The organism is Agromyces sp. GXS1127 (assembly GCF_050565425.1).
GTDB lineage: Bacteria > Actinomycetota > Actinomycetes > Actinomycetales > Microbacteriaceae > Agromyces.
On the sequence record NZ_JBOCIG010000002.1, the window covers coordinates 170,075 to 285,417 of the forward strand.

Annotated in this window: 94 protein-coding genes, 2 tRNA genes and 1 pseudogene (2 of these 97 running past the window's edge); 38 read left to right on the forward strand and 59 right to left on the reverse strand. The window is 69.6% G+C overall.

Annotated features, from left to right (window positions below):
• The 5 genes from ACQ393_RS03775 to ACQ393_RS03795 all read right to left on the reverse strand — a co-directional run.
• A protein-coding gene (locus ACQ393_RS03775) for an FHA domain-containing protein (protein WP_430645487.1) crosses the window boundary here: on the reverse strand, positions 1-1,003 show its 5' portion. Its footprint begins 317 nt before the window's first position; the window shows 1,003 of its 1,320 coding nt (coding positions 1-1,003); the start codon lies at positions 1,001-1,003; its stop codon lies beyond the left edge, outside the window.
• Positions 1,000-1,869: a PP2C family protein-serine/threonine phosphatase gene (locus ACQ393_RS03780; protein ID WP_430645488.1), complete on the reverse strand. Its 870-nt coding sequence runs from the start codon at positions 1,867-1,869 to the stop codon at positions 1,000-1,002. The genes ACQ393_RS03775 and ACQ393_RS03780 overlap by 4 nt, the downstream gene beginning before the upstream one ends.
• A 116-nt stretch (positions 1,870-1,985) precedes the next feature.
• On the reverse strand, positions 1,986-3,098 hold the full coding sequence (locus ACQ393_RS03785; protein WP_430645489.1) for a TerC family protein: 1,113 nt from the start codon (positions 3,096-3,098) through the stop codon (positions 1,986-1,988).
• Between the two features lie 175 nt (positions 3,099-3,273).
• Positions 3,274-3,349, reverse strand: a tRNA-Glu gene (locus ACQ393_RS03790).
• 78 nt (positions 3,350-3,427) lie between these two features.
• Positions 3,428-4,330: a diacylglycerol/lipid kinase family protein gene (locus ACQ393_RS03795; RefSeq protein WP_430645490.1), complete on the reverse strand. Its 903-nt coding sequence runs from the start codon at positions 4,328-4,330 to the stop codon at positions 3,428-3,430.
• Between the two features lie 61 nt (positions 4,331-4,391).
• Here ACQ393_RS03795 and ACQ393_RS03800 point away from each other — a divergent pair, with 61 nt between their 5' ends.
• On the forward strand, positions 4,392-5,036 hold the full coding sequence (locus ACQ393_RS03800) for an MBL fold metallo-hydrolase (protein WP_430645491.1): 645 nt from the start codon (positions 4,392-4,394) through the stop codon (positions 5,034-5,036).
• Positions 5,037-5,324: 288 nt separating this feature from the next.
• Positions 5,325-6,887 (forward strand): hypothetical protein, encoded by a 1,563-nt coding sequence (locus tag ACQ393_RS03805; protein ID WP_430645492.1) that lies wholly within the window; start codon positions 5,325-5,327, stop codon positions 6,885-6,887.
• Between the two features lie 76 nt (positions 6,888-6,963).
• On the opposite strand, the gene ACQ393_RS03810 is transcribed toward ACQ393_RS03805, so the two are convergent.
• Entirely contained in the window at positions 6,964-9,321 is a 2,358-nt protein-coding gene (locus ACQ393_RS03810) for a transglycosylase domain-containing protein (RefSeq protein WP_430645493.1), read from the reverse strand.
• 356 nt (positions 9,322-9,677) lie between these two features.
• Here ACQ393_RS03810 and ACQ393_RS03815 point away from each other — a divergent pair, with 356 nt between their 5' ends.
• Entirely contained in the window at positions 9,678-11,153 is a 1,476-nt protein-coding gene (locus ACQ393_RS03815; RefSeq protein WP_430645494.1) for a DUF1254 domain-containing protein, read from the forward strand.
• Between the two features lie 40 nt (positions 11,154-11,193).
• On the opposite strand, the gene ACQ393_RS03820 is transcribed toward ACQ393_RS03815, so the two are convergent.
• Together ACQ393_RS03820 and ACQ393_RS03825 are read right to left on the reverse strand one after the other, a co-directional pair.
• Complete coding sequence (locus ACQ393_RS03820; RefSeq protein WP_430645495.1) at positions 11,194-11,481, reverse strand: ThuA domain-containing protein; 288 nt, start codon at positions 11,479-11,481, stop codon at positions 11,194-11,196.
• The gene (locus tag ACQ393_RS03825) at positions 11,424-11,951 is read right to left on the reverse strand and encodes a hypothetical protein (protein WP_430645496.1); all 528 of its coding nucleotides are present in this window, start codon (positions 11,949-11,951) and stop codon (positions 11,424-11,426) included. Before ACQ393_RS03825 ends, ACQ393_RS03820 begins: the two co-directional genes overlap by 58 nt.
• 192 nt (positions 11,952-12,143) lie before the next feature.
• Between ACQ393_RS03825 and ACQ393_RS03830 the strand changes: the two are divergent.
• The 3 genes and pseudogenes from ACQ393_RS03830 to ACQ393_RS03840 form a co-directional block, all read left to right on the forward strand.
• Positions 12,144-13,097, forward strand: a pseudogene (locus tag ACQ393_RS03830) (VOC family protein); the annotation flags it as partial.
• A 117-nt stretch (positions 13,098-13,214) separates the two neighbouring features.
• A complete protein-coding gene (locus ACQ393_RS03835; RefSeq protein ID WP_430645497.1) occupies positions 13,215-13,571 on the forward strand; it encodes a TSUP family transporter in 357 nt (118 codons plus the stop codon).
• Entirely contained in the window at positions 13,568-13,870 is a 303-nt protein-coding gene (locus tag ACQ393_RS03840) for a TSUP family transporter (protein ID WP_430645498.1), read from the forward strand. Before ACQ393_RS03835 ends, ACQ393_RS03840 begins: the two co-directional genes overlap by 4 nt.
• Before the next feature lie 329 nt (positions 13,871-14,199).
• Here ACQ393_RS03840 and ACQ393_RS03845 read toward each other — a convergent pair whose 3' ends face one another.
• The 4 genes from ACQ393_RS03845 to ACQ393_RS03860 all read right to left on the reverse strand — a co-directional run bounded on the left by ACQ393_RS03845 (position 14,200) and on the right by ACQ393_RS03860 (position 21,263).
• Complete coding sequence (locus ACQ393_RS03845; RefSeq protein WP_430645499.1) at positions 14,200-15,210, reverse strand: alpha/beta hydrolase family esterase; 1,011 nt, start codon at positions 15,208-15,210, stop codon at positions 14,200-14,202.
• 27 nt (positions 15,211-15,237) lie between these two features.
• The gene (locus ACQ393_RS03850; RefSeq protein ID WP_430645500.1) at positions 15,238-15,990 is read right to left on the reverse strand and encodes a phosphatase PAP2 family protein; all 753 of its coding nucleotides are present in this window, start codon (positions 15,988-15,990) and stop codon (positions 15,238-15,240) included.
• Between the two features lie 78 nt (positions 15,991-16,068).
• Complete coding sequence (locus tag ACQ393_RS03855; protein WP_430645501.1) at positions 16,069-18,813, reverse strand: glycoside hydrolase family 3 protein; 2,745 nt, start codon at positions 18,811-18,813, stop codon at positions 16,069-16,071.
• A gap of 8 nt (positions 18,814-18,821) precedes the next feature.
• Entirely contained in the window at positions 18,822-21,263 is a 2,442-nt protein-coding gene (locus ACQ393_RS03860; protein ID WP_430645502.1) for a glycoside hydrolase family 3 C-terminal domain-containing protein, read from the reverse strand.
• A 53-nt stretch (positions 21,264-21,316) separates the two neighbouring features.
• Between ACQ393_RS03860 and ACQ393_RS03865 the strand changes: the two genes are divergently transcribed.
• A complete protein-coding gene (locus tag ACQ393_RS03865; RefSeq protein ID WP_430645503.1) occupies positions 21,317-21,937 on the forward strand; it encodes a TetR/AcrR family transcriptional regulator in 621 nt (206 codons plus the stop codon).
• Positions 21,938-21,955: 18 nt separating this feature from the next.
• Here ACQ393_RS03865 and ACQ393_RS03870 read toward each other — a convergent pair whose 3' ends face one another.
• Positions 21,956-22,933, reverse strand: coding sequence for an SDR family NAD(P)-dependent oxidoreductase (locus ACQ393_RS03870; protein WP_430645504.1), 978 nt, complete (start codon positions 22,931-22,933; stop codon positions 21,956-21,958).
• Here ACQ393_RS03870 and ACQ393_RS03875 point away from each other — a divergent pair.
• Positions 22,827-23,423 (forward strand): TetR family transcriptional regulator, encoded by a 597-nt coding sequence (locus tag ACQ393_RS03875; protein ID WP_430645505.1) that lies wholly within the window; start codon positions 22,827-22,829, stop codon positions 23,421-23,423. The two genes, ACQ393_RS03870 and ACQ393_RS03875, sit on opposite strands and share 107 nt — an antisense overlap.
• Positions 23,424-23,601: 178 nt before the next feature.
• Here the strand turns inward: ACQ393_RS03875 and ACQ393_RS03880 are convergent, their stop codons facing one another.
• On the reverse strand, positions 23,602-24,213 hold the full coding sequence (locus ACQ393_RS03880) for a TetR/AcrR family transcriptional regulator (protein ID WP_430645506.1): 612 nt from the start codon (positions 24,211-24,213) through the stop codon (positions 23,602-23,604).
• An 80-nt stretch (positions 24,214-24,293) separates the two neighbouring features.
• On the opposite strand from ACQ393_RS03880, the gene ACQ393_RS03885 reads away from it, so the two are divergent.
• Positions 24,294-25,121: an SDR family oxidoreductase gene (locus tag ACQ393_RS03885; RefSeq protein ID WP_430645507.1), complete on the forward strand. Its 828-nt coding sequence runs from the start codon at positions 24,294-24,296 to the stop codon at positions 25,119-25,121.
• Positions 25,122-25,235: 114 nt separating this feature from the next.
• Here the strand turns inward: ACQ393_RS03885 and ACQ393_RS03890 are convergent, their stop codons facing one another.
• Entirely contained in the window at positions 25,236-26,021 is a 786-nt protein-coding gene (locus ACQ393_RS03890; RefSeq protein ID WP_430645508.1) for a FadR/GntR family transcriptional regulator, read from the reverse strand.
• Between the two features lie 78 nt (positions 26,022-26,099).
• Between ACQ393_RS03890 and ACQ393_RS03895 the strand changes: the two genes are divergently transcribed.
• The 3 genes from ACQ393_RS03895 to ACQ393_RS03905 are packed head-to-tail and all read left to right on the forward strand — an operon-like array spanning position 26,100 to position 29,186.
• On the forward strand, positions 26,100-27,020 hold the full coding sequence (locus tag ACQ393_RS03895) for a carbon-nitrogen hydrolase family protein (RefSeq protein ID WP_155843464.1): 921 nt from the start codon (positions 26,100-26,102) through the stop codon (positions 27,018-27,020).
• An 8-nt stretch (positions 27,021-27,028) separates the two neighbouring features.
• Positions 27,029-28,411, forward strand: a complete 1,383-nt coding sequence (locus tag ACQ393_RS03900; RefSeq protein WP_430645509.1) for an APC family permease — start codon at positions 27,029-27,031, stop codon at positions 28,409-28,411.
• A gap of 13 nt (positions 28,412-28,424) precedes the next feature.
• Complete coding sequence (locus ACQ393_RS03905; protein ID WP_430645510.1) at positions 28,425-29,186, forward strand: nitrilase-related carbon-nitrogen hydrolase; 762 nt, start codon at positions 28,425-28,427, stop codon at positions 29,184-29,186.
• A 161-nt stretch (positions 29,187-29,347) separates the two neighbouring features.
• On the opposite strand, the gene ACQ393_RS03910 is transcribed toward ACQ393_RS03905, so the two are convergent.
• Both ACQ393_RS03910 and ACQ393_RS03915 read right to left on the reverse strand, forming a co-directional pair.
• Positions 29,348-30,862 carry a glycoside hydrolase family 43 protein gene (locus tag ACQ393_RS03910; protein WP_430645511.1) on the reverse strand — a complete coding sequence of 505 codons (1,515 nt, stop codon included), beginning with the start codon at positions 30,860-30,862 and terminating at the stop codon, positions 29,348-29,350.
• A gap of 89 nt (positions 30,863-30,951) precedes the next feature.
• Positions 30,952-31,533: a TetR family transcriptional regulator gene (locus ACQ393_RS03915; protein WP_430645512.1), complete on the reverse strand. Its 582-nt coding sequence runs from the start codon at positions 31,531-31,533 to the stop codon at positions 30,952-30,954.
• A gap of 90 nt (positions 31,534-31,623) precedes the next feature.
• Between ACQ393_RS03915 and ACQ393_RS03920 the strand changes: the two genes are divergently transcribed.
• Positions 31,624-34,131, forward strand: coding sequence for a beta-glucosidase (locus ACQ393_RS03920; protein ID WP_430645513.1), 2,508 nt, complete (start codon positions 31,624-31,626; stop codon positions 34,129-34,131).
• The gene (locus tag ACQ393_RS03925; protein ID WP_430645514.1) at positions 34,128-36,377 is read left to right on the forward strand and encodes a family 78 glycoside hydrolase catalytic domain; all 2,250 of its coding nucleotides are present in this window, start codon (positions 34,128-34,130) and stop codon (positions 36,375-36,377) included. Before ACQ393_RS03920 ends, ACQ393_RS03925 begins: the two co-directional genes overlap by 4 nt.
• Positions 36,378-36,489: 112 nt before the next feature.
• Here the strand turns inward: ACQ393_RS03925 and ACQ393_RS03930 are convergent, their stop codons facing one another.
• Entirely contained in the window at positions 36,490-39,954 is a 3,465-nt protein-coding gene (locus ACQ393_RS03930; protein WP_430645515.1) for a family 78 glycoside hydrolase catalytic domain, read from the reverse strand.
• Positions 39,955-40,388: 434 nt separating this feature from the next.
• Between ACQ393_RS03930 and ACQ393_RS03935 the strand changes: the two genes are divergently transcribed.
• Positions 40,389-40,730, forward strand: coding sequence for a hypothetical protein (locus ACQ393_RS03935; protein WP_430645516.1), 342 nt, complete (start codon positions 40,389-40,391; stop codon positions 40,728-40,730).
• A gap of 106 nt (positions 40,731-40,836) precedes the next feature.
• On the opposite strand, the gene ACQ393_RS03940 is transcribed toward ACQ393_RS03935, so the two are convergent.
• The 4 genes from ACQ393_RS03940 to ACQ393_RS03955 all read right to left on the reverse strand — a co-directional run bounded on the left by ACQ393_RS03940 (position 40,837) and on the right by ACQ393_RS03955 (position 43,891).
• The gene (locus tag ACQ393_RS03940; RefSeq protein ID WP_155843473.1) at positions 40,837-41,211 is read right to left on the reverse strand and encodes a DoxX family protein; all 375 of its coding nucleotides are present in this window, start codon (positions 41,209-41,211) and stop codon (positions 40,837-40,839) included.
• A 19-nt stretch (positions 41,212-41,230) separates the two neighbouring features.
• Complete coding sequence (locus ACQ393_RS03945) at positions 41,231-41,872, reverse strand: NAD(P)-dependent oxidoreductase (RefSeq protein ID WP_430645517.1); 642 nt, start codon at positions 41,870-41,872, stop codon at positions 41,231-41,233.
• The gene (locus ACQ393_RS03950) at positions 41,869-42,888 is read right to left on the reverse strand and encodes an LLM class flavin-dependent oxidoreductase (RefSeq protein WP_430645518.1); all 1,020 of its coding nucleotides are present in this window, start codon (positions 42,886-42,888) and stop codon (positions 41,869-41,871) included. The genes ACQ393_RS03945 and ACQ393_RS03950 overlap by 4 nt, the downstream gene beginning before the upstream one ends.
• Before the next feature lie 70 nt (positions 42,889-42,958).
• Positions 42,959-43,891, reverse strand: coding sequence for an NADP-dependent oxidoreductase (locus ACQ393_RS03955; protein ID WP_430645519.1), 933 nt, complete (start codon positions 43,889-43,891; stop codon positions 42,959-42,961).
• A gap of 111 nt (positions 43,892-44,002) precedes the next feature.
• Here ACQ393_RS03955 and ACQ393_RS03960 point away from each other — a divergent pair, with 111 nt between their 5' ends.
• The 4 genes from ACQ393_RS03960 to ACQ393_RS03975 all read left to right on the forward strand — a co-directional run bounded on the left by ACQ393_RS03960 (position 44,003) and on the right by ACQ393_RS03975 (position 47,833).
• The gene (locus ACQ393_RS03960; RefSeq protein ID WP_430645520.1) at positions 44,003-44,668 is read left to right on the forward strand and encodes a TetR/AcrR family transcriptional regulator; all 666 of its coding nucleotides are present in this window, start codon (positions 44,003-44,005) and stop codon (positions 44,666-44,668) included.
• Between the two features lie 128 nt (positions 44,669-44,796).
• Complete coding sequence (locus ACQ393_RS03965; protein WP_430645521.1) at positions 44,797-45,708, forward strand: helix-turn-helix transcriptional regulator; 912 nt, start codon at positions 44,797-44,799, stop codon at positions 45,706-45,708.
• Positions 45,709-45,891: 183 nt separating this feature from the next.
• The gene (locus ACQ393_RS03970; RefSeq protein ID WP_430645522.1) at positions 45,892-46,749 is read left to right on the forward strand and encodes an aldo/keto reductase; all 858 of its coding nucleotides are present in this window, start codon (positions 45,892-45,894) and stop codon (positions 46,747-46,749) included.
• 115 nt (positions 46,750-46,864) lie between these two features.
• Complete coding sequence (locus ACQ393_RS03975; protein ID WP_430645523.1) at positions 46,865-47,833, forward strand: aldo/keto reductase; 969 nt, start codon at positions 46,865-46,867, stop codon at positions 47,831-47,833.
• A 37-nt stretch (positions 47,834-47,870) separates the two neighbouring features.
• Here the strand turns inward: ACQ393_RS03975 and ACQ393_RS03980 are convergent, their stop codons facing one another.
• The 9 genes from ACQ393_RS03980 to ACQ393_RS04020 all read right to left on the reverse strand — a co-directional run bounded on the left by ACQ393_RS03980 (position 47,871) and on the right by ACQ393_RS04020 (position 56,419).
• A complete protein-coding gene (locus tag ACQ393_RS03980; protein WP_430645524.1) occupies positions 47,871-48,266 on the reverse strand; it encodes a (R)-mandelonitrile lyase in 396 nt (131 codons plus the stop codon).
• 25 nt (positions 48,267-48,291) lie between these two features.
• Positions 48,292-48,570 (reverse strand): hypothetical protein, encoded by a 279-nt coding sequence (locus tag ACQ393_RS03985; protein WP_430645525.1) that lies wholly within the window; start codon positions 48,568-48,570, stop codon positions 48,292-48,294.
• Positions 48,571-48,694: 124 nt separating this feature from the next.
• Positions 48,695-49,687: an aldo/keto reductase gene (locus tag ACQ393_RS03990; protein ID WP_430645526.1), complete on the reverse strand. Its 993-nt coding sequence runs from the start codon at positions 49,685-49,687 to the stop codon at positions 48,695-48,697.
• A gap of 145 nt (positions 49,688-49,832) precedes the next feature.
• Positions 49,833-50,867, reverse strand: coding sequence for an aldo/keto reductase family protein (locus tag ACQ393_RS03995; RefSeq protein ID WP_430645527.1), 1,035 nt, complete (start codon positions 50,865-50,867; stop codon positions 49,833-49,835).
• 81 nt (positions 50,868-50,948) lie between these two features.
• The gene (locus tag ACQ393_RS04000; RefSeq protein WP_430645528.1) at positions 50,949-52,178 is read right to left on the reverse strand and encodes a glycoside hydrolase family 1 protein; all 1,230 of its coding nucleotides are present in this window, start codon (positions 52,176-52,178) and stop codon (positions 50,949-50,951) included.
• 95 nt (positions 52,179-52,273) lie between these two features.
• Positions 52,274-53,242 carry an aldo/keto reductase gene (locus tag ACQ393_RS04005; RefSeq protein ID WP_430645529.1) on the reverse strand — a complete coding sequence of 323 codons (969 nt, stop codon included), beginning with the start codon at positions 53,240-53,242 and terminating at the stop codon, positions 52,274-52,276.
• Positions 53,239-54,075: a carbohydrate ABC transporter permease gene (locus ACQ393_RS04010; protein WP_430645530.1), complete on the reverse strand. Its 837-nt coding sequence runs from the start codon at positions 54,073-54,075 to the stop codon at positions 53,239-53,241. Before ACQ393_RS04010 ends, ACQ393_RS04005 begins: the two co-directional genes overlap by 4 nt.
• A complete protein-coding gene (locus ACQ393_RS04015; protein WP_430645531.1) occupies positions 54,072-55,013 on the reverse strand; it encodes a carbohydrate ABC transporter permease in 942 nt (313 codons plus the stop codon). Before ACQ393_RS04015 ends, ACQ393_RS04010 begins: the two co-directional genes overlap by 4 nt.
• 89 nt (positions 55,014-55,102) lie before the next feature.
• Positions 55,103-56,419, reverse strand: a complete 1,317-nt coding sequence (locus ACQ393_RS04020) for an ABC transporter substrate-binding protein (protein ID WP_430645532.1) — start codon at positions 56,417-56,419, stop codon at positions 55,103-55,105.
• Between the two features lie 199 nt (positions 56,420-56,618).
• Here ACQ393_RS04020 and ACQ393_RS04025 point away from each other — a divergent pair, with 199 nt between their 5' ends.
• Positions 56,619-58,037, forward strand: coding sequence for a GH1 family beta-glucosidase (locus tag ACQ393_RS04025; protein WP_271192395.1), 1,419 nt, complete (start codon positions 56,619-56,621; stop codon positions 58,035-58,037).
• 9 nt (positions 58,038-58,046) lie between these two features.
• On the opposite strand, the gene ACQ393_RS04030 is transcribed toward ACQ393_RS04025, so the two are convergent.
• The gene (locus ACQ393_RS04030) at positions 58,047-59,057 is read right to left on the reverse strand and encodes a LacI family DNA-binding transcriptional regulator (protein WP_430645533.1); all 1,011 of its coding nucleotides are present in this window, start codon (positions 59,055-59,057) and stop codon (positions 58,047-58,049) included.
• A gap of 247 nt (positions 59,058-59,304) precedes the next feature.
• Between ACQ393_RS04030 and ACQ393_RS04035 the strand changes: the two genes are divergently transcribed.
• Together ACQ393_RS04035 and ACQ393_RS04040 are read left to right on the forward strand one after the other, a co-directional pair.
• A complete protein-coding gene (locus ACQ393_RS04035) occupies positions 59,305-62,340 on the forward strand; it encodes a family 78 glycoside hydrolase catalytic domain (protein WP_430645534.1) in 3,036 nt (1,011 codons plus the stop codon).
• Positions 62,341-62,623: 283 nt separating this feature from the next.
• Positions 62,624-62,881: a LuxR C-terminal-related transcriptional regulator gene (locus tag ACQ393_RS04040; RefSeq protein ID WP_430645535.1), complete on the forward strand. Its 258-nt coding sequence runs from the start codon at positions 62,624-62,626 to the stop codon at positions 62,879-62,881.
• 538 nt (positions 62,882-63,419) lie between these two features.
• Here ACQ393_RS04040 and ACQ393_RS04045 read toward each other — a convergent pair.
• The gene (locus ACQ393_RS04045; protein WP_430645536.1) at positions 63,420-64,367 is read right to left on the reverse strand and encodes a LysR family transcriptional regulator; all 948 of its coding nucleotides are present in this window, start codon (positions 64,365-64,367) and stop codon (positions 63,420-63,422) included.
• A gap of 93 nt (positions 64,368-64,460) precedes the next feature.
• Here ACQ393_RS04045 and ACQ393_RS04050 point away from each other — a divergent pair, with 93 nt between their 5' ends.
• The 3 genes from ACQ393_RS04050 to ACQ393_RS04060 are packed head-to-tail and all read left to right on the forward strand — an operon-like array spanning position 64,461 to position 68,208.
• A complete protein-coding gene (locus ACQ393_RS04050) occupies positions 64,461-65,756 on the forward strand; it encodes an MFS transporter (protein WP_430645537.1) in 1,296 nt (431 codons plus the stop codon).
• A complete protein-coding gene (locus tag ACQ393_RS04055) occupies positions 65,753-66,730 on the forward strand; it encodes an amidohydrolase family protein (RefSeq protein ID WP_430645538.1) in 978 nt (325 codons plus the stop codon). Before ACQ393_RS04050 ends, ACQ393_RS04055 begins: the two co-directional genes overlap by 4 nt.
• The gene (locus ACQ393_RS04060) at positions 66,727-68,208 is read left to right on the forward strand and encodes an aldehyde dehydrogenase family protein (protein ID WP_430645539.1); all 1,482 of its coding nucleotides are present in this window, start codon (positions 66,727-66,729) and stop codon (positions 68,206-68,208) included. The genes ACQ393_RS04055 and ACQ393_RS04060 overlap by 4 nt, the downstream gene beginning before the upstream one ends.
• Here ACQ393_RS04060 and ACQ393_RS04065 read toward each other — a convergent pair.
• From ACQ393_RS04065 to ACQ393_RS04090, 6 genes are all read right to left on the reverse strand, one after another.
• Positions 68,196-69,083: an NmrA family NAD(P)-binding protein gene (locus ACQ393_RS04065; RefSeq protein ID WP_430645540.1), complete on the reverse strand. Its 888-nt coding sequence runs from the start codon at positions 69,081-69,083 to the stop codon at positions 68,196-68,198. The genes ACQ393_RS04060 and ACQ393_RS04065 overlap by 13 nt on opposite strands.
• Positions 69,080-70,162, reverse strand: coding sequence for an amidohydrolase family protein (locus ACQ393_RS04070; protein ID WP_430645541.1), 1,083 nt, complete (start codon positions 70,160-70,162; stop codon positions 69,080-69,082). The genes ACQ393_RS04065 and ACQ393_RS04070 overlap by 4 nt, the downstream gene beginning before the upstream one ends.
• 1 nt (position 70,163) lies before the next feature.
• A complete protein-coding gene (locus ACQ393_RS04075) occupies positions 70,164-71,039 on the reverse strand; it encodes an alpha/beta hydrolase (RefSeq protein WP_430645542.1) in 876 nt (291 codons plus the stop codon).
• Between the two features lie 34 nt (positions 71,040-71,073).
• Positions 71,074-71,511, reverse strand: a complete 438-nt coding sequence (locus tag ACQ393_RS04080; RefSeq protein ID WP_430645543.1) for a hypothetical protein — start codon at positions 71,509-71,511, stop codon at positions 71,074-71,076.
• Positions 71,508-72,380, reverse strand: coding sequence for an NAD(P)H-binding protein (locus tag ACQ393_RS04085; RefSeq protein ID WP_430645544.1), 873 nt, complete (start codon positions 72,378-72,380; stop codon positions 71,508-71,510). Before ACQ393_RS04085 ends, ACQ393_RS04080 begins: the two co-directional genes overlap by 4 nt.
• 74 nt (positions 72,381-72,454) lie before the next feature.
• The gene (locus tag ACQ393_RS04090) at positions 72,455-73,141 is read right to left on the reverse strand and encodes a GntR family transcriptional regulator (RefSeq protein ID WP_430645545.1); all 687 of its coding nucleotides are present in this window, start codon (positions 73,139-73,141) and stop codon (positions 72,455-72,457) included.
• Positions 73,142-73,271: 130 nt separating this feature from the next.
• On the opposite strand from ACQ393_RS04090, the gene ACQ393_RS04095 reads away from it, so the two are divergent.
• From ACQ393_RS04095 to ACQ393_RS04120, 6 genes are all read left to right on the forward strand, one after another.
• Positions 73,272-75,611, forward strand: coding sequence for a transketolase-like TK C-terminal-containing protein (locus ACQ393_RS04095; protein ID WP_430645546.1), 2,340 nt, complete (start codon positions 73,272-73,274; stop codon positions 75,609-75,611).
• Between the two features lie 17 nt (positions 75,612-75,628).
• Positions 75,629-76,951, forward strand: a complete 1,323-nt coding sequence (locus ACQ393_RS04100) for a PucR family transcriptional regulator (protein ID WP_430645547.1) — start codon at positions 75,629-75,631, stop codon at positions 76,949-76,951.
• Positions 76,952-77,130: 179 nt separating this feature from the next.
• A complete protein-coding gene (locus ACQ393_RS04105; protein WP_430645548.1) occupies positions 77,131-77,742 on the forward strand; it encodes a VOC family protein in 612 nt (203 codons plus the stop codon).
• Entirely contained in the window at positions 77,739-79,331 is a 1,593-nt protein-coding gene (locus tag ACQ393_RS04110; RefSeq protein WP_430645549.1) for an FAD-dependent monooxygenase, read from the forward strand. The genes ACQ393_RS04105 and ACQ393_RS04110 overlap by 4 nt, the downstream gene beginning before the upstream one ends.
• An 18-nt stretch (positions 79,332-79,349) precedes the next feature.
• Positions 79,350-80,210, forward strand: coding sequence for a fumarylacetoacetate hydrolase family protein (locus ACQ393_RS04115; protein ID WP_430645550.1), 861 nt, complete (start codon positions 79,350-79,352; stop codon positions 80,208-80,210).
• A 60-nt stretch (positions 80,211-80,270) separates the two neighbouring features.
• Entirely contained in the window at positions 80,271-81,059 is a 789-nt protein-coding gene (locus ACQ393_RS04120; RefSeq protein ID WP_430645551.1) for an IclR family transcriptional regulator, read from the forward strand.
• 45 nt (positions 81,060-81,104) lie between these two features.
• Here the strand turns inward: ACQ393_RS04120 and ACQ393_RS04125 are convergent, their stop codons facing one another.
• The 4 genes from ACQ393_RS04125 to ACQ393_RS04140 form a co-directional block, all read right to left on the reverse strand.
• Positions 81,105-82,037 carry a bile acid:sodium symporter family protein gene (locus ACQ393_RS04125; RefSeq protein WP_430645552.1) on the reverse strand — a complete coding sequence of 311 codons (933 nt, stop codon included), beginning with the start codon at positions 82,035-82,037 and terminating at the stop codon, positions 81,105-81,107.
• A gap of 374 nt (positions 82,038-82,411) precedes the next feature.
• A tRNA-Gln gene (locus ACQ393_RS04130) sits at positions 82,412-82,483 on the reverse strand.
• A 133-nt stretch (positions 82,484-82,616) separates the two neighbouring features.
• Complete coding sequence (gltX, locus tag ACQ393_RS04135; RefSeq protein WP_430645553.1) at positions 82,617-84,131, reverse strand: glutamate--tRNA ligase; 1,515 nt, start codon at positions 84,129-84,131, stop codon at positions 82,617-82,619.
• Entirely contained in the window at positions 84,124-85,122 is a 999-nt protein-coding gene (locus tag ACQ393_RS04140) for a LysR family transcriptional regulator (RefSeq protein ID WP_430645554.1), read from the reverse strand. Before ACQ393_RS04140 ends, gltX begins: the two co-directional genes overlap by 8 nt.
• 81 nt (positions 85,123-85,203) lie before the next feature.
• Between ACQ393_RS04140 and ACQ393_RS04145 the strand changes: the two genes are divergently transcribed.
• Both ACQ393_RS04145 and ACQ393_RS04150 read left to right on the forward strand, forming a co-directional pair.
• Positions 85,204-86,274, forward strand: a complete 1,071-nt coding sequence (locus ACQ393_RS04145) for an aminotransferase class V-fold PLP-dependent enzyme (protein ID WP_430645555.1) — start codon at positions 85,204-85,206, stop codon at positions 86,272-86,274.
• Positions 86,275-86,367: 93 nt separating this feature from the next.
• A complete protein-coding gene (locus tag ACQ393_RS04150; protein ID WP_430645556.1) occupies positions 86,368-86,949 on the forward strand; it encodes a dihydrofolate reductase family protein in 582 nt (193 codons plus the stop codon).
• Between the two features lie 14 nt (positions 86,950-86,963).
• Here the strand turns inward: ACQ393_RS04150 and ACQ393_RS04155 are convergent, their stop codons facing one another.
• From ACQ393_RS04155 to ACQ393_RS04175, 5 genes are read right to left on the reverse strand one after another with little or no spacing between them, the layout of a single operon-like run.
• Positions 86,964-87,443 carry a group III truncated hemoglobin gene (locus ACQ393_RS04155; protein WP_430645557.1) on the reverse strand — a complete coding sequence of 160 codons (480 nt, stop codon included), beginning with the start codon at positions 87,441-87,443 and terminating at the stop codon, positions 86,964-86,966.
• The gene (locus ACQ393_RS04160; RefSeq protein ID WP_430645558.1) at positions 87,443-88,222 is read right to left on the reverse strand and encodes a fumarylacetoacetate hydrolase family protein; all 780 of its coding nucleotides are present in this window, start codon (positions 88,220-88,222) and stop codon (positions 87,443-87,445) included. Before ACQ393_RS04160 ends, ACQ393_RS04155 begins: the two co-directional genes overlap by 1 nt.
• Positions 88,223-88,231: 9 nt before the next feature.
• Positions 88,232-88,792, reverse strand: coding sequence for a GNAT family acetyltransferase (locus tag ACQ393_RS04165; protein WP_430645559.1), 561 nt, complete (start codon positions 88,790-88,792; stop codon positions 88,232-88,234).
• Positions 88,789-89,907, reverse strand: a complete 1,119-nt coding sequence (locus tag ACQ393_RS04170; RefSeq protein ID WP_430645560.1) for a branched-chain amino acid aminotransferase — start codon at positions 89,905-89,907, stop codon at positions 88,789-88,791. Before ACQ393_RS04170 ends, ACQ393_RS04165 begins: the two co-directional genes overlap by 4 nt.
• A gap of 28 nt (positions 89,908-89,935) precedes the next feature.
• Positions 89,936-91,006 (reverse strand): 3-isopropylmalate dehydrogenase, encoded by a 1,071-nt coding sequence (locus ACQ393_RS04175; RefSeq protein WP_430645561.1) that lies wholly within the window; start codon positions 91,004-91,006, stop codon positions 89,936-89,938.
• A 138-nt stretch (positions 91,007-91,144) separates the two neighbouring features.
• On the opposite strand from ACQ393_RS04175, the gene ACQ393_RS04180 reads away from it, so the two are divergent.
• A complete protein-coding gene (locus tag ACQ393_RS04180; protein WP_430645562.1) occupies positions 91,145-91,408 on the forward strand; it encodes a DUF6458 family protein in 264 nt (87 codons plus the stop codon).
• A gap of 48 nt (positions 91,409-91,456) precedes the next feature.
• Here ACQ393_RS04180 and ACQ393_RS04185 read toward each other — a convergent pair whose 3' ends face one another.
• Positions 91,457-93,106: an MFS transporter gene (locus tag ACQ393_RS04185; protein WP_430645563.1), complete on the reverse strand. Its 1,650-nt coding sequence runs from the start codon at positions 93,104-93,106 to the stop codon at positions 91,457-91,459.
• Positions 93,107-93,185: 79 nt separating this feature from the next.
• On the opposite strand from ACQ393_RS04185, the gene ACQ393_RS04190 reads away from it, so the two are divergent.
• Positions 93,186-93,758 carry a TetR/AcrR family transcriptional regulator gene (locus ACQ393_RS04190; RefSeq protein WP_430645564.1) on the forward strand — a complete coding sequence of 191 codons (573 nt, stop codon included), beginning with the start codon at positions 93,186-93,188 and terminating at the stop codon, positions 93,756-93,758.
• Between the two features lie 387 nt (positions 93,759-94,145).
• Here ACQ393_RS04190 and serA read toward each other — a convergent pair whose 3' ends face one another.
• The 3 genes from serA to ACQ393_RS04205 all read right to left on the reverse strand — a co-directional run bounded on the left by serA (position 94,146) and on the right by ACQ393_RS04205 (position 96,794).
• The gene (gene serA, locus ACQ393_RS04195) at positions 94,146-95,738 is read right to left on the reverse strand and encodes a phosphoglycerate dehydrogenase (RefSeq protein WP_430645565.1); all 1,593 of its coding nucleotides are present in this window, start codon (positions 95,736-95,738) and stop codon (positions 94,146-94,148) included.
• 160 nt (positions 95,739-95,898) lie between these two features.
• Positions 95,899-96,300 carry a hypothetical protein gene (locus tag ACQ393_RS04200; RefSeq protein WP_430645566.1) on the reverse strand — a complete coding sequence of 134 codons (402 nt, stop codon included), beginning with the start codon at positions 96,298-96,300 and terminating at the stop codon, positions 95,899-95,901.
• The gene (locus ACQ393_RS04205; protein ID WP_430645567.1) at positions 96,297-96,794 is read right to left on the reverse strand and encodes a DNA polymerase III subunit gamma/tau; all 498 of its coding nucleotides are present in this window, start codon (positions 96,792-96,794) and stop codon (positions 96,297-96,299) included. The genes ACQ393_RS04200 and ACQ393_RS04205 overlap by 4 nt, the downstream gene beginning before the upstream one ends.
• A 63-nt stretch (positions 96,795-96,857) precedes the next feature.
• Here ACQ393_RS04205 and ACQ393_RS04210 point away from each other — a divergent pair, with 63 nt between their 5' ends.
• Complete coding sequence (locus ACQ393_RS04210) at positions 96,858-97,445, forward strand: hypothetical protein (RefSeq protein WP_430645568.1); 588 nt, start codon at positions 96,858-96,860, stop codon at positions 97,443-97,445.
• Between the two features lie 136 nt (positions 97,446-97,581).
• Positions 97,582-101,994 carry a hypothetical protein gene (locus ACQ393_RS04215; RefSeq protein WP_430645569.1) on the forward strand — a complete coding sequence of 1,471 codons (4,413 nt, stop codon included), beginning with the start codon at positions 97,582-97,584 and terminating at the stop codon, positions 101,992-101,994.
• Positions 101,995-102,062: 68 nt separating this feature from the next.
• Here ACQ393_RS04215 and ACQ393_RS04220 read toward each other — a convergent pair whose 3' ends face one another.
• Both ACQ393_RS04220 and ACQ393_RS04225 read right to left on the reverse strand, forming a co-directional pair.
• Positions 102,063-103,922: a bifunctional metallophosphatase/5'-nucleotidase gene (locus tag ACQ393_RS04220; RefSeq protein ID WP_430645570.1), complete on the reverse strand. Its 1,860-nt coding sequence runs from the start codon at positions 103,920-103,922 to the stop codon at positions 102,063-102,065.
• Between the two features lie 128 nt (positions 103,923-104,050).
• Positions 104,051-104,386, reverse strand: a complete 336-nt coding sequence (locus ACQ393_RS04225; protein ID WP_430645571.1) for a hypothetical protein — start codon at positions 104,384-104,386, stop codon at positions 104,051-104,053.
• Positions 104,387-104,500: 114 nt separating this feature from the next.
• Here ACQ393_RS04225 and ACQ393_RS04230 point away from each other — a divergent pair, with 114 nt between their 5' ends.
• Positions 104,501-108,709, forward strand: coding sequence for a BTAD domain-containing putative transcriptional regulator (locus ACQ393_RS04230; RefSeq protein WP_430645572.1), 4,209 nt, complete (start codon positions 104,501-104,503; stop codon positions 108,707-108,709).
• A gap of 67 nt (positions 108,710-108,776) precedes the next feature.
• Here ACQ393_RS04230 and ilvC read toward each other — a convergent pair whose 3' ends face one another.
• The 5 genes from ilvC to ACQ393_RS04255 all read right to left on the reverse strand — a co-directional run.
• Positions 108,777-109,805: a ketol-acid reductoisomerase gene (gene ilvC / locus ACQ393_RS04235; protein ID WP_430645573.1), complete on the reverse strand. Its 1,029-nt coding sequence runs from the start codon at positions 109,803-109,805 to the stop codon at positions 108,777-108,779.
• Positions 109,806-109,872: 67 nt separating this feature from the next.
• Positions 109,873-110,382, reverse strand: a complete 510-nt coding sequence (gene ilvN, locus ACQ393_RS04240; protein ID WP_430645574.1) for an acetolactate synthase small subunit — start codon at positions 110,380-110,382, stop codon at positions 109,873-109,875.
• A 2-nt stretch (positions 110,383-110,384) separates the two neighbouring features.
• Positions 110,385-112,193: an acetolactate synthase large subunit gene (locus tag ACQ393_RS04245; protein ID WP_430645575.1), complete on the reverse strand. Its 1,809-nt coding sequence runs from the start codon at positions 112,191-112,193 to the stop codon at positions 110,385-110,387.
• A gap of 46 nt (positions 112,194-112,239) precedes the next feature.
• Positions 112,240-113,934 carry a dihydroxy-acid dehydratase gene (gene ilvD / locus ACQ393_RS04250; protein ID WP_430645576.1) on the reverse strand — a complete coding sequence of 565 codons (1,695 nt, stop codon included), beginning with the start codon at positions 113,932-113,934 and terminating at the stop codon, positions 112,240-112,242.
• A gap of 109 nt (positions 113,935-114,043) precedes the next feature.
• Positions 114,044-115,343, reverse strand: the 3' portion of a protein-coding gene (locus tag ACQ393_RS04255; RefSeq protein ID WP_430645806.1) for a bifunctional alpha,alpha-trehalose-phosphate synthase (UDP-forming)/trehalose-phosphatase. The gene runs 872 nt beyond the window's last position; only the last 1,300 of its 2,172 coding nucleotides appear in the window; its start codon lies beyond the right edge, outside the window; it ends in the stop codon at positions 114,044-114,046.

The following is a 115,343-nucleotide window of genomic DNA, read 5'->3' on the forward strand; positions in this document are numbered from 1 at the left end:
GCAGGCGCAGGGCGAGCGACGGCGCGGGCGGGGCGGATGCCGCGGGCTCGCGCGCCGCGTCCGCATCGGGTCGCGACGGCGCGGCGGGACCCGCGTCGCGCAGTCGCCGGAGATCGGCGCGCGCGACGGTGAGACCGTCGTGGTCTCCGAGCGTCGCCGGTGCGGGCTGCGCCGGCGCCGGGCCCGACGTCGGGAGCGGCGGGGCCGCGGCGGGCTCGGCGAGCGCGGGCGGGGTCGAGCCGAAGTCGGGCGGCACGATCACGGGTGCTCGCGACCCCGGTGCCGCCGCCGAATCGGGCGCGGGAACACCGGCGGCCGGCGGGACGATCGACACGGAACGCTCGACGACCGGGCGCTCGATGCGGGGCCGCTCGGTCCGCGAGACGCCGACGATCGTGTCCTCCGGGACCATCGTGCGCTCGTCGGGCGTCGGCAGCGGCGTCGGCGTCGGCGTCGGCGGCGTCGTCTCCGGCTCGGCGTCCTCGACGTCGTCTCCGCCGAAGGCCGTCTCGCGATCCGCAACCGACGCGGGCGCCGACGCCCCGGCCGGGCCCGCCTGCGCCCGCGCCGCGCCGACGGGCCAGTCGACGACGGATGCCGCGACCACGCCCTCCACGACCGGTAGGCGGACGCCGCCGAGGTCGGAGGCCGCCCGTATCGCCACCCTGACGTCCGCCTCGCCGTCGGTCGCGCGCTCCTGCCACGTCGACACGCCCGCGCCGGAGACCTCGGTCTCGCCGAGGGTCACCGTGAGCTCGCCCCGCACGAGCGCCCGCGCTGCGCGCGTGGCGGGCTCGCGCACGACGAGTGCGAAGCTCGGCGCCGCGGTGATGCCCGAACCGGCGAGCCGGTCGATGACGTGCGGCGCGGCGCCGCCGTCGAGGTGCGGCCAGAGGGCGAGCAGGTCGGCGGCGCGGTCGGCCGGAAGGACGAGCAGCGCCTCGTCGCGCACCGCCGCGAGCCAGCGACCGCCGTGGTCGGGCAGGTACTCCGCCACCGTCATCCCCCGTTTCCGCGCGGCGTGGTCTCCTCGACCACCGCCGAGTCGTCTCCCCGGTCGCGCGTCGTGCCGTCCTCGTCCGCGGCACCGCCGAGGTCGGACTCCACCACGATCGCGCTCACGTTGTCGCGGGCCCCCGCCGCCAGCGCGGCATCCACCAGCTCGCCGGCCAGGCCGACCGCGTGCATCGAGTGGCCGGCCAGGATCCGCCCGATCTCGGCGTCGCCGACCTCCTTCGACAGCCCGTCGGAGCAGATGAGGAACACCTGCCGTCCGGTCGCCGGGATGAGCCAGACATCCGGCTCGACGTGCTCGTCCGCCCCGACGGCGCGGGTGATGACGTTCCGATCGGGATGCCGCTCCGCCTCATCCGGCCGGAGGAGCCCGGCGTCGACCATCTCCTGGACGGCCGAGTGGTCGACGGTCACCTGCTCCAGGCGGCGACCGTCCCAGACGTAGACCCGCGAGTCCCCGACGTTGAACACCATCCAGTGCACGCCGCGACCGTCGCCGGCGTCGACGAGCGCCACGCCGGCGACCGTGGTGCCCGCGACGGCCGTGCCCTCGTCGCCCTCGTCGGAGAGCGTCCGGACGACGTCGTTGGAGCTGTGGATCGCGTCGAGCACGCGCTCGGGCGTCGAGGGTGCGCCCTCGTCGAGGTGCCGGCGGAACGTGTCGACGACGGCCCGGCTCGCGGCGTCCCCGCGTGCGTGGCCGCCCATGCCGTCCGCGACGAGGTACACGGGCGGCTGCGCGAGCAGCGCGTCCTCGTTCACCGTGCGGACGTTGCCGACGTGGGTGCGGGCGCTGTGCGCGATCCGCGCCGACCCCGTCGGGATGGGCACGACACCGCTGCCGTCAGACGTCACGAGATCGGGTCCTCTCTGGGCAGGGCAGGAGTTCTCGCCGCAGGGGGCGCAGTCGCTCCACGCTAGCAAGCGTTCGCCCCGCCCGCGTCACCGCGGGACGAGGATGGGGACGGCGTTCAGCGCTGGACCGTCGAACCGTCGGGGTCGCGGTCGCGCTCGCCCTCCTCGGTGAAGTGCGGGATCTCCTCGCCGAGCGTGTGGCCGCGGCGGCGGGCGTCGAGGTTTGCCTTCACGACGCTCGCCACCGTCGCGACCGCCATCGCGCCGACGATCACCGCGAGCGAGGTCCACGTCGAGATGTCGGGAGCCCACTCGATGTGCTCGCCGCCGTTGATGAACGGCAGCTCGTTCTCGTGCATGGCGTGCAGCACGAGCTTCACGCCGATGAAGGCGAGGATGAACGCGATGCCGTACTTGAGGTACTCGAGGCGTTCGAGGAGGCCCCCGAGGAGGAAGTAGAGCTGTCGCAGGCCCATGAGCGCGAACACGTTGGCGGTGAACACGATGAACGGGCTCTGCGTGATGCCGAAGATCGCGGGGATCGAGTCGAGCGCGAAGATCAGGTCGGTCGTGCCGATCGCGACGAACACGATGAGCATCGGCGTGAAGAAGCGCCGGCCGTCGATCATCGTGCGGAGCTTGATGCCGTCGTAGTCGTTCGTGATCGGGAGCCGGCGGCGGAGCAGGCGGATGAGCGCCGAATCGCCGCCCTCGTCCTCGTGGTCGCCGAACGCCTGCTGCGCGGCCGTGTAGAGCAGGAAGGCGCCGAAGATGTAGAAGATCCAGCTGAAGTTCTCGATGAGCTGCGCCCCGAGCAGGATGAAGATCCCGCGGAGGATCAGCGCCAGGATGATGCCCACCATGAGCACCTCCTGCTGGTACTTCCTGGGCACCGCGAACCTCGACATGATGATGACGAACACGAAGAGGTTGTCGATCGAGAGGCTGTACTCGGTGAGCCAGCCCGCCAGGAACTGCGCGCCGTGCTCGGCGTCGCCGATGACGAACATCAGTCCCGCGAAGACGAGCGCGAGGGCGATGTAGAACACGACCCAGAGCGTCGACTCGCGGAACGACGGGACATGCGGGCGCTTGATCACGAGCAGGAGGTCGGCGACCAGGATCAGCGTCAGCACGACGAGCGAACCGACTTCGAACCAGACGGGCAGTGCGGTCACGGAGGGCCTTTCGGAGGGTGCGGCAAGGACCGAAAGTCTCTCCCCGCGCATCGGATGCGCCGCCACGACCGGAGCGGCATCGACGGCGCTCGTACTGACGATCGTGGCCCGGCGCCGTCACGGCACCGGCGGGATACTCCCCTTCGCTCGGACGAGTCTAAGGGACCGCGGCGCGAAACGACGAACGCCCTCGCATCATGATGATGCGAGGGCGTTCGCCTGTCATTGGTGACCCCAGCGGGATTTGAACCCGCGCTACCGCCGTGAGAGGGCGGCGTCCTAGGCCGCTAAACGATGGGGCCTCGCTGCGACGTGTTCGAGTATGGCATACGTTTCCGGCGCATTCCAAATCGAGGGCCGCGGGGCCGCTCGCCCGGGGGTCAGGCGAACACGCGGAGCGCGCCCGGGACCACCTCGACGTCGATCGGCAAGGGCCCCACCCGCTCCCCGTCCGCGTAGGCGACGATGTCCTCCGCCTCGAGCCGCACCCGGCTCGCGCGGAGGAACTCCACGGCGGGATGGTCGACATGCTCGCCCGCGAATACACGGGGGAAGACCCCGAGCAGGCCGATGCGCGACAGGGGATGCACGATGAACAGGTCGAGCAGGCCGTCGGCGAGGTCGGCGTGCGGGACGATCCGCATCCCGCCGCCGAGCGACGGCGTGTTCGCGACGGAGACGAGCATCGCCGCCTGCTCCCGCCGCGCGCCGTCGACGGTGATCGCGTACCGGCGCGGGCGGAAGGTGGCCAGTTCGCGCAGGAGCGCGATGGTGTACCGGCTCGGACCGCGCGGCCGCGTCATCCGGTTCGCCCGCTCGTTGACGACCGCGTCGAAGCCGGCCGACAGCACGCAGGCGAACCAGGTCCGGAGCTCCCCGTGCCGCAGCAGGCCGAGGTCGATCGCCTGCGGCGGTCGGCGGAGGGCCTCGACGAGGGCGTCGATGGCGGCCTCGGGATCGTCGTGCGGCAGGCCGAGGGCGCGCGCGAGGTCGTTGCCGGTGCCCGCGGCCACGAGCCCCATGGGGACCTGGCTGCCCGCGAGCACGTTGACGCCGAGCGAGACCATGCCGTCGCCGCCGACGACGACGAGCCCGTCTGTGCCGGCCTCGAAGGCGGCCTGCACCTCGAGGCGCAGCAGTTCGAAGTTGTCCGCGCGCAGCACGGTCACCTCGTAGCCCTCCGCCTCGAGCCGCCGGGCGGCCGCCGGGCCGATCGCACGGTTGCGGCCGAACGAGGCGCTCGGATTCACCGCGAGCAGGAGGCGACGGGGGCCAGGCGACATGCTGCGATCATGGCAGGCAACCCGGTTGCGCGCACGACGTGCGACGGTGTTGGCTCGGAACATGCGCGTCACCAAGCTCGAACATGCCGCCCTCGTCGTGGAGCACTCCGGCGATCGGCTGTTCGTCGATCCGGGGAAGTTCACGACCCCCATCACCGAGGCGGCGGGCGCGCTCGCGGTGGTCATCACCCACCCGCACGACGACCACTGGACCCCGGAGCAGCTCGGGCGCATCGGGGACCGCAGCCCGGGCGTCCGGTTCTTCGGCCCCGAGGGCGTCGTCGCGAAGGCCGCCGAGTCCGGCATCGAGGTCGAGCGGGTCGCTCCGGGTGACGCCGTCGAGGTCGGGCCCTTCCGCCTGCGGTTCTTCGGCGGGCGTCACGCCGTGATCCACCCGTCGATCCCGGTGATCGACAACGTCGGCGTGCTCGTGAACGACGCGCTCTACTACGCCGGCGACTCGTTCGACGTGCCCGACGGGGTCGAGGTCGACGTGCTCGCCGCCCCGGCCGGCGCACCCTGGATGAAGATCTCGGAGTCGATGGACTACGTCACGGCGGTCCGTCCGAAACGCGCGTTCCCCACGCACGAGATGGTGCTCTCGCGCGCCGGGAAGGACCTCTCCAACGCGCGGCTCGCGTGGGCGACGGAGCAGGGCGGCGGCGAGTACCTGCCGCTGGAGCCGGGCGACTCGTTCGACCTGTGAATCCACGGATGCCGCGGCATCCGCTGTCGGTCTGATACAAGCCGCGGGCGGGCCGCACCGTCGCGATTGGCGGGTTCCGCCCAACTTCCGCGGAGTGCGTTGACGCCGTCACGAGACCTCTGCCAGATTCATGCCACTTTCGGCCGCGACGGAGCGTCCGTGGGCCGGAGGTCGCGGTCAGGAGTCTCCGACGGGTCGCGAGTGGCGACGCCCCGCGCACCCCGGCGTCGTCGATCCTGCACCCACGCACACGGGCGCCTCGGCGCGCCCGCAGACCCAGGAGACTCGATGACGAGAACCGACCCCGCCGTGCACCGCCACGGCCTCGGCGTGCGGATCGCCGCCGCAGCGACGACCATCGCCCTGATCGCCCTCGCGGCGTTCTTCCTGCTCACCACCGACACGATCTCTGCCGGAGCCAGCCGGCTCTCGGACGGCGCGGGCCGAGCCGACGCGGGCTCCGCGGAGCTCTCGGCCGGCGCGGAGACCCTCGCCGCGGGCGCTCAGGAGCTCCGCAACGGCGCGGCCGCCGCGGCGGACGGCGCCGAGACCGCCGGCACCGGCGCCGAATCCGCAGCGGCCGGGGCGGCCAGGCTCCAGGCGGGCGCGGCGTCCGCGCAGGCCGGAGCGGTCGAACTCGCCGACGGGGCCGCCCGCAGCGCGACCGGCGCAAGCGACGCCGCGTCGGGCGCCGCGCGCGCCGCGAACGGCTCCGCCGCACTCTCCGACGGCATCAGCCGTGCCGATGCCGGTGCGGCCCGAGTCGCCGCGGGCGCCGGCACGGCAGCGGACGGCGCCGCACGCCTCGCGGACGGTGCGTCGCAGCTGGCCGGCGGCGTCGCCGCGCTCGCGGACGGCGGCGATGACGTGGAGGCCGGGGCGGCCGCGCTCGCTGCCGGCCTCGGCGCGGCGGTCGGGGCCGAGGGGGTCCCGCTGCTCGTCACCGGGACCGGTGAGGTGGCGACGGGGGCCAAGGGCGTCGCCGACGGCAGCGCCGCCATCGCGAGCGGCAGTGCGGCGCTCGCCCAGCAGCTCGCCGCCTGGCACGGAGCACTCGTCGACGCCGGCGCGGACGAGGCGTCGATCGCGAACGCGCTCGCGCTCTCCCAGGCCGCGCAGCGGCTCGCCGGTTCCGCGGGCGCGGTGTCGACCGGAGCCGCCAAGGTCTCGGCCGGCGCTCAGGCGACGTCGGCCGGGACGCAGTCGCTCGCCGCGAAGCTGGACGTCGCCGCAGCGAAATCGGGCGAGCTCGCCGCGGGTGCGGCGACCCTCGACGCGAAGCTCGACCTGGCCGCGTCCAGCGCGACCACCCGGAGCGCGAAGTCGGCCGAGCTCGCCGACGGCGCCGCCCGGCTGAAATCCGGAGCGGCGGACCTCCGCAACGGCACGTCGACGCTGGACGTGAAGGTCGACGAGCTCGTCGACGGCACCAGCCGGCTGGCGGCCGGCACCGCCGAGCTGGCGGCCGGGGCGCAGCGGCTGTCGAGCGGTGCGAGCGGACTCGCCGTCGGGAACGGCTCGCTCGCCCAGGGCGCGACCGACCTGTCGACCGGGCTCGACGAGCTGGCTGCCGGGTCGGCCGAGCTCGCGGCGGGAACGCGGACGCTCTCGGACGGCACGATCGAGCTCGCCGCCGGAGCGGACACCCTCGCGGCCGGTGCCGACGAGCTGCGAGACGGCAACGGCCGGCTGGCGGTCGGCTCCGCCGAGCTCGCCGCGGGCACGCAGGGCGTGTCGCCGGGAGCACTGCTGCCGTGGATGCTGGTGTTCGGTGCGCTGACGCTCACCGCCCTGGCGGTCTGGCTCGTGCACCGCATCCGACACGGGCGCACCGCGCCGGCCACGGCCTGACCGGACCGACGGCCCGACCTGACGGGGGCACGGCGCGCGTCGCGCCGTGCCCCCGTCCCGCATCGGGGTCAGCCGCTCAGCCGCCCGGGCCGTCGTTGCCGCCGCCCCCGCCGTTGCCGTTGCCGTTGCCGTTGCCGTCGTTGCCGCCTGCACCACCGTCGTTCCCGCCGTCGCCGCCGGGCGGCTCGGACGGCGTGCCCGGCTGGGGCGACGGCTCGTCCGACGCGGGCGGGTCCGGCTCGACGAGCCGCCCGTCCGGGAAGGATCCGGGCCCGGCGACCGGGCCGAGCCCGGCCATCGTGAACTCACCGCCCCCGTACTTGGCCGACGCGACCGACATCACCTCCGGCCACATCCGGTGACGCGCGGTGGCCGCCTGCCCGGTCGCGAAGTTGATCCCGCGCTGGTTCGCGTCGCCGTTCACGCTGACGACGGCGACCGCGGTCGCGACCTCGGTGCTCGCGCCGACCATCCACGTGTCCTTCGCGCCATCCGTCGTACCGGTCTTGCCGATGAGCGGGACGGAGGGCACGGTGTTCGCGTTCGAGACGGTCGCGGTGCCGCCGGTCATGACCCGGTTCATCGCGGTGTGCATCGCCGCGGCGACGGGCTCGGGGACCGACTGCGTGCAGGTCGACTTCGGCGGCGGGATCTCCTCGCCGTCCCGACCGGTGATGCGGTCGATGGCGATCGGGGTGCACGTCCTGCCGTTGTTCGCGATGCCCGCGAAGGCGACCGCCATGGAGAGCGGCGCGACCTCGTTCGTGCCGATGACCGACGACGGTCCCTGCACCAGCGTGTTCCCGTCGGCGCGGTGCACGCCGAACGCCTCGGCCGTCTTGCGGATGCCGCAGAGGTCGAGCTTCTTCGCCATGCCGATGAATCCGGTGTTGATCGACCCGATCGTCGATTCGAGCGCGCTGTAGTTCGCCCCGGACTCGTTCGCATCGTTGCGCGGGTTCCAGTCGCCCGCGAAGTGCGGCCCGAGGCAGCTGTCCTGGAAGGTGCCCCAGTTGCTCTTCGGCCGCGAATCGACCCGTTCGGCGAGTCCGTGGCCCTCCTTCAGCCATTCCGCGAGCGTGAACACCTTGTACGAGGAACCGGGCTGGAAGCCGCGCGAGCCGCCGTAGTCGAAGTCGGTGTTGTAGTTGATGCTCGTGTACTGCGGCCCGCGCGCGAGCACGTTCGGGTCCTGGCTGTACGCGCGGTTCTGCACCATCGCCAGCACGCGGCCGGTGCCGACCTCGACCGAGCTGATCACGCCCCCGACGTCCCAGCCGGGATACGTGGCCGGAACGTGCGCCGTCACGGCCTTGTACGCGGCGGACTGGAGTTCGGCGTCGAGCGTCGTGTAGACGTTGTACCCGCCGCGGCGGAAGTTCAGCATGCGGGACGCCTCGTCCTCGCCGAAGACGGGGTCGTTCTGGAGGATGTGCGCCACGTAGTCGCAGAACCACGCGCTGCCGCCCGCGGTCTGGCACCCGGTGCTCGGCTCGGTGATCTTCGGCTCGACGGGCGTCGCGACCGCCTCGTCGTACTCCTCCTGGGTGATCTTCCGTTCCTCGAGCATGCTCTTCAGGATGTAGTCGCGCCGCGCATGGTTCGCGGCGTACCCGTCCGCCGCGCCGTTCGTCTCGTTGTCGGGCTGGTCGAGCCGGAACTTCGACGGGTTGTTGACGATGGCGACGAGCGACGCCGCCTGCGCCAGCGACACGTTCCTCGCGGTCGTGCCGTAGTAGTAGTTCGCGGCGGCCTCGATTCCGTAGACGGTGCCGCCGAAGCCCGCGATGTTCAGGTAGCCGAGCAGGATCTCGCTCTTCGAGTACCGCTTCTCGACCCCGATCGCGAGGCGCATCTCCTTGAGCTTGCGATCGATCGTGGTCTCGGTGACGGCGTCGTAGCAGCCGTCCTTCTCCGCCTCGTCGGCCGCGAGCCGCTCGCATTCCTGCACGCGGACGTTCTTGACGTACTGCTGGGCGATCGAGGAGCCGCCCTGGGTCTCGCGCCCGCTCGCCGTCGTGACCGCGGCCCGGATCGTGCCCTGGAGGTCGACGCCGTTGTGCGCGTAGAACCTCGGGTCCTCCCCCGCGATGGCCGCGTCCTTGACGTACTGGCTGACCTCATCCCACTCGACCTCGACCCGGTTCTGGTCGTAGAACGAGGCCATCAGGTGCGGCTTGCCGTCCTTGCCCGTGTAGTAGATGTTGCTCTTGACCGACAGCTCGCCGATCTGCAGGTAGCTCGGCAGGTTCTCGAACAGCGAGATGGTTCCGGATGCCGCGACCCCCGCCGTGGCGATGGCGGGCGTCACCGCGGCGGCGACGAGCAGTGCGGCGGCCGTGCTGACCGCGACCAGGCCGAGGAGCCCGCCGAGGACGCCCCCGAAGGTCCGCGACCGGGTCACCGCGCGTTCGTGCGTGTCGCCGTACATCATCGAACCAACCCCGACCTTCTCGCGCCGCCCCACGAGACCGGTAGTAGGGAGCCGGCCTCCTCGACGTCGGATTCCATCGAACCTCAGCGCTTCGCGGTTGGCAAGCGGGCCCGGCGCGCGCCGCACCGATCGATGCCGGATCGCGACGGGCCTCGAACGAGCGGTCCGGCTTCCGCGCTCGAGTTCGTGGACGCGATCGCCGGCTGACGCCCGGACCTGCGCGATCCGGCGGCCGGCCCGCCGGCGGGACCGAATCACGCGATCGAGGTGATGCCGTCCCGCGGACTTCGGGCTTCGATCGACCTCGGGGGCCGTGCGTCCCCGCACCCGACGAGTCCGGTGGAAACGAGGAGCGCATGAACGACCAGGTCCGGCCCGGCTACCGCACGCCGATCCCCGCGAAGATCACGACGCCCGACCGGGTGTCGACACGCATCGGCGAGCTGCGGTTCGTCGACGGCGTGCCCACGCTCGAGACGGCGGCGACGTTGTACGACCACCTCGACTTCCTGCGCGGCGTGGAGACGTTCCTGAACGCGTTGCCGGCGGCGTCGCTGGAGGGGCTGCGCCGCGGGCTCGCCGACCAGGGGATCGACGCCGCCCACAAGGCCGGCATCACCGATCGCCTGATGGACGCCGACCCGCTCTTCCTCACGGGCAACACCGACACGGTGTACGCGATCTCGATGCTCGACATCGAGCGCGACGGCCCGACCGTGATCGAGGTGCCGCCGGGGTGCGGTCCCGGAACCGTCGACGACGCCTGGTTCCGGTTCGTCGTCGATCTCGGCGCGCCCGGCCCCGACCGGGGCGCGGGCGGCACCTACCTGATCGTTCCCCCCGGCTACGACGGTGAGCGGCCCGAGGGCTGGTTCGTCGCCGAGAGCCCGAGCGCGGTGAACCTCGTGATCATCCGGGGCTTCCTCGTCGACGGCGCGCCGGATCACTCGACCCGGCTGTTCGAGTCGGGCGTCAGGGTGTACCCGTTCTCGACCCGCGACGATCCGCCGGCGATGGAGTGGGCGTCGCTCTCGGGCAGGGTCATGAACACGGTGCACGCCAACGACGTGAGCTTCTACGACGAGATCGATCACGTCATCCAGAAGGAGCCGCTCGGCGTCATCGACGACGAGACCCGGGGCCTGCTCGCCTCGATCGGCATCGTCAAGGGCTCGACCTTCGCACCCGACGAGCGGATGCGCGGCATCCTCACCGACGCCGTCGCCGTCGGCAACGGCACCGCGCGTTCGCTGGTGTTCCGCGCGCGGGAGCGCGAGTTCTTCCTCTACGACGACCGCATGTGGGTGAACCCCATGCCCGGCGGCGACCACCGCTTCCGGCGCGACGGCGGCAACGGCGGTCGATCCCTCGACGCGCGCACCACGTTCTTCTACGTCGCGACCGTCAACACGCCCGCGATGGCGCTGAAGATGGTCGGCAAGGGCTCGCAGTACGCGCTCGCCACGGTCGACTCGACCGGTGCACCGTTCGACGGCGCGAAGCCCTACCGACTGCGGCTGCCGGCCGGTGTCCCGGCCGCCGACTTCTGGTCGATCGTCGCCTACGATCCCCAGACCCGCTCCGAGCTGCAGACCGGGCAGCACCTGCCGAGCCGCAACAGCAGGCGCGACGCGCTGCAGTACCGCGACGACGGCTCGGTCGACATCCTCTTCGGACCGGACGAGCCGGCCGAGCTCGCCTCGAACTGGGTGCAGACCGTGCCCGGCAAGGGATGGTTCGTGCTGCTGCGCCTCTACGGCCCCCTCGAGTCGTGGTTCGACGGGTCGTGGAAGCCCGGCGACATCGAGCCGGACGCCGCATCATCGGCGTGACGCTCCGCATGCGGTGAACACCGTGACGCCGACGTCCTCATCATCGCGAGGAGCCCTCGTGGGCGTAGTACGGCCAGGGCAGGAAGCGGCGCTCGCCCCGTCGGTCCGGGCCCTCGAGCGATAACTCGCCCGTCGCAGCCCATTCGACGCCACGCGGGAACATCCGGATGAACTCGATCCGGCGGAAGGTGTCGATGTCGTGCCCGATCGTGATCGTGAAGGAGCGGCCCGCGCCGTACTCGTTGATCCACGCGATCGGCTGGTCGGTGTTCATGCCCGGCAGCGCGGCGACGCCCTCCGCGGGGATGTCGACCGGGTAGTGCGGCATCGGCCACATCGGCGCCTGCTCGTACGACTCGAGGTGTCGAGCTGTGCCTCGCCCCAGGGGCGGGGCCGGAGCCCGGTCTCCCAGGCGCTGAGCTTGGCGCCGCGCATGACGTTGTACTCCTCCGGGTATCCCCAGGAGTCCTCCTGCGCGGCGGAGCCGTGGAACCAGACGATGCCCTTGCCGTCGTCGTGCACGAACTTCAGCAGCGCGGCATCCGTCTCGGCGCCGAAGCCGATCGCCCGATCGTGGTAGCCGTCGCGACCCTCGAAGACGACGATCACGACGTCGTACTTCTCGATGATCCCTGCCCCGAGCCCGTGTGGATCCTCGACCACGCGGACGCGGAACCGCCCGGTGTCCTCCAGCAGCGTCGTCAGCCACACGTTGTGCTGGCGGAAGCTGCGGAACTCGTTGTCGTGCTCCCGGGTCATGTGGCCGGAGAGGATGAGCACGTTCAGCTGATCGGTCATTCGATGCCTCCTCCGGTGAGCGCGCGCTCCGAGGAGAGGATGGGATCGAGGACGTGCTGCATCTCCCACCCGTTCAACATGACGCTCGTGGCCGGGTGCGGCGTGAAGTCGCTCTCGACGACGATCCAGCCGTCGTAGTCGCACTCCCGGAGGGCGCGGACGAATCCGGTCGAGTCGACCAGCCCGTTCGACTTCTACGAGGAGCAGGTCGGGCTTCGGGTCCAGTCGCGCGCGAACGGCAAGGTCTACCTGCGCTCGTGGGGCGACTACTACAACTACTCGCTCGTCCTCACCGAAGGCCCCGAGCCGGCGATGAACATCATGGCGTGGCGCACCTCCAGCGCGGAGGCCCTCGATGAGGCCGCGAAGCGCGTGGAGGCCGCCGGCGTCACCGGCGAGTGGATCGAGTCGGGTCACGGCCACGGTCGCTCGTACCGCTTCACCGGCCCGTGGGGCCACACCATGGAGCTCTTCTGGGAGGTCGAGAAGTACGAGGCTCCCGAGGAGTTCCGATCGGTCTTCCCCGACCGCCCCGAGAAGCGCACCCAGCACGCCGTCGGCCTCCGACAGCTCGACCACGTCACCGTCGCCGCATCCGACGTGCGCGCCTTCACGCAGTGGTACCGCGACGTGCTCGGCTTCCGCATCATGGCCTACACGACCCTGGACGACTACCCCGTCACGGTCTTCGGCGTGATCACGACGAACGAGAAGTCGCACGACCTCGGCGTCGTGCTCGACAGCTCCGACCGGCCGGGTCGCGTCAACCACTACGCGTTCTGGGTCGACTCCCGCGAGGAGCTCCTCCAGGCCGCCGACGTGCTCATGGAGCGCGGCACGCACATCGAGTACGGCCCGTCGATCCACGGCGTCGGCGAGCAGAGCTTCCTCTACTTCCGCGACCCCAGCGGCATGCGCATCGAGTGGAACACCGGCGGGTACCGCAACTACGTGCCCGACTGGGAGCCCGGCGAGTGGAAGCCGTCCACGGGTTCGAACAACCTCTACCGCAACGGCGCCATGCCCATGTCGATGACCGAGTCCTTCCCGCCGGACCCCGGCAAGCCCACCGCCACCGAGGAGGGCATCGTGCCGGGCACCGAGGAGGCGATCCTCAACCCCTACGCGGTCCAGGGTCGCGGCTGAATCGTTCGGACCGGGATCGGGCCCTCCCTTTCGCCGATCCCGGTCCGATCGCACCTTCCGGTCCGGGCGCGGCATCCAGTCAGCACGGACCGCGCCGGTCCGCCACGATGGGACACGATGCCGACGTTCACCGGGCCGGAATGGCTGCTCCTCGCCGTGGCCGCCTTCGCGGTCGGGGCGGCCAAGAGCGGCATGCCCGCGCTCGGCCCGATCCCGGCCGCGATCTTCGCATCGTTCCAGCCCGCCAGGGCCTCGACCGGCGCGGTCCTCGGCCTCCTCCTCGTCGGCGACCTCATCGCGGTGCGGATGTACCACGCCCACGCCGACTGGAAGATCCTCCGCCGACTCCTGCCATCCGTACTCGTCGGAATCCTCGCGGGCGTCGTCGTGCTCTGGGCCGCGAACGACGAGGTCGTGCGCCGCATCATCGGTGCGACCCTCCTCGCGGCCCACTCGGGGGGTTCACCACCATGATCGCGAACGCCGCCGGCCCCGTGATGACGCTCTACTTCGTCGCGTCCCGGCTCCCGGTGCAGGCGATCCTCGGCACCGCTGCGTGGTTCTTCCTCATCGTCAACACGATCAAGCTGCCGTTCTCGGTCGGCCTCGGGCTCGTGACCTCGGAGTCGCTGCTCCTCGACCTGATTCTGGTGCCCTCGCTCGTGCTGGGCGCCTTCGGCGGTCGGATGGCGGCCGGCCGCATCTCGCAGGCATGGTTCGAGCGCGTCGTGCTGCTGCTCACCTTCGCGTCGGGGATCTACCTGCTCCGGTGAGCGCAGGCGTCGCACCGCCCAGCACGATCCGAACGCACTGCTCAGCCAACCGATCCCGGACACACGAAAACCCCCGCCTGAGCGGGGGTTCTTCACTGCTGGGGTACCTGGACTCGAACCAAGAACAACTGAAGTCGATCGCGGCGATTCGGCACCGGCCCGCGAGGGCGGAATTCCGCGGGATTCCGCGGATCTCATAGGCCCCAGTGTACGTGCTGCTACGGAGTGATGCGGGCCGAATCTGGTCTCCGAGGGCGTTTCTCGGTAGGTTTCTGGTCACCTGCCTCGGACGCCCACCACCTCGGGGGTGTGTTCGTCTGTTCTCCGGCCTATTCGCCGAGAAAGAAATCGATCGCCGCGAGCGGGCCGTCCAGGTACATCGACGTCCCGCCCATGATGCGCGGTTGCGCGTAGTTCGGATTCGGCACGACGTGCCCGCCACCCTCCACGGCGAACAGCACGACGGGTGCGTCGCCTGTGTACGTCGTGCGTGTGGCATCGGAGTCGCCCGATGCCGCGGTGTTGGTGAATGTCTCGGTCACCGGTTGCATCGTGTCGCCGTTGCGCTCCCCCAGGTATGCGGCGGTATCGTCCGCGGACCTGACGTTGCCGAGCCTGGTGCCGAATGCGCTGGCTTCTCCACCTGTGAACGGGTTGATGGGGTCGCTGGTGCCGAGCACGATCATGGTCGGCACGGGTGCACCAGCCCACTCGCACACGTTCGAGTCCTCGGCCGGGTAGGCGGCGGCGAAGGCAGCGATGCCCTTGACGAGGTCGGGAGCCTCGGTCGCGAGTCGATACGCGAAATGTCCACCGTTGGATAGTCCGGTCGCGAAGACCTGCTCGCGGCTGGTGCCGTGTTCCTCTGCGAGGCTGTCGACGAGCGCGCGGACGAACGCGATGTCGTCGATGTCATCGAGACGGGCAGCATATGGCGTCGCGGCCCGACAGTCGTGCCAGGTCTTGCCGTAGCCCTCGGGGTAGAGAGCGATGAAGCCGCGCTCGACCGCGAGCTCGTCGAAGCGGTACCCGGTCGTGGCACGCATGGTTGCGGCATCCATGTTCGATCCGTGGAATGCGAGCACGACTGGTGCGTCTGCCGGCAGGTCGGCCGGGATGACGGCGAGGTATTCGCGCTGCATCCCATCGACCTCGATCGTGCCGCGTTCAACCTGGGCATCGAGCTCCGGCTCGCTCGGTGTCGGGGCGTAAAGGAACCACGCTCCGAGGGCCCCGACGACCAGGATCAGCCCGCCGACGATAGACCCGGAGATGATCATGGCCTTGCGCAGGCGCGGGCGTCGCCGAGCCTTCGGTGTGGTTGCGTCGGTGTCGCTCATGCGAACTCCTCTCGAATCCGTCCGAGGTCAGACGGACGAGCTTGCATGGTGCCGGTGCAGGAACCACACCGGTCGGCCGTAGTCCTTCTGCAGCAGCGGCCAGAACGCCCACCAGATGAGGAGTGTCGCGCCGGCACCGGCCAGGAGACCGAACAGCGCGTCCGAGAACCAGTGCGCGTTGATCAGGGTGCGCTGCCAGAGCATGCCCACCATGATGAATCCGCCGATGACGCCCCAGACGATGCGCAGCATGCGACGCTCAGAAGGAATGAGCGCGAGTACGCCGACGGCGAGGACGGCTGCGGAGATGGCATGGCCCGAGGGGAAGGACCCGTGATCCGTGTGGAAGAGCGGGCCGAACAGCCCGAGGGATTCGTCCACGGCAGGGCGCGGGCGATCGACCACGTTCTTCATCACCTGCGAGTAGACGCCGACGCCGGCCAGTTCTGCCGAGAAGAAGAACAGGGCGGATCGCCAGCGGCCCACGATCGCCAACACGGCCGGGAACAGGATGACGGTCACGACGTGCCCGGGGATCTCTCCGAGCTGCTGGAAGAACATCGCGAGGGGCTGACGGTACGCAACGCTGTCGGGCGATGCTCCGACCAGGGTCCGCCACGCGTCGTCGATCGGCTGAGTGAAGGGCGCATCCGCATCGAGCGCGACAAGCACCCCCATCGCGATGAAGAGGCCGGTGAGGCCGACTGCCCACCACAGCAGCAGGGCGGGCCGTCGCGAGGTCGTCGCGCGCGGAGTGGTGGAGATGGACGTCGTTGTCATTCGAGCTTCCTTGTTATCGGGAGTGGGAAGGGGGCGAGTGCATGCGGGTCGGCGCTGGAGCGCCGGCCCGTGGGATCCTCAGTCGGACTGCTGCGTCTCGAGGACAGCGAACAGTACGGTGTGGACCCGGTCACGGAGTGCGTTGCCGACACCGATCGGGTCGTCGTCGACGGCGGCGCGAATCGTGGCGGCGCCCGCGCTCGGGTTGAGGACGGTGAGCATCAGATCGTTGCCGTGGAGGGCGGCCTGGACCGGGTCCATCCATGAGCCCAGCACGGCGTCGGTCGAGACGAAGCCGTCGAAGCCCCACTCGCCACGGAGCACCTCCTGCAGGAGCTGCTGATCACCGCCGGCCCATACGCCGCCGATGTTGATGAACGACGACATCGCACCCGAGACACCCGCCTCCTTGACCGTGATCTCGAACGGGCGCAGGTACAACTCGCGCAGAGCCTGCTCGGAGGCGAACACGTTGATGCCGGATCGCGCGTTGACCTCCTGGTCGTTGAGCACGAAGTGCTTCATCGTGGTGGGAACGCCGTTGTCTTCGGCGCCTGCCGCCATCGCGGCGCCCATCTTGCCGCTGATGAGCGGGTCCTCTGAGAAGTACTCGAAGTCGCGACCGCCCATCGGAGTGCGGTGGAGGTTCATGCCGGGTGCGTACCAGACGTCGACACCTGCCGCCTTGGCCTCAGCGGCGACGGACTCGCCGACGGAGTACGCAAGCTCGTCGTTCCACGTCGAGGCGATCACGATCTCGGACGGGTACCGCGCGGCGTCGATGGGGCTGAACAGGGAGTTCAGTCCGGCGGGGCTGTCGAGCAGGGTGATGGCGGGGATGCCGAGGCGCTCCACGGCCACGGTGCGGTACGCGCCGTACGAGAACAGGTCCGCCTGCTCGCCGACGGTGAGCTGGTCGAGGAAAGCGTGCCACTGCGGGTCGTCGTAGTCCAGGCCCGCCAGGTCGTCGAGCACCAGGTCGTTGTCGGCACCGTAGGTCGGGGCATCCCCCGTCGTCACCGGTTCGAGCTGCGGGTTCATGAGCGCGAGCAGCTCATCCGAGGCGAGGGTGTCGCCAGCCGGTGCGGTCGGGTAGGTGGCGTCCCAGTCGTCGCGCGACAGGAACGTCAGGTCGCCCTCGACGTAGTCGAAGCGGCTCGCCAGGCTCTCGCCGGTGACCTCGTCGCTCGTGTAGACGGCGTCGGCGGCGACCTGGCTCGAGAACGTGTACAGCGGGCTGTGCACGTCGGTCGACACCGAGATGTCGTACGTGCCCTGCTCGAGCACATATGCGCCCGCGGCGGTGTCCCACGATGACATGTCACGCGTGGCGAACGACACGGTGACGGTCTCGGAGGCGCCGGGCTCCAGGAGGGAGGTCTTGGCGTACCCGGCGAGTTCGATGGCGGACTTCTCGATGCCGCCGGGCGTGTAGGGAGCGGAGAAGTAGACCTCGACGACGTCCTTGCCTGCGACGTCGCCGGTGTTGGTCACCCTGACCTCGACCGAGATCTCATCGTCCGAGACGACCGGCTGCGCGGCATCCCACTGGAATGTCGTGTAGCTGAGGCCGAAGCCGAAGGGGTACTGCACGGTCTCGTCATACGCCGCGTCGTCGTGGTACCGCGTCTCGTAGTAGCGGTAGCCGACGTAGATTCCCTCTTCGTAGTCGAGGAACGCACGCCCGACATTGTCGTACGTGTGGTTGCCGAGGTTCTCGGTTGCCGGCGCGGATTCCACGTCGTAGGCGTAGGTGTCGGTCAGGCGACCCGACGGGTTGACGTCACCGCTGAGCACCTTCGCGAGCGAGACCGTGCCGCGCGGGCCGGGGGCGCCGATCCAGACCGCGCCCTTGATCTCGGGGTACTCCTCGAGGAAGCCGAGCTCGAACTGGTTGCCCGCGTTGATGACGACGATCACGTTCGGGATGCTGGCTGTCACGACATCGAGAAGGTCGGTCTGCTCCGCCGTGAGACGGAGTGACTCCACGGTGAGGTCCGCGGTCTCGGCGCCGAGCTCGCCGACGACGACGATGGCGGTGTCGGAGTAGCCGGCGGCCTGAGCCATGACGTCACCGGTCAAATAGTCGGGAGCAGGTTCGCCGTCGTCGCCACCCGCCACGAAGTCGAGGATCTGCACGAATGCGTTCTCGGCGCCGTCGGCGTGCTCGGCGCCCGCCTGCTCCATCGTCGCGTAGAGCTCCTTGTTGTACTCCACACCCTGCGCCTCCAGGGCCTCGTAGAGTGTCGGCGCGCCGGCGTTGGCGGCGCCACCGGAACCGCCACCCCCGAGCTGGATGTTGAAGGAGGCGAACGAGAAGACGTTCACCTTGCCGCTGGTCAACGGCAGCACATCGCCCTCGTTCTCGAGCAGCGTGATCCCTTCGTCGGAGATCGCCTCCGCCACCGGGCCTGCGGCCTCGCGGGCGGCCGCGGCCTTGGCCGTGTCGTCGGTGAACGGGATCGCGGTCAGCCGCGCGATGCCGGCGACGTAGGGGGCGACCAGCACGACGACTGCGGCAACGGCGACCGCGGCGAGGCCCCATCCGATGAGGCGACGCGGCCGGTTCTTCACCCGCCGGTACGCGCGCGCACGACGCCTGGCTTCCCGGCGCTCGGCGCGGGTCATCCCCGCGCGCGCTGCTTTGCGCTCGGTCTTCGCCGCCGCCTTCGCCTCGCGCGCCGCAGATCGGTCTGCGGCTTCGGCGGTCTTGCGGTCCGCCGGACTCATCGCCTTCAGTTCGGCACGGCGCGCCTTCTTCGCCGCCCTCTCCTCGGCCACCCGCGCTCGGGCCTCTACGCGGATCTCCTTGCGTGTTGCCATGGTGTTGCTCAGTCCTCACTCTTCGGGCGCGTCCGTTGCGCCTTGCTCTCGGGACGCGAACGGTGCGCCCACCAGGCCGACACGGTGCGGCGGATGCCACGCCAGAACCGGCCGTTGACCATCAGAAGAAGTCCGTCGACCATCGCGGCGTCGACGCCGCCGTTCGACATCCGCTCGACCGACCGGAACGGCAGGTCGAAGACGAATCGCACGTTGTTCGATGCATGCGGGCGGCCCAGGGCCATCAGCAGACGGCTGGTGCCCTCGATGAGCCCGTGCAGCACGCTCGCGAACCCGCCGCGGCCCTTCGTCTGCGCAATGATGTCGTCGCGGGTCAGCGGGCGGTCGGTCGGCCAGTCCGCAGGCGGCAGCACGCGACCCAGCAGTGCTTCGAACTCCGTGGCATCCACGCGCTCGACGTGCCCGGTCACGTAGTTCGCGGAGCCGCCGAGGACGAGCGGCTCTCCCGCGATCGACACGGGGACCTGCTCTCGGATGTCGCGTGACGACGCTCCGGCGAGCACCGTGTACTCCCCCGGCACGATCCGCCAATCGTGGATGCCGGTGTCGTAGACGTGGAAGGTGTGCTCCGCGAGGGCGATCTCGACCGTCGCGCTCGCGCCCGGCTCGAGGTGCACCTTCGCGAAGCCGGCGAGCTCGCGCGGTGCGCGTACCTGCCCGGCCGCCGCATCCGGAGCCTCGACGTAGACCTGCACGACCTCGTCCCCCGCGATCAGGCCGGTGTTGGTGACGATGACACGCGCCGAACGGGCGTCGGCCACGAGGTCGGAGTAGGCGAAGGTCGTATAGCTGAGGCCGTGGCCGAACGGGTAGCGCACCGGCGCGCCGACCTTGTCGTAGTAGCGGTAGCCGAGGTAGATGCTCTCGCGATGCTCGCTGGTCGCCTGGGTGAGGGCGAAGGATGCCGCGTTCGGCACATCCTCGTAGCGCAGCGGGTAGGTCTCGGCGAGCTTGCCGCCGGGGTTCGCGCGACCGGTCAGCACATCGGCGAGAGCGGGTCCGAGACCTTGTCCGCCGAGATAGCCGAGCACCACAGCATCCACATCGTCGGCGAAGGGCAGCTCGACGGGCGCTCCGCCGGCGAGCACGACGACGACCCGCTTGCCGAGCGCGATCACCTCGCGGGTGAGGTCGAGCTGATTCCGCGCGAGGCGCATGTGCGTGCGGTCGACGGCCTCGGCTTCGGCCGACTCGTCGAGACCCAGGAACAGCAGCACGGTGTCGGCCTGCGAGGCGAGCCGCAGCGCGCGGGTGCGCAGACGGCGGGATGCCGCATCCCTGCGCCGGAAGCCCGGCTCGAAGCCGATCACGTCGAGGTCGACGGCCGTCAGGGCGTCGAGCGGAGCATCCACACGGGTGGGGTTCACAAGGGAGCTGCCAGCGCCCTGATAGCGAGGGGTCTCGGCGAAGTCGCCGATCACTGCGATGCGGCCCGCGGACGAGCCGAGCGGCAGCATCCCCCCTCGGTTCGACGCCAGCACGATCGACCGGCGAGCGGCCTCGATCGCGTGCTGGTGATGCAGGTCATGGTCGGCGGCCGGAGCGTCGTCACGGGGTGCCGTGTGCTCGATGAGGCTGAGCAGCTCGTCGACACGGGCGTCGAGCACGGCCTCGTCGAGCGTTCCCGCTTCGACGGCGGCGACGATCTCGCGGTCCGTCACGCCATCGGTCGAGGGCATCTCGAGCGCGTTGCCGGCGACGAGGCCGGCGACCCGGTCGTTGTTGCCGCCCCAGTCGGTCACGACGAGCCCGCCGAAACCCCACCGAGCCCGCAGAATGTCGGCCAGCAGCTCGCGGTTCTCGTTCGCATACGTGCCGTTGACCTTGTTGTACGAACTCATCACGGTCCACGCGTCGCCCTGCGTGATCGCGATGCGGAAGCCCTCGAGGTACAGCTCGTGCAGAGCACGCTCGTCGACGATCTCGTCGATCGACATCCGGTGCGTCTCCTGGCTGTTCACCGCGAAATGCTTCGCACTCGCCGCGACCCCCCGCGACTGGATGCCGCGAATCATCGCTGCGGCGAGTGTGCCCGACAGCAGCGGGTCCTCCGAGAAGTACTCGAAGCTGCGTCCCGCGAGCGGATTGCGCTTGATGTTCAGGCCCGGGCCCAGCAGCACACTGACGCGCTCCGCAGCCGCCTCCGCCCCGAGGGCGGTTCCCACTCGCTCGACCAATGCGGCATCCCAGCTGTTGGCCAGGGTCGCTGCGGTAGGAAAGCAGGTGGCGGGGATGCTCGCGTTCAGGCCCAGGTGATCGGCGGCGCCGCCTTGCTTGCGCAGCCCATGGGGACCATCCGTGAGCATGATCGACGGAACGCCGAGCCGTTCGATCGGCTTGGTGTTCCAGAAGTTGGCTCCCGACATCAGCGACGCCTTCTCGATGAGCGTCATCGCCTGCCGGAGCTGAACCGTAGTCTCAGATCCCACAACGAGTAGTGTAAACGAACTTCCACCACGTGGTGGACATAGGAGGAATCGCCGTGCCCGACCGCGACACCGCATCACGCCCGGACGGATATGCCACTGGCCGCGCCACCAAGAAGGCAATCGTCGCCAAAGCCGCCGAGGCGTTCGCCCAGAAGGGCTTCTACGGCGCGTCACTGCGCAGCATCGCGACCGCCGCCGGTGTCGACCATTCCACGCTGCTGCACCACTTCGGCAACAAGACGAACCTGATGCTCGCCGTCATCGAATGGCACGACCAGCAGCAGCTGCGCGCAGACTTCCCCAAGCGGCTGAGCGCCGATGCGCTCGTGGAGGGTTTCGTCCGGGCGGCCGAGAGCAACCGCGACACCCCCGGACTCGTCCAGCTCCTCTCGACGCTCACCGCCGAAGCCGGCACCGCAGACCACCCCGCGCGCGCCACGCTGCAGCGCCGCCACGAGCGCCTCATCACGCTGTTCGCTTGGGTCATCCGCAGGCAGCGCGCCAAACTCGACCTCCACCACGACGCCCTCACCCCCGAGGAGCGCGCCGCCGTCATCCTCGCGACGTGGGACGGGCTGCAGATGTTCGACGCCCTGCACCCCGGAAAGCTCGATGTGCCCGCGCTCGTCGACAGGACCCTGCGCGAGGCATTCGGGCTCGAGGCGCGGAACTGATCCGTCCGGGCACCAGGCCTACGCGGCCGACAGTCCCGCGTCGACGTTGACAGTGATCCCCGTGACGCCGGATGCCTCGTCGGAGCACAGCCAGAGGAACGAGTCGGCGATCTCCGACGGCTTGAGCATGCGCCCCATCGGCTGGATGCCGGCGACGAACGCCTGCTGCTCCTCCGGAGTGAGATGCGCCTCGACAGCCGGCGTCAGCGTCATGCCGGGCGCTACCGCGTTGATGCGGATGCCGCGGTCGGCGTACATCAGGGCTGCGTAGCGGGTGAGCTGGATGACGCTGGCCTTCGCCGCGGAGTACGCCACTGACGCCGTGAGCGTGGGACGGACCCCCGCCATGGACGCCGTGTTGCCGATGACGCCACCTCCCTGCGCCAACATCTGCGCGATCTGGGCGCGCATGCCGTAGAAGGTCGATTCGGATGAGAGCGCGAAGGTCGCCCGCCATGCCGCCGGGTCGAGGGCTTCGAGCGGACCGCCGGACTTGTCACCGCGACCGGGGCCGCCGACATTGTTGATCGCGACATCCAGCCGACCCCACTCGTTCACGACGTCCGCGACGATGCGGGTCGCATCGTCGGGATCGGTCGCATCCGCACGCCCGAAGCGGACGTCGTGACCGTCCGAACGCAGCTCAGCCTCCAACGACTGACCCACCTCGTTCGAGATATCGGTGAACATCACCCGCGCACCCTCGCGCACCATCCCATCAAGGACCGCTCGACCGATCCCCGATGCTCCACCCGTCACCAGGACGACCTTGTTCTCGTATCGCATACAGACTCCCATGCACTCGTGCGGCGCGCTTCGCTGCGTCGCCACGAATACAGTACCCGCAATTTTGGCAGACTCTGCCATTATGGAGCCGAGGAGGACGATCGTGGGTAAACGCGAGGATCGACGCGTAGAACTGCCCCTCCGCCTGTCGAACGCGGCCGTGCAACTGTTCACTGCGCATGGCTTCGAAGCGGTGCGGGCGGAGGACATCGCGACCGCCGCGGGCGTGTCCGTGCGCACCTTCCACCGCTACTTCCCGACGAAGCAGGACGCGGTGCTGCCCGCCCTGGACGCTCTGTGGGATGAGTTCCTCGCGAGCCTGACACTCGCATCGACGTCAGTGCCGATCGAGGACGCGATCGCCGAGATCTTCCTGCGTACGCGCTCGAGCGCCCTCACCGGTCGCCAGCTCGCGCTGTTCAAGGCGATGGCGGACTCTCCGCATCTCGAGGCGGTTCGGTTGCGCATGTATGCCCGGTTCGAGGCCCGCATGCGTGCCACCCTGACAGTCATCTTCGACAGCGCCCCCGACGACCCGGAGGTCGCATTGTTCGCCGCGACACTCACCGCCGTCGCGCGACTGGTCACCGATTCCACACTCGACGGCCGCGAGTCCCCGGAGAAAGTAGCGCGGGACCTGTTCGGCGCGGCGTTGCGGCTCGCTCCGCGACGTTCCGGGGTGGCGCAACGCTCACCGTAAAAGCGTCCGCGACCGCCGAGAACCCATCCGAGGGCGACCTGCCGGGTTCCGCAGGCCCGCTCTGCAAGCTCGCGCAGTGCGGGCCAACCTCCTGAGAAGGAATGAGCCTGATCCCCCATCTGGCGCGTCCAGCTTGGTCAAGCACCTGACGCGGCCACGTGAGGCGCGCCCGAGAGGCTCAGGCGAACTCGCCGCCCGAGATCGCCGAGATGGCGTCGTCTAATGCCGTCGACAGCGGAACTCCGTGCGATTCGGCGAAGCGGTTCGCGGTCGACAGTGCGGCGAAGGCGGCGGCCACGACGGCTGCCAATTGAAGCGCGGTAGCACCCGACCCACGCTCGGCTTCGCGGCGTTCGAGCTCGATGGCGATCAGACGCTGGGCTCGCTCCATGCGCTCGAGATAGCCCGCGCGGAGCGCCTCCGAGGATTGGATGACACGGTTCACTTCGAGCGCGGAGCGACGCGAGTCCTCGTCGGTCATGTAGGTCACGACCGGGTCGAACATGCGTCGGAGCGCAACCCACGGCTGCTCGTCGAGCGGGCGTTTCGCCAGTGCAGCGGCGAAGTCCTCACCCTGTTTGTCGAACTTGCCGAGTATGAGCGCTTCCTTGCTTCCGAAGTAGCGAAAGAAGCTGCGCTTCGACATCCCGACGACCGCGGCGATCTCATCGACCGTCACATCTTCGTAGCCACGCTCGACGAACAGCGCCTGGCCGGCAGCGAGCAGCTCGGCCTGAACGGCCCGACGCGTACGCTCGCGCAGCGTGGCACCCATTCCCGGTTCCGTCATGCCTCCATGCTATACACTGAGGTACGAAAGTGTCACTCGGTGTCATATGTGGCGCGGGGTGTTTAAAGTGAGGAGTAGAAATGACCAAGACCTGGTTCATCACCGGCGCAGGCCGAGGATTCGGCAAGCAGTTCGCCTCGGCGGCCCTGCAGCGCGGTGACAAGGTGGCCGCGACGGCCCGCAACCTCGACGCCCTCCAGGACCTCGTGGACGTGTACGGTGACGCCGTCCTTCCCCTGCAGCTGGACGTCACCGATCGTGCAGGCGTTGACGCGGCCGTCGCAACCGCTGTGGCCCAGTTCGGGCGGCTCGACGTCGTTGTCAACAACGCCGGCTACGGCCTCTTCGGCGCGGTCGAGGAGATCAGCGACCAGGAGCTGCGCGACCAGCTCGAGGTCAACCTGTTCGGCGTCCTCCACGTCACCCAGGCGGTCCTGCCGACCCTGCGCGCGCAAGGCGCCGGCCACATCTTCCAGATCTCCACGATCGGTGGCATCGGCGCGTTCCCGAACCTCGGCGGCTACCATGCCTCCAAGTGGGCGCTCGAGGGCCTCAGCGAATCACTCGCCCAGGAGGTCGCTGGGTTCGGCATCAAGGTCACGCTCGTCGAACCGGGCTCGTACGCCACGGACTGGGCCGGCAGCAGCGCCGTGCACGCGACGCAGATGCCCGCCTACGATCCGCTGCGCCAGGCGATGGCGGAGCGCATGAAGGCCAGTTCCGGGCAGGCGACGGGCGACCCCGCCGCGGCAGGCCCCGCGCTACTGAAGATCGTCGATGCAGAGCAGCCTCCGCTGCGCGTCCTGTTCGGCACGGCCCCCACGCAGATCGCTCCTCACCTCTACCAGCAGCGGCTCGAAACCTGGGAGCAGTGGAAGTCGGTCTCCATCGAGGCGAACGGCAACTGAACGCACTCGGGGAGGGGCGCCGTTCGGCCGCCCCTCCCCGATCTGCGACGGATGCACTGAAGGACCTCTGAGAGGACTCCCAGCGCATCCACCTCGGCGGCGACAGATCGACCGCTACTTGCCGCCGTCCTGTCGGAACCGCTCCTCGAACTGCCCGACGAACATCGTCGAATGCAGATGCCGCACGTGCTCGCGCGCGACGTCCACGGCCATGACCGGGTCATGCGAGGAGAGAGCGTCGACGATCCGGGCGTGGTCCTCGTTCGCCGCGTGGAGCACGTCGATCGGGTACGGGATGAAGTAGCGGTACAACTCCGCGAGCACCTCGCGGTACTGCTCGAGGGCCCATGTCAGGCCACTCGCCTCCGCGATGCCGAGATGGAAGCGCTCGTCGGCGCGGTGGTACTCGGTCCAGTTCTCGGCGGCAGCGGCGTCCGCGACGTGCTGCGCCAGTTCGGCGAGCTCACCGGCGGAGGCCTTCACTGCCGCGTGGTGCGTGAGGGCGCACTCGAGGAGGGTGCGGAGATCGATGAGGCGGTGCACCTGGGCGGCATCAGCGCGGTAGGCCTCGACTGCGCTGTCCGGCACCGACGGGCGCAGGCCGGTGACGTACGTGCCGCCGTTCCGGCCGCGACGGCGTTCGACGACGCCGTCCGCGGCCATGGACTCGAGGGCGCGACGCACGGTGATCTCACTGACGTCGAGGGCGGCGGCGATTCGGGCGTCGGGCGGCAGCTTCTCCCCCACTGTCATGAGGTCGAGGTCGATCGCGAGCGCGATCCGAGCACGCACGGTGTCGACGGCCGACATTCGGCTGATCCCGCTGAGTTCGGGCTCGGTCAGCGCGTGCGCGTCCGGCGTGGAGGCCTCCGGCGGATCGGTTGATTGCAGCGAGCTCACGGAACTCACTGTACGCGGGGTCTTGCAATATTCGATCATTCTGATCTATTTTATTTCCACGCAACCCGGAAGGTCCTCATGCCCCGCACGCTTCGCATCGCCGCCCAGCAGTCGGCCCCGGTCCCCATCGGCACCGACCGTTCCTCGTTCGCGGACGAGGTCGTCGCACTATCCGGCCGGGCGGACCTCGTCGTCTACCCGGAGCTGCACCTGTTCGGGTCGGAGACGTGGCCCGACACCGAGCGCACCGAGCGTCTCCGGGCCTCCGCCGTGCCGATCGACAGCGAGCTCGTGCAGTCGCTCGGCGACCTCGCCCGCCGGGCCGGCGTCTGGCTCATCCCCGGCAGCATCTGCGAGCGCGGCGAGCAGGGCGAGCTCTTCAACACCGCGCTCGTCTTCTCGCCCGACGGCGACCTCGTCGCCCGCTACCGCAAGGTCTTCCCGTGGCGGCCGTTCGAGCCCTACGACCCGGGCGACCGCTTCGTGACCGTCGACCTCGACGGCCTCGGCCGCATCGGCCTCTCGATCTGCTACGACGCCTGGTTCCCCGAGGTCTCGCGCCACCTCGCGTGGATGGGCGCCGAGGTGGTCGTCAACATCGTGAAGACCACGACCCCCGACCGCGCGCAGGAGCTCGTGCTCGCCCGCGCCAACTCGATCGTCAACCAGACCTTCACCCTGAGCGTCAACTGCGCCGGCCCGATCGGCCGGGGCCTGAGCCTCGTCGTCGACCCCGACGGCGAGGTGCTCGACGCGTCCGACGACGGCGATCCCGTCACCCTGGTCACTGACCTCGACCTCGACCGCATCGCCGAGGTCCGCGAGCACGGCACCGCGGGCACCAACCGCATGTGGTCGCAGTTCCGGCCCGCCGACGCCCCGATCGAACTCCCCCTCTACGCCGGCCGCATCGACCCCGAGCGCTGGCATCCCGCGGCCACCGGGGCGACCCCCCTCGCCGGCATCACCCGCACGCGCACCGCCAACCCCACCCGCTAGGAGTCCTCATGTCCGCGCCATCCCCGACGCTCACCCGCACGCTGCGGCTGCCGTCGCTCGTGCTCTTCGGCCTCGCCTACATGACGCCGCTCATCGTCCTCGGGATCTTCGGCGTCGTCGCCGAGGTCACCGGCGGCGCAAGCGCGTCCGCCTACCTCGTCGCGCTCGTCGCGATGCTCTTCACCGCCTCGAGCTACGGCCGCATGGCCGCCGCGTACCCCGTCGCCGGGTCCGCGTACACGTACGTTCGCCGCACGATCGACTCGCGAGTCGGGTTCCTCGTCGGCTGGGTCGTGCTCCTCGACTACCTCTTCCTCCCGATGGTCATCTGGCTCATCGGCGCGGCGTACCTCGAGGCGCAGTTCCCTGGCGTGCCCGCGTGGGTGTGGATCGTCGGGTTCATCGTGGTCACGAGCCTGCTCAACATCCTCGGGATCAAGGTGGCCGACCGGACGAACTACCTGATGATGGCCTTCCAGGTGCTCGTCATCGGCGTGTTCGTCGCCCTGTCGATCGGCTCGGTCATCGCGAACGAGGGCGCCGCCGGCCTTGTGAGCTCCGCGCCCTTCGCCAATCCCACCTCGTCGTTCGCCACGATCACTGCGGGCGCCGCGATCGCCGCGTACTCGTTCCTCGGTTTCGACGCGGTCACGACGTTCACCGAGGAGGCGATCGAGCCGCGCAAGAACATGCCACGCGCGATCATGCTCATCGCGCTCATCGGCGGCGCCGTATTCATCCTCGTCTCGTACGTCACGCAGCTCGTGCGCCCCGGTGGGGAGTTCGCGGATGCCTCGTCGGCGGCGTTCGACATCGCCCTCCAGATCGGCGGCAACGCGTTCGGGGCGATCTTCATCGCCGGGCTGGTCATCGCCCAGTTCGCGTCGGGGCTCGCCGCCCAGGCTTCCGCCGCCCGCCTGCTCTATGCGATGGGCCGCGACGGCGCCCTCCCCCGCCGCGTCTTCGGGACGCTCAGCGCCCGCTTCCACTCTCCGGTCGTGAACATCGCGCTCATCGGAATCGTCGGACTCGTCGCCCTGTTCCTCGACGTGGCCACGTCCACGTCATTCATCAACTTCGGCGCCTTCACGGCCTTCACCATGGTGAACGTCGCGGTGATCGTCTACTACGCGAAGCGCCGCCGCGAGGGCGAGCGCCTCAACCCGGTGCTCTACCTGGTGGTGCCGATCGTCGGCGCAATCGTGACGGCCTACCTGCTGACGCAGCTCGACTTCAACGCGATCATGCTCGGCGTGAGCTGGCTGGCGCTCGGCGTCATCATGCTCGCCCTCGTGACGAAGGGCTTCCGGCGCCTGCCTCCCGAGCTCGCCGTCGACGAGGCGGATGCCGTCGACACGACCGCACCGGCCGAGCCCGCGGCCACGCGCTGACGCACTCGCTGCCGTGCGACTCACCCTCGCCCAGATCGACTCGGACGCCGATGCGGCGCGCAACCTGCGCCGCATCGGCGCCGCCGTCGAGCGCGCGGCCGCCGCGGGGTCGACGCTCGCCGTCTTCCCCGAGTACGCGATGTACGAGAAGCACGCCGTCGACGCCACGTTCGCCGAGGTCGCCGAGCCCGTGGACGGCGAGTTCGGCAGCGCTCTCTCGGCCCTCGCCGCTACACACCGCATCGCGATCGTGGCCGGCATCGTCGAGCAGCACCCCGATGGTGATCGCCCGTTCAACACGCTCGTCGTGATCGGGCGCGACGGCCGGCTGCTCGGCCGCCACCGCAAGATCCACCTCTACGACGCGTACGGATTCCACGAGTCCGCCTGGATCTCCCCGGCGGAGCACCCAGAACCGACCGTCGTCGAGGTCGACGGCGTGCGCGTCGGGCTGATGACGTGCAGCGATGTGCGGCGTCCGGAACTCGGCGTCGCCCTGGCGAAAGCCGGTGCCGAGATCGTGGCGCTGTGCGCGTCGTGGGTACCGGGTGAGCACAAGCTCGACCAGTGGCGCGTGCTCGCCCGCGCCCGCGCCATCGAGCACCTGTACTTCGTCGCCGCAGTCTCCCAGGCCGCACCGATCTCGATCGGCTCGAGCCTCGTGGTCGACCCGATGGGCGAGGTGATCGCGTCGCTCGACGAGGAACCTGCCCTGCTGACACTCGACGTCGACATCACCGAGGTTGCAGCGAGGCGGGCCGCCGCGGCGCGCTGAGGGCGACCTCCGTTCCACGCCCGTGGGCGCCGAACTCTCCGACTCAATGGAGCGGGTCAAGAGGCGATGGCACCCCGACGAGACGTGGTACCGACCGCCGGAAGCGAAATCGTGACATTGCCGGCCCAAACGGCCGGCGCACTACCACCCGCCTCGGGCCCTCATCGGGTTTCCGAGGTTCGCCGGACACCACGGAAGTGGACGACATCGCCGCTTCCCTCGGCGAGGACCGCGAAGTGGACTCCGACGAACCACTCCGCCGCTTCAGCTGAGAGCAGTCGCGCGCGGCCCTGACCGATAGCGACGGGTGCTTGCCCACCGGGGACCGCCTCGAACCGGTAGTAGTCGGCGGTGGCGACGATTCGGAGAGTGATGGAGTCGGCGTGAGGCAGCACGCGGTGGTCGACGGTGTGCATGTCATCGACTCTTCGAGCGAACGTGGTCTCGATGGTCGAGTCTCGACCACGCCGCAGCGTCAGCCGGAAGAAGTGGGCGTCGTCGCTGTAGACACCTACTCCCGCACCGTCGAAGTCCGCTGACGCCAATGTCGCCTCGAAGGTCTGCGAATCCTCGGTTTGGGCGAGCAGGAGTGCTCCCTGCCGCGGCTCGCCGAGAGCAGGGCCGCGAGGGAGTGTCACGCTGGCTTCCGTAGCGCTGATGCCGTCCGGAGACGGTCCGACCGTCTTCCAGCCGTACTCGATCCACGACGTGGGTGCGGACGTCGGCCGTGGAGTGGCTGGTGCGGGCAGTGGTGCGCTGTGCTCCTGGATGAGCTCGACGGTTCCGTCGCGACCGATGACGGGCCACCCGTCGGCCGTCCACGACACGGGCGCCAGGAAGGTCTCCCGTCCCAGATTGTGGTGCACTGCGAACCCGCCCGCGCTCTCGTGCCGTGTGCCGAGGAACACTGCCCACCAGTTGCCGTTCTCGTCGTCGATGAGGTCCGCGTGGCCGGTGCTCTGAATCGGGTGACCCACGCGGTGGCGATGGGTCAGGACGGGGTTATGGGGCGCCGGTTCGAAAGGTCCCCACGGGCTGCGACTGCGCGCGCAAGTCTGCATGTGGCCCTTCCAGGTGCCGCCTTCCGCGCTGAAGAGGTAGTACCAGTCGCCGATCCGGTACAGGTGCGGTCCCTCGATGTCGTTGGACTGGAACCCGCCGTAGTTGGTCGTGAGTTCCCGGAACGGCCCGAGCTCGCCGGTCGTGATGTCGAGCTCGGCCTGGACCACGGGGCCGAGGAAGCCGTCTTCGCGCGGGCGCATCGAGCGCCTGGTGTAGTACCAGCGTCCGTCGTCGTAGAGCAGAGACGGGTCGAATGCCTCATCGTCCACCCACAGAGCGTCCGACCAAGGGCCGCTCGGGTCTTCGGCACGGACGATGAAGTTGCCGCCTCCTTCCGCAACGTTCGTGCAGGCAAGGTAGAAGACCCCATCGACGCATCGAAGCGTCGGAGCGAACAGCATGATGGGGCCTTCTCGTCCGTCCCTGCGATACTGCGCCGGCCGTGAGATCGCGCCAGCGAGGATGGTCCAGTTCACCAAGTCCGTCGAGTGGCGAATGAGGACTCCGGGCATGAGATCGAAGGACGAGGTTGCAAGGTAGAAGTCCTCCCCGACTCGTGTGACGGATGGATCGGGCTCCGTACCGCGCACCACGGGGTTGTTGAAAATCGGCATCGATGGGCCTCCTCGGGTAAAACCGCTCATCGAACCGTATTACGGAGTCGGCCGCGCTCGAAGCACTTTCCCCGCACTGCGCGAACGCGCTACTCGGCCACCTTCAGGATCGACCAGAGCTTCGCGATCCGATCGGCCATGTCCACACTGTCCGGGTCCAGCAACCATTGAAGCTGCAGCCCATCCGCAACGGCGACGAGGATCGACGCAGCATCCTCGGCGTCGATGGCCGTCGAGGCCTTCCCTGCCTCCTGCTGCGCACGGATGTCTCCCGCGATCTCGTGGATCAGCCACCGGTAGCGGTCGACGAAGAATCCGTGGGCCATGCCGTCGCTGTCGACGCTCTCGGCCGACATGGAGACGAACAACCGGACGAGCCCCGGCTCGCCGGCATTTCGCGCCACCGCATCGAGCAACCGCTTCACGGAGTGGATATGGCTGTCCTCGTCGGGCGCGGTGGCGCGATCGTCCCTGCGGCGGAGCACGGCGAGGAACAGTTCTTCCTTGGTGCTGAAGTAGTGGAGCAGGCCGGCCTGGCTCAGGCCCGTCTGCCTCGCGATCTCGCGCATCGAGGTCCGGTCGTACCCGCGTCGCCCGAACTCCTCCAGTGCAGCATCGAGGATCTCGCCTCGCTTGGCGAGACCTTTCGCATAGGGACCACGTGACGCCATGTCGCCATGGTACCGACGCGGAATCTATGAAACTATGTCGCTGATTGGTTTTCCGGTCGGCGAGTCCGACGAGGAAGTGGAGACGACACCGTGGACGACGAGATCCGAAGCCACCTTCGCGCGCTTCGCGCGTCATTGACGCTCGAGGAGAAGGTCGCGCTCCTCACCGGGCGCGACTCGTGGTCCACGACCCCGCTCCCATCGATCGGGCTGCGCTCCATGGTGCTCTCCGACGGGCCGGCCGGGGTCCGCGGCGCCCTGTGGGACGAGCGGTCGCCGTCGGTCAACTTCCCGTCGCCCACGGCGGTCGCCGCGTCATGGGATCCCGCGATGGTGGAACGAGTGGGCGCAGGGCTCGGCAGCGAAGCCGTGCGCAAGGGGGTCGACGTGGTCCTCGCACCGACGATCAACATCCAGCGCACGCCGTACGGCGGCCGCCACTTCGAGGCGTTCAGCGAGGACCCGCTGCTGACCAGCGTGCTCGCGACGGGCTACGTCCGCGGGATCCAGTCCTTCGGCGTCGGCGCGACCGTGAAGCACTACGTGGCCAACGACTCCGAGACCGATCGCTTCACCGTCGACGTCCGCGTCTCGGACCGCGCGCTGCGCGAGGTGTACCTGCGTGCCTTCGAGGGCCCCGTCGTCGACGGCGGAAGCTGGCTGGTCATGAGCGCCTACAACGCCATCAACGGGCGCACCGCCTCCGAGAACGAGCTGCTCACGGCCCCGCTCAACGACGAGTGGGGATTCGACGGTGTCGTCGTGAGCGACTGGACGGCCGTGCGCTCGATCGAGAGCGCCCGCCATCCCCAGGACCTGGCCATGCCCGGCCCGAGCGGCCCGTGGGGCGACGCGTTGGTCCGCGCCGTCGAGGACGGACGGATCCCCGTCGAGACCATCGACCGGAAGGTCGACCGCCTCCTCATGCTCGCCGCGCGCGTGGGGGCGCTCCGAGATGTCCCGCGACGACCGGACGTCGCGCCCGCCGATGCGCGCGTTGTACGTGAGACGGCTCGGGCCGCGGCGATCGGGGGGTCGGTGCTACTCCAGAACGACGGGCTCCTCCCGATGACGTCCCCTCAGTCGATGGCGCTGATCGGCGAAGGCGCGCGCGTCGCACGGACCCAGGGCGGTGGCAGCGCGACGGTCATCCCGGAGGCGGTCAGCGCACCCCTCGCGGCGATCGGCGCACGATGGCCGGACACCCGGGTGAGCTGGTCGCTCGGCGCGGTCGTGCAGCACGGTGTCGCCGACCTCGCGCGGGAGGACTACACCACGCTCGACGGACTGCCGGGCATGACCGTTCGATACCTGGATGCGTCGGGGGCGGTGACCCTCGAAGAACGTCGTCAGACGTCCCGCATCGTCGGGTTCGACCCCGAGTCCCCCGTCGTCGGAGCCGCGCGCGTCGAGATGAGCTTCCGCTGGCGACCGAGCACGGACCAACCCGTCGCACGACTCGGCATCGTCGGGCTCGCGGACTACGTCGTCTTCGCCGACGGCGTGGAGGTCGCGGCAGGCGCACTCCGCACCGGGCCGGACGACGATCCGGCCGCAGCCGTCCTCCACCCGCCGGCCACGGTCGTCGAGGTCCCGACCCCGTCGGAGGAGACCGACGTCACGGTGACCTTCCACCCGGTGGCCGGCGCGATGCCCGATGCCCTGTCGCTGGGCGTCGGCGTCCCACCCACGACCCGCGACGCCGACGAGCTCATCGCCGACGCCGCCGATGCGGCCGCCGATGCGGAGGTGGCCGTGGTAGTCGTCTCGACGTCGGCGGAGGTTGAGTCCGAGGGGTTCGACCGCCGTTCGCTGGCCCTGCCCGGCCGCCAGGACGACCTGGTCCGCGCGGTCGCCGCAGCGAACCCCCGCACCGTCGTCGTGGTCAACGCCGGCGCGCCCGTGATCCTGCCATGGCGCGACGAGGTCCCCGCCATCCTCGTGAGCTGGTTCCCCGGACAGGAGTTCGGCGACGCCCTCACCGACATCCTCAGCGGCGCCGCCGAACCGGGCGGGCGCCTCCCGGTCACCTGGCCGGGTAGCGAGGAGACCGTGCCGGTGCGCGAGACCCGACCCACGGACGGCGTCCTCGACTACGCGGAGGGCGTGCACGTCGGCAGTCGTGCGTGGCTCCGCACGGGCGCCGCTCCGGCCTATCCCTTCGGCCACGGCTTGGGGTACACGACCTGGACCCTCGATGCAGCGTCCGCGCCGGCGACGGTGTCCGAAGGTGCGGACGCGACCGTCGCCATCCGACTGACCAACCGGGGATCCCGAACCGGGAAGACGGTCGCGCAGGTGTACCTCGAGCGAGTATCGCCGTCCGAGATCGACCGCCCTGTCCGATGGCTCGCCGGGTTCGCCCCGGCCACGGCGGCCGCCGGCGAGACCGTGAACGTCGAAGTGCCGGTCGCAGCGCGGGCCTTCGAGCACTGGGACGACGGCTGGCGAACCGAACCGGGAGCCTACGCGCTCCGCGTCGGCTTCTCGGTGGCCGACCTGCCCGTCACACTCGACATCGCCGTGGATGCACCGGCGCCGGTCGCAGTCGGCGCGGATGGGTCGTCGACCGCGGGCTCCTGGAGAGGAACACGATGACGCTCGACGCCCTCGGGAACGCCCACTTCATCACGGCCCGGGGAGACCGCCACGTCGCTCCGCGATTCTGGATCGAGGCCGACCTCGACCATCCACGCTCGGACGTAGTTGGTGCGGTGCTGCGCGCCACGGCCCACGGCGTGTACGAGGCCCGCATCGATGGGCGACCCGTCTCCGACTCCGTGCTCGACCCGGGATGGACCGCCTACGAGTGGCGCCTTCCCTACCAGGAGCACGATGTACGAGACCTGGTCGCCACCGGGAGCGGTGCGGTTCGGCTGGACCTCGTGCTCGGCAACGGCTGGTACCGAGGCGACCTGGCGTTCGCCGGCGCGAACGCCAACTACGGTGACGTCATCTCGGTCGCGGCAGTCCTCGAGGTCACCTACCGGGACGGCTCTGTCCAGCGCATCATCACCGATGCGAACTGGTCCGCCGTCGCGTCGGACACGACGCGCAACTCCCTGTACAACGGGCAGACGATCGACGCGCGCAGGCGGCACGTCGAAGCACCGCCACTGGAGGTGCTCGAGGTCGACGTCGATCGCGGCAGGCTGGTCCCCCAGAGCGGACCGCCGGTACTCAGACACGAGACGTTCCAGCCCACCGCGATCTGGACGTCGCCGACGGGACGCACCCTGGTGGACTTCGGCCAGAACCTGGTCGGGTGGCTCCGCCTTACGGTCAAAGGACCGGAGGGCACGCAGATCGAGATCCGCCATGCCGAGGTACTCGAAGACGGCGAACTCGGCACCCGACCGCTGCGGGCCGCAGAGGCGCGCGACGTCTTCATCCTCTCCGGCGGCGTCGACACGTTCGAACCGACGCTGACGTTCCACGGCTTCCGATACGTCGAGGTCCGCGGATGGCCGGGCGAGCTCAGTCCCGACAGTCTCGAGGCGGTGGTCGTGCACTCGGAGATGCGGCGCACCGGGCACTTCTCGTGCTCGGAGCCGCTCGTGAACCAGCTCATCCACAACTCGGTGTGGGGCCAGAAGGGCAACTTCCTCAGCGTCCCCACCGACTGCCCGCAGCGCGACGAACGCCTGGGCTGGACCGGTGACCTCGCCGCCTACGCGGCATCCGCCTGCTTCCAGTTCGACACCGCGGACTTCCTCGACAACTGGCTCGCCGACCTGCTCACCGAGACCGCTCACTCCCCCGACCGCGCCGTACCACTGGTCGTTCCCGACGCCCTGAAGTACGCAACCTTCCCTGAGGACTTCGAAATGCCGCCCTGGACAGCGACGGCGGTGTGGGGCGACGCAGCGATCTGGGTCCCTCAGGCCCTCTGGACCGCATACGGGGATGCGGACCGCCTCGCATCGCACTACCCGGCGATGAAGCTTCACCTAGCGTCGGTGCAGCGCTACATCTCGCCCACGGGGCTCTGGGACCTCGGGCACCAGCTGGGCGACTGGCTCGACCCGGACGCACCGCCCGACCAGCCCGCCGACGCGAAGGCCGATCCCCACGTCGTCGCAACTGCCTGCCTGTATCGGTCCGCGACCTTCGCCGCAGAGGTCGCGGGAATCATCGGCGAGTCCGAGGACGCCACGCGATGGACTCAGTTGGCCGAGCGTACGCGGGCCGCGTTCAACGAGCACTACGTCGACGGAGGCATCATCAAGTCCGACTGCGCGACCGTCTACGCGCTCGCCATCGCGTTCGGGGTACTGGACGACGAGGACCGCGGGCGTGCGGGAGACCGCCTCGCCGCGATCGTGCGCGAAGCCGGTCACCGGGTCACGACCGGCTTCGCCGGCACGCCGTTCGTGACATGGGCGCTCTCGGAAACGGGTCACGTCGATGATGCGTACGCATTGCTACTCGAGAGGGAATGCCCGTCCTGGCTCTATCCCGTGACGATGGGCGCGACGACGGTATGGGAGCGCTGGGACTCCATGCTGCCCGACGGCACGATCAACCCCGGCGAGATGACGAGCTTCAACCACTATGCTCTCGGCGCCGTGGCGGACTGGATCTACCAGGTCGTGGGTGGCATCCGACCTGCCGCCGCCGGCTACACCCGGGTCCGGATCCAGCCGGTGCCGGGACCCGGCATCACCTGGGCCGAGACGTCCTATGAGTCTCGGCACGGCATGATCTCGGCAACTTGGCACACCGACGACGGCGGGTTCACACTCGACGTGGCCCTCCCCGATGGGCTCCCTGCGGAGATCGTGCTACCTGACGGCCGTGTCGAGCAGGTCGTCGGCGGGGTCCACCGCCTGACCACTCACTGAACCGGGGATCGCACCCCTTCGGAATCAGGCGCGATCGGGCAACGACCGCCGTCACGGCGAATGCGGGTGCGAGCGCTGAGCGCCCGCACCCGCATCGGTGCAGCAGGTCAGATCATCGATCGACCGGGATTCCGCCCTCCTCTCGGAGCATCGCCTGCAGCGCCTTCGCCATCTCCGTCAGCTCGGCCTGGGCCTCCTCAGAGGCCTGCTTCGCGTTGGCGTTCCCGATCTGGTTGAGGAAGGAACGCAGGGCGCTGTCGGCGACCTGGGCCTTGCCCTCGGCGGAGGCGCTGAGGGCCTTCGCGATGAACGCGTCGAGGCTCTCGGCGAGGCGAGCCTCGAGCTCGCCCTCGGAGGACAGGCGCTCCACGGCTGCGGCGAGGGCGGCGTACCCTTCCTCCGCGGCCACGAAGGTGAACCGGCCCGCGCCGACCGAGTAGACGGCGAAGTCGCCCTCGATCCGCTCGAACGTCGCACGCTCGGGCGTGAGCACGGCCTGGTCGCCGTCGGTCGGCACCCACACCTCGGCGGTGGTGTTCGCCGGAACCTCGACGGTCAGCGTGAGCCGGTCGTCGGCCTTGTCCCATCGGCTGGAGGCGAGGCCCCTGGGCGTCTGGAAGCTGCCCTCGACCCACGTGAGGTCGCCGGCCGGCTGCGGCTTGAACACGAGGGACTCGTACCCGACCGAGCCTTCGGCCTGATCGATGCCCGCGAGGCCCTTCTGGAACCACTCGACGATCTGGGCGAGGATCATGTGGTTCTTCGAGTCACCGCGGTTCCACCGCTCGCCGATCGTGGTGAACCCGTCGGGGTTCGCCGTGGTCGACTGCATGAAGTAGCCGTAACCGGGGTAGGTGTCCGTCTGCACCGCGTCGAAGAGCACGTCGCCGTTGCCCGACTCGGTGAGCTGACGCACCACCGCAGCCAGTCCGATGGTGCCCGCGCTGAAGTGCGGGTCATCGTCGTCCCCGAACTCCTTCACGTTCCGGACGAGCTCCGCCGTGACCGAGTCGCGGTACTCCTCCGGGACGATGTCGGCGTCCAACGCCAGCGCCTGCGCGGCCTGGGTGGCGCCGGCGGTGCCGGCCTCGCCCTCGGCCGTGTAGAAGCCGACCGAGGTGTTGAGGAAGTGCGCGTTGAACGCGTCCTTGATGTCCTCGGCCAGCTGCGCGTACTCTGCGGCGTCCTCGTCGTGGCCGGTGAGCTCCGCCATCATGGCCATCTTGGTCATCATGACGTAGTAGCCCCACGTGCCCGAGATCCGGCCGTCGGTCTGCTCGACCGACACCCAGTCCGACAGCGCGGCGTTGACGATGTGCTCGTCGTCGCCCGTGCCCGCCTTCTCGCGGCGGATGTAGTCGACGAAGTCGACCATCCGGTCGTAGGAGCGGGTCATCGTCTCGGTGTCCCCGTAGTACTCGTACAGGAACGCCGGGACGAGGATGATGCCGTTGCCCCAGTTGATCTCGTCACCGAAGCGCCCGGTGTAGCCCCAGTCGTGGACCGGGGTCTTGAGCGCGACGTTGCCGAACATCGAGGTGTCGGCCCGCGACTGCCCCTCGACCAAGTGGTGCTCCGTGGTCTGCATGTACGCGTCGAACTCGAAGAGCCGGTGGAATCCGTCCATCGGCATCGTGTAGTCCGCCGGGTAGGACTGCTTCTCACGTCCCGGGCAGTCGGTGAAGGTCGACATGATCTGCGTCGCCATCGAGTAGTACGCCATCTTGTTGATGCGGTTGATCCGCTCGTTCGACGAGTCGAAGCTGCCGACATCGGGCGTACCCGCCTGGAGGCGCACCGCCGTGACGATGTCGGCCGTCGGCTCGAAGCCCTCGGGCAGTCCCTCGATCTGGACCCACTGCATGCCGAAGTAGTTGAACTTCGGCGCGTGCTGCTCGCCGCCGGCCAGACCGGCGGTGATGTAGCTGTTGAACAGGTCTCGACCGCGACCACCGGGGCCGAGCGAGGACTGGTTGACCGTGCCATCCGCGTTGAGGCTCTCCGCGGGCTTGACCTTGATCAGGGTCCCCGCGGGCAGCTCGGGCAGGTTCAGCTCGGGCCAGCCGGCCATGTTCTGACCGAAGTCGAACACCCAGGTACCCGGTGCCGGGTTGGTGATGGTCTGCGGCGTGAACCGCTCCGCCTCGTGGATCCCCTCACCGGCGCGCGAGACCAGCTGGGTCGCCAGGTTCGGCGGCGGCGCGATGCCCGCCGAGGTCCAGTTCACCGTCGTACCGTCGCGACGCGTCGCCGCATCCGTCAGGTCGGCGCCCGGCTCATTCCATCCGACCTGCACGCGGCGGGCGTCGAAGTCCTCGCCCGCGAACCACGCGTCGGTCACCAGGGCACCGGATGCCGCTCGCCAGCTCCGATCGGAGACGATGACGTCCGTGCTGCCGTCCGTGTAGGAGACCTCGATCCGGCCGATCATGCGCGGCGTGACCGCGGCACCCGCGCTGGGGTCGCTCGCGGCGATGTTGTTGCCCGATCCGGTCACCAGTGCGCCCGAGGCATGTGCCTCGTCGAGCGCCGGCTCGAACGAGATGCCGGTGCCGAGCGGGCCGGCCGTGCCGATCCCGGTGATGACCCGGGACTCGAGACGGTCGCCTCCGTCGCCGGTGTCGATGTTGATCGTGCCGCCGACGTGGTAGTTCGACGTGCTGCTGAGCAGGACGTTCGTCGCGCCGGCCGGGGCATCCGCCACCAGCGTGCCGGAGCCCTTGAGCTGGCTCTGCCACCACGCGTAGGGCGAGGTGCGGCCGACCGCGGGGTTGTGGATCGAACGCCGGACGTAGGCCGTGCCGTTCCCGAGCTCGACGCCGACGGCGTTCTCGCCGGCCTCGAGCGCCGACGTGATGTCGTAGGCCCGGTACTCCGTCGAGAGCTGGTAGTTCGTGTTCCCGGGTGCCATGTGCTCGTCGGTGATGCTCTTGCCGTTCACCGTCGGGTAGTGCATTCCGGCCCCGGAGAGGTAGAACAGCGCCCGGTCGACGGTCTTGCCCTCGGCCAGGTCGAACTGGCGGGCGAAGATCGGCAGCGGGTCGGACTCGGTCCGCCCGGCCTGCTCGATCCAGCGGGCGTCACCCCAGTCGTCCTGGTCCAGCAGCCCGACCGTGAAGGTCGACGGGTCGCTCCAGGCGGAGGGATTGCCGAGCGCATCCCAGACGCGCACCCGCCACGCGACCGTATCGCGCGACTCGAGGGCGTCAGGGGCGCCGTAGGCGACATTGGCCTGCTGATCGGAGTCGACCTTGCCAGAGTCCCATAAAAGGTCGCCGGCTTCGAGCGCCGCGACGCTCGAGGCCGCCTCGATCTCGTACCCGGTCTGGCGGTCCAGCGCGCACGTCCCGGCCACGGAGCCGTCGAAGCAGGGATTGCCCTCGGCGTCCTCCGACGTCATGAACCAGGACAGGAACGGGCGACCGGTCCCGAGGTCGATCGGCTCGTCGGCGCGCCCGTTCACGCTGAGGCCCTCGACGGTCACGGCGAATCGCTCCGACGGCGGGGCAGCCGAAGCAGGCACCGCGCCGAGCGGCGCCGACAGGGCGACCACTCCGGCCGCCACGAGTGATGTCATCAGGACCCTTCTCATGGCGCGATCACCGCGCCCGATCCCGACCGGGAGCGCCGTCCACGACGGCCCCCTCCGGCTCCGGCGATCGACAACATGTTCATACTCGCACTCCTTCGTGGCGGGTTGCAGGGTTCGGAACACTGCCCGGCTTGAACGACTTGAATGGATTCAATCCGTTCGGCCGCCACTCTTCCCGGTGTCGCGGAGTTCGTCAATAGCAATCGGCGAACTGCTTTTGATGCTTGACATTTGCCGGTCCGCACCGAAAAGGCGCGTGAGGCGCGCGGATTCTTGAGCCACTTGAACGCGTTCAGGCAGAACTCGTCACTCGCTGAACAGTTCAGGTCAAGCGAAGTTCCGCACAGCTGCGCCGAACCACGGCATCGGGCTCACCGTGCTCCGCATCTCTCCGCCGCGGACGCGAGCGCGATCTGAACATGTTCAGCGAGCTCGGGAGCGGAGCGGGTCCGCTCGGGGCGGTCTCGGAAGATGTCCGCGTATCCGGAATTGCCAGGGTCGACGACGCCGCGACGGCAGTGGCGAAGCGCATCGCCAGCAGTCGAGGCGACCCGGCGTGGGCGGTGGTCGAACTGGTCGACCGAATCGAGGATCCGACTCCGCTGCCGTGGAGCGCGGGGGCGGACCATCGCTGGCGTGTCGGCTACAGGACCACCGTGGTCGACTCACGCGGTGACGTCGACGAACCCCTCGGACTGATCTGGGTCGACGACGACGCCCGCGAGGCGAACGGAATGTTGCTCTCAGCCGATCGCTCCTGACGATCGATCAAGCTGGCGCAGACTCGGCGCGGCGGAAGCCCGGGCGAGCGTCTTCATCCCGCACGATGTCCGCCGCCGCGCCAAGGGTCGCGTTCGACTGGGCTGCTCAGACGCCGGCGAGCTGCACGAATCGGCCGATGGCGATGAACAGGGCCACGGCGAGCATTGTGACGTTGAACGGGGTGACCTTGGCCTCCCCGCGCCGCACGTGCGTGACGATGGCGCTGACCTGCACGATCACGAGTCCTGTCGCGGCCAACGGCGTCAGCACCGGGAGGATGCCGGTCGCCCAGGGCACGATGAGACCCACCGCGCCCAGAAGCTCGACGGCGCCGATGAGCTTGATCGTCGCGGGCGCGAAGTCCTCGGTCCAGGGCAGCATCGACTTCAGCTGCGGCTTCGGGCGAATGAGCTTGATCAGGCCGGCGGCGAGGTAGGCGGCGGCCAGGATGCCGGAGGCGATCCAGAGAGCGATATCCATGAGGGTTCCTTCGTTCGGTTCAGTTGCTGATGGCGGGGGCGGCGTCGAGGTAGGTGTCGTCGACGACTTGCGAAGCGGTGAACGCGGCGATGTCGGCGCGGCTGATCGCGAACCCGATCGAGTTCTGCCCGTAGGACCCGACCCGGAGGGCGTCGCGCTTGGGGGTGTCCTTCGGGGCAGTGAAGCGGACGATCGTCCAGCGCACTCGTGCTTGCATCACAAGGTCGGTCATGCCGATGAGCTCGGCGTAGGCGCGTGGCAGGAAGGTGCGGCCGAGGAAGCGGATGAGGCGCGTCTGCAGGGTGGGTCTCTCACGCGGATCGAGGATGCTGGGGGTGCCGTGGCCGATATACCGAGTGACGCCGTGGCGACGCATGGCGGCGAGTATGTGGCCCGTGCCCTCGACGAGTGGCAGCCCCGTGGCGTGCCGGTCCATACTCGGGCCGAGCGCGCTGACCACGACGTCGGATCCGGCGACGACGGTGTCGATCGCAGTGGCATCCTCGATCTGTCCCACCACGACCGACACCGCTCCCGCCCAGCGGTCTGGGACCTTGGCGGGGTTGCGGATGTATGCGGTGACGGCGTGCCCACGCTCGAGGAGTTCGTCGACCGTGAGTGCCCCGATGGCGCCGGTCGCGCCGAAGACCGTGACGTTCACGACCCGAGCACCTGTCGTAGTGCCGGGGCGACCCGTTCCCCGAAGCGGCGGATGGAGTCGTGCACCATCGTGCGAGGGAGTCCGCCGAGGTCGACCTGACCGAGGAAGCGGTCGGCGCCGAGCTCTGCCCGGAGGTCGAGGATCTTCTCCGCGATTTCCCGGGGTCCGCCGACCATGAGCGCGCCCCGGCGCGCGGTCAGCATCTGCGCCCCGGCAGGGTCGACCCGCCAGCCGCGACCACCATTGGTCTCCGGGGCCAGGTACCGCTGGTAGTACAAGAAGAACTCCTCCAGTGCGGTCTCCTGCGATTCGCCGACATAGAAATGGCTGGTGATGCCGACCTTCAGCACCCCATCGCCGTGACCGGCCGCCCGCCCCGCGGCGCGGTAGAGCTGCACGAGACGCTTCGCGTGGTCCAGAGTGCCGCCGATGAACCCGAGCGCCATCGGCAGCCCGAGCGCTCCGGCGCGCTGGGCGCTGGACGGGGTGCCACCCACGGCCACCCAGATCGGCAGGTCTGGACGTGCCGACGGATTGGGCGCGGCGTCCACGAGCGGCGACCGGTGCGCACCCTCCCAGGTCACGCTGTCCTCATCGCGGAGCCGGAGCAGCAGTTCGAGCTTCTCCGCGAACAGTGAATCGAGGTCGTGGAGGTTCTCACCGAACAAGGCGAACGGTTCGGCGAACGCGCTTCGCCCGGCGTAGATCTCCGTCCGGCCGTGGCTGATGAGATCGAGCGTGGCGAAGTCCTGGTAGACCCGGACCGGGTCCAGGACCGACAGCACCGACGCCGTCGTGGTGAGTCGGATACGGTCGGTCGCCTGGGCGATCGCGGCGAGGTTCACGGCCGGCGAAGACACGGCGAACTGCCGCGAATGATGTTCGCCGACCCCGAAGACGTCCAGCCCCGCCCGCTCCGCCGCGACGCCGTACGAGGTGATGTCGTCCGTGCGAGACGCGGCCGTGTCGCCGCCGGGTGCGTAGATGTCACCGAGGGAGAAGATTCCGAGTTCCATGAATGGGTGGTCCTTCCGTCGCGCGATGGTGCGGGCCGCACTGCGGCCCGCACACCGTCGCGAGTCAGCGTCAGTTGATGGCCAGCACGAGCTTGCCGAGCGTGCCGGCGGCGAAGTGGCCCAGCGCGTCGGGCGCCTCGTCGAGTGTGTAGACGCGCTGCACGGTCACGGCCGTGTGTCCCTCGGCGTGATCGCGGGCGATGCGCTCCAGTGTCGCGTTCGTGGACTGCGCGAAGATCGGGACGACTCGTACGCCCTCGACCTGCAGCTGCGCAGGGTCCATCACCAACGTCGAGACGAGAACCCCACCCTCCCTCACGATCGATGCCAATGCCGCCGGGTCGCCGGCGAAGTGCAGCACCGCGTCCACGCCGGACGGGTGGAGCTGGCGCACCTGCGCGGCGACATCCGCGCGGTAGTCGACCGTCGAGGCCGCGCCGAGTTCACGCACCTTCGCGACCTCATCGTCCGACGTCGCGGTGGCGACCACCTCGGCACCGGCCTTCGCCGCGAGCTGCACCACCTGCTGGCCGACGCCTCCGGTCGCCCCGGCGACCAGCACCCGCTGACCGGCACCGATCGCCGCGGCATCGAACGCATCCGCCGCCGCCGTGCCGGCAAGGCCCAGCGCCGCAGCCTCCGTGTACCCGATTCCCTCCGGGATGCGGGCGATGCCGGTCGCGACGGGCACGGTCACGTACTCGCTGAAGGAGCCGTCGCCGAGGTCCTCCTTCGAGACCACGCCGAATACCCGGTCACCGACCACGAACTCCGTCACGTCCTGACCCAACGCGTCGATGACGCCCGCATAGTCCTTGCCGACGACCACGGGGAACCGGTGGGTCATCATGCCCTTCAGACGGCCGCCCGCCACCGCGACGTCGAATCCGTTGATCGACGCGGCCTTGATCCGGACCCGCACCTCACCGGCACCGGGCTCGGGCAGATCCACCTCTGCCACCTCGGGAGCCGTGTCGAAGTCCTTCAACACCAGAGCCTTCATGTCTTCCTGCCTTCCTGCGATCACGAAGATCGATTTAGTGGAACCGTTGCTCCACTTCAAGAGTCAACCACACAACTGGAAGGACTATTCCACATCCGGTAAGATGATGACGTGACTAAGCCGTCGACTGCCGAACCCAAGCCGCTGCGGGCGGATGCCGAACGCAACCGGCAGGCCATCATCTGCGCCGCCGGACGCGTGTTCGCTGAAGAGGGCACCGCGGTCACGCTCGAGCACATCGCGGATGTCGCCGGTGTCGGAGTCGGCACGATCTACCGCCGCTTCCCCACAGTGGATGAACTGGTGACCGTGGTGATGGAGGAGAAGATCGCGCGGTACGCCGACCGCACCGAGCAGGCGGTCGAGCGCGCACGAACCGCGCCCTGGGAGGCGTTCGAGGACTACGTGTTCTTCATGCTCGAGCAGCAGGCCGCCGACCTCGCGTTCAGCGAACTCATCCTGCGTCCCCGCGACGCCACGGCCCTGTTCCGCAGCGAGATCTCTCGCGCTCTCGACGCCAGCATCGCCCTGGTGGACCGGGTCAAGGCGGCCGGGTCCCTTCGCGAGGACTTCGACCACAGCGACCTGTTCATGCTGATCAACGCCAACGCGGGCATCGTTCGCGGCATGGGACACGCTGCGCCACGGAGTTGGCGACGCTTCGGTGAATACATGCTCCAGGCCTTCCGCCATTCGGGCGACCACGAACTCACCCCGCCGCCGCGGACGTGGGCGCGCGCCAGCCGCGCACGCTCACAGGCGAGCATCACCGGTTGACGGGATGGCGCCGACGATGCTCGCCACTCCATTCCGGTTCTCGCGTTTCGGACCGCGAGGGGCGGACGTGGGTGGGGGGCCGCGGCAGAGCCTCCCGCGTCGTGGAACCGCATGCCTAGGGTGAGGTCATGACGGTGAAGGACGAGGTCCGCGAGTTCCTGATCACCAGGCGCGCCCAGGTGCGACCAGGCCAGGTTGGTCTGCCGGACTCCGGAGACCGGCGTGTGCCAGGACTGCGGCGCGAGGAAGTGGCGATGCTCGCCGATGTGAGCTTGGACTACTACACGCGACTCGAGCGGGGGAATATCCGCGGCGCATCGGAGAGCGTCCTGAACGCGATCGCACGGGCCCTGCTGCTTGACGATATCGAGCGTGCCCACCTCTTCGACCTCGCTCGCCGCGCGTCCGCCCCGCGAGTCTCTTCCCAGCCGATGCGTCCACCTGGGTCCGTGCGCACGTCGGTGCAGCGGGTGCTGGACAGCATGGCCCTGCCGGCAATCGTGTACAACGCGCCGCACGACATCGTCGGTGCGAACGAGGCCGGACGCGCGCTGTACCACATCCATTTCGACACCGACGCTCGCCCGAACATCGCCCGCACGACCTTCCTCGATCCACGCGCCCGCACGTTCTACGCGGATTGGGGGGAAGCGCGCCGGATGACCGCCGCGATGCTCCGACTCGAAGTCGGCCGGAACCCGCTCGACGAGGAACTCACCGCCCTGATCGGCGAGCTGTCGGCACGCAGCCCACAGTTCCGGAAGGACTGGGCCGAGCACGACGTCCACGAGCATCGCAGCGGGGTGAAGACCTTCAATCACCCCGGCGTCGGAGCGATCGAGGTGACATATGACGGCTGGCAGCTGCCCGGCGAGACGGGGTTGTCGATCGTGACGTACAGCGCCGAGCCCGGTACCCCCGACGCCGACCGCCTCGCTCTGCTGCCCGCATGGGCGGAAGGCCGACGGGCACGAACGCTCGATGCCGGTGATCCGCAGGATGCCACGCGCGTCGCGCGGATCGAAGGCTCGACCGGGTAGCCGGGACCGCCGTGAAGGATCTGGCGCACGATTCATCCGTCGACGGAGACGCGGTGCCACAGGTGTGTCGAATCGAGATTCACGCCCGAAGGCCTGGGGGGTCTGGTCCGGGCCTCCCACGCCGTTCGATTCGCAGCCACGATGGGAGCCGAACGTCGAGGAAGCACATCGGGAGGACCACGGATGCTCATGCGGAAGATCGGCTCGTTCGAGGTCAGTGCGATCGGCCTGGGCGGGATGTGGCTGTCGCTGGACGGCCGGCCCGAGGAGGGCCGCGCCATACGCACGATTCACGCCGCGCTCGACGCGGGCGTGACACTCATCGACACCGCCGACGCCTACCGGTCGCGGCCAGACGAGACGAATCACAACGAGATCCTGATCGCGAAGGCGCTGCGCAGCTACCGGGACGACACATCGAACGTCGTCGTCGCGACCAAGGGCGGCTTCCAACGGCCCGCCGATGGAAGTTGGGTCAACAACGGCACGCCGGAGCACCTCAAGACCGCGGCGCGGATATCGGCGAGGAACCTGGGCGTGGACAGCATCGCCCTCTACCAGTTCCACGACCCGGACCCTGCCGTGCCGTTCGAGGACTCGATCGGTGCGTTCAAGGATCTCCTCGCGGACGGTGTGATCCAGACGGCGGGCATCTCCAACGTCACCACGGATCAGATCCGCGTCGCCCGCGACATCCTGGGTGAGGGCCTGGTATCGGTGCAGAACCGATACTCCCCCGCCCACCAGGACTCGCGATCCGAGCTCGACCTCGCCGCCGAACTCGGGCTCGCGTTCCTGCCGTGGAACCCGCTCGGCGGCATCGGTCGCAGCCGCTCCATCGCAGGCGTGAACACGGCGTTCGGAGAGATCGCCGCCGAGCGCGGTATCAGCCCGCAGCAGGTCGCCCTGGCGTGGGAGCTGTCCCTCGCGCCCACGATGATCCCGATCCCGGGAGCCTCCCGCCCGGAGACCATCGTCGATTCCGCACGCGCGGTTGACCTGCGGCTCACCCACGACGAGCTGACCCGCCTGGGCAACTGACGAGGAGGGACGGTTGAATCCGAGTCGACGCGACCTTACCGCCGAGCGGGTTCGCTGACATGCTGAGTCCGGGCAGACGTCGACGCGCCATACGCCCGGAGAGGGGGCTCCTCCCATGAAGTACGGCAGGCTGGGCCCGACCGGCGTACGCGTTTCCCAGATCGGTTTGGGAACCGCCACATTCGGGGTCGCTCCCACAGCGTCAGATGCGGCCGGTATCGTCTCCGCGGCGCTCGATCTTGGGATCAACTTCTTCGATACGGCGGATGTGTACGGTTCGTCGCCGACGTTCGACAGGCCCGGCGCGCCTCCCTCGAGCGAGCGGGCGTCCGCGGAGGAGATCCTCGGCCGAGCACTCGCCGGTCGCCGCGACGAGGTCGTCCTCGCCACCAAGTGCGGTGAGCGGCGGTTCGATCCAGACGCCGGCCTGTCGCGACGGTATGTGATCCGCCAGGTCGAGCAGAGCCTGCGCCGACTGGGTACCGACTACATCGATCTCCACTACGCGCACTTCCCCGACCCCGACACGCCCCTGGAACAGACGCTCGCCGTCTACGACGACCTGATCCGACAGGGCAAACTGCGGTACGTCGGGCTGTCGAATCATCCTGCCTGGCAGCTCACCGAGGCGTTGTGGATTGCGGACGGCGCGCGGCTCAGGTCCGGACCGGTGTGCGCCCAGGTCAAGTACAGCCTGCTCGACCGGACCGCGGAGCGTGAACTGGCCGCGGCCTGCGAACGGTTCGACGTGTCGATCGTGCCGTACGCGCCACTGCACGGAGGCCTGCTCGCCGACCTGGCCGTCCTGGATCGTCGGATCTCCGGTGACCAACGCTTCGGCGGCACGGGTTTCACCGAGACCGAGATCGCGGTCGCAGGGGAACTCGAACGGCTCGCCCGCGTCTGGGGCATGGGCATGCAACAGGTGTCCCTGAGCTGGCTGCTTTCCCGTCCGGCCGTGGCTTCCGTGATCATCGGCGCCGAATCCGTCGACGAACTCCAGGCCAACGCCTCAGCGGCTGACGTGCAACTGACGACGGAGCAGGCGGACGCCGTATCGGCGCTGACCACCGCCGGTCACTGAGCAGCCCGCGGGTCCAGCACCCGAGCGTCGAGGCCGGCTACCGGGCGCCGTACTCCGCGTCGGTCACGTGGTTCCCCCAGACCGCGCTCGGCTGACCGGGCAGCGTATCCCACACGGCGAGGTGGGTCATGAAGCTATCCGGCGCAGCCCCGTGCCAATGTTCCTCCCCCGGAGGACAGACCGCTGTCTCGCCCGGCCGCACTTCGACGACGGCGCCGCCTCGCGATTGCACGAGCGCGATCCCTTCGAGCACGTGCAACGTCTGACCCCCGGGATGCGTGTGCCATGCCGTCCTGGCGCCTGGAGCGAAGCGGACGATTCCGGCGTTCGCCTGCTGGCCGGTTCCGTTCGGTGCCGCGACGGCGTCCAGCCAGACATCACCGGTGAACCACTCGGGCGGATTCTTGATGGTTTCGTGACGATGGACTTCCATGATCTCCTCCGTGTGTGGGCGGGCGTCAGCGTTCGAGAGCGGGGGCTGCGAGGGCACGGAGGGTCGGCACCGGGTCCTCTGTGTCGGGTTGCACGTTCACGGAGACGTGATCGGCGCCGGCGTCCCAGTGCGCCCACGTGCGATCCGCGAGTTCGTCGATGGTGCCGTGCGCGACGATCGTGTCGACGAGACGGTCGCTCCCGCCGTCGGTGAAGTCGGTGTCGCTGAAGCCGGCCCGCCGCACCGTCTCGGTGTAGTTCCGAAGCTGCAGGTACCGGTCGAGGAACCGCCGCCAATCGGGCACTCCAGAAACCAGGCCGTTTCAACTCGGTCACGCTCGTTCTCCTCGATGGGGGTCGTCGGCTCCGCGCGCGAAGCGCTCGGCTGCGAGGGGGCGACGGCGTGTCGGACTCCGGTGGAGTCCGCCATCACACCCACGTCGGCAGGTGCTCGTCGGTGTATCTCGCGCCGACCGCGCCGTCCGGGATGATCTCGTCGATCAGGTCGAGTTCAGTCGCCGTGAGTGAGAGCGCGGCGGCCGAGATGTTCTCCTCCAGCCGATCCACGCGTCGGGTGCCGGGAATGGGCACGATGTCATCCCCCTGTGCGAGCAGCCATGCGAGCGCCAACTGTGCTGCCGTCACGCCGTTGTCGTGGGCCAACGCAGTGAGCCGATCGACCGCACTGACGTTCGAACGATAGTTCTCACCCTGCCAGCGAGCATCATGACGCCGGAAGTCGCTCGCCTCGTACTGCTCGGCCGGCTTGACCGCCGATGTGAGGAAACCGCGTCCCAACGGCGAGTACGGGACGAACCCGATGCCGAGCTCCCGGGCGGCCGGAAGCACCTCGGACTCCACACCCCGCTCGAACAGCGAGTACTCGGTCTGCACCACGGAGACCGGCTGCACCGCGTGAGCGCGCCGCAACGTCTCCGGTCCCACCTCGCTGAGTCCGAAGTAGCGGACCTTGCCCTCCTCGATCAGTTCCTTCACGGCGCCCGCCACTTCCTCGACGGGCACAGCCGGATCCTGCCGGTGCTGATAGAGCACATCGATCACCTCCGTTCCGAGGTAGCGCAGGCTGTTCTCCGTCACTCGGCGGATGTTCGACGGGCTCGAGTCACGACCATTGGAATCGCCGTTCGCGTCGTAGGTGAACCCGAACTTCGTCGCGAGCTGCACTGATTCACGGAACGGCGCGACTGCCTCGCCCAAGAGCACCTCGTTCGCGCCGTTCCCGCGGTTGTACAGCTCGGCGGTGTCGAACAGGGTCACGCCGAGCTCATGGGCCCTGCGGATGACCCGGAGGTGCTCCTCCCGGCTCCCGCCACGACCGTAGAAGGCGGTCATCCCCATCGTCCCCAAGCCGATCTCGGCGACCTTCAGTCCCTGTCGTCCCAGCGTTCGTTCGTGCAGCATCCGGCCTCCCTGATGTCTTCGAGTGATGCACTCGCTCTCTACGATGCAGGGAGCGCCCGGGCGGCGGGAGGTCCGGACAGGCACCCCCAAGAGCGGCATCGAGCGGACGCCGGTGTCGCGGAGCCTCTGTCGCTTCGCTTCAGTGCTACGGCGTGGTCCCCCAGCCATCGGTGCGAACGCGGTCGACCGGCGATTCGAGGCTGGTCTTCGCAGGGTCGCGTTCGACGACGTCGCCGAGCGCGTCGTCGATTGCAGCCAGGGCGTCGGGCGGGAGGACGACTCCGGAAGCTGCGGCATTCTCGACGACCTGCTCGGGACGCGATGCGCCGATGAGCGCAGCCGCGACGTTCTGGTTCTGAAGCACCCACGCGATGGCGAGCTGAGCCATCGTGAGGTCGAGCTCGTCGGCGACCCGACCGAGACGCTGAACCCGATCCAGCACGTCGTCGCGCATCCAGCGTTCGATCATCTCGGCACCGCCGTTTCCGTCGGTCGCACGGCTGCCGGTCGGTGCCGCGTGTCGGGAACGGTACTTGCCGGTCAGCACGCCCTGGGCGACTGGCGACCACACGATCTGGGAGATGCCGAGCTCCCGCGACGCCGGCACGACGTCTGCCTCGATCACGCGCCACAGCGCGGAGTACTGCGGCTGGTTCGACACGAAGGGGATGCGCAACTCCCTCGCGAGGGCGGCACCTTGTCGCAACTGATCGGCCGTCCATTCGCTGACCCCGATGTACAACGCCTTGCCCGACCTGACGAGGTCGGCGAACGCCACCATCGTCTCCTCCAGGGGGGTGGCGTAGTCCCAGCGGTGAGCCTGATAGAGGTCGATATAGTCGGTTCCGAGGCGTCGGAGCGACCCATCGATGGACTCCATGATGTGCTTGCGCGACAGGCCGGAGTCATTCGCTCCGCCGGGTCCGACCGGGAAGTACGTCTTGGTGAGGATCTCCAACGATTCGCGACGCACGCCCTTCAACGCCTCACCGAGCACGGTCTCAGCGGCGGTGTTGGCGTACATGTCGGCCGTGTCGAACGTGGTGATGCCGACATCGAGGGCGGCACGGACGCAGGCCTTCGCCGAGTCGTTCTCGACCTGGGAGCCGTGCGTCAACCAGTTGCCGTAGGTGATCTCGGTGACTCTGAGCCCCGAGTTTCCCAGGTACCGGTACTTCACTTCGTCCTCCAGACGTCCTCGTCGAGCGCCGATGTCGGCTTCTGACGAAAGCCTAGCCCAATACAACTCATCGATTGGCTTTCATTGTTTGAACACAGGTCCATGCGCCCGCAATGCCGAGATGTCCCCGCTGCGCGCGACGCGCTCCAGCGCGTAGGCGCTGGGCTTGGGAACCCGGCGGAACTCCCCGTCGCGGTCTACTGCGATGAGGCCGAACTTGGGACGATACCCCTCAGCCCATTCGAAGTTGTCGAATGCCGACCAGTGAATGTATCCACGCACGTCGACTCCCTCCGACCTTGCTCGCGCGACCGCCTGAAGGTGCGATTCGAGGTAGTCGATCCGTTCGGCGTCGTCCTCGGTCGCGATGCCGTTCTCGGTGACATACAGCGGAAGCCCTGTCTTCGCAGCTCGATGGAGCATGTCGCGGAGGCCGTCCGGATGGACGGCCCATCCCATCTGCGTGAGCCGGGTTCCCGGGGGTGGCGTGCCGAACAAGATGGGCGACGCCGGATCCACCCAGTTCTTCCGGTAGTACTGGACGCCGAGCCACCCTCCGGCGTCAGGATCGCCGGTGAGGCCATCGAGGTAGAGATCGACGACTTCAGCGCGTAGCGCCCGCATGAAGACCTGAGTTGCCTCATCCTCGCGGGCTGGTGCGAGAAGTGGCAGTTGCACGACGAGACCCGGGTCGGCGGTGCTCTCGTCTCGAACCGCGCGAACCGCCAGCCGGTGAGCATCGAGCAGGACGCGGCCCACGCGCTTCCAGAGCGTCGGATTCGTCTCCCCTGGAGGGAAGTACCCCTCGAGATAGCCGTGGAGAGCCACCATCTGGGGTTCGTTGATCGTGCACGCGAAGTCCATGAACTCGCCGAGCTCGGGCAGGATCCGCCGGCAATAGCGGTCGAAGCAGGCCAACGCGTCGTGCGACAGCCATCCACCTCGTTCCGCGAACCACGCCGGCAGCGTGAAGTGATTGAGGGTGACGAATGACCGCATACCCGTCGCTCGCAGAGTCTCCAGCACCGTCCGGTAGTGCGCGATCGCCGCACGACTGAACTCGCCTGGCGCGGGTTCGATGCGTGCCCACTCGACGGACAGCCGGTGAGCGCTATGCCCCATTCCCGCCAGCAACTCGAAATCGTCCGAATAGCGGTGATAGTGGTCGATGGCGTCGCCTGAGGACTCCAGGGCGGCGCTGCCCGGCGCGTGCTCGTATCGCCACCAATCCGAGTTGTGGTTGTCCCCCTCGACCTGGTGTGCAGCGGTCGCCGTTCCCCAGAGGAAGTCGGCTGGGAAGTCACGAGTCACTTGTCCTCCGTGTGGGCCATCCAAGGGCGAGCTCGAGTCGTGGAGCGCCGGGCGGTTCACGTCCGCGACGCCCGTCCACGTGCCGTTGCCCGCCGTCAGTCGTTGATCCAGTGGGTTCGCGCGGGTGTCAGCTCGTCCAGTTCCGCCCAGACCTCATCGGGAATGTTCACGTCGAGGAGGCGCTGGGCTTCGTCGATTCGCCCGGGATTGGATGCGCCGATCAGGGTCGTATCGATGCGCGATTCGCGGACGGAGAACTGCAGCGCGGCTGCGGCGATGGGGATCCCGACCGTGCTGAGGAACGTGGCGATCCGCTCAGCGGCATTCACCTGCTCCGCGGTCCCCAGTCCGTATGCGTACCGGTCGCCGGGTCGGGGCCGTCGCGCGAGCGCGCCGCCGCCGAACGGCGCCGCGTTGATCACGCCCATGTTCCGCGTTCGTGCCCGGTCGAGGAGTTCGTCCGCCGTGCGGTCCACGAGCGTCCAGCGGTTGTGCGTCAGGACTACGTCGAAGTGATCCGTCTCCACGTACCGGGTCATCTCTGCGGCCGCGCCTCCGGCGATGCCGATCGAGCCTGCCAGGCCAGCGTCCCGCAGTTCGAGCAGCCCCCGGATGGCGCCGTTCCGGCCCAGTGCTTCGTCGACCGAGATGTGCCCCTCGGGGTCGTGGAGGTGCAGCAGGTCGATGCGGTCCAGTCCCAGCCGTTCCGTGCTCTCCTCGAAGGAGCGCAGAACACGGTCGCGGTCGAAGGCTCCGCTCGTGGGATCGGCATCCACCTTCGTGGCGATCAGGTGGCCATCGGGCACGCCTCCGAGATCCCGGATGGCCTCGCCGATCCGCTGCTCGCTGCGACCGTTGCCGTACGCGTTGGACGTGTCGAGCAGCGTGAATGGTCCGGTCAGAGCACGGACTGCTGTGGCGACGCCATCCTCGTGGGAGGTGTCGTGCCCGTAGAGCCCTTTCATGCCGCCGAGTGGGCTCCCGCCGATGCCCACTGGCGTCGTCAGGAGACCGGAGCGGCCCAGTCGCCGAAGCGAACTCGCTTGCGTCGCTTCCGCGCTCATCCCTTGACCGCTCCGGAGGTCAGGCCCGCGACGATCTGCTTGTTGAAGAAGATGAAGATGAGCAGCGGCGGAATCGTGATCAGCAGGATGTCGGTGAAGAGCAGGTTGTACGACGTGAAGTACTGACTCTGGAAGTTGTACAGGCTCAGCTGGACGGTGACGTTGTCCGCGCCCGGAGCGAAGTACAGCGGAGCCGCGAAGTCATTGAATACGAACACCGATTGCACGACGATGACCGTGACGATGACGCTTCGCAGCAACGGGAACGCGAACTGGAAGAACAGTCGAATCGGGCCGGCACCGTCGATGATGGCGGCCTCGTCGATCTCTCTCGGGACAGTTGCGGCGAATGCACGGAACAGCAGGATGCAGAACGACAGTCCGAACGCGATCTCGATCAGGATCAGGCCAGGCATGGTGGCGAAGATGCCGAGGGCCTTCATCACGAAGATCGTGGGTACGACCGCCGGGGGGATGATGAGACCTGCCAGAACGAGCATGTTGATCAGCCCGTTCCAGCGAGTCTGACGGCGCTGGAGGGTCCAGCCGACCATCGCAGCGAGAACCACCATGATGCTGACCGAGAAAACGGTCAGGATGCTGCTGTTGATGAACGCGCGGACGACGGTGTAGTCGCGGATCTGCAGTACTTCGGTGACGTTCTCGAAGAGGCGGAAGTCCCCGACCGGCCATCCGAACTCGAGCAGGTTCGCTTCTTCGCGGGTCTTCATCGCCGTGAGGAGGATGAAGATGAACGGCACCAGGAAGATGATGCCGGTGACGACAATGGCGATGATGCCGCCGACGAGGTTCCGGATTCGCTCGGTTCTCACAGCTCTTTCGACTTCCGGTTCAAGAAGATGTAGATCGGCAGCACGATTGCCGTCACCAAGACGAACAGGATGACGTTCCCGGCGGTGGACAGTCCGTAGTAGCCGGCGGCGTACTGCTTGTAGATGACAGACGCGATCGTGTCACTCGCGAACCCCGGCCCGCCGCTCGTCATCGTCCAGATCAGGTCGAATGTCCGGAGGCCACCGATGAGCGACAGGATCACCACGGTGATCGTGGCAGGTCGCACCAAGGGCAGCGTGATGTGCCAGAAGTTGTGCCACGCGTTCGCCCCGTCGACTCGGGCGGCTTCGTAGTAGTCGCTCGGGATCGCAACGATTCCTGCGATGTAGATGAGCGCTGCCAGGCCCACGCCCTTCCAGATGTCGACGATCGCGATGGAGTAGATCGCCATGTTCGGGTCGGTCAGCCAGTTCGGCCCGGTGATTCCGATCACCGCGAGCGCCTCGTTCACCAGTCCGTCGAAGGGGTCGAAGAGGATCTTGAAGGTCACGCCCACGCCGATCGTCGAGACGAGGACGGGGAAGAAGACGACTGCGCGAAGATAGCCGCGGGCGAAGATCCCGGAGGTGAGGACGACAGCGAGGAGGAGACCCAGCACCACCTTGGCGAACGACGTGAGTGCGCCGAAGATGAGGGTGTTGATGAAACCCTGGAAGAGCCTCTGCTGGGTGAAGAACGTCACGAAGTTGTCGAATCCGATGAATTCTGCGGACGTGAGGTTCCATCGAGTGAACGCGAAGTAGAACGAGATGACGGTCGGGAACAGGAAGAGGACTCCGTAGATGACTCCTGCCGGGGCGTAGAACCAACCGGGGTACGCGAACGCGAAGGGGTCCTTTCCGCCGCGCCGCTTCCGTTCCGTTCGTGCAGGTGGGCTGTCGCTCCGCGAGCTCCGGGTCCGCTGTCGCGGTGGCATCGTCGTGGTCAAGAGATCCTCCAGAGGGTGCGGCGGAGCCGACGTGCCGTCGGCCCCGCCGCGAATTACTTCGTGCTAATGCCGGCGGATCACCAGCCGGGAAGGCCCAGCTGCTGTGCAAGGAGAACGTTGTCCTCGTCGTATGCAGCGGCTGCCTCTTCCGCGGTCGAGATCCCGGAGCCCACCTCGACGGTGAAGTTGGCGAGGTTCGGCCCCTTGACGACGGACAGGAACTCGAACGCCGGCTCGGTCTTGCCGGACTCGAAGTACGGCAGCATGTCGGAGACGATCTGGGACACGTCGCCGCTCATCTCGCAGCCATTCACCACGTACGGCCCAGCGTTGCCGCGGGCCTCGCCGATCGCGGCGCAACCCTCGGGGCTGGCGACGAACGCCATGAACTCCTTCACCTCATCGGGGTGCTCCGTGTACGCCGGCGAGTAGACCGACGACGGCATCCAAGTGGTGAGGCCGAGGTCGTCCGCGGATTCACCGGGGACCGGGAAGAAGCCGATGTTGGCGTCGGGGAAGTCCTGCTTGAACGTGGCCTGCGTGAAGGTGAGCATCGGGTACATCGCACCCTCACCCTCCGCGAGCTTCGCCAGCGCCTGATCGAACAGCAGCGTGGAGTAGTCCTCGTTGAACGCTCCGGCATCTGCCAGGTCCTGCAGCTTCTGGAACGACTGCAGCCCTGCACCGTCGGCCCAGGTGGTTTCGTTCGCCGTGATCTCCTCGGCGAAGGCCGGGTCCTCGGCCAGGACGTTGTAGAAGTCACCGAGCACAACGAGCTGCGATGTCCAGGTGTCGCCGTAGGACTGGATGACCGGCGTGATCCCCGCGTCGCTGAGTTCGGAGACGACGTCGAGGAACTCGTCCCACGTCTGCGGAACCTCGACTCCGGCTTCCTCGAACACGTCGACGTTGTACAGGATTCCGCCTCCCATCGCGTTGCCCACCGGCGCACCGTAGGTGCCGTTCTCGGTCGAAACCGTGGCGCGATAGGCGTCGTTGAGGTCACCCACCCAGGGCTCGTCGGCGATGTTCAGGAGTTGGTCGTCCGGCTGGAGCGCGTACATCAGCGCGCCGCTGTTGTACCAGAGCAGGTCGGCCATGTCGCCGGAAGCGAGCCGTGTCTTGATGAGGTTGTCGCCCTCCACACCCTCCGGACCCGAGGCATCGACTTCGACGGTGATGTCGGATTCGTTCTGGTCGTTGAAGGCCGCAGCGAGCGCCTCAGCCGTGGCGATGTCGTCCGGAACGCCGGCCCCCATGTACCAGGTGAGCGTCACGGGCTCGCCGTCGCCGCTGTCCCCTCCGCCATCGGAACAACCGGTGAGCGCGAGCGCGCCGATGAGAACACTGGTTCCGACGACGGTGCGAAGCCGTCGGGTTCGATGGTGCAGCATCAGTACCTCCTTGTAGCGATTGCTGTGATGCGTCAGGATGCCGATCCGAAACTATTTCACTGACCGGCTTTCAGTTTGAAGCTAGACCCGCTGAGCCCGTCCTGTCAATGACTGGGATCGGGAATTCTCGTGATTGCAACCGGGACGTGACCAAGCCCCGGATGTGCCGGTCGATGATTGGCATTAGCGTCTTGCCTTCGTGAGCATCGGGTCATATCGTGAACGTTCACGAGCCTACGTCGAAGGAGGCGCTTTGCCTAGCCTTGATCTCCCCCCGCACTTCCGCTTCGGGGTCGCCACGAGCGCGTTCCAGATCGAAGGCGGCTGGAACGCCGATGGCAAGGGGCCCTCGATCTGGGACACTTTCGGGCACACCAGCGGCAAGGTGAAGGACGACGTCCCAGGTGATGTCGCGTGCGATTCGTATCATCGTCATCGCGACGACATCGCTCTGATGAACGCACTCGGCTTGGACACCTACCGCCTGTCGATGAGCTGGCCTCGGCTGCTCCCCGAGGGTACGGGTCGAGTCAACCCCGCCGGCGTGGCGTACTACGACCAAGTCATCGACGACCTCCTGAGCGCGGACATCCAGCCGAACGTGACGCTCTACCACTGGGACCTGCCCCAGGCCCTCGAGGATCGCGGCGGCTGGCCGAATCGGGACGTGGCGGAGTGGTACGCCGAGTACGCCGCGCTCGTCTTCGACCGTTTCGGGGACCGCGTCAACCGATGGGCGACCCTCAACGAGCCGATCGCGATCTGGGCAGGGTACGGCGAGGGCTTCTTCGCGCCCGGGCGACGAGACGCAGCCGACGGACGGCAGGCGATGCACAACGCCCTGCGCGCGCATGGGCGCGGAGTCCAGGCCTTCCGCGCGGCCGGTTCACCAGGCGAGATCGGCATCGTGCTCGACATCTGGAAGCGTCACCCCAAGACGGACTCACCCGCCGACATCGCTCTCGCGAACGCGGGTGACGACGACGGATTCCGCTTCTTCTTCGACGCGCTGCTCGGCGGCGGGTACAGCGATCGCATCCGCGCCAGGCTCGAAGCCGACGGCACGATGCCGGAGATCGCCGACGGGGATCAGGCGCTCATCTCGGAACCGTTCGACTACCTCGGCCTGAACGTCTACTCGCGTGTGGTCGTGGACTCCGAGAAGAACGACGGCACGAAGTGGGCGCAGAGCGACCCCTTCCCCGGCGGGAACTTCCTCGACAACGGACAGGAGTACTACCCGAGAGCGGTGTTCGACGCGCTCGAGTTGGTGCGCGACGACTACGGATGGAGCGGCCCCATCCACATTACGGAGAACGGCATGACCGACGGCCCTGCGTCCGCCGCCGACCCGCTCGACGACGACGAGCGCATCAGGTATGTCCGCGGATTCCTGGAATGGATCTCCGAAGGAATCCGCGCCGGCCACGATGTCCGCAGCTACTACCTCTGGTCCCTCATGGACAACTACGAGTGGTCGGCAGGATTCAGTGCGAAGTTCGGTATCGCTGCGGTCGACCCCGCCACGCTGGATCGGATCCCGAAGAAGTCCGCGCTGTGGTATCGAGACCTCATCGCAGCTCACCGTGCGACGAGGACCTCTCAACTGGTGCGTTGAGCGGTTCGCTCAGCTCGAGCCGCGCACGACCAGCTGAGGTCGCACCGGCCGATGGGCCGCCGGGCCGCCATCGGCAAGCGAGCCCTCGACGCTCGCGAGCAACGTGGAGAACGCCGTGCGTGCAAGTTCGCGGAAGTCGAAGCTCAGCGTGGTCAGCTCAGGCGTGACGACGAGGCCGACCGCCGAACCATCGACCCCGATGATCGACACGTCCGCCGGTACGCTTCGTCCGGCCGCCTGACATGCCTTCAACGCGCCGACCGCAATCGGGTCGTTGAAACAGACGAACGCGTCCAGGTCCGGCCACTGCGCCAGCGCTTCTTCGGCTGCGAGCCTCCCTAGGTCGATCGATGGCTCGCTGGTCGCAGTGTGTCGCAGCACCAGCTGGTCGAGCCCCAAGCTCTCGACCGCATGAACGAAGCTCGTGGCCCGTTCAGACCGAGGCTGCGAACGCGACCAATCCAGCATGACGATCCGGCGTCGCCCCTTCGAGACGAGGTGACTCGCAGCATCCGCCATCGCGCTCTCGAAATCCAGGCGTACCCAGGCGCGACGGCGCAAGTCCGGCTTGGGGTCCAGGAGGACGATCGGGGTCGGACCCACCAATTCGTCGAGCTCAGTTTCCGGAACGTCCACGAGACCGAAGAGCGCGTCGACGTGGTCCAGCAACGTTGCCACCGCCGAGCGGGCATCGTGAGACGTCTCGGCGATGAGCACCGTCCATCCGCGCTCGGTCGCCTCATCGAGCACCGCGGAGGCGAGCTCCGCCCAGAACCCGTTGGTCAGGTCGACGACGACGAGGCCCAGGGTCGGTGTCCCTCGCGATACCAGACCCCTGCCGAATCGGCTCGGGCGATACTGCAGCTCTCGAGCAGCGTCCAGCACACGTTGCTTGGTGGCCGCGCTGATGCCCGGCATGTCGTTCATGGCGCGGGTCACCGTCTGCCTGGATACCCCGGCACGTTCGGCAACGTCGATGATGCTCGCGCGCCGACCCAGGAGAGAAGCGCCGGTCGACATACTCGCAGTGTAACGACGACCGGGATTGGAGTCTCGAAGTCCAACCCGCCGCTCGCCGCGATCGGCGCCGGCGTGGAGCACACCAGCGATTCTGACCGGATGCGGCCAAGATCCTCTTGAGGTCTTGCCAGCGTCTCACCCTCGGGCTGAACTAGCCGAAAACCACTCAATGACGAGGGAGCAGTTCGTGTCCATCCAGAAACCATTCAGAACGATCGCTCTGACCTCAGCCGTGGCCCTGGGTCTGATGACGCTGACTCCGACGGTCGCCCTCGCGGCTCCACACGCCGCCGTGACCCACCTGACCACGGAGCACCGCGTCGCTCCGATCAACGTCGACGTCGAATCGCCCCGATTCGGCTGGAACATCACCTCGACCGAGCGGAACCAGCGCCAGACGGCGTACCGGATCGTCGTCGCCACGTCGGAGGCCGGCCTGAGCAATGGCCGAGGCGTGGTCTGGGACACCGGCAAGGTGGCATCCGATCGGCAGATCGCGGTCGAGTACGAGGGCGAGGCACTCGAGCCGTCAACCGCGTACTTCTGGAAGGTCGATGTATGGGACGCGAACGGTCGCCTCATCCGCCCCGGTTCGGAGGTCGCTTCGTTCGAGACCGCGTTGCTGAGCGACGATGGCGAGACCAACTGGGACGGCGCTGAGTGGATCTCGATGGCGGACAAGGAGCCGAACTCCCCCGGCATGCCGATGTTCCGCACGGATGTCGATCTGGCCAAGCCTGCGGTGCAGGACGCGCGCCTCTACATCAGCTCGCTCGGCGTCTACGACGCGTACATCAACGGCGAGCGCGTCTCCGTCCCGCAGGGCGACGGCGAGACGGTCGAACTGCTGACCCCCGGCTGGACCAACTACGACGTCAAGGTCAACTACATGACCTACGACGTGACCGACATGGTGCGGGCCGCCAAGCAGGACGGCGGCGAACTCGCGGTGGGCGCGGTGCTCGGCAATGGCTGGTTCAACAGCAGCATCTCGAACGGAGCGAACTACTACTCGCGCAACGGTAACCCACTGGCACTGAAGGCCAAGCTCCTGGTCGAGTACGCCAACGGGACGACCGAGTCGATCGTGACCGAGGCGGGCGACCAGTGGCGCGCCACCGACACCGGCCCGTACCGCTTCGACGGCGTATACGACGGCCAGGACTACGACGCCACGATGGAGATCCCGGGCTGGAGCGAGGCGGACTTCGACGACTCCGGCTGGGCCGGCACTGTCGAGAGCCCGTACGAATCGACGTTCCCGGACGCCGTGCTGACCGCCTACCCCGGCGAGACGGCTCGCATCATGGACGAGATGTCGCCCCAGCCTGTGTCGCTCTCGGTGCACACCGGCGTGACGAACGAGGAGTCCAGCCCCAACGGCCGCGGCGAGGTCGTCGTGGACGAGTCGCGCTCGGTCTCGGGCGACGCTGCGGCGGACGCCGAGGTGACCCTCGCCCACGGTGAGACCGCAGTCTACGATCTCGGCCAGAACATGGTCGGCGTCCCGAAGTTCACCGTGAGCGGTGACGAGGGCACGGCCATCCGTCTCCGATTCAGCGAGTTCCTCAACGACGACTCCGAGGGTGCGGATGGACCGGAGGGTTCGGTGTATCTGGAGAACCTGCGCGGAGCACGTGCGACGACGAACTACATCCTCTCGGGCGACGGCATGGAGACGCACCAGGACAGCCTCAGCTTCTACGGTTTCCAGTACGTCGAGGTGACTGTCATGACGGAGGGTGCTGAGGTCACGGTCCACGACGTGCAGGGCAAGGTCGGCACGTCGGCGATCACCGACATCGGCCGTGTCACGACCGACGATCAATACATCAACAAGCTGTTCGAGAACACCCGGTGGGGCCAGCGCGGCAACTACCTGTGGATCCCGACCGACTGCCCGCAGCGCAACGAGCGCCAGGGCTGGACGGCCGACACCCAGGTCTTCGCCAACACCGCCCTCTACAACGGTGACTCGTCGTGGTTCCTGAGCCACTTCATGGACAGCTTCATCGACACCACGGAGCTCTACGGCCCGGACGGCGCGCAGTTCACCTCGGTGTCGCCGGGAGCGGCGTTCTCGTTCCTGTCGCAGCGGGGCATCAGCGGATGGTCGGACGCGGGCGTGGTGATTCCCTGGACGCTCTGGCAGATGACCGGTGACGACACCATCATCGACGACAGCTGGGGCGCGATGGAGAAGTACCTCGACTGGATCCACGAGCAGACCGGCGACTCGTGGGCCGGCCAGGGCGCGGTCTTCGGCGACTGGCTCTCGTTCCAGCACACGTCCAACCAGCTGACGAGCGACTACTACTACGCGTACTCCACCTCGTTGATGAGCCAGATGGCCACGGCCACCGGGCGCACGGCGGAGGCTGCGAAGTACGACGACTGGTTCGCCAACCAGAAGCAGGCGTTCCTCGACAAGTACGTGGTGGACGACCCGGTGGCGGGCGTGCGGATCCTCTCCTCGCTGCCAACCAGCGGCTTCGCGCTCACGAACGGCGGCATCCCGGAGGACGATACCCAGACCGCACTGCTCTGGGCGCTGAAGCTCGGGTTCTACGAGGACGATGAGCAGCGCGACCAGATGATCCAGCTGCTGGCCGACAACATCAACGCCACGGATGAGTTCGTGGCCAACCACGGCCCCCAGGGGACTCAGACCATCGAGACGACGCGGGCCGACTACGCCCCCGACACGATCTCGGTGGGCTTCCTGGGCGCGAACATCATCAACCCGGTGCTGACCGACGTCGGACGCGGTGACCTCGCGTACACGCTCTTGCACCAGGATGAGATGCCGTCCTGGCTGTACTCGGTCAAGAACGGTGCAACCACCATTTGGGAGCGCTGGAACTCGTACTCGATCGAGGACGGCTTCGGTCCGGCCAGCATGAACTCGTTCAACCACTACGCCTACGGCGCGATCGTGGAGTGGATGTACGAGGACATGGCCGGCATCTCGAAGGACACGGCCAACCCCGGGTTCAAGCACTTCTTCCTCCAGCCGCACATCGACCCGACCGGGGAGATCACCGAGGTGGAGGGCGAGTACCGGAGCCCGTACGGCGATATCACCAGCGCGTGGAGCGTCGACGGTGATGCGTTCTCCTACGAGTTCGACATTCCGGCGGGCACCACCGCGACGGTTCGCGTGCCGGCAGCGTCGGCCGACGTCGTGAACGTCGACGCGGACGTCGATGTGGAGTTCATGGACGGAGTTGCCGAGTTCATGCTCGGCTCGGGCAGCTACTCGGTGACGAGCACGCTGGGCTGATCCGCCCTTCCATCGCTGCGGTGCAGCGTCCGGGATCCCCGGTCGCTGCACCGCAGTCGTGTGCGCGTGAGTTCGAGCCGATGTTCGGATACGTGTCGGGGAGCTCCGGCCACGACGCATCCGAGATGTCGACCCGGGGGTACGGAATCGGGCCCGGATGTAGTAGCTTCGACTCGAAGATTGAATCCATTCAGTTGGCGTTCAACCATCCATCCGGAGGCCGTGACGACGCGACGCGAGGGGGTTCCTGTTGCACTCTGCAAGGCCGGAACGAGAGCGACCCATGCGAGACCACATCTCAGGGATGCAGGACCCACGAGGCCATCGCCGCGACCGGAACCGCTCCGCTCAAGATCTGTCCGACGAGGAGCGCGCTATCCTCGCCCTCCTTGCCGATGGGCTCACCTTCGGGCAGGTCGCCTCTCGCGCGGGCCTCTCCGAAAGGACGGTACGTCGGCGGATCGAGAACGCCGGGCGCGTGCTCGGCACCCGCACGACGATCGAGGCCGTCGCCGTTGCTGTGCGCTGCAGCCTGGTCTGACCGTGCCGCGCCTCCGGTCGGGTAACCGCATAATCAGTGGTGAAGCGTACTTTCCCGCAGACTCGAACCAAGGACAACTCGTCAGGGATCACGTCCTCCCAGGCTTCGCGACGGCGAATCCCCCGAGATCCCCGGAAGTGCGGGCGAGAGGCCACAAAGGACCGCGCCCAACCTGAGAGGGTAGCGGAAATCGGACATACCGTCCGCGCGTTCGCAGAAAAACGAAAACCCCCGGCGAATCGGGGGTTTCTCTTGCTGGGGTACCTGGACTCGAACCAAGAACAACTGAAGTCGATCTCGGCGTTTCGGATCCGGCCCGTGAGGGGCGGAATTCCGCGTGATTCCGCGGATCTCATGGGCCCCAGTGTACGCGCTGCTACGGAGTCATACGGGCCGAATCTGGTCTCCGAGGGAGTTCTCTGCCGGTTCCTGGTCACCTGCGGCGGCGGTCGTCAGCATTTCGCGGGCGAAGGAGTCCGTGCGACTCGCGAGAGTCGGCATGCGCGGGCGAATCCTCGCCGTGTCGCACCATCACGTTTCAGCGAACGCCTCGGCCGGCGAGCGGCGCATCGCCATCGCGATGATGCCGCGCGGTCGCCACGCCCGACACCTGCACGACCAACTGTCGCAGCCACCGTTGGACCGGGTCCGCATCGAGCCGGGGGTGCCAGTACATCCCGTACGACAGGCCGGTGATCTCCGGGGGCGCCTCGGCGATCCGGATGGATGCGTCGGCGTGCCGCTCGGCGAGGCGGCGGGGCAGGACGGCGATGAGCTCGGTGCGACGTACGGCGGCGATCGCGGCCGTGAAGTACGGCACCCGCACCTCGGTCGTCGCGTGGACGCCGAGCCGCTCGAGCTGACCGACCACGATCGTCTGCTGCGGGAACATGCCCGCAACGGTCGCGTGCGGATGCTCGCCCAACTGGGCGAGCGTCAGGCGATCGGCCGTCACCGGATGGGACGCCGAGAGGACGCAGACGAAGTCCTCCGTGAAGAGCATCCGGCGGCGAAGGTTGCCGGGCGCGACGAGCGGCGTGAGCACGAGGTCGAGGCGCCCCTGGTCGAGATCGTCGAACGTCGACGGTGCCATGGATGCGATGGAGAGCGACATGTTCGGGGCCGCTCGAGTGAACCGCGGAAACAAGTCGTCGCCGAGGATCGTGACCGCGAAGTCCGACCCGGCGATGCGAACGGTGTCGGCAGCGGTCGCGGGATCGAACGAACCGCCCTCGAAGAGCGACCGGAGTGTCGGCATCACGGTGGCGAGCTCGTCCTGGATCACCCGTGCGCGTGGGGTGAGCTGGTAGCCCGTCGGCGTGCGAACGAGGAGTTCGTCGTCGCATGCGACCCTGAGCCGTGCGAGCGCGCGACTCATCGCCGACTGGGTGAGGTTCGCTCGTGCCGCCGCGCGCGAGACGTGACGTTCCCGGAGGAGCAGCTGCAGCGGCCGCAGCAGGTTCAGGTCGACCGCATCGATATGCATGCGCATCATAGTAACCGTGCCCTGATATGCATTGGACACCTGTTTGCCGCCATGCCAGCCTGATGCCACCCGAAAGAACGGAGCAGGTCGATGGTGACCGAATCTCCCGTGATCGCACGCACGATCTCCGAGCGCACCCTTCTGTCGCTGGCGTTCGCCCTCCTGATCCTCGAGGGATACGATCTCGCCGCGCTCGGCGTCACGCTGCCGTCGATGCTCGCAGATCCCGGTTTCGGGCTGTCGACGTCCTCCGGGGGCATCGCCGGTGCGGTCACGGCGCTCGGCATGCTCGTCGGCGCGGCGCTCGGCGGCATCCTGTCGCATCGCGCCGGCCCGCGTCGGCTCCTCGTCGTCGCGATCGTCCTCCTTCCGCTCGGGATGCTGACCTGTGCGGTCGCGCCGTCCGCCGGGATGTTCATCGCCGGGCGCGCTGTCGTCGGAATCGGGATGGGCATCGTGCCCCCGACCCTCCTCGCGCTCGTCACGGACCTGTCCGTGGTCGGGCGCCGGTCGCGCAACGTCGGGATCGCGATGGCGGGGATCGCGCTGGGCGGACTCTCGGCTCCCCTCATCGCCGCGGCCCTGCTGCCCGCCGCGAGCTTCCGCTGGATCTACGTCGTCGGCGCCGTCCCCGCGCTGCTGGTGATCCCGTTCGTGATCAGGCTCCTCCCCGAGAGTCCCGTGCACCTGATCCGGGCGGGCCGGATCGACGAGGCGCACGACCTGACCTCGGCGATGGACCTCCCCCTGCCGGTCCTCGACGACGAGGGTCCGCGCGGGCTCGGACTCCGCGCCCTGTTCCGCCCCGGGCTGTGCGCGGTCACCGTCCTGTTCTGGCTGATGGCGGCCTGCGCGCTGCTGCTCGTGTTCGGGGTCACTGCCTGGCTGCCGACGATCATGCAAACGGCCGGCTTCGAGCTCGGCTCGGCGCTCCTCCTGACCGCCGTGGTCGCCGTCGGAGCCGGGGTCGGGATGGTGGTGGGAGGCAAGGTCGCCGATGCCGTCGGTCCGAAGCTCGTGACCGTCATCGCGTTCGGCGCAGGAGCCGCGAGCCTGATCCTCATCGCCCAGGGGCCGCCGTTGTGGGCGCTGTTGCCCCTGATGCTCGTATGCGGGTTCGGACTGAACGGGACGCAGGCCCTGATTAACGCGTTCGTGCTGGCGAGGTACCCGGCAGCCCTCCGGGGAACCGGCTTGAGTTGGACGCTCGCGGTCGGGCGCACCGGCGCGATGCTGGGGCCGATCATTGGCGCCGCCGTGCTGTCGTCGGGTCTCGCGGTCCAGTGGAACTTCTACGCCTTCGCGATCGTCGGCGTCATCGGGGCGGGCCTCGCGCTCGCGATCCCCGCCACGGCACGCGCCGACGCATCGGATCGGCCGTCCGCATGAGGGTCATCGCACTCGAGGAGCACATGTTCCCGCGCGACGTCATCGAGTCCGCCGGCCTCGACTTCGGTCGCCGCGCAAGCGTGCGCATCCAACAGCTCGACGACCTCGACGAAGGTCGGCTGCAGGCGATGGACGATGCGGGGGTCGACGTCCAGGTGCTATCCGCACTCGCCTGGACGGTGCAGGACCTCGCCCCGACACAGTCGGCCGACGTCAGCCGCACGCTGAACGAGCGTCTCGCCACCGCGGTCGCGAGGCATCCGGATCGGTTCCGCGCCTTCGCCTCACTGCCGATGTCCGACCCCCTCGCCGCGCGCGACGAGCTCGTACGGTGCGTCGAGGAGCTCGGCTTCCTCGGCGCGATGATCCACGGCCAGACCCGCGGCGTCTTCCTCGACCATCCGTCCGTGCGCCCGATCCTTGCCGCCGCCGAGCATCTCGGCGTGCCGATCTACCTCCACCCGGCGCCACCGCCGCCCGCCGTGCGGGCGACCTACTACTCCGACCTCGACGCCGACGTGGCCGAGTGCCTGTCGACCTCGGGCTGGGGTTGGCACTCGGAATGCGCCATGCACGTGCTGCGCATCGTGGTCGCCGGCGTCTTCGAGGATCTGCCGGGACTCGAGCTGATCGTCGGGCACATGGGCGAGGGGCTTCCCTTCCACCTCGAGCGCATCGAGGACATGCTCACGCCGGTCGTGAAGGGCCATTCGCTGACCGTCGCCGAGACCCTGCGCCGCAACCTCTGGCTCACGACGAGCGGATACGACCACGACGCGCCGCTCCAGTGCGCGCTGTCGGCGTTCGGCGTCGAGCGCATCCTGTTCTCGGTGGACCATCCGTTCGCGAGCAGCAGCCGTGCGACCGCCCGCCTGCGTTCAGCACCCCTGTCGGAGCACGATCGCGCGCTCATCGCCCATGGCAATGCCGAGGCCCTCCTCGGAATACGACCCCAGCAGAGAAGGACGGCATGACCATCACCGACGCGGCGCACGCCCCGATCGCGACCTCCCACTTCATCGACGGACGCTGGTCGGATGCCTCGAGCGCGACCTTCCCGGTCCGCAATCCGCTCGATGACGCGCTCGTGGCCGACGCCGCCGCCGGCGGACGAGCCGAGGCCGAGGCGGCCGTGGCCGCGGCCTCGGCGGCGTTCCCCGCGTGGGCCGCGCTGCCGCCGGCCCGGCGACAGCAGTTGTTCCTGACCGCCGCGGACATCGTCGATCGTCGCCAGGAGGAGATCATCCGACTGATGGCCGTCGAAGGCGGCTCGAGCCGTGCGTTCGCCGCGTTCCAGGTCCACCTGTCCGCGGCGATGCTCCGGCAGGCGGCCGGTTGGGGCTACCTGCCGTACGGGGACGTCCTGCGCAGCGACGTGCCGGGCCGCACCGCGACCGTCACCCGCGCGCCCCTCGGCGTGGTCGCCGGCTTCACGCCGTGGAACGGCGCCTTCTACCTCGCCTGGCGCACCTTCCTCCTGCCGATGGCGTTCGGCAACACGACCGTCGTGAAGCCGTCGGAGGAGGCGCCGCTGACCGCCGGGCTCCTCCACGCCGAGATCCTCGCCGAGGCCGGCTTCCCACCGGGCACGTTCAACGTGGTGACCCACGCCCCCGGCGAGGCATCCGCCGTCGCCGATGTCTTCTTCGAGAGCCCGGCCGTGCGCTGCATCAACTTCACCGGTTCCGACCGCACGGCGCGCATCCTCGGAGAACGCGCGGGCCGAGCGCTGAAGCGCATGGTCCTCGAGCTCGGCGGATTCAACCCGGTGCTCGTCCTCGACGACGCCGATGTCGAGGAGGCGATCAATGCGGTCACGTTCGGCGCGTTCCTGCACCAGGGACAGGTATGCATGAACACGCGCAAGGTGTACGTCGCGCGAGCACTCCACGACGAGTTCGTCGCCGGCCTGGCGACACGCGTCGACGCGTTGAAGGTCGGAGATCCCACAGATCCCGAGGTCGTCATCGGGCCGCTCATCAACGACCGCGCTGTGGCCCAGGTCGAGGCACGCGTGCGCGACGCGCTCGATCGGGGGGCGACGCTCGTCACGGGCGGAGAGCGCGACGGACGGCTCTACCGACCGACCATCCTCACCGACGTCCCGAGCGACGCGGTGTGCACCACCGGCTGCGACGAGACCTTCGGCCCGCTCCTGGTCATCGAGGCGTTCGACGACCCCGAGCGGGCGCTCGCCGACGCGCAGGACACGCCGTATGGGCTCAGCGCGGCGATCATGACCCGGGATCGCGCGCGCGGCCTCGACCTCGCCGAGCGACTGCATGCCGGCATCGTCCACGTGAACGCGCCCACCATGGCCAGCGAGGCCGCGCTCCCCGTCGGCGGCGTGAAGGACAGCGGCTGGGGCCGGTCCGGGTACTACTCCGTGGAGGACTTCACCGAACTGCGGTTGCGGACGGTCAGCAGCCAGCCGGGTCGCTACCCGTTCTGACCCGCTGCGGCGCGGAAGGCGCGCCACTCCCGCCGGACGAACGCGGCGAACGAGGTCGGCTCGCGTCCCAGGAGCCAGGTCAGCACGTTGGGATTGCCGACGAAGTCGCTCGCGCTGTAGCGGGCGCTGATCGAGCGCAGCACGCGGAGTTCGTGCGTCGCGGTCGTCGGGTCACGATCCCCGAGCCATGCCCCGGCGTAGGTGTCCGCATCGATCCGGCGCGCCTCGATCGGCCGACCCATCACGTCGCCGATCGTCTCGGCGAGTTCCACGGCCGTCCACCGGCCGGGTGCGACCAGCTCGTAGGTGGCCGCGGCGTGGCGGGCGGAGTCGGTGAGCGCGGCGACGGCGACATCGGTGACGTCGTCGAGGTCGACGAGGCTCTGCCGCCGCTCGAGCGACCACGACAGCTCGAACATCCCTCGCGTGAAGGCCGGGCGGAGCTTCAGCGGCAGCATGTAGTTCGACGGCTGCAGGATGGTGAACTCGAGCCCCGAACCGAGCAGGTGCTCCTCGACATCGCGCTTGATCTCGTGCTGCACGAGGTCGGTGATGATGGCGTGCAGCACCGAGCTGAACACGAAGTGCTCCACGCCCTCGGCGCGGGAAGCGTCGATGAGGCCGATCCCCATCTCGCGCTCGCCCGGGCTGAGCGTCGCGCCGACGTGGTAGACGCGGTCGACGTCGCGGACGGCGCGACGCTGCACGGCCGGGTCGGCGAGGTCGCCGACCACGACCTCGTCGATGCCGAGTGCGCGCAGGCTCGCCGCGGAGGCCTCGGACCGCACGGCGGCGCGGACCGGCAGTCCGGCGCGCAGCAGCTTCGGGATGAGGAGCCTGCCCTGGTTGCCCGCCGCGGCGGTGACGAGGATCACGCGACGCCCACCACGCGCTCCCCTGCGATCCAGACGCCTCGAATGTCGCGCGTCGCGGCGATGTCGATCGTGGGGTCGGCGTCGAGCAGCACGAGGTCGGCGCGGAGGCCGGGCGCGATGCGGCCGCGATCGTCGAGCCCGAAGTGGTCGGCGGCCGCCGAGGTGGTGGCGCGGAGGGCCTCGTCTGGGCTGAGGCCGGCCTCCACGAGCAGCGCGAGTTCGTCGTGGAGGCTCGTGCCGTGCGTCGGCGAGGCCGGTGCCGCCGGCGTCTCGTTGGCGTCGGTTCCGGCGATGATCGGGACCCCGGCCGCGTGCAGCGCACGTACCGACTCGCGCGCCGGCTCGTAGGACGGACCCGGCGCGCCCGACGCCGCGAGTCGATCGACGATCTCCCGCATCATCGTGAGCGTCGGCACCACGACGCGGCCGTCGGAAGCCAGGCGCGCCGCCTGCTCCGCCCCGATCGGCTGGTCGAGGGGAACGTGGGTTAGTACGTCGACTCCGGCGCGTTCGGCCATGTCGACCGCATCCGATCGCGACGCGTGCGCCACCGTTCGCAGCCCGTGGTCGTGCGCGGCCGCGACGAGGGCGTCGACGGTCTCCTGGTCGAATCCGGGGAGGTCGACGACGATCTTCAGGTAGTCGGCTCCCTGCGCGAGCCGACGCTCGACGGCGTCGGTCGCCTCGGCGGCGCCGGGTACATGGGTCTCCGCAGCACCGGGCACGGCCGACATCCGCTGCGCATGCGCGCTCGTCGGCGAGGTGAGAGCGAGCATGCCGCTGCGGATGTCGGCCACCCCGGTGCGTCCCCGCATCGCGGCGACGAGCGGCGGCGGCGAGCTCATGTCGAGCGCCGTCGTCACGCCCGAGGCGGCGAGCAGCTCCTGCGTCTGCGGACCGGCGAGGTGGATGTGGGCGTCGATGAGGCCCGGGATGAGGAAGCCGCCCTCGGCCGCGACCTCCGGACCGGCGCCCGCCTGCGCGGCATCCGCGATCCTGCCGTCGACGATCGCGACGTCGGTCGGGTCGCCGAACCCGTCGCCGTCGAAGACACGGACGCCGCGCAGCACGGTGGCCATGTCAGGCGACCGCGGCCTTCGCGACCTCGCGGGCGAAGTCGAGCTGACCCTGCTGGAATTCGGCGCTCGGCGAGTGGAAGTCGATGCAGTGCCCCGAGCCGAGCTGCAGCTCGATGTCGACGGTCGGCGCAGCCGTGAATCCTGCGCGATACTGCTCGACCTCGCCCTGGTCGGTGACCCAGAGCGCGTCGAACTCGCCCTGCCGGTGGTACACGGGAACGCCGACCTGCGCGCACATCTCGGCACGGCGTCCGATCCACCCGCCCGTGATGTCGAGCAGCTCGACCTTGGGAACCAGCGTGTTGGAGGGGTGGCTGGCCGCCGGCATGTCGTCGGCGAACGTGCCGGCGGGCCCGAACATGACCTGGTCCTTCATGGGAACGGGCAGGTCGATCATCGGGATCGGCGGCAGCGACTCCCAGGCGCCGCGCGACTCCTGCGGGACTCGCACGAGGCAGCCCGAGGTCGTCAGGCCGAGGAGCGGCCATGACGGGTCCGATGCGGCGATCGCCGTCGCCACGGCGCCGCCGATCGAATGGCCGAGCAGGACGATGCCCGGGGACGCCTCGCCGTACTGCTCCCAGATGGAGCCGATCGCGTCGCCGAGCACTGCGGCGTTCGCGAGGATGATCGAGTCCTCGCTCTCGAGCGGGCTGGAGTCGACGTAGTTCGGGCGGTCGAGCGCGATGACCGGGATGCCCCGCTCGGTCGCGCGATCGAGCAGCGAGTAGCCGGGGATGTCGAAGTACTCGGAGGTGTAGGTCCCGCCGTGGAGTGCGATGACGAGCGGCGCGCCGTCGGCGCGCTCGACGCGGTCGAGGTTCGAGCGGCCGCTGTAGCGGCGGTCGCCATGGGTGTGGGTGAACGGAATGGACATCGTCGTCCTCTCGGGTTGTGGGTGGGTGGTCGATTCAGGCGGATGCCGTCGCCTGGTCGCGGGCGAGTGCCTCCCGCAGGTCCGCTGCGACGCCGCGAGCGAGTGCGGCGTCCCGGTGGTCGGACCGGAGCGTCAGGATGGACGCGCCCGCCAATGCCGGGTCGAGGTCGCTCGGGCGAGCGATGACGAGGAAGTGGAAGTGTCGGTGGTTCTCCCCGAAGCTGAGGAAGTAGACGCTCGGCGCGCCCGTCGCCGCCGTGAGCGCGGTCGCGAGCCGTTGCGACACCGGGCCGAACTCCGCGGCATCCTCGGCGGTGAGGCCGTCCCAGCCTTCGGCGTGCCGTCGCAGTCGCAGGACGAACCATCCCGGAACGTCGTAGCCGCGGGCGACTTCGCACGCCCAGCGCTCGTCGCGGTAGGCGATCGCGGATGCCTCGGCGTGCTCGAGCTCGCAGGGCAGGCAGCCGCTCACGCGATCACCTCGGCGGGCTCCAGCACCTCGTCGAGGAACGATTCGATCGTGCGGGCCGGGCGTCCGAGGACTCGCTCGACCGTGTCGGTCACGAACTCGGACTCCCCCGCCCGGAACAACTCGTACATCTCCGCGAAGTGGTCGGCCTCCCACTCCTCGGTGCCCCGCGCAATCAGGGACGCACGCACCTGCCCCGGTGCGACGTCGACGACGTCGACCGGCACGCCGGTGCGCGCGGCGACGAGGTCCGCGATCTCGGCGTAGGTGACCGCACGGGGGCCGGTGAGCGACAACGTCAGACCGTCCCATTCGTGGCTCGCGATGACCCGTGCGGCCACGGCGCCGACGTCCCGCGCGTCGATGAGGCTGATCCCGGCGTCGCCGAGCGGATTCATGAGCGCACCGCCGGCCTTCAGGCCGGGCAGCATCAGACGCTCGACGAGCACCTGGAGGAACGAGTTCGGCCGCAGGATGACGAACGGCTGGCCGCTCTCCTGCAGGACGCGCTCCACTTCCCAGTGCTGACGGCAGGCGTGGGGTCCGTCGGGGGTGATGGCCGAGCTCGTGCCCGACAGCTTGACGATGCGCGCCCGGCTGCGGCGGAGTTCGCGGATGACCCGCAGTTGCGCATCGGCCATCGCGAATGCGTGGGGCGAGAGCAGGAAGACCGTGTCGATCCCCTCCGCCGCGGCATGGAGCGCCCCGGCGTCGCTCATGTCGCCGCCCACGATATCGAGGTGTTCGCCCAGCTGATCGCGCGCGCGCTGCACGTCCCGGACCATGACGCGTGGGGCTTCGCCGGCGCCGACGAGCGCCGAGACGACATGCGGGCCGACGTTTCCCGTGGCGCCCAGGATGAGTGCAGACATCGTTGTCCTTCGCTATTCGCTACGATATATCCTGCATGCTAGGCATCGACCGGCTCGGGCACAACCCCCTGGGTTCAGAGTTGCTCGAGTGCGTCGATGTGCGTGCGGATCTTGGCCTCGTTCGCGGCGAGGTGGGCGCGGAGCAGGTCGATCATCGCATCCGGGTCGTCCGCCAGTGCCGCGTCAAGCAGGACGCGATGGGTCTCGTACCGCCTCACCCGTTCCTCCTCGGTGATCTGCGTCGGGTCGAATACGAGGTGGGTGTAGCGCTCCGCAGCCATCCAGACGGTGTGCAGGATGCGCTCGTCCCACTCGTTGGCGGCGGGGTGGACCAGTGCCTCGTGGAAGTCGTAGTGGGCCTGCCAGGCGACCTCCGGGTCGTGGTCGCGGGTGCCCTCGAGCAGGGCTTCGAGCCGTGCGACCTCGGTGGGCGTCCGCTTGCCGGCCGACTCCCCCGCCAGCGGGAGCTCGATGACGTAGCGGAGTCGGTAGATCGCCGCCAGATCCGCACTGCTCAGCGGGGCGACGCTCGCGCTGCGCGCCTGTCGGAGGATGATCAGCCCCTGCGATTCCAGTCGACGCAGTGCTTCGCGGATCGGGATGTGACTGACACCCAGCTGGTCCGCGAGGTCGCGGATCGAGAAGTTCGCGCCGGGCGCGAGCGCGCCGGTGAGCACCGCGCGACGCACCTCCGAGGTCACGAGGTCCACCGCCGAGGCGTTGGCGCCCGCCACCGAGCGGACCTGGCGTTCCATCGTCATCGCACCCTCCACGGCGTCTCGACGTCCGCCCGGATCACATCGTGCCACGCGCGGCACGCGTCGCTTGCGATTCGAACGAACCCGTCGCTAGTGTATAAGATATATTCTTATCGGAACAAGGAGGTCGCCGATGTCGATGATGACGCGAGAGCCCGAGGTTCGTCGGCTCGAGACACTGCAGGCGATCGAGCGCAAGGTGTTGTGGCTCTCGACGGCGATCATCGACGCCGCGAACGCCGCCGGTCGCAAGGACCCCGACGGCCTGAAGGTCGGCGGTCACCAGGCCTCCAGCGCATCGCTGGCCACGATCATGACCGCCCTGTGGTTCACGACCCTCACGTCGGAGGACCGCGTCTCGGTGAAGCCGCACGCCTCCCCGGTACTGCACGCGATCAACTACCTCCTCGGCGAACTCGACGCGGACCAGCTCGGCACGCTGCGCGCGTTCAAGGGGTTGCAGAGCTACCCCAGCCGGTCGAAGGACCCGGACACCGTCGACTACTCCACCGGTTCCGTCGGCATCGGCGCGACCGCGCCGGTCTGGGGCGCGATCGCGCGACGCTATGCGGCCGACATCGCCGGGAACCCGCGCAGCGTCGGACGTCAGTACAGCCTGGTGGGCGACGCAGAACTCGACGAAGGGGCGGTCTGGGAGGCCGTGCTCGACCAGACCGTGTCGGAGCTCGGCGAGATCGTCTGGATCGTCGACTTCAACCGGCAGTCCCTCGACCGCGTGGTGCCCAACATCTCGGCGACCCGGCTCCAGGCCATGTTCCAGGCCGCCGGATGGCAGGTGCTCACGCTGAAATACGGGAGCTTCCTCAGCGCACTGTTCGATTCCCCCGGCGGTGGCGCGCTCGAGCAGCGCATCGATGAGATGTCGAACCCCGAGTACCAGAGACTGCTCCGCTGCTCCGCGACCGAGCTCCGCGACCGGCTCCCCGGCGACGGCCCGAACGCCGATGACATCCGCGCCCTGCTCGCTAGCCTGGATGACGCGGAGGTCATGCGCGTGATCCGCGGCCTCGCCGGGCATGACATCCCGAGCCTCGTGACCGCGTTCGAGGAGATCGACGACACACGCCCGACCGTCATCTTCGCGTACACGATCAAGGGGCACGGCCTGCCGACCGCCGGCCATCCGCAGAACCACTCGGCGCTTCTCAAGCCGGAGCAGTTCGCACAGGTCGCTGCCGAGCTCGGCGAGAACGCAGACGACCCGTGGCGACGGTTCGACGAGGGATCGGATGCCTCGGCGCTCTGTTCGCTCGTCGCCCAGCGCCTGCAGCGGCCGGTCACGGCGCCTCCTGCGAAGGTCGACGTGCCCCGCGACTTCGGGCGCAGCATCGGCGGTCACGCGTCGACCCAGCAGGCGCTCGGGCGGCTGCTGCTCGACCTCACGAGACGCGCGCCCGAAGCGGCGCGACGGGTCGTGACCGTCGCCCCGGACGTCGCCTCGAGCACGAATCTGGGCGGCTGGGTCAACAAGGCGGGCGTCTGGTCGCCGAGCGAGAAGCGCGACTGGTTCGCCGACGACGCCGAGACGATCCTGCACTGGGACGAACGTCCGACCGGCCAGCACATCGAACTCGGCATCGCGGAGGTCAACCTGGTCTCGCTGCTGGGCGAACTCGGAACCACCTGGAGTCGTTGGGGCGAACCCGTGCTCCCGATCGGCACGCTGTACGACCCGTTCGTCACGCGCGCCCTCGAGCCCTGGTCGTTCGGCGTCTACGGCGGAGGGCAGTCGATCCTCGTGGGCACGCCGTCCGGCGTGACGCTCGCCGCGGAGGGCGGGGCGCACCAATCGATCATCACGCCGTCAATCGGCATCGAGCAGCCGGGCGTGGTCTCGTTCGAACCTGCCTTCGTCCAGGACTTCGAGTGGTGCATGCTCGATGCCCTCTCGCGCCTGGGGCGGCCCGACGGGTCGTCGAGCTACTTCCGGCTCACGTCGCGCGTGCTCGATCAATCGCTCGCCGCCGTACCGGTGGACCCTGCGGCACGCGAACGGCGGCGGCGTCAGGCGGTCGCCGGCGCCTACGCGCTGCGCCGCGTGGAACGACCGGCCGTCACCCTCGTGGGCGTGGGAGCGCTCGTGCCCGAGGTGCTCACCGCGGCGGACCGCCTGCACGAAATGGGCGTCGCAGCCGATGTCGTCTGCGTCACGAGTGCCGATCGCCTCTACCGGGCGGTGCGCGCCAGGAGCGGTCATGGCGACGGCGACGCGTCGATCATCGAGCAGGTGTTCCCCGCCGATCGAGCCACTCCCGTCGTCACCGTCCTGGATGGCCATCCTCACACGCTCGCCTTCATCGCCGGCATCCGCGGCGTCCGAAGCGTGAACCTCGGGGTGACCGAGTTCGGCCAGACCGGCACACTGCAGGAGCTCTACCGGCTCCACGGCATCGGCCCGGACGCACAAGTCGCCGCGGCCCTCGATCTGGTCGACCCGTCGCCGGTAGGGTAACACGCGGAGGCTCCGCGATGAGGAATTCGCGTCTGGCGACGTCGCCGACGACCCCGGCCGCGCCTGCCGTGCCCTGGCTGCCATTGCTCAGGCCGAGCGCCGCCCAGCACTCGCTCGTTCCGGCCAGCAGCGGTGCGCAGTACGCCCGCGTCGTCAGTGAGGTCGGGGCCGATGCCGCCCAATGGGCGGTCGAGGTCGGCCTCGAGGTCGCCGAGCGCGTGGCGGCCGAGATCCCGGGACACATCGCCGAGGGCGGTCTCGATGTGCTGCGCATGGGCACCGAGTCCACGACCATCCAGCTCCTGCTGCTCCTGTCCGGCGCGGAGGTCGAGGGACCGGCCACGTCGGAAGCGCTCGGCGGCATCCCGGACTTCGTGCGGCGTCGGGTGAGCCTGGACGAGCTGCTCCGAGGCATCCAGCTCGGTCATTCGGTCATCGCCGGCGCCTTCCTCGCCGAGTGCGCGCGTCTCGGCGATCCCGAGCAGCGTCACGAGCAGATGCGCACCCTGTCGCAGCGCATGTTCGCGTTCTTCGACGCCTTCTCCACCCAGATGGCGGCGTCGTATCGCGAGGAGGAGGCCCGCTGGGTGAAGAGCGATGCGGCCTCCCGCCTCGCCGTGGTCGAGGACCTCCTGCGCGGCCACGACCAGCCCCTCGCGGTCGTCTCGCGGCGACTTCGCTACGACCTCGCCCGGAGCCACGTCGCTCTGGTGGTGTGGAGCTCCGCCCGGACGCTCGACGCCGATCAGACGGCCCTCCACGAGGCCGCCCGCGACCTGGTGCGCCACAGCGGCGCCGAGCAATCCCTCGTGCTCGCCGTCAATCTCGGAATGGTCTGGGCGTGGGCGACGCCGCGCAGCACTCCTGAGGAATTCGTGGACCGCCTCGCATCGATGACGCTGCCCGCCGACACGCACGCGGTCATCGGAGGCACCGGACGAGGATTGGCGGGATTCCGCGCCTCGCACGACGATGCACTGGCGGCATTCGGGCTGCGATCGTCGTCGACGTCGACGACATCCGTCACGCCCTACCGTGATCTCGACCTCATCTCCCTGCTCCTCGCCGACCGCGACCGCGCGATCCGGTTCGCGCGTGCGGAGCTCGGCCCGCTCGCGGCGACCGATCCGACCGCCGCCGACCTCCGCCGCACGGTCGCCGCGTACCTCGACCTCGGCGGGAGCCCCCAGGCCGCCGCGCAGCGACTGAGTGTCTCGCGCAACACGGTCACGTACCGCGTGCGCCGCGCCGAGGAGCTGCTCGGCCAGCCACTGACCGAGCGCCGGCAGCACCTCCAGGCGGCACTCGCGATCCTCGCCGAGACCGAATCGTTGGGCTGAACGCTCATCGTGCGAAGGACATTGCGCACACCGCACGGTTCGCCCTCCCGATTTGTGCTGCGCGCACTATGCGCCTGATCTCGGGTCACGTTGAATCGTGATGGCTCAGAACGCCGCAGGCATCACGGCCCGCGGCATCCGCTCACACCCGAACGCCCGATCTCAAAGGAGAGACGCACATGCCCGAGAACCAGGCCACCCACTGGCCGGCGAACCCGCCGAAGCTGCACCACACCACATTCACCACATTGCGGATGAAGGAGATGGTGGAGTGGTACGGGCTGGTCTGCGGACTTCGTCCGGTATTCCAGAGCGACGAGGCGTCCTGGCTCACCAATGACGAGGCGAACCACCGCATCGCACTGCTCTCCCCGCCCGGCCTCAAGCACCCGACCGACAAGGGCCACGAGACCGGGATCCATCACACCGCGTTCGAGTTCTCGACCTTCGACATGTGGTTGAACAACTACGTCCGGCTGCGCAACCACGACATCCTCCCGTTCCTGACGCTCGACCACGGCATCACGATGTCGGTGTACTACCAGGACCCCGACGGCAACGGCGTCGAGATCCAGGTCGACGGCTTCGGCGACTGGGCCGACTCGAGCGAGTGGATCGGCAACTCGCTCGACTTCGCGCAGAACCCCATCGGCACCTACTTCGACCCCGAGAAGCTCGTCCAGGCTCGCGACGCGGGCCTGTCGTTCAAGGAGATCCACGACCGCACCCGCGCCGGCGAGTACCTGCCAGCGGTCATCCCCGAGGACATCTTCCTCCCCGAGGTCTGGTGAGCACTCCGGCGCCCCGACCCGACCGGCCCGTCGCCATCATCGGCGGCGGCCCGGTCGGGCTCACCCTCGCCCTGGAACTGGCCCACCACGGCGTGGCCTCGACGATCATCGAGCCGCGGGTGACGGTGGAGCACTCCCGACCACGCGCGAAGACCACGTCAGCCAGGTCGATGGAGCTCTTCCGGCGCATCGGCGCGGCCCGGGAGATCCGCGCGCGCGCGTCGATCCCCGTGTCCTGGTCGAAGGAGGTGCGCTTCTGCACGTCCGTCGCGGGACGGGACATCACCTGGATCTCCGACGTGCTCGGACTCGAGCTCGAAGGATCTGCGCTGACCTCGGAAGCCGGCCAGCAGGTCACCCAGCCGGTCGTCGAGGAAGCGCTGCGTGCGCTGCTCGCGACCTCGCCCCTCGTCGAGACGCGCTACGGCAGCCGCGGGCTCGACGTCGACCTGACCGGCGACCGACCGAAGGTCACCGTCGAGGACGACGCAGGCGAGGTCTCCACGCTCTCCGCCGAGTACGTCGTCGGCGCCGACGGCTCGCGCAGCATCGTGCGCGCCGCACTCGGCGCGCACTACGAGGGCGCACCAGGCGGAAGACCGAACGTCAACATCACCTTCCGCTCGAGGACGCTGGGCGCGATGGTCCCCGCCCGGAATGCGGTCCATCACTGGGTACTCGACCAGGGCGCGCCCGGAATGGTCGGCCCGATGGGACGCGACGACCAGTGGTTCGCCATCTCGACGGGTACCGAGTCCGTCGCCGATGACGACGAAGCCGCGTCGATCGTGCGTGCGCTCGTCGGCGCTGACATCGACGTGGAGGTGCTCGCCACCGATCCGTGGCAGGCGCGGCTCCTGCTCGCCGACTCCTACGGCGCCGATCGCGCCTTCCTCGTCGGCGACGCGGCCCACCAGAATCCGCCGTGGGGCGGCCACGGCTTCAACACCGGGGTCGGAGACGCCGTCAACCTGGGCTGGAAGCTCGCCGCGGTCCTCAACGGATGGGCGCCCGACTCGCTCCTCGACAGCTACGAAGCCGAGCGCCGGCCGATCGCCCGGCAGACGATCGAACTCGCGGCGAACAACATGAAGCACCTGTCGATCGAGCTCGCCTCCCCCGACCTCGTCGCCGAGGGCGCCGACGGCGATGAAGCCCGTGCGGCCGCCGCCGAGCGCATCCAGGCGACCAAGCGCGACGAGTTCCACGCGCTCGGGCTCGTCCTCGGCTACGGGTACGGACCGAGTGCGGCGGCGCAGGCGCCGACGACGCGGGAGTACATCCCGACCACCGCACCCGGCAATCGCCTCCCCCACTCCCGGGACCCCGAGGGCGAGTCGCTCTTCGACCTCCTGGGCCCGGAATTCACGCTCCTCGGCGCCGCTTCGTCGAAGTGGGCGGATGCCGCGGCCGCCCGCGGCATCCCCCTCGTCGTCGTCGACCCCGTCGCGCACGGCTTCCCCCAAGTCGCCGGCGACGACCTCGTCCTCGTGCGACCCGATCAGCACATCGCGTGGCGAGGTCCGGCCTCGGCCGATCCGGATGCCGCGCTCGACCTCGCCGTGCGCGGCTTCGCCGCGGCATCCTGAACCCTCGAAAGGCCCACCATGCGCATCGCCAACCTCGCCGACCGACTCGTGCTCATCCACGACCACCTCGCCGTCGACGTCGAGACCGCCAGTGGCGGACGGTTCGGCCCCGATCCGGCCGCGGTCTTCGCCGCATGGGGCGAGTTCGCCGCCTGGGCGTCGGCGATCGACGTGACGGACCACCCCGACGCCACGGCGTTCCCGGACGAGGAGCTCGGCGCACCGTCGCCCCGGCCGCGTCAGGTCGTCGGCGTCGGGCTGAACTACGCCGACCACGCGGCCGAGGCCGGGCTCCCGATCCCCGATGAGCCGGTCGTGTTCACGAAGTTCGCCTCCGCCGTCACCGGGCCGAGTGCCGACGTGACGCTGCCGGGGGCAACCGTCGACTGGGAGGCGGAACTCGTCGTCGTGATCGGGACCGGCGGTCGCGACATCCCCGAAGCCGAAGCGCTCTCGCGGATCGCGGGCTACACCGTCGGTCAGGACCTGTCCGAGCGAACCGTGCAGTGGCAGGCCACCCCGGCGCAGTTCAGCATGGGGAAGTCCTTTCGGGACTTCGCCCCCACGGGGCCGGCGATCGTCACCCTCGACGAGTTCGCGGACCCGGCGACACTGGCGATCTCGGCGACGATCGTCGAGGTGGACGGCACCGAGACGCGGGTTCAGGACGGTTCCACCGCGCAGCTGATCTTCGGCGTGGCCGAGCTCGTGTCGCGGCTCTCACGCATTCTGGAACTGCTGCCCGGCGACCTGATCTTCACCGGAACGCCTCCGGGGGTCGGCGCCGGCATGGATCCGAAGCGCTTCCTGCGCGACGGCGAGACGCTCGTGACCGAGATCGAGGGCATCGGTGCGATCACCCAGCGGTTCCACGCATGACCGCCGGGCTGAAAGCACTCGTCGACGTCGCCGAGATCGACGGCGTCGTCCGGGAACGAGATGACTGACGACGTCCCGCGTCGTGGCGGACGCCCCGCGGCCGGCGAGCCCCTGCTCGATCGGGCGTTCCGCCTGCTCGGAGCGTTCGACGACGCCGACGGCGCACTGACGCTGAGTCGGCTGAGCGAGCGGTCCGGCATCCCCACGAGCACGACGCTCCGCCTCGCGCAACGGCTCGTGGGGCTTCGCGCGCTCGAGCGACGCCACGACGGCACGTACACCATCGGGCTGCGCATGCTCGAACTGGCGGCGCTCGCGCCGCGCGGTCACGGTCTGCGCGCCGTAGCACTCCCGCACCTCGAGGAGCTGCACCGCGTCACGGGACACCACGTGCAGCTCGCGGTCCGCGACGGAGACGCCGCGGTGATCATCGAGCGGCTCACCGCTCGCGACGCTGCACCGGTGCTGTACAGCGTCGGCGGGCGTGTGCCGCTCTGCGCGACGAGCCTCGGGCACGTGCTCCTCGCATACGCTCCGGCCCCGTTCCGCAACGCCTACCTGGCTCGCGAGCACGTCCTCGAGCCGGAGGGCGAGGTGATCGCCGCCGCCGCGCTGCGGTCGGGCATCGCCTGCGTGCGCCTTCGGGGTGCCGTCCAGTTCACCCGCCCGCTCCCGACGCCGGCGACCTCCGTCGCGGCACCGATCCGCGACGCGCCGGACGAGGTGGTCGCCGCACTGTCGGTGCTCGGCCCGGGACCCGGACGTATCAGCGCCGCGCTCGAGGAGACCGTCATCGCCGCCGCCCACGCCGTCTCACGCGACCTCCGGGCCTCGCGCTCGGCCGCATGACATGGACGCCGCGACCCGAGGGTCGCGGCGTCCGGGTCGTCGGGATCAGGCCTCGATGGTGACGTCCGGCTCCGGCTCCGCCTGCGGCGCGGGAGCCGGCTCGGCCTGCGGCGCCGCATTGCCCGCCGTCCGCCGGATGACCGAACGGAAGACGATCGCCGCGACGAGGCCGAGGACGATCGACACCGGCCCGTAGACGGCCGCCGGCACCGCGATGACCGGGTTCGCCAGCACCACCTGGCCGATGACGAGCGCGATGGTCGCGTTGTGGAGCCCGATCTCGAGCGAGCTCGCGAGGGACTGCGGCGGGCTCACGCGGAACAGCCGCGGCACGAAGAACCCGACCAGCAGGCTCATCACGCAGATGAGGAGCGCGAGCAGCAGGAGCGGCCCGAGGTTCGCCGCGAGCACCGCGAGGTTCCCGATGACGGTGAGGGTGATCACGGCGGCAAGGATGACCATCGAGACGATCCGAACCGGCTTGTCCATGGCGAGCGCGAAGCGCGTCGCGAAGCGGCGGATGAGCATCCCCAGTGCGACGGGCCCGAGCACCATGACCGTCACCTCGAGCGTCTTCTGGAACTGGAGTCCGATCTGTCCGCCGGAGGGGTCGAAGTAGGCGATCGACAGGTTGACGATCAGCGGGATCGTGAAGATCGCCGTCACCGAGTTGACGGCGGTCAGGCTGATGTTCAGCGCGACGTCGCCGCCGAAGACGTGGCTGAGCACGTTCGCGATGGCGCCGCCAGGTGCGGACACGATGAGCATCATGCCGATGGCCAGCAGCGGAGGCAGTCCGGACAGGGCGACGATGCCGAACGTCAGCAGCGGCAGGACGATGATCTGGCACGCGAGCGCGACGAACACCGCCTTCGGGAATCGGACGACGCGCGTGAAGTCGGCGAGGGTGAGGGTCAGGCCGAGTCCGAACATGACGATCGCGAGCGCGACCGGGAGAAGCGTTGAAGCGAGTGGCATCGAGGTCTCCTTCGACCTTGGGAATGCGGGACTCCCACAGCAGACCACCGCCGGATGCGGGCTGAGCCCTCGATTTCAATGGATGGCATCAACGCGCTGGTCGGGGTCAGTGGAGAGACGACGAGTCGCAATTCCTGGGTGCGGCGCGAAGCCCGATGAAGACTGCCGTTGTCTGGGAGGACTCGAACCAAGAACAATCCGTCAAGGATCACGTCGTCCCAGGCTCCACGACCTCGAACGCGCGAAGATCCCCGGAATTCCGGGCCAGAAGCCAGAATGGACTCCCCCGAAGCTGCGAGACTAGCGGGAACGGACATCGCCATCGCTTGTCGCTAGAAATAAGAAAACCCCCGCTGAACGGGGGTTTCTCACTGCTGGGGTACCTGGACTCGAACCAAGAACAACTGAACCAGAATCAGCCGTGTTGCCAATTACACCATACCCCAATGGCCCTGAACCGGAGTTCCGGGCCGACATGTAACTGTAGCCGATCGCGGGGTGCGGTCCAAATCGAGGGGGGCCTCGTGGGCGGATGCCGCGGCAGCGATGAACGCAGCGCGGCCGCGGCATCCGTCGGGGTCAGCCGACCAGCGCTGCGAGGCGGTCGAGGCGGTCGAGCGAGCCGACGCGACCGAGGATCTGCATGGACTCGAAGAGCGGCGGGGAGACACGTCGGCCGGAGACCGCGACGCGGATCGGGCCGAACGCGACGCGGGGCTTGAGGCCGAGGCCGTCGATGATCGCGGAGCGGAGGGCCTCCTCGATCTCGGTGTGCGTCCATGCCTCGCCGGGGATGCGCTCGAGCGCCTCGCGGGCGGCGGCGAGCACGGCGGGCGCGTCGGCGGGCAGCGACCCGACGGCGGCCTCGTCGAACTCGAGGGAGGCGGCATCCGTGAAGAGGAAGCCGAGGAGGCCAGGCACCTCGCCGAGCACGGTGATGCGCTCCTGCACGAGCGGGGCGGCCTCGACGAGCAGGGCCTCCTCGCCTGGCGTGATCGGCGTCGAGACGACGCCGGCCGCCTGCAGGTAGGGCACGGTGCGCGAGGTGAAGTCGCCGAGTTCGAGCAGGCGGATGTGGTCGCCGTTGATCGCGTCGGCCTTCTTCTGGTCGAAGCGGGCCGGGTTCGGGTTGACGTTCTCGACGTCGAAGGCCTCGATGAGTTCGTCGCGGCTGAACACGTCGCGGTCGGCCGAGAAGCCCCAGCCGAGGAGCGCCAGGTAGTTGACGAGGCCCTCGGGGATGAAGCCGCGGTCGCGGTGGTGGAAGAGGTTCGACTCGGGGTCGCGCTTGGAGAGCTTCTTGTTGCCCTCGCCCATCACGTAGGGCAGGTGGCCGAAGCGGGGCACGAAGCTCGTCACGCCGATCTCGATGAGCGCGTGGTAGAGCGCGATCTGACGCGGCGTCGACGAGAGCAGGTCCTCGCCGCGCAGCACGTGCGTGATGCCCATGAGTGCGTCGTCGACCGGGTTGACGAGCGTGTAGAGCGGGGCACCGTTCGGACGCACGACGACGAAGTCGGTCGTCGAGCCGGCCGCGAAGTCGATGCGGCCGCGCACGAGGTCGTCGAAGCCGAGGTCGGCGTCGGGCACGCGCAGGCGCAGCGCCGGCTGGCGGCCCTCGGCGCGGAACGCGGCGCGCTGCTCGTCGGTGAGGTCGCGGTCGAAGTTGTCGTAGCCGAACTGCTTGGGCCGACCGGATGCCTCGTTGCGTGCGTCGATCTCGTCGGCGGTCGAGTAGCTCTCGTAGACGTGCCCGGCGGCCTTCAGCCGCTCGATGACGTCGGTGTAGATCTCGCCGCGCTGCGACTGCCGGTACGGACCGTGCGGGCCGCCGACGTCGATGCCCTCGTCCCACTGCAGGCCGAGCCAGCTGAGCGCGTCGATGATCATCGCATAGCTCTCCTCGCTGTCGCGGGCGGCGTCGGTGTCCTCGATGCGGAAGACGAAGGTGCCGCCGGTGTGGCGCGCGTACGCCCAGTTGAAGAGGGCCGTGCGCACGAGGCCGACGTGCGGGGTACCGGTGGGCGAGGGGCAGAACCGCACGCGGATGTCGGATCCGGTGGCGGTCGTCGTGGGGTGGGTCGTGTCAGACATCGCCCTCAATGGTACGGCCCGAGCCCGCATCGGCGGGGGTGCCGCCGCGGCCTGCGATGTGGCGCGCGAGCGCCTCGGCGGCCACCGCCACGGCCGGCACGCCCCGCCCGCCCCGCGCGGTGACGAGGTGCAGGGTCCGCCGGTCGCCGTTCGTTGTGCCGCGCACCGCGACCCCGGCGCGCGTGCCCGCCGACTCGATCGCGAGCGCGGGCAGCACGGCGACGCCGAGCCCGCTCGCGACGAGCTCCTCGACCGCGACGAAGTTGTCGGTCTCGACGGCGATGCGCGGCGAGAACCCGGCCGTATCGCACAGCTCGAGGAGGTGGCCGCGGCAGCGCGGGCAGCCGGCGATCCACGACTCCCCCGCGAGGCCCGCCAGGTCGACGGTGTCGCCTCCGGCCAGCACGTGCGTGTCTGGCAGCACCACGTGCATCGGGTCGCTGCCGATCGTCGTCACCTCGAGCCCACGCGCGCTCTCGCGGTGCGGATCGGTGCGGTCGCCCGGGTAGCTGAAGGTGAGGGCGAGGTCGGCGCGGTCCTCGCGCACGGCGGCGACCGCCTCGGGCGGCTCGGCCTCGACGAAGCCGACCCGCACACCCGGGTGCCGGCGGGCCATCTCCGCCATCATCGCGGGCACGATCGTCGGCGACGCCGACGGGAACGCCATGAGCCGCACGCGACCCGAGCGGAGCCCTCGCAGTTCGGCGAGCTCGCCGCGGGCCGCCTCGAGCGCGGTCGCGACCGCGCCGCCGTGCCGCGCGAGCACGCGGCCGGCAGGGGTGAGACGGATGCCTCGGCCGGTCCGCTCCACGAGTGCGACGCCTGCGCGCGCCTCGGCCCGTCGCACCTGCTGACTGAGCGCCGGCTGGCTGTAGCCCAGGGCGCTCGCGGCCGCGGTGATCGACCCGCGCTCGGCGATCTCGCGGAGCACGAGCAGGCTGGTGGCGTCGAGATCGGCGAGGCCCGTGGTTTCGGCGGGCGAGGCATCCATGTCCAGATCATAAGCCTGACTTATGCGGATGATCGCACACCTGCTCTCGACGGATCGAATCTCACCGCTCAGGCTGGAGGCATGATCGCGACCACCCTCGCCTCGACCGCGACGACCCTCCCCGACCCGCGCTTCACCGCCGGCCGCGGCTACCTCGCCGCGTGCACGCTCGGCATCCCCGCCGCGCCAACCGTCGCCGCGGTCGCCCGCGACCTCGAGCGCTGGCGCGACGGCCGCGCCTCCGCCGCCGAGTACACGGGCGTCGTCGAGCGGGCACGCGGCCACGCCGCGACGCTCCTCGGCACGTCCGCCGATCGCGTCGCCGTCGGCTCGCAGGTCTCGGTGTTCACGGGCCTCGTCGCCGCGTCGGCCCCGGCGGGCGCCGAGGTGCTCTGCGTCGACGGCGACTTCAGCTCGGTCGTGGCACCGTTCCTCGCCCGTGGCGACCTGCGCGTGCGCCACGTGCCGCTCGCGCACCTCGCCGACGAGGTGCGCCCGAGCACGTGGCTCGTCGCGTTCTCGCTCGTGCAGTCCGCGACGGGCGAGGTCGCCGACGCGGCATCCGTCATCGCGGCAGCCCGCTCGGCGGGTGCGCTCACGCTCGTCGACACGACGCAGGCGACCGGATGGCTCCCCACCACCGATCTCGGTGCCGACCTCGTCGTCTGCCACGCGTACAAGTGGCTCTCGGCGCCGCGCGGCGCGGCCTTCATGTCGACGAGCGACCGTGCGCTCGACGAGATCACGCCGCTCACGGCGGGCTGGTACTCGGGCGAGGACCCGTGGGCCTCGTGCTACGGCCCCGAGCTGTACTTGGCCGCCGGCGCGCGGCGCTTCGACGTCTCCCCCGCGTGGCACGCCTGGGTCGGCGCCGAGGCGGCGCTCGAGCTCGCGGCCGGACTCGACCCCTCCGCCGTGCTCGCACACGACCTCGGGCTCGCGAACGGATTCCGGGCGCGGCTCGGGCTCGGGGCATCCGCCAGCGCGATCGTCACGTGGCCCGACCCCGACGGCGACGACCTCGCCGCACTCACCGCGGCCGGACTCGTCGCATCGGGGCGCGCCGGGCGCGCCCGCGTCGCGTTCCACGTGTGGAACGACGAGGAGGACGTCGAGCGCGCGGCGACCGCCGTGCGGACCGGGCGGCACTGACCTGGGTGGCGCTGACCTCGGGCTGACCGATTCGTCCGACGGCGACGGCACTCCGCGCGCTACCGTGAGGGCATCTCGAGCAAGGAGCACCTCATGGGCAAGGTGGTCATGTACGCCACGGTGTCGGTCGACGGCTTCATCGCCGACGAGAACGACCAGCCCGGACCCCTCTTCGACTGGCTGACAGGCGGCGACGTCCCGTTGGACGAGAGCGGCGTGCTGAAGGTGTCCCAGGCGTCCCACGAGTACGTCCGCGCGTACTGGAGCGAGATCGGGGTGACGATCTGCGGCCGCCGCGTCTTCGACCTGACCGACGGCTGGGACGGGACGCCACCGAGCGGCGTCGACCACGTGGTCGTCGTCACGCACCGGCCGCCGCCCGATGGGTGGGACCCGGCCGCGCCGTTCCACTTCGTCGACGGGATCGAGGCCGCGGTCGCCACGGCGCAGGAGCTCGCGGGCGACCGCACCGTCGAGGTCGCCGCGGGCGACGTCGGCGGCCAGGCGCTCGCCGCCGGCCTGGTCGACGAGGTGCGCATGGATGTCGCACCCGTCGTGCTCGGGTCGGGCCGGCGGTTCTTCGGCTCGGTCGACGCGCCGCACCTCCTCGAGGATCCGGACGTGGTGATCCGGGGCGAGCGGGTGCTGCACCTGCGCCATCCCGTGCGCCGCTGACCGAGCCTCCCCGATCAGCGCGCGGGCGCCTCGCCCACGTCGTCGATCTCCCCCGCTGCCGCGAGCCGGTCGCGCGTGCCGATCGTCTCGAACGCGCTGCCCGATCCGCCCGCGAGTCGCCGCTGCATCGACGACGCGATGCGCCGCGCCTGGACCTTGGCTCGTTCGGCGGACTCCCCGGCGAACAGGTCGTCGACCGTGGCCGTCCAGAGGTCGAGCCAGCGCCCGAACTCCGCCTCGCCGAGCGGCGCCCGGCGATTCAGCGCCTCGTGCAACGTGAGCGCGTTGCGGTGATAGGTGCCGGCCTGGAACACGACCGTCTCCCAGAAGTCGCACATGATCGGCAGGTGGTGCTCGAGATCCATCCGCGCGACGTCGGTGAAGATCGGACCGATGATCGGGTCGGCGAAGGCCCGCGCGTAGAACTCCCGGACGAGTCTCGCGATGTCGGCGCGGTCGCGCAGGTCGCGGACTTCGCCCGCACCGCCCGCCATCAGCGGCCGGGCGCCTCGCGCACCGGGTTCACGAGCGAGCCGAGCCCCGAGACCGACACCTCGACCGAGTCGCCGTCGACGATCGGCCCGACCCCGGCGGGCGTGCCGGTCAGGATCACGTCGCCCGGCAGCAGCGTGAAGACGTCGGACGCGTACGACACGATCTTCGCGACCGAGTGCACCATGTCGGCGAACCGCCCGTGCTGGTGCCGCGTGCCGTTGACGCTCGTCGTGAGCTCGCCGGCGGCGAGGTCGACGTCGGTCTCGATGAGGGGGCCCAGCGGGCAGAAGGTGTCGAAGCCCTTCGCCCGCGTCCACTGTCCGTCGCGGCGCTGCAGGTCGCGTGCCGTCACGTCGTTCGCGATCGTGTAGCCGAAGACCACGGATGCCGCGTCCGCCTCGCTCACGCGGCGCGCGACGCGCCCGATGACCACCGCGAGCTCGCCCTCGAACTCGACCTGCGCGCTCTCGGGCGGCAGCACGATGGCGTCGCCGGGGCCGATCACCGAGGTGTTGGGTTTCAGGAACAGCAGCGGTTCGGCCGGCGCCTCGCCGCCCATCTCCTCCGCGTGATCGCGGTAGTTCTTGCCGACGGCGACGACCTTCGACCGCGGGATCACGGGTGCGAGCAGCTTCGCGTCGGCGAGCGCGACGCGCTCCCCCGTCGGCTCGTAGCCGGCGAACATCGGGTCGGCCTTCAACACGACGAGCTCGTGCTCCTCCTCGTCGACGATGCCGAACGAGATGGTCTCACCATGGGAGAAGCGCGCGATCTTCATGCGCCCAGCCTATTCCGCTGCGTCGCCCGCCGGCCGGGCCGCCGCGGCGTCGGCGACCGACCCGAGTCCGCCCAGCGGCTCGTTGCGATCGGGCCGAGGCCCGTCGGGGATCAACCGCTTGCCGAGACCGACCGCGCCGTCGAGCTCGTACCCGAGCCGGCGGTACCAGTCGATCACGGCCGTGTTCGTCGAGCGCACCTGCAGGTTGAGCTTGGGGCACCCGCGCTCGAGGAGCAGCCGCTCGGCCTCGGCCATGAGCCGCGCGCCGAGCCCGCCGCCGCGATGCGCCGCGTCGACCGCGAGGTAGTTGAGCCAGCCCCGATGGCCCTCGTAGCCGACCATCGCCGTGCCGACGACCGCCTCATCGTCACCGGCGTCGGCGACCGCGACGAGGAACAGCTCGGGCTGCACCGTCAGCTTCCGCTCGATGTCGCGATACGGGTCGTTCCACGGCACGAGGAGGCCCGCCGCGCGCCAGAGCGCGACGACGGGCTCGGTGTCGGCGACGTCGAACGAGCGGATGCGCACGGACGTCGCGCCCGCGGCATCCGCTCGATTCGCCAGGCTCACGCGTCGAGTCGCACCATCCAGCCGTGGCGGTCCTCGACACGCCCGTACTGGATGCCGGTGAGCTCCTCGCGGAGCGACAGTGCGAGCTCCTCGGCCTGCGGGCCGGAGTGCACGATCTCGAAGTCCTCGCCGAGCAGGCGCCCGATCGGCACCACGACGGCGGCCGTGCCGCACGCGAACGCGCCGACGATGTCACCGGATGCCGCGCCCTCGCGCCACTCGTCGAGCGTGATCGGGCGCTGCTCGATCTGGTGGCCGCGGTCGGCGGCGAGACGCAGGATCGAGTCGCGCGTGATGCCCTCGAGGATCGAGTCGGACTCGGGCGTGAGGAGCGTGCCGTCCTTCTTCACGAGGACGACGTTCATGCCGCCGAGCTCCTCGAGGTACTTCCCCTCGTCGAGGAAGAGCACCTGCTGGCAGCCCTTCTCGTAGGCCTCGGCCTGGGGCAGCAGGCTCGACGCGTAGTTGCCGCCCGTCTTCGCCGCACCGGTTCCGCCCTTGCCCGCGCGCGCGTACTGCGTCGACAGCCAGATGTTCACCGGCTGCACGCCACCGGGGAAGTAGGCTCCCGCGGGGCTCGCGATGAGGTAGTAGTTGACCTTCTTCGCCGGGCGGACGCCGAGGAACGCCTCCTTGGCGAACATGAACGGGCGCAGGTAGAGGCTCGTCTCGGGTGCGCTCGGCACCCAGTCGGCGTCGACCGCGATGAGCTGCTTGAGCGAGTCGATGAAGATCTCGACGGGCAGCTCGGGCAGCGCCATCCGCCTCGCCGAACGCTGCAGGCGAGCGGCGTTCTCGTACGGACGGAAGGTGCGGATGGAGCCGTCGGCGTAGCGGTACGCCTTCAGCCCCTCGAAGATCTCCTGCGCGTAGTGCAGCACCGCGGCGGCCGGGTCGAGCTGGATGGGGCCGTACGGGGAGACGCGGGGCCGGTGCCATCCGCCCTTCTCGGACCAGCAGATGTCGACCATGTGGTCGGTGAAGTGGTTGCCGAAGCCGGGGTCGGCGAGGACGGCCTCGCGCTCCTCGGCCGACTTCGCGGTCTCGTTCTTCGTGACCTGCCAGATGAGGCCGGCGGGCGACGGGGCCTTCAGGGTGAGGTTCGACGTGGTCAAGGGATCCTCCTTCGGGAAGTGGTGCGAGTCAGTGGGCGCCGACGGTGGCGCCGATGCGTGCGGCGATGGCGTCGCCGATCTCGGAGGTCGAGCGCCGGGCGTCGCCGCGGTCGGCGACGTCGGCGGCGACCGCGTCGCGCACCCGGTCGGCTGCGGCCCCGTGACCGAGGTGGTCGAGCAGGAGCGCCACCGAGAGGATGGCTGCGGTCGGGTCGGCGAGACCCTTCCCGGCGATGTCGGGAGCCGAACCGTGCACCGGCTCGAACATGCTCGGGAACGTGCGGTCGGGGTTGATGTTGCCCGAGGCCGCGAGTCCGATGCCGCCGCTGATCGCGCCGGCCAGATCGGTGAGGATGTCGCCGAAGAGGTTGTCCGTGACGATGACGTCGAATCTAGCAGGATCCGTGACGAGGAAGATCGTCGCGGCATCGACGTGCAGGTAGTCGACCGTGACATCCGGGTACTCGGCGGCGACGGCGTCGACGAGCCGCTTCCAGAGGGAGCCGGCGAAGACGAGCACGTTCGTCTTGTGCACCAGCGTCAGCTTCCGCTTCGGGCGAGCGGATGCCGCGGCGAACGCGTAGCGCACGACCCGCTCGATGCCGTAGGCGGTGTTCACCGAGACCTCGTTCGCGACCTCTGCCGGCGTGCCCACGCGGATCGCGCCGCCGTTGCCGACGTACGGGCCCTCGGTGCCTTCGCGGACGACCACGAAGTCGACGTCGCCCGGGTTCGCCAGCGGGCTGGTCACGCCCTGGTACAGCACCGACGGCCGGAGGTTGACGTAGTGGTCGAGCTCGAACCGGAGCTTCAGCAGCAGGCCGCGCTCGATGTTCGCGCCGGCGAGGCGCGGGTCGCCCGGCACGCCGCCGACGGCGCCGAGGAGGATCGCGTCGTGGCCCTTGATGGCCTCGAGGTCGTCGTCGGTCAGGGTGTCGCCGGTCTCGAGGTAACGGGCGGCGCCGAGCGAGAAATGCGTCTGCTCGAACGCCACGTCGGTGCCGGCCGTGGCGGCCTCGAGCGACTTCAGCGCCTCGCCCACCACCTCGGGACCGATGCCGTCGCCCGGGATGACCGCGAGCCTGACCGTCGTTACCATGAACACTCCTTCGTACGCCAGCCCTCCCAGCGTACTGTCCGCCGTGAGCGGCGATCACTACACTCGGCGGCATCGGGGCGGCATCCCGCCCCTGCCCCGCGGCCCCCGCGGCCGCCCGAGTGAAAGCAGGCACCCCAAATGAGTCTCGGCCTCGGAATCGTCCTCTTCGCCATCGGCGCCGTCCTCGCGTTCGCATTGAACCTCGCGGTGGACTGGATCAACCTGCAGATGGTCGGCTACATCCTCATGGCGGCCGGCGCCGTCGTGATCATCCTCGGCATCATCCTCCTCGCCCGGCGTCGGAGCTCGGTCTCCACGCAGCGCACCGCGGTCGACCCCGCGACGGGCGAGCGCGTCACGCGCGCCGAGACGACGCGTCCGGACGACACCACCACGATCTGACCCGGATCCCGCCCGCCGGGCCGGGCCATCCGCCCGAAGGGCGCCGCCTCACTCCGAGGCGGCGCCCTTCGCGTCGTCTGCGCCCCTCGCGTCGTGCAGGGTGAGCGCTGCGACGACGCCCGCGCCGACCATGAGCAGCACGCCGATGAACGAGGTCACCACCACGCCGCCGTCGAAGGCGTGCGCCGCCGAGGCGAGCAGGTCGGCGGATGCCGCGGGCTGCAGCGACTCGGCCACCGTGACCGCGCCCGCGAGCGTCTCCCGCGCGGCATCCGCCTGCGACGCCGTCAGGCCTGCGGGCAGCTCGAGCGACGCGCGGTACCAGGCCGCGAGGATGCTGCCGAGGAGCGCCGTGCCGAGCACCGCACCGAGCTCGTACGCCGTCTCGGACACCGCCGAGGCCGCGCCCGCCTTCGCGGGCGGCGCCGCCGAGAGGATGAGCTCGTTCGACACCGTCTCGGCCATGCCGATCCCGAGCCCCAGCAGGACGAACGCGACCACGACGCCCGCGATGCCCTGCTCCCCCGCCGTGAGCGCGACCACCAGGTAACCGGCGGCCGAGACCGCGAGCGCTGACGGCACGAGCACGCGCGGGCGGATGCGCCGGGCGAGCGGCACCACGGAGAGGCCGGCGGCGATCATCATCACGAGGCCTGGTGCGAGCGCGAGCCCGGCCTGCACCGGCGAGAGCCCGGCGACGAGCTGCAGGTGCTGCGAGACGAAGAAGAGGAACCCGACGAGCGCGATGACGCTGAGGAGGTTCACGACCACGCCGCCGCCGAACGCGCCGACGCGGAACAGCCGCATGTCGAGCATCGGCGTCGCTGCACGCAGCTGCCGGCGGACGAACCACCCGCCGAGCGCGAGCCCGCCGACGATCGCGCCGAGCGCGACGGCGTCGACGCCCGCGGTCGCGAGGTGCTTGATCCCGAAGACGGTCGCACCCATGGCGCCGAACGAGAGCAGGATGCTGGGCACGTCGATGCGGCCGGGCGCGGGGTCGCGGCTCTCGGGGATGAGGATCGGCAGCAGCACCACGAGCGGCACGAGCACGGGGACGGCGAGGAGGAAGACCGAGCCCCACGCGAAATGCTCGAGCAGCAGGCCGCCGACGATCGGGCCGAGCGCGGCGCCGGCGGCGAAGCCCGACGCCCAGATCGCGATCGCGAGGCGCCGCTCCTCGCGCTCGGTGAAGACCGAGCGGAGCAGCGACAGCGTGGAGGGCATGAGCATGGCGCCGAAGAAGCCGAGCGCGGCACGCGCCGCGATGAGCGCCTCGGAGGTCGGGGCGAACGCCGCGCCGATCGAGACGACGGCGAAGCCGATCGAGCCGATCAGCAGCATCCGGCGGCGGCCGAACCGGTCGCCCGCGCTGCCCATCGCGACGAGGAGCGCCGCGAGCACCAGCGGGTAGGCGTCGATGATCCAGAGCTGCTGGGCCGCCGTCGGGCCGAGGTCGCGCGCGATCTCGGGCAGTGCGAAGCTCAGCACCGTGTTGTCGACCGCGACGAGCAGCACCGGCAGCATGAGCACCGCGAGCGCGACCCAGCGACGGGTCGCCGCGCGACGACCGCGCGGCTGCGACCGACCGGGGTCGGGGCGCAGAGCGGATGCCGCGGCATCCGTCGTCGCGCGGGCCTCGGCGGTGCCGCCGCGGCGGGTCGTGTCGATCGCGCTGGTGTTCGTGTCGTTCGTCATGTCGGAGTCCTATTACTATACCGGCTGGACGGTAGAGTATCAGATGCCGCCGACCGTTCCCCTCGCTACCATCGGAGCCATGAGCCGACCCCCCGCCGCCCGCGACGCCGTCCTCGACGCCTTCGAGCGACTGCTCATCGACGGCGGCGTGCGCGCGGCCACGCTCGACGCCACTGCGCGCGCCGCGGGCGTGTCGAAGGGCGGGCTGCTCTACCACTTCGCGAGCCGCGACGCGCTCGTCGAGGGCGTGCTCGAGCGCTTCTCACGGCTCATCGACGACGACATCGCCGTGCTCGAGCGCGCGCCCGAAGGCGCGATCGCGTACTACGTCCGCAGCTCCGTCTCGCAGGACTCCCCGCTCGAGCGCGCCGGCGTCGCCGCCGCCCGGCTCGCGCAGGCCGGCAGTGCACCCGCGGTGGTGATGATCCGCGACGTGCGCGACCGGTGGCTGCGCGCCATCCGCCGCCATGTGCCCGACCCGACCGTCGCCCTCGCGGTCACGCTCATCGGCGACGGCCTGTACTACGACTCGGCCCTCCACGGTGTCGACCCCGAGATCGGCGTCGACGCGCCGCACGGCGCCGACATGGACGCGTTGGTCTCGTTCCTCGAGCGGCTCGCCCACGGTCCGGTGGTCCGGCCGGAGCACTGACGCCCGCGTGATCCCGGCGCCATCCGACGACTCCCGCCAAGTGGCGCCTAGGTCCGCCATTTCACGGGACTCACGTAGGCCGCGTGCGCGCTGCGCGCTGCCCGCCGCGCGCCGCCCGCGCCCTCCAAGTACTCGCCAGACGGGGCGCCCGAGCATTCGGCGACTCCCGCGAAACGGCGCCCGGGCCAGCAATTTCACGGGACTCACGCCGGTCTCGCATGCTGCACGCGGCGCGCTGCGTGCCGCCCGCCCCGCGCTCGGTCCGGCCACTCCCGCCAAACGGCGCCCGAGGCCACCATTTCACGGGAGTCGCCGCGAACCGAACCGAGACGCCGAAGGGCGGCGGGCCGCACGTGCGACCCGCCGCCCCGCGGCATCCGTCTCGGACTAGGACTCGGTGATGTCGACCTCGACGAGCACGTCGGCGGCGATCGCCTCGCCCACGCGCTCGAGCACGTCGGACGGCACCGGCGAGTCGACGGTCAGCACCGAGAGCGCCTGGCCGCCCGCCTCGCGGCGCGCGATCTGCATGCCGGCGATGTTGATGCCGGCCTCCCCGAACTCGCTGCCGTAGACCGCGACGATGCCGGGGCGGTCGGTGTAGAGCATGACGATGTGGTGGTCGGCGATCGGCACCTCGACGTCGTAGCCGTTGATGCCGACGAGCTTCTCGGTCTGCTTGGTGCCGGTCAGCGTGCCCGAGACCGAGACCTGCGTGCCGTCGGCGAGGGCGCCGCGCAGCGTGATGACGTTGCGGTACTCGGGGCTCTCGGCGTCGGCGATGAGGCGCACGGCGATGCCGCGCTGCTCGGCGAGGAGCGGTGCGTTGACGTACGACACCGACTCGCTGACGACGTTGGTGAACACGCCCTTGAGGGCGGCGAGCTTCAGCACGCTCACGTCGTAGTCGACGAGCTCGCCGTGCACCTCGACATCGAGGCTCTCGAGCGGACCCTGCGCGAGCCCGGCGAAGAGCTGGCCGAGCTTCTCCACGAGCGGGATGCCGGGGCGCACGTACGGGTCGATGACGCCGCCCGCGACGTTCACCGCGTCGGGCACGAGCTCGCCGGCGAGCGCCAGGCGCACCGACTTCGCGACCGAGATGCCGGCCTTCTCCTGGGCCTCGTCGGTCGACGCGCCGAGGTGCGGCGTCACGACCACGTTCGGCAGCGCGAGGAGCGGCGACTCCTTCGGCGGCTCCTGCACGAAGACGTCGAGGCCGGCGCCCGCGATCGTCTTCGCGACGAGGGCGTCGTGCAGCGCGTCCTCGTCGATGAGGCCGCCGCGCGCGACGTTGACGATGTACGCGGTCGGCTTCATCTTGGCCAGCTGCTCGGCCGCGATCATCCCGGTGGTCTCGGGGGTCTTCGGCATGTGGATCGTGATGAAGTCGCTGCGCTCGAGGAGCTCGTCGAGCGACACGGTCTGCACGCCGAGCTGCTGGGCGCGCGCGGCCGTGATGTAGGGGTCGTACGCGATGACCTCGACGCCGAACGCCTGGAGGCGGGCGGTGATGAGCGCGCCGATGCGGCCGAGGCCGATGATGCCGACCGTCTTCTCGTAGAGCTCGGTGCCGGTGTAGGCCGAACGCTTCCACTGCCCCTCGGCGAGCGCCGAGTGCGCGGCGGGGATGTGCCGGGCGAGGCTCAGGATGTGCCCGACCGTGAGCTCGGCGGCCGAGATGATGTTCGAGGTCGGGGCGTTCACGACCATGACGCCCGCGGTCGTCGCCGACTTGATGTCGACGTTGTCGAGTCCGACACCGGCACGGGCGATGACCTGCAGCTTCGGCGCCGCGGCGATCGCCTCGGCGTCGACCTTCGTCGCCGAGCGGACGAGGATCGCGTTCGCATCGGCGAGCGCGGCGAGGAGCGCCGGGCGGTCGGTGCCGTCGACGTTGCGGACCTCGAAGTCGGGCCCGAGGGCGTCGACGGTGGCGGGCGAGAGTTCTTCGGCGATCAGCACGACCGGCTTGGACACGGACGGATCCTCACTGCGGTTGGAGATGCGGTGCGCGCACCGCGGAACGTCGCGCCGGCGTCGTCGGGGCGCGGATGACGCGGCCAGCCTACTTCAGGGGCGTCGCGCCGCCCGAATCGTGTGACGCGCGCAGACGAGCGGTCGCGGCCGGCGCGCCTGCTCAGGCGAGCAGCGCGCCGGGCCCGAACATGAGCAGGATGTCGAGGTACAGCGCCGCCGAGACTGCGAGCCCCGCGAGGTACAGCGCCCCCTGCAGCACGGCGCTCCGGCGCCGGCCGATGAGGAACGCGATCGCGAACAGCGCCACCGGGAGCAGTACGGCGACGATGAGCACGACCCATCCGGTCGCGGTCACGGTCGTGCCGAGCGCCGACGCGACGCTCGCCATGCCGACGAGGTTGCCCACGGCCTCCCAGGCGTCGTACGCGAAGAACAGGCCGAACACGATCGCGAGCGTGAGCTCGAGCCAGAACGGGGTGCGGCGGGCCGGCGCCGCTTCGGGGGCGGCTGCGGTGGCGTCATCCGTCGCGTCGCCGGCGCCCCGCGTCTCCTCGGCGCTCATGCCGTCACCCCCGCCACGAACGGCACCGGCAGCAGCGCGACCGCCCCGATCGCGAGCCACGTGAACCGGAGCGGCACCCGCCCCCGCGTGAGCGCGAACGTCACGCCGAACCACAGCGCCGGCGCGAGCACGGCGAGCCACAACCCGAGCGCGAACATGAACTGGCCGACCGGGTCGGTCGCGGTGTTCGTCACCCGCAGCGCGGTCAGGATCCAGCCGAACGTGTAGAGGAGGAATGCCCCGCCGAAGACGCCGAGCAGCACGAGCTCGGCGGAGCCGATCTGCGGGCCGGCGTCGGCGGCAGCGTCGGTCGCGACCGCGTCGTCACCGTCCGTGCGAGCGGATGCCGCGGCATCCGCGACCTCGTCGTCGGCCCCGTTCGCGGCGGGGACCGCCGCCGGCTCGCCGACGCGCTTCCACCCGGGTGCGAGCGTCGCGTCGTCATCGCCCTCCCAGCGGAGGGCCTCGTCATCGTCGCCGGAATCGCGGGCCATGCGGATCAGCCTAGCGACGGCGGGACCGTTGACCGCTCACAGGACCGCGCGCATCATGGACCTGTGGGCGTCTCGTCGCACGGCGCCCCGGTCGCAGGCGTCGGTGGCGCGGCCCGGACCGGCAGCGGCGCAGCACGGCGGCGCGGCGGCATCGCCGTCGCCGCCGGGGTCCTCCTCGCCCTCACGGCGTGCGCGTCGTCCGGTCGAGCCGGGCCGGGAACGGGCAGCCCGAGCATGGAGCCATCCGCCTCACCGACACAGGACGTCGCGGTCGAGGCATCCGTCGACGACCTGGTCGCCGACCCCGACGCCTGGCTCGGCGAACGGGTGGAGGTCGTCGGCAAGGTGTTCTTCCTCGCGCAGTGCCCGCCGCCGGGCGCCGAGGCGACGCCGTGCGTGCTCGCGGGCTACCTCGCCGACCCGGAGCGCGGGGTGCTCATCGCCGCCGACGTCGATGAAGTGCTGCCGCTGGCCGAGGACGGCGCCCTCGTGACGTGCCACGAGCCGGGCAACGGCGCGGGCGCCTGCGACGATTGGGAGCGCGAGGCGACGTACACGCTCGGCGGCGTGCTGGAGCGCCAGACGCTCGCCGGGCAGGAGCGGTCGAAGGTGCAGTTCGACGTGCTCGAGCGCGGCGCGCCGAACGAGTGAAACAACCCCCGAACTGGGGACAGCCGATCGTCCGAGCGAGGGTGGACGCCGCTTCCGGGCAGGGCCATACTCGGCGCCGTCGAGTGCGTCCACCACGGGACATGGGGGTGCCCCGGGACGCACCGAGGGGGTTGTGATGACCGAGCGCGTCGCCGAACAGACCGCAGATTCATCGAAGAAGGGGTTCCTGGCTGCACTCGCAGCGGCCGTCTTCCTCAGTACGCAGATCCTCGCGCCGGGCGCCGGCGCGGGCGCGGCGACGATCGACGCCGACTACGTCGCGCAGGGCCCGAGCCCGATCACCGGCGGGCAGGTCGAGTCGGTGACTCCAGACAACGAGGTCGCCGGCGCCGTGCACACGGTGGTCGCACACCCCGACGATCCGAGCATCGCCTGGATCGGCACCGTCAACGGCGGGGTGTGGCGCACGAACAACGCCACGTCGGCGTCGCCGCACTGGACGCCGCTGACGGATCAGCAGTCCAGCCTCTCGATCGGCGCGCTCGAACTCGACCCGACGGTCGCGAGCGATACCGTCCTCCTCGCGGGCATCGCCCGCGTGAGTTCCTTCGGTCGCACCTCCGGACCGCTGAACGGGCTGCTCCGCACGTCGGACGCCGGGACGACCTGGACTCCGCTCGGCGCCGCACAGCTCGCGGGCGAGAGCATCTCGGGCGTCGCGCCACGAGGCGCGACCATCGTCGTGGCGTCCAACGCGAACAGCAACGTGTTCGGCGCCGGTCAGGGCGGGATCTTCCGCAGCACCGACGGGGGCGCGAACTTCACGCGCCTCTCCGGCAACGGCACGAGCGGCCTGCCGAACATCGGCGTCTTCGACCTCGTCGGCGACCCGTCCGACCCGACCGTGCTCTACGCCGGCTCGCAGCAGGGCATCTTCCGCAGCACGAACACCGGCTCGACGTGGACGAACGTCACCAACCAGGTGACCGGCATCAACAACGCGACGACGAACAACCTCGAACTCGCGGTGCACGCCGACGGGAGCGACAACATCGTCTACGCGGGCGTCGTGAACGGCGGCCAGCTGAACGGCCTGTGGCGTTCACCCGACCAGGGCGCGAACTGGACCCAGCTCGACACGCCGACGACCAACGAGGGCGGCGTGATCGTGGGCCTGCAGCCGCGCGAGAAGCCGGGCGGGCAGGGCGGCGTCCACTTCTCGATCCTCGCCGACGCGACCGATCCCGACGTCGTCTACCTCGGCGGTGACCGGCAACCCCTCGACGCCGGACCGAACGCCGGGAGCTTCCCGAACTCGATCGGTGCCGACGACTTCAGCGGCCGTCTCTTCCGGTGCGACGCGGGACTCGCCGCCGGAAGCCAGTGCGTGCCCCTGACGCACAGCGGCACCACCGACGGCGACAGTGCGCCGCACGCCGACTCGCGCGAGATGGTGTTCGACGCCAACGGCGACATCCTCGAGACCGACGACGGCGGCATCTACCGCCAGACCGACCCCTCGACCGGCAACGGCGACTGGGAGTCACTGAACGGCGACCTGCAGATCGCCGAGCACCACTCGTGCGACTACGACAACGTCGGCGACATCATCCTCTGCGGCGACCAGGACACGGGCGCGCCCGAGCAGTCCTCGTCGGGTTCGACGAGCTGGGAGACGCTGAGCGCGGGCGACGGCGGATTCGTCGCGGTCGACGATTCGGGCGTCGCCTCGGTCCGGTACAGCAGTTCGAACAACCTCGGCGCGGGCTCGTTCCTGCGGCGCGGATGCACTGCGGCGAACCTCTGCGTGAACTCCGCACCGGACTTCGTGGTCGCGGGCCAGGGCGGGCAGACGCTGCAGCAGTTCGAGACGAACGCGGCAGGCAATTCGACGTTGCCGCTCTACACCCCGCTCGTCATGAACGACATCGATCCGAGTCGATTCATCGTGACGTCGAACCGGGTCTACGAATCGCTCGATGCGCTCGATGAACTGACGATCGTCGTCAACTCCCTCGGCGGACCGGCCAACAACCCGACGCTCACGACGCGCGCGATCGCCTACGGCGGCCGCGCCGGCGGCGCCGACAATGCCGGTGTCCTCTGGTACGGCGACACGGTGGGCCAGCTGTTCCTACGCAGCAGCGGAGCGGGGACACCCGCGGCGCTGCCGGGGTGGACCTCCGGAACGACGACCGACATCGTCCTGAACCCCGAGAACTGGGCCGACGCCTTCGTCTCGACCGCGACCCAGGTGATGCGCACCACGGATGCCGGCGGCACCTTCGCCGACGTCACGGGCAACCTCGGCACGGTCGCACCGGGTGCGACGATCCGGTCGCTCGAGATCGTCCCGGTCCCCGGCACGAACGTGCTCGCCCTCTTCGCCGGAACCGACACCGGTGTCTTCATGAGCCAGACCCAGAACCTCGGCGTCTGGGCCGAGCTCGGAGCCGGGCTGCCGAACGTGGTCTCGTTCGACCTGACGTTCGACGCCGGCGACGACGTACTGCTCGTCGGCACGATGGGCCGCGGCAGCTGGCTCGTCGAGGGCATCTCCGACCTCATCCCGATCGCGGACCTGCGCGTCGACAAGTCCGACTCCCCCGACCCGGTCATCGCCGGCGAGGAACTGTTCTACACGATCACCGTGACGAACGACGGTCCGGATGACTCGGCCGGCGTCGTGGTCGTCGACGAACTGCCGGACGACCTCGACTACCTGTCCGACGACGGCGACTGCACGTACGACGCCGTCGAGCACCGGCTCACGTGTGCCGTCGGCGACATCCCGGCCGGGGAGTCGCGCGAGATCGTCGTCAAGACACGCGTGCACTCCGACACGGTCGTGGACGAGGACGACGGCACGCTCCGCATCGAGAACGTCGTGACCGTGTCCGGCGCGAGCGTCGACGACGACCTGACGAACAACTCCTCCACGGAGTACACGTTCGTGCAGGAGCGCAGCGACCTCGCCGTCACGAAGGTCTGCAAGCCCGACGACGAGCTCCCCGCGGGCGAGACGGGCACCTGCACGATCTTCGTCGACAACCTGGGTCCGTCGTCGGCGCGCGACATCGTCGTCACCGACACGAACCTGAGCGACGGCGACTTCTCGTTCGGGACGATCACCCCGAGCCAGGGATCCTGCGGTGTGGGCGGCGGAGTGGTGACCTGCCAGCTCGGCGACCTCGCTGCAGCCTCGCCGTCGGCCGGCGGCAGGGCGACGATCACGGTGGAGGTCTCCGCAACGGAGGACGTCGACATCAACGACGTCGTCCGGGTGACCTCACCGACTCCGGATCCGGACCAGTCGAACAACGAGGCGCAGGAGTCCATCAGCGTGATGGCCGTCGCCGACCTCTCCGTCGACAAGACCGGACCGCCGACCGCGATCGCGGGGACCGAGATCACCTACACCCTCGCGATCGTGAACCACGGGCCCTCGACCGCCTCCGGCGTCGTGCTGACGGATTCCGTCTCCAGCGGCGTGGAGATCGTCTCGGTGTCGGCGTCGGGCGGCGCCTCGTGCAACGCGGGCGTGCCCGGCGATGCCGCACGGCCGAGCGAGTGCTCGTTCGGCAACCTCGCGCCGGGGGCGACTCGGACCATGACGGTCGTCGTGCGCATCCTGCCGGCCTTCACGGGCGAACTGCACGATGATGCGCGGGTCGGCAGCGCGACGTTCGACAACGATCTGTCGGACAACCTCGACACGGTGGTGACGGATGTCTCAGCATCGGCCGACCTCTCGGTCACCAAGACCGACTCGCCGGATCCGGTCCTCGCGGGTGACGACCTCACCTACACGATCACCGTGTCGAACGACGGCCCGTCCACCGCGACCGCGGTGCTCCTCACCGACGAGCTCCCGGACGGGACCACGTTCATCGAGGGCGTCGACGGGAACGGCACGACGGTCTGCGCGCTCGTGCAGGTCGGCACGGTCGTCTGCGATCTCGGCGACCTCGCCCCGGGCGAGAGCGCGACGGTGTACGTGACCGTCACGGTCGATCCGTCGCTGCCGCCCGATGCGGTCCTGTCGAACACCGCGACGGTGACCTCCGACACGCCGGATCCTGACGCCTCGGACAACGAGGCGACGGAGACGACCGAGGTCGACACCGCAGCGGACCTGTGGCTCGACAAGACCGCCGAGATGCGGTCGGGCAACCCGGCGCCGGTGATCGTCTTCACGCTCACCGTGCACAACGACACCGGCTGCGAGCAGGACGCCCAGTCGACGCCGTCGCCGAACTGCGGCACGGGCGGTCCGTCCGATGCCCAGGACATCGTCGTGACCGACGACCTGCCCCTGACCGCGAAGAAGCTCGTGGTGCAGTACGTGTCCCCGCAGTGCACCTACGACTCGGCAGTCCACGAGGTGACCTGCACCGCCGACACGGTGCCGGCCGGCGCGACCGTGCAGTTCGTCATCGAGGCGCAGGCCAACGGAAGTGTCGGGACGATCCAGAACGACGCGGACGTGACGAGCGCCACGCCCGACCCGGACACGGGCAACAACGCCAACGCCGCGACCATCGTGGTGAAGGGCGGCACCGGGAAGGGCAAGGGCGGCAAGGGCTGAGCCCGCCGCGCCCCGGGTGCAGTGGGACCGGTCGGAGCCGGTCCCACCGCACCGCGGTCGCTCGAGGCTCAGAAGACCGGCGTGCCGCCGCGCGTGAGCCGCCAGTTCTCGACGTGGAAGTCGGCCGGGTCGATCACGCCCGCCTCCGACGCGTACGACACGATGGCCTCGCGGATGGCGACCTGCGCGTTGTACACGACCGGCGCGGTGGCGATATGCGGGAACCCGCCGCCGCCCGACTGCCGGTAGTTGTTGACCGCGACGAGGAACTGCTGGTCGGGTGCCACGGGCGCGCCGCCGTACGACAGGTTCGCGATACGGGTGCCCACGGGCTGCGAGATGTCGACGTCGTAGTCGACGCCCGAGAACTGGTCGTAGTTGTAGTCCGGCGTGCCGCCGGAGTTCGTCCACGATGCGGGGTCGACCGGGGCGCCGGCCGCCACCTGGGTGAAGTACTTGGCCGAGTACTCCAAGTAGTCCCTGATCTGCGCGCCCGTCAGCACCGATGCGAGGAGGGTGTTGTCGTAGATGTACAGCCCCGCGACATCCTTGATCGTCACCTCGCCGGCCGGGAACGTCGCCGCCCGGTTGAACGGCGCCGCGATCGAGACGATCGGCAGGGATGCCTCGGGCGAGCCTGCCACGGCCGCCGCGACGGTCGCGGTCTGCACCGCGTTGACGTAGTCGAGGATCGCGGTGTCCTTCCAGCAGGCCTCGGCCGCCGACAGTGCCTCGGTGGAGGTGGCCACCGGGGTGTTGACGTACGTGACGACCGCGTCGTGCTGGGCCCGGATGACCGACACGAGCGCCGGGTCGTCGACCACGGTGTTCGTGTTGACCGTGAGCGCCGCGGCCTCGGCGACGCTCCACCTGCCGCGCGCGAACTCGAGCTCGAGGTCGAAGACGCTGACGCGCTGGCCCCAGTTCTTCGGTTCGCTCATGATGACGCGGCGGCCCGTCTGCGCGTTCGTGACGAAACGTTCCGGGACGTCGCGGTGGGCGTGGCCGAAGAGGATCACGTCGATGTCGGGCACCTGTTCGGCCACGAGCGCCGCGGCGTTCTCGACGGGGAGGTCGTCGCCGTACGACGACGTGCCGCTGTCGCCGGAATGCGCGCTGACGACGACGATGTCGGCGCCGGCCCGCTTCATCACGGGCACCCAGCGCGCGGCCGCCTCGACGAGGCCCTGCACCTCGATCTTCCCGCCCACGTTCGCCTTGTCCCAGATCACGACGCCTGGGTTCGTGAGGCCGAGGACGCCGACGCGGACCGGCGGCCGTCCCTTCACCTTCATGGTCTTGATCGTGTACGGCGTGTAGGCGGGCACCTTCGTGCCCGCGTGCACCGCGTTCGCGGCGAGCACGTCGGCGTCCATCTGGCCGATCCAGTACTCGAGGAAGTCGAGGCCGTAGTTGAACTCGTGGTTGCCGAGCGCGACCGCGTCGTAGCCGATCGCATTCATCTGGGCGGCGATCGGGTGCACCGCGCCCGACTCGGTCACGGGGTCGACGAGGGCGTAGTAGAAACCGAGCGGCGAGCCCTGGATGGTGTCGCCGGCGTCGAACAGCAGCGTGTGCTCGCGGCCCCGGTCGGCGCGGATCTGGTTCACGACGCTCGACACGCGCGCCAGGCCGATCGCGTTCCCCGCACTGTCGCTGTACGTCGCGTCCTTGTAGTAGTCCCAGTTGACGGCGTTGCTGTGCAGGTCGGAGGTGCCCATGATGGTGATCTTCACGTTGCCGTCGCGCGGCGCGGCGTGCGCGGCGGCCGGCCAACCGGCTGCGGCCAGCACGCTGGCGGCCGACGCGCCGATGAGCACATTGCGTCGACTGACACCGGATGCCGCGGGCGCGACCTCCTCGTCGGGGACGGCGCAGGAGCACCAGCGCGGGGTGGGTTCGGGGGCGGAGTGGGTGTGTCGGGTCATGAGATCAGATGCGACCACAACGTGGGCCGTGCGGACAAGGGGTCGGAGCGGATTCGCGTCTGCTCATTCGCGCACGGATGCACCGCGGCGGGGCCGGCGCAAGCTGTCCCCGCCGCGGGACCGCGGAGTCAGCGTGAGCCGAGCGGGCTGAGGTCGTCGTCGACGGTGGAGACCGGTACGGAGCCGTCGGCCGGGGCCTTCGGCGTCGCGGTCGTCCCATTCGAGCTGTTCGACCCGTTCGGGCTCAGGTCGTCGTCGACCGTCGACGCGGGAAGCCGGTACAGCTCCTCCATCTGCCGAGCCTGCATCGGGCTGAGGTCGTCGCGCACGCTCGACGACACCGACGTCTTCGCGGATTCGGAGGTCTCTTCCGAGCGGGTGCCCTGGCACCCGGTGAGCGCGACGCCGATTGCGACGGCGGACGCGGCGGCGGTGATGCGGATGAGTGTGCGTGTGGTGTTCATGCCTCGACGGTGCGCCCGGCGGGTATCCGCCCGGCGCCCGACCGGTATCCGTCTGGTATCCGTCGTCTCGGGGGTTCATTGACAGGCGGGTGCCCACGGGGGAACACTGCGACCATGGGCATCGGGGTCTTCGGCCCGCTTCGCCTGGAGGGGGTCTCGCTCAGCCCGCGCGAGCGCATCGTGCTCTCGGCGCTGGTGCTCCGCGGCGGGCGGCCGACGACGACGGACGAACTCGCGGATGCGGTGTGGCGCGACGATCCGCCGGAGACCTGGCCGAAGCAGCTGCAGATCTCGATCGCCAGGATCCGCGCGGCCATCGGACGCGATGCGATCGAGACCAGTCCCGGTCGCTACACGCTTCGCATCGATCCCGACACCGTCGACGCCGAGCGCTTCGAACGCTTCGCGTCATCCGCACGGGACCACCTGGAAGGGGACGACCCGGCGCGGGCAGTCGATGCCGCCGACCGCGCGCTCGCGCTCTGGCGCGGCACGCCGTACGCCGACCTCACCGACTGGCCCTCGGCCCTCGTCGAGGCGGAACGACTCGATGAGGTGCGGTTGGACGTCGAGGAGGTGCGCCTCGCGGCTCGATTGCGTCTGGGGGAACACGCCGCCGCCGTCGCCGATGCCGAGCGCCTCGTGCGCGAAGCGCCGCTGCGCGAGCGCCGCTGGACGACGCTCGCGACGGCGCTGTATCGCAGCGGACGCCAGGCCGACGCACTCTCGGCGATCCGGTCCGCCAAGGAGCGCCTCGCCAACGACCTGGGCGCGGAGCCGGGCGAGGAACTCCAGGCCGTGGAGGTCGCGGTCCTGCGCCACGACGACTCACTCGATCTCGGCGAAGCACCGAGGCCTGCGAGCGACGCATGCCCCTACCGCGGGCTCGCGCCGTTCGGCGTCGAGGACGAGGACGACTTCTTCGGTCGCGCGAGCGACACGACCGCCGCGCTCGCACGGCTCGCGCGCTCCAGGTTCCTCGCGATCTCCGGTGCCTCCGGCAGCGGCAAGTCCTCACTGGTGCGCGCCGGCCTGATCCCCGCCCTCCGACGTCGGGGTGACCGCGTCGCGCTGCTGGTCCCCGAACGCGACCTCGACGTGCACGTGCGCGACGCGCTGTGGGGCGCGCGGCGGGCGGACGTGATCGTCGTCGACCAGTTCGAGGAGGTCTTCCACGCCGGCGAGGCCGATGTCGACGCGGCCGCCGGCGCGATCGCGGAGGCCGCGGCGTGCGGGACGACCGTCGTGCTCGTGGTCCGCTCCGACTTCCTCGACGACTGCGCCGCCCACCCCGACCTCGCACCGCTCGTGGCCGAGGGGGTCCACCTCGTCGGCCCGATGGCGCCCGACGCGCTGCGCGAGGCGATCGAGCAGCCAGCCAGGCGGGCGGGACTCCGCCTCGAGCCGGGCCTCGTCGAACTGCTCCTGCGCGATGCCGCGGGCGAGGCAGGCGCACTCCCCCACCTCTCGCACGCCCTCGTCGAGACCTGGCTGCGGCGCGAGGGCGGAACGCTCACGGTCGCCGGCTACGAGGCCTCGGGCGGCATCTCCGGCGCGATCGCGCAATCCGCCGACCGGCTCTACCAGTCGATGGACGCCGAGCAGCGCGCGCTCTGCCGCTCGGTGCTGCTGCGGCTCGTCGCCCTCGCACCGGACGGCACCCCGGTTCGTCGGCGCGTCCCGTCGCGGCCGCTGCGAACGGATGCCGCGAGGGAGGATGTGCTGTCGCTGCTCTCGCGTGAGCGGCTGATCAGCGCCGAGGCCGAATCGGTCGAGGTCGCGCACGAGTCGCTCGCCACGGCATGGCCGAGGCTGCAGTCATGGCTCGCGGAGGACGCGGAGAGCACCCGACTGCTCAACGCCGTCTCCGCGGCGTCGGAAGCCTGGGCCGCCGCAGGCCGACCCGCCGACGACCTCTACCGCGGCGCGCGACTGCAATCCGCGCTCGAGTGGCGGGACGCCGCACCACGCGACCTCACCGACATCGAGGCGGCGTTCCTCGACGAATCGGCCGCACGGGCCACCGCCGAGCGCGACGAACTCGCCGAACGCGCCCGCCGGGACCGGAGCCAGAACCGACGGCTCCGGAGCCTGCTGATCGTGGCGGCGAGCCTCATCGTCCTGCTCGTGGGCGCGGGATCAGTCGCCGTGGCCGCGTCGCGCGAGGCGGCGGCCCAGCGCGACAGCGCCACGATCGAGGCGCTCGTTGGGAGCGCACTCTCGCTGCGCGGATCGGAGCGGGATGTCTCGGCGCTGCTCGCCGCCGAGGCATATCGACGCTGGCCGGAGGATCCACGGACACGCGCCGCACTCATGGGAGTCCTGCAGGGTGCGGGCGGCTTCATCGGCAACGCCGTGATCGACGGCACCCAGCACTCGTGGGGCGCGGCGATCCCAGGCAGCGCGAACGGGTTGGTGGTGACCTCGGAGGGCGATCTCTCGATCCGGGATCTCGCCACTGCAGAGGTCGTGTCGGCCCTCGACCTCGGTTTCGACGAGGGCCCCGTCGGACCCGTGCTCGTCGACGTCTCCCCCGACGGTCGCGTCGGTGCGGTGCTCTGGACCACCGCGGCGGAATCGCCACCATGGATTCCACAGCTTTCGATCGCGAGTCGGCTCGTCATCGTCGATGTGGCCGAGGGACGCAGATCGCACGAACCGATCGATCTGCCCATCGGCGCGGGTGCCCTTGCGATCGAGGCCGACGGCTCGACGATCGCCGTTGCGAGCGCTGCCGACGGTGCCATCACGCTCGTGTCGTCCGAGACCGCCGAGACCCGTCCGGTCAGCGGGGAGCGGCTCGCGCCACTCGACACCGACACGATCGCCGCGGCGGCCGCATTCACGTCGGACGGCGAGTTGCTCGTCGGCAGGCTGGGTGCCGAGCTGGAGGTCATCGACCCGGATTCGGCGACCGTCATCCGCCGCGTCGCCGTCCCGGAGACATCCGCCAACCAATCGATCTCGGTCACGCGGTCGGGGAACATCGTCGCCAGCGGAGCGACGCACCTGATCTCGGTCGACCCGGACAGCGGCGAACTCCTCTGGAGCACCGATATCGTCGACGCTCCGTTCGGCCCGTGTCACTGGGTCGCCGGAGCTGAGCTCGTGGACCGCGCGTTCTGCGGCAACCGGTTCGGTCGGATCACGCTCTTCGACCTCACGACCGGAGCGGCGACCGGAGAGGAGATCGCGGCACTGCTCGGGGACGTCGGACCGATGGACATCTCCGAGGATGGCCGGGTCCTCGTGGCGTTCAGCGGCACCGAGGCAGCGATCTCCCGATGGAAGCTCGACGGCCGGGGTGCCACCGACCGGCTGATCGCGCCCGATGCGACGGCGATCGGCGGGTACTCCTACGAAGGCTCTTCCATCGTGGCCGCCCCGCAGCAGAGCGCCTCGGTCTCTCAGGACGTGTGGAACGGCGCCGCCGTTATCGATACGGAGACGGGCGAGCCCTCCTACTTCTTCCGCGAAGCCATCACGGATGTCGCGTGGATCACCGGAAGACGCGTGATCGCCTTGCACGAGTCCGACGGGATGTATCACGCGATGGATGCGGACACCGGCAGCACGCTCTCGACGAGCCTCGAGCTGGCGCGATTCTGGGTGACCGACGCAGGAACCCGGGTCCAGGCCATGGGCACCGACGGGTCGATCACGCCGCTCGATGCGGCCGACCTCCGTCCGGTCGACGAGCCTCTGGAAGTCGAGGGCTGGCCGATCTGGTTCGCGAAGTCGCCGGATGGCGCGCGCATCAGCGTGTCGTCCTTCGGAGAGCCGGAGCTCGCCCCTGATGGCACGGTCGTCCAGACCCGGGTCGCGATCATGGACTCGGATGCTTCCCGCATCATCTCCTCCGGGCCGCTCGGCGTCGGCGGAACCGTGCTCCTCGACAACGGGGATCTCATCGGACTGGAGGACAACCGGATCGGTCGCTATCGATCCGAGGGGCTCGATCGGATCGGAGCGCTCACGGGGACAGCCGGCGGACTCGGCATCCCCACCCTCAGCACCGACGGCAGAACGCTCCTCATCACTGCAGCCGACGGAACCGCGATGCTCTACGACCTGCCCAGCGGCATCCGGATCGGCGAACCCATTCGAATGGCGTCCGGAAGCATCGGCGCCGGACATCTCCGCCCCGATGGGCTCGAGATGGCCCTGAGCATGCGGGACGGCGTCGTCGTCTGGGATCTCGATCCCGACCACCAGTTCGACGCGGTCTGTCGCATCGCCGGTCGAGAACTCACCACGGACGAGTGGAGGACGTACCTGGCCGACCTCGGACCGCAGCAGCCCACGTGCGGCTTCGCGAGCTGAACGCCGGCGGCGGGGCCGGCCGGAGCCGACCCCGCCGGGCGGGTGGTGCTACGTCAGGACGCGAGCGTCAGCGAGCGACCTCGCCGTCCACGTAGTCGTCGTCGTCCGACGAGTTCCAGGCGAAGAGCTTGCGCAGCTCGCGACCGGTGGTCTCGATGGGGTGCTGCTCGCCCTTGGCGCGGAGCTCGAGGAACTCCTTCTGGCCGTTGTCCTGGTCGGCGATGAAGCGCGTGGCGAAGGTGCCGTCCTGGATGTCGGCGAGCACCGCCTTCATGTTCTCCTTGACCGACGGGTCGATGACGCGCGGGCCCGAGACGTAGTCGCCGTACTCGGCCGTGTCGGAGACCGACCAGCGCTGCTTGGCGATGCCGCCCTCCCACATGAGGTCGACGATGAGCTTCAGCTCGTGGAGCACCTCGAAGTAGGCGATCTCGGGCTGGTAGCCGGCCTCGACGAGGGTCTCGAAGCCGTACTGCACGAGCTGCGAGGTGCCGCCGCAGAGCACGGCCTGCTCGCCGAACAGGTCGGTCTCGGTCTCTTCCGTGAAGGTCGTCTTGATGACGCCGGCGCGGGTGCCGCCGATGCCCTTCGCGTACGACTTCGCGATGTCCCACGCCGTGCCCGAGGCGTCCTGCTCGACGGCGATGATGTCGGGGATGCCGCGGCCGGCGACGAACTCGCGACGCACCGTGTGGCCCGGCGCCTTCGGCGCGACGAGGATCACGTCGACGCCCGCGGGGGCCTCGATGTAGCCGAAGCGGATGTTGAAGCCGTGGCCGAAGACAAGCACGTCGCCCTCGTTCAGGTTGTCCTTCACCGACTCGGCGAAGATGTGACGCTGGTACTGGTCGGGGGCGAGGATCACGACGACGTCGGCCCAGGCCGCGGCGTCGGCGACGTTCTTGACCTCGAAGCCGGCCTCTTCGGCCTTCTGGATCGACTTCGAGCCGTCCTTGAGGCCGATGACGACCTCGACGCCCGAGTCGCGCAGGTTCTGCGCGTGCGCGTGACCCTGCGAGCCGTACCCGATGACGGCGACCTTGCGCCCCTGGATGATCGAGAGGTCGGCGTCCTGGTCGTAGTACATCTCAGCCATTGCGGTTCTTTCTCCTTGTGGTGGTGTTCGGTGACGGATGTCGCAGCTCGCGCCGCGGCATCCGATTTCAGTTCTTGAAGACGCGCTCGGTGATGGACTTGCCGCCGCGGCCGATGGCGAGGAGGCCCGACTGGGCGATCTCCTTGATGCCGTAGGGCTCGAGGACCTTCAGGAGCGCGGTGGTCTTGCCGGAGTCGCCGGTGACCTCGATCACGAGCGCGTCGGTCGAGACGTCGACGACGCGGGCGCGGAAGAGATTCACCGCCTCGAGCACGGCCGACCGAGTGGTGTTGTCGACGCGCACCTTGATGAGCAGGTGCTCGCGCTGCACCGACTGGGCGGGGTCGAGCTCGACGATCTTGATCACGTTGACGAGCTTGTTCAGCTGCTTCGTGACCTGCTCGAGCGGGAGGTCCTCCACGTCGACCACCACGGTGATGCGGCTGAGGCCGTCGATCTCGGAGTGGCCGACCGCGAGCGACTCGATGTTGAAGCCGCGCCGGGCGAAGAGCCCCGCGACGCGGGTCAGCAGGCCGGGCTTGTCCTCCACGAGGAGGGAGAGCACGTGGGTCGACATGTTCAGTCCTCCTGGCTGAAGGCCGGCGAGTGGTCGCGGGCGTACTGGACGTAGGAGTTGGAGACGCCCTGCGGGACCATCGGCCACACCATGGCGTCGGCGGACACGACGAAGTCGATCACCACCGGGCGGTCGTTGGTCTCGAGCGCGAGCTTGATCGCGTCGTCGACCTCCTCCTGCTTCGTGACCCGGATGCCGAGCGCGCCGTAGGCCTCGGCCATCTTCACGAAGTCGGGCACGCGCACGGTGTCGTGACCCGTGTTCAGGTCGGTGTTGGAGTACCGGCCGTCGTAGAACAGGGTCTGCCACTGCCGGACCATGCCGAGCGAGGAGTTGTTGATGACGGCGACCTTGATGGGGATGTCGTTCAGGGTGCAGGTCGCGAGTTCCTGGTTCGTCATCTGGAAGCAGCCGTCGCCGTCGATCGCCCACACGGTGCGCTGCGGCTCGGCGACCTTCGCGCCCATGGCCGCGGGGACCGCGTAGCCCATCGTGCCGGCGCCCCCGGAGTTCAGCCAGGAGTTCGGCCGCTCGTACCTGATGAACTGGGCGGCCCACATCTGGTGCTGGCCGACGCCCGCGGCGTAGACGCCCTCGGGGCCGGTGAGCTCGCCGATGCGCTGGATCACGTACTGCGGCGCGAGCAGCCCGTCGGTGGTCGGCGAGAAGCCGAGCGGGTACTCCGTCCGGAGTCCGTCGAGTGTGGCCCACCACTCCTCGAGGTCGGGTGCATCGGACTTCGTGACCTCGCGGTAGGCGGCGAGCAGGTCGACGAGGACCTCCTTAGCGTCGCCGACGATCGGCACGTCGGCGGCGCGGATCTTGCCGATCTCGGCCGGGTCGATGTCGACGTGCACGACCTTGGCGTCGGGCGCGAACAGGGCGGCCTTGCCGGTCACGCGGTCGTCGAAGCGCGCGCCGAGCGCGATGAGCAGGTCGGACTCCTGCAGCGACAGCACCGCCGGGACGGTGCCGTGCATGCCGGGCATGCCCAGGTGCTGCGGGTGGGAGTCGGGGAACGCGCCGCGCGCCATGAGCGTCGTCACCACGGGCGCCTTCGTCGCCTCGGCGAGCGCCTTCAGCTCCTCGGATGCGCCGGCTCGGATGATGCCGCCGCCGACGTAGAGCACGGGGCGCTTCGCCTCGGCGATGAGCTGCGCCGCGGCCAGCACCTGCTTGCCGTGCGCCTTCGTGATGGGGCGGTAGCCGGGCAGGTCCATCTTCGGCGGCCACGAGAACGCGAACGTCGACTGCTGCGCGTCCTTCGTGATGTCGACGAGCACGGGCCCCGGCCGACCGGTCGAGGCGATGTGCGCCGCGGCGGCGATGGTCGCGGGGATCTCCTCGGCGCGCTTGACCAGGAACGAGTGCTTGGTGATCGGCATCGTGATGCCGACGATGTCGGCCTCCTGGAACGCATCGGTGCCCATGAGGTTCGAGAACACCTGGCCGGTGATCGCGAGCAGCGGCACCGAGTCCATGTGCGCATCGGCGATGGCGGTGACGAGGTTCGTGGCGCCGGGGCCGGAGGTCGCGATCGCGACGCCGAGCTTGCCGCTCGACGATGCGTAGCCCTCGGCCGCGTGACCGGCCCCCTGCTCGTGGCGGACCAGGATGTGGCGGAGGCGACGGCTGTCGAGCAGCGGGTCGTAGACGGGCAGGATCGCGCCGCCGGGCAGGCCGAACACGTCGGTGATGCCGATCAGCTCGAGCGATCGGACGACCGCCTCGGCTCCGGTGATCATCTCGGGCCCGTTCTGGGACTGCGACAGGGTGGCGGGCGATGGCACGGGGTTGGCTTCCGTGGTCATTCGATTCCTGTTCATGGTGATGGTGAGTTCGGGACAGGCGAGAGCCTCAGCCCGTGGTCGCGCCTTCGGCTGCGGAACGCACGAGCTTGGAGTACTTCGCGAGGACGCCTCGGGTGTAGCGCGGGGGAAGCGGAGCCCAGCCGTCGCGGCGGGCTGCCAGCTCGGTTTCGTCGACCAGTAGGTCGATGGAACGAGCCGCGATATCGACCCGAATCAGATCACCATCGCGCACGAAGGCGATCGGACCTGCGTCCACCGCCTCGGGTGCCAGATGGCCGATGCACAGGCCGGTTGTGCCGCCTGAGAATCGACCGTCCGTCAAGAGTAGTACATCTTTTCCGAGCCCAGCGCCCTTGATGGCGGCGGTGATGGCGAGCATCTCGCGCATGCCGGGGCCGCCCTTGGGGCCCTCGTAGCGGATGACGACGACGTCGCCGTGCTTGATCTCACCCGCGGTCAGCGCGTCCATGGCCGCGCGCTCGCGCTCGAATACGCGGGCCGGCCCCTCGAACGTCGCCGCGTCGAAGCCCGCGGTCTTCACGACCGCGCCCTCGGGCGCGAGCGAGCCGTGCAGGATCGTGAGCCCGCCGGTCTCGTGGATCGGGTTGTCGAGCGTGCGGAGCACCTCGCCGTCGAGCGGGGCGATGTCCATCTCGGCGAGGTTCTCGGCGAGCGTCTTGCCGGTGACGGTCAGGGCGTCGCCGTGCATGAGGCCCGCGTCCAGCAGGGCCTTCATGAGCACGGGCAGGCCGCCGCGGCGGTCGACGTCGTTCATGACGTACTTGCCGAACGGCTTGAGGTCGCCGATATGCGGCACCTTCGACCCGATGCGGTTGAAGTCGTCGAGCGTGAGCTCGACCTCGGCCTCGCGCGCGATGGCGAGGAGGTGGAGCACGATGTTCGTCGAGCCGCCGAGCGCCATGCCGACCGCGATCGCGTTCTCGAACGCCTTCTTGGTGAGGATCTGCCGCGCGGTGATGCCCTGCTTCAGCAGGCCGACGACGGCCTCGCCGGAGCGGTGCGCGTAGTAGTCGCGGCGGCGGTCGGCCGACGCGGGCGACGCCGAACCCGGCAGCGAGAGGCCGAGCGCCTCGGCGACCGACGCCATCGTGTTCGCCGTGTACATGCCGCCGCACGCGCCCTCGCCGGGTGCGAATGCGCACTCGATGCGCTTCGCGTCGGCCTCGCTCATCTTGCCCGCCTTGACCGCGCCGACGGCCTCGAACGAGTCGATGATCGTGATGTCCTTCTCGGTGCCGTCGGACAGGCGCACCCAGCCGGGCGCGATCGAGCCGGCGTAGAGGAACACCGAGGCGAGGTCGAGCCGCGCAGCGGCCATGAGCATGCCCGGGATCGACTTGTCGCAGCCGGCGAGCAGCACCGAGCCGTCGAGGCGCTCGGCCTCCATGACGACCTCGACCGAGTCGGCGATGACCTCGCGCGAGACGAGCGAGAAGTGCATGCCCTCATGGCCCATCGAGATGCCGTCGGAGACCGAGACGGTGCCGAACTGCAGCGGGTAGCCGCCGCCGCCGTGCACGCCCTCCTTGGCGGCCTGCGCGAGGCGGCCGAGCGAGAGGTTGCAGGGCGTGATCTCGTTCCACGACGACGCGATGCCGATCTGGGGCTTGTCCCAGTCGGCGTCGCCCATCCCGACCGCGCGGAGCATCCCGCGGCTGGTGGTGGCCTCGATGCCATCCGTGACGACGCGACTGCGGGGCTTGGGATCGATCTCCGACATGGGTCGAGTCTACGGGCCGCCGGAGACCGGTTTCGTCGCGGGTCGGGCGGGTGCAGCGGCATTCGCTCGCCACCGTGTCGAAGCCGGGCGGATGCCGCGGGGCGGCGTCTCAGCGGGCGGCGTCGCGGGCGTCGGCGATGAGTTCCAGGAGCTCGGCGACGTCGTCGGGACCCTTCAACCGGTACGCGGCGAGGGACTTGCCCTGCCCCACCTTCACGCCGACGTCCTCGCCCTCGAGCACGGCGAACGCGTCCTCGTCCGTGACGTCGTCGCCGACGTAGAGCACGGCGTCGGCGCCCGCGTGCTGGCGCAGCCGCAGAAGCGCCTCGCCCTTGTCGCTCGCGCGCACGGCGAACTCGAGCACGTTCTTGCCCGTGCGGGTCGACAGTCCGGGAAGCGCCTGCTCGACCTGCTCGCGCGCGCTGCGCTGCAGCGCAGCGCCCGCGGAGGCGCCGAGCATGCGGGTGTGCAGCGCGATGCCCGCGGGCTTGCGCTCGACCCAGGCGCCGTCGGCCGCGGATGCCGCCTCCTCGACGATCTCGATGAGCTGCTCGAGCCGGGTGAGCTCGCCCTCCCGGAGGTCGATCGTCACCCCCCCGCCGTCGAGTTGCAGTTCGACGCCGTGCGAGCCGCTGAGCAGCGCGGCGACCGGCGGGGCGGCGACCTCCTTGAGGCTGTCGAGGGCGCGGCCGGACACGAGCGCGACGCGCGTGTCCTCGTGCTCGGCCATCCGCTCGATGGCCTCCCGGGCGCGCTCGGTCGAGCGCGCGTCCTCCGGGCGGTCGACGATGGGTGCGAGCGTGCCGTCGAAGTCGAGCGCGACGAGGAGGCGCGGCGTCTCGGCGAGTCGGGCGATCGCGCTGCGGAGCCCGTCGGGGACGCCCGGCGCGATCTTGCCGACGCCGGTGAGCGTCTCGAGGAAGGTCGCGGACCAGTTGGCGACGTCGTTCTCCTTCACCCGCTTGCGGAGCACGCGCATGCGCCGGGCCCGCTCGCGCTTGGGCATCTGCGTCGCCTCGACCATCGCGTCCTTCAGGCCTTCGATGTCGTGCGGGTTCACGAGGATCGCCTGGCGGAGCTCGTCGGACGCACCCGTGAACTCGCTGAGCAGCAGCACGCCGTCGTCGTCGTAGCGGCTGGCCACGTACTCCTTCGCGACGAGGTTCATGCCGTCGCGGAGCGCGGTCACGAGCATGACGTCGGCCGCGAGGTACAGCGCCGCCATCTCCTGCCGCGGGTAGCCGTGGTGCAGGTACGTGATCGCCGGGTGCCCGAGGGAGGAGTGGTCGCCGTTCAGGCGGCCGACCGTGAGCTCGATCTCGTCGCGCAGCTGCCGGTAGGTCTCGACGCGTTCGCGCGACGGGCTCGCGACCTGCACGAGCGTCGCCTGCTCGACCGACAGCCGCCCG

What these genes read in the sequence shown, in the direction of transcription:
- ACQ393_RS03800 (WP_430645491.1), top strand. Translation starts at nt 4,392, where the DNA reads ATGCGCGTCACCAAGCTCGAACATGCCGCCCTCGTCGTGGAGCACTCC.
- ACQ393_RS03930 (WP_430645515.1), bottom strand. Translation starts at nt 39,954, where the DNA reads ATGACATCACTCGTGGCGGCCGGAGTGGTCGCCCTGTCGGCGCCGCTC.
- ACQ393_RS04245 (WP_430645575.1), bottom strand. Translation starts at nt 112,193, where the DNA reads ATGACCACGGAAGCCAACCCCGTGCCATCGCCCGCCACCCTGTCGCAG.
- ACQ393_RS04015 (WP_430645531.1), bottom strand. Translation starts at nt 55,013, where the DNA reads ATGCCACCGCGACAGCGGACCCGGAGCTCGCGGAGCGACAGCCCACCT.
- ACQ393_RS03915 (WP_430645512.1), bottom strand. Translation starts at nt 31,533, where the DNA reads ATGGCGTCACGTGGTCCCTATGCGAAAGGTCTCGCCAAGCGAGGCGAG.
- ACQ393_RS04155 (WP_430645557.1), bottom strand. Translation starts at nt 87,443, where the DNA reads ATGGCGGGCGGTGCGGGCGAAGTCCGCGACCTGCGCGACCGCGCCGAC.
- ACQ393_RS03980 (WP_430645524.1), bottom strand. Translation starts at nt 48,266, where the DNA reads ATGGAAGTCCATCGTCACGAAACCATCAAGAATCCGCCCGAGTGGTTC.
- ACQ393_RS03900 (WP_430645509.1), top strand. Translation starts at nt 27,029, where the DNA reads ATGTCCGCGCCATCCCCGACGCTCACCCGCACGCTGCGGCTGCCGTCG.
- ACQ393_RS04020 (WP_430645532.1), bottom strand. Translation starts at nt 56,419, where the DNA reads ATGCTGCACCATCGAACCCGACGGCTTCGCACCGTCGTCGGAACCAGT.
- ACQ393_RS03910 (WP_430645511.1), bottom strand. Translation starts at nt 30,862, where the DNA reads ATGCCGATTTTCAACAACCCCGTGGTGCGCGGTACGGAGCCCGATCCA.
- ACQ393_RS04060 (WP_430645539.1), top strand. Translation starts at nt 66,727, where the DNA reads ATGACCATCACCGACGCGGCGCACGCCCCGATCGCGACCTCCCACTTC.
- ACQ393_RS03805 (WP_430645492.1), top strand. Translation starts at nt 5,325, where the DNA reads ATGACGAGAACCGACCCCGCCGTGCACCGCCACGGCCTCGGCGTGCGG.
- ACQ393_RS03965 (WP_430645521.1), top strand. Translation starts at nt 44,797, where the DNA reads ATGACGGTGAAGGACGAGGTCCGCGAGTTCCTGATCACCAGGCGCGCC.
- ACQ393_RS03785 (WP_430645489.1), bottom strand. Translation starts at nt 3,098, where the DNA reads ATGCGCGGGGAGAGACTTTCGGTCCTTGCCGCACCCTCCGAAAGGCCC.
- ACQ393_RS04205 (WP_430645567.1), bottom strand. Translation starts at nt 96,794, where the DNA reads ATGGCCCGCGATTCCGGCGACGATGACGAGGCCCTCCGCTGGGAGGGC.
- ACQ393_RS03840 (WP_430645498.1), top strand. Translation starts at nt 13,568, where the DNA reads ATGATCGCGAACGCCGCCGGCCCCGTGATGACGCTCTACTTCGTCGCG.
- ACQ393_RS04115 (WP_430645550.1), top strand. Translation starts at nt 79,350, where the DNA reads ATGCGCATCGCCAACCTCGCCGACCGACTCGTGCTCATCCACGACCAC.
- ACQ393_RS04200 (WP_430645566.1), bottom strand. Translation starts at nt 96,300, where the DNA reads ATGAGCGCCGAGGAGACGCGGGGCGCCGGCGACGCGACGGATGACGCC.
- ACQ393_RS04045 (WP_430645536.1), bottom strand. Translation starts at nt 64,367, where the DNA reads ATGCATATCGATGCGGTCGACCTGAACCTGCTGCGGCCGCTGCAGCTG.
- ACQ393_RS03810 (WP_430645493.1), bottom strand. Translation starts at nt 9,321, where the DNA reads ATGATGTACGGCGACACGCACGAACGCGCGGTGACCCGGTCGCGGACC.
- ACQ393_RS03870 (WP_430645504.1), bottom strand. Translation starts at nt 22,933, where the DNA reads ATGTCCTCCGCCCGCACCGCTTCGAAGCCATGCGCAGTGAACAGTTGC.
- ACQ393_RS03795 (WP_430645490.1), bottom strand. Translation starts at nt 4,330, where the DNA reads ATGTCGCCTGGCCCCCGTCGCCTCCTGCTCGCGGTGAATCCGAGCGCC.
- ACQ393_RS03955 (WP_430645519.1), bottom strand. Translation starts at nt 43,891, where the DNA reads ATGAAGGCTCTGGTGTTGAAGGACTTCGACACGGCTCCCGAGGTGGCA.
- ilvC (WP_430645573.1), bottom strand. Translation starts at nt 109,805, where the DNA reads ATGGCTGAGATGTACTACGACCAGGACGCCGACCTCTCGATCATCCAG.
- ACQ393_RS04180 (WP_430645562.1), top strand. Translation starts at nt 91,145, where the DNA reads ATGAGTCTCGGCCTCGGAATCGTCCTCTTCGCCATCGGCGCCGTCCTC.
- ACQ393_RS04150 (WP_430645556.1), top strand. Translation starts at nt 86,368, where the DNA reads ATGGGCAAGGTGGTCATGTACGCCACGGTGTCGGTCGACGGCTTCATC.
- ACQ393_RS04070 (WP_430645541.1), bottom strand. Translation starts at nt 70,162, where the DNA reads ATGGCCACCGTGCTGCGCGGCGTCCGTGTCTTCGACGGCGACGGGTTC.
- ACQ393_RS03855 (WP_430645501.1), bottom strand. Translation starts at nt 18,813, where the DNA reads ATGGCAACACGCAAGGAGATCCGCGTAGAGGCCCGAGCGCGGGTGGCC.
- ACQ393_RS03935 (WP_430645516.1), top strand. Translation starts at nt 40,389, where the DNA reads ATGTTCAGCGAGCTCGGGAGCGGAGCGGGTCCGCTCGGGGCGGTCTCG.
- gltX (WP_430645553.1), bottom strand. Translation starts at nt 84,131, where the DNA reads ATGTCTGACACGACCCACCCCACGACGACCGCCACCGGATCCGACATC.
- ilvN (WP_430645574.1), bottom strand. Translation starts at nt 110,382, where the DNA reads ATGTCGACCCACGTGCTCTCCCTCCTCGTGGAGGACAAGCCCGGCCTG.
- ACQ393_RS04185 (WP_430645563.1), bottom strand. Translation starts at nt 93,106, where the DNA reads ATGACGAACGACACGAACACCAGCGCGATCGACACGACCCGCCGCGGC.
- ACQ393_RS04120 (WP_430645551.1), top strand. Translation starts at nt 80,271, where the DNA reads ATGACTGACGACGTCCCGCGTCGTGGCGGACGCCCCGCGGCCGGCGAG.
- ACQ393_RS04030 (WP_430645533.1), bottom strand. Translation starts at nt 59,057, where the DNA reads ATGTCGACCGGCGCTTCTCTCCTGGGTCGGCGCGCGAGCATCATCGAC.
- ACQ393_RS04215 (WP_430645569.1), top strand. Translation starts at nt 97,582, where the DNA reads ATGACCGAGCGCGTCGCCGAACAGACCGCAGATTCATCGAAGAAGGGG.
- ACQ393_RS04035 (WP_430645534.1), top strand. Translation starts at nt 59,305, where the DNA reads ATGACGCTGACTCCGACGGTCGCCCTCGCGGCTCCACACGCCGCCGTG.
- ACQ393_RS04175 (WP_430645561.1), bottom strand. Translation starts at nt 91,006, where the DNA reads ATGGTAACGACGGTCAGGCTCGCGGTCATCCCGGGCGACGGCATCGGT.
- ACQ393_RS03850 (WP_430645500.1), bottom strand. Translation starts at nt 15,990, where the DNA reads ATGACAACGACGTCCATCTCCACCACTCCGCGCGCGACGACCTCGCGA.
- ACQ393_RS04190 (WP_430645564.1), top strand. Translation starts at nt 93,186, where the DNA reads ATGAGCCGACCCCCCGCCGCCCGCGACGCCGTCCTCGACGCCTTCGAG.
- ACQ393_RS04140 (WP_430645554.1), bottom strand. Translation starts at nt 85,122, where the DNA reads ATGGATGCCTCGCCCGCCGAAACCACGGGCCTCGCCGATCTCGACGCC.
- ACQ393_RS04040 (WP_430645535.1), top strand. Translation starts at nt 62,624, where the DNA reads ATGCGAGACCACATCTCAGGGATGCAGGACCCACGAGGCCATCGCCGC.
- ACQ393_RS03975 (WP_430645523.1), top strand. Translation starts at nt 46,865, where the DNA reads ATGAAGTACGGCAGGCTGGGCCCGACCGGCGTACGCGTTTCCCAGATC.
- ACQ393_RS03885 (WP_430645507.1), top strand. Translation starts at nt 24,294, where the DNA reads ATGACCAAGACCTGGTTCATCACCGGCGCAGGCCGAGGATTCGGCAAG.
- ACQ393_RS03970 (WP_430645522.1), top strand. Translation starts at nt 45,892, where the DNA reads ATGCTCATGCGGAAGATCGGCTCGTTCGAGGTCAGTGCGATCGGCCTG.
- ACQ393_RS04095 (WP_430645546.1), top strand. Translation starts at nt 73,272, where the DNA reads ATGTCGATGATGACGCGAGAGCCCGAGGTTCGTCGGCTCGAGACACTG.
- ACQ393_RS03835 (WP_430645497.1), top strand. Translation starts at nt 13,215, where the DNA reads ATGCCGACGTTCACCGGGCCGGAATGGCTGCTCCTCGCCGTGGCCGCC.
- ACQ393_RS04090 (WP_430645545.1), bottom strand. Translation starts at nt 73,141, where the DNA reads ATGACGATGGAACGCCAGGTCCGCTCGGTGGCGGGCGCCAACGCCTCG.
- ACQ393_RS04100 (WP_430645547.1), top strand. Translation starts at nt 75,629, where the DNA reads ATGAGGAATTCGCGTCTGGCGACGTCGCCGACGACCCCGGCCGCGCCT.
- ilvD (WP_430645576.1), bottom strand. Translation starts at nt 113,934, where the DNA reads ATGTCGGAGATCGATCCCAAGCCCCGCAGTCGCGTCGTCACGGATGGC.
- ACQ393_RS03940 (WP_155843473.1), bottom strand. Translation starts at nt 41,211, where the DNA reads ATGGATATCGCTCTCTGGATCGCCTCCGGCATCCTGGCCGCCGCCTAC.
- ACQ393_RS03990 (WP_430645526.1), bottom strand. Translation starts at nt 49,687, where the DNA reads ATGCTGCACGAACGAACGCTGGGACGACAGGGACTGAAGGTCGCCGAG.
- ACQ393_RS04085 (WP_430645544.1), bottom strand. Translation starts at nt 72,380, where the DNA reads ATGTCTGCACTCATCCTGGGCGCCACGGGAAACGTCGGCCCGCATGTC.
- ACQ393_RS04055 (WP_430645538.1), top strand. Translation starts at nt 65,753, where the DNA reads ATGAGGGTCATCGCACTCGAGGAGCACATGTTCCCGCGCGACGTCATC.
- ACQ393_RS03880 (WP_430645506.1), bottom strand. Translation starts at nt 24,213, where the DNA reads ATGACGGAACCGGGAATGGGTGCCACGCTGCGCGAGCGTACGCGTCGG.
- ACQ393_RS04230 (WP_430645572.1), top strand. Translation starts at nt 104,501, where the DNA reads ATGGGCATCGGGGTCTTCGGCCCGCTTCGCCTGGAGGGGGTCTCGCTC.
- ACQ393_RS04145 (WP_430645555.1), top strand. Translation starts at nt 85,204, where the DNA reads ATGATCGCGACCACCCTCGCCTCGACCGCGACGACCCTCCCCGACCCG.
- ACQ393_RS03950 (WP_430645518.1), bottom strand. Translation starts at nt 42,888, where the DNA reads ATGGAACTCGGAATCTTCTCCCTCGGTGACATCTACGCACCCGGCGGC.
- ACQ393_RS04220 (WP_430645570.1), bottom strand. Translation starts at nt 103,922, where the DNA reads ATGACCCGACACACCCACTCCGCCCCCGAACCCACCCCGCGCTGGTGC.
- ACQ393_RS03825 (WP_430645496.1), bottom strand. Translation starts at nt 11,951, where the DNA reads ATGACCGATCAGCTGAACGTGCTCATCCTCTCCGGCCACATGACCCGG.
- ACQ393_RS03845 (WP_430645499.1), bottom strand. Translation starts at nt 15,210, where the DNA reads ATGAGCGACACCGACGCAACCACACCGAAGGCTCGGCGACGCCCGCGC.
- ACQ393_RS04075 (WP_430645542.1), bottom strand. Translation starts at nt 71,039, where the DNA reads ATGTCCATTCCGTTCACCCACACCCATGGCGACCGCCGCTACAGCGGC.
- ACQ393_RS03895 (WP_155843464.1), top strand. Translation starts at nt 26,100, where the DNA reads ATGCCCCGCACGCTTCGCATCGCCGCCCAGCAGTCGGCCCCGGTCCCC.
- ACQ393_RS04105 (WP_430645548.1), top strand. Translation starts at nt 77,131, where the DNA reads ATGCCCGAGAACCAGGCCACCCACTGGCCGGCGAACCCGCCGAAGCTG.
- ACQ393_RS04160 (WP_430645558.1), bottom strand. Translation starts at nt 88,222, where the DNA reads ATGAAGATCGCGCGCTTCTCCCATGGTGAGACCATCTCGTTCGGCATC.
- ACQ393_RS04125 (WP_430645552.1), bottom strand. Translation starts at nt 82,037, where the DNA reads ATGCCACTCGCTTCAACGCTTCTCCCGGTCGCGCTCGCGATCGTCATG.
- ACQ393_RS04225 (WP_430645571.1), bottom strand. Translation starts at nt 104,386, where the DNA reads ATGAACACCACACGCACACTCATCCGCATCACCGCCGCCGCGTCCGCC.
- ACQ393_RS03820 (WP_430645495.1), bottom strand. Translation starts at nt 11,481, where the DNA reads ATGCCGCACTACCCGGTCGACATCCCCGCGGAGGGCGTCGCCGCGCTG.
- ACQ393_RS03925 (WP_430645514.1), top strand. Translation starts at nt 34,128, where the DNA reads ATGACGCTCGACGCCCTCGGGAACGCCCACTTCATCACGGCCCGGGGA.
- ACQ393_RS03815 (WP_430645494.1), top strand. Translation starts at nt 9,678, where the DNA reads ATGAACGACCAGGTCCGGCCCGGCTACCGCACGCCGATCCCCGCGAAG.
- ACQ393_RS04005 (WP_430645529.1), bottom strand. Translation starts at nt 53,242, where the DNA reads ATGAGCGCGGAAGCGACGCAAGCGAGTTCGCTTCGGCGACTGGGCCGC.